Origin of the sequence: Streptomyces lasiicapitis, from assembly GCF_014646335.1 — a bacterium.
GTDB classification, from domain to species: Bacteria; Actinomycetota; Actinomycetes; order Streptomycetales; family Streptomycetaceae; genus Streptomyces; species Streptomyces lasiicapitis.
In genome coordinates this window covers 170,962-286,304 of record NZ_BMNG01000002.1, presented here as the reverse complement: position 1 = coordinate 286,304, position 115,343 = coordinate 170,962, and the positions used below count along the sequence as shown (strand labels likewise).

Genomic DNA, 115,343 nt, shown 5'->3' with positions numbered 1-115,343 from the left:
GTCTGCGACGGTGGAGCGGTCGAGGCGGACCCGCTCGCCCACGCCGCGCTGGTCGAGTCCCGGTTCGGCGATCAGGGCGTTCAGGACCGCGAACTGCGGTGAGGTGATCTCCTCGGAGACCATCGCGTTCCACAGCAGGTGGTGCGCCTGCTGCAGGCGCCGGGCCAGGTGCCCGGGGTGGGTGGTCAGGTCCACCGCGGTCATGGCTGCTCCTCACGCGCGTCGGAAGGTATTGGTCGGTGCACTGAACGATATCCCCAAGTCGGCCGGTCCGAGGGTGTCTTGACGGCTCCATGCGGCGGTGGCAGCGTGAGCCGAGGTTCACAGCGATAGTCAGTGTGCTGATGAAATCTCGGCGAGAGAGACGAGGCCTGCCCGGATGGACAAGGTGGTCGCTTCGGCCGCGGACGCGGTGGCCGACATCGCGGACGGCGCGTCCCTCGCCGTCGGCGGGTTCGGACTCAGCGGCGTGCCGACCGTGCTGATCGAGGCGCTGCACGCCCGTGGAGTCACGGGTCTGCACGTCGTCTCCAACAACTGCGGCGCCCTGGACACCGGGCTGGCCGTGCTGCTCACGGCGGGCCGCATCGCCCGTGTGACGGGCTCGTACATCGGCGCCAACAAGGAGTTCGCGCGCCAGTACCTGTCCGGTGAGCTGGAGGTCGAGCTGATCCCGCAGGGCACGCTCGCCGAGCGGCTGCGGGCCGGGGGCTCGGGCATCCCCGCCTTCTACACCCCGGCCGGTGTCGGCACGCAGGTCGCGGAGGGCGGTATCCCTGTGCGGTACGACGGCCGGGGCGGGGTCGCGGTGGCCTCGCCGCCCAAGGAGGTCCGGGAGTTCGACGGCGTCCCGCACGTTCTGGAGCACGCCATCCGCACGGACTTCGCGCTGGTGCGGGCGGCGCGCGGCGACCGGCACGGCAACCTGGTGTTCGCGAGGTCGAGCCGGAACTTCAACCCCCTTGCCGCGATGGCCGGAAGGGTCACGGTCGCGGAGGTGGAGGAGCTGGTGGAGCCCGGCGCGCTCGATCCGGACGCGGTGCATCTGCCCGGTGTCTTCGTGCGGCGCGTGGTGGCGCTGAGCCCGGCCGAGGCGGCCGACAAGCGCGTCGAGCACCGGACGGTGAGCGCCTGATGCCCTGGACCCGTGAGCAGATGGCGGCACGCGCGGCCCGCGAGCTGCGCGACGGCCAGTACGTGAACCTCGGCATCGGCCTGCCCACCCTCATTCCCGGCCATCTGCCGCCCGGCGTCGAGGTGGTCGTCCAGTCCGAGAACGGCGTCCTCGGGGTCGGCCCGTATCCGGCGGCCGACGCGGTGGATCCCGACCTGATCAACGCGAGCAAGGAGACGGTGACCGTGCGGCCCGGTGCCGCGTTCTTCGACTCCGCGCTGTCCTTCGGCATGATCCGCGGCGGTCACATCGATGTCGCCGTGCTCGGCGCGATGCAGGTCTCCGCGCGCGGGGACCTCGCCAACTGGGCGGTGCCCGGCAAGCTCGTCACCGGCATCGGCGGCGCGATGGATCTCGTGCACGGCGCCCGGAAGGTCGTCGTGACGATGACGCACACCGCCAAGGACGGTTCCCCGAAGCTCGTCGAGGAGTGCGACCTGCCGCTGACCGGCCGGGCCTGTGTGCACCGCGTCATCACGGACCTCGCGGTCCTGGACGTCACCGGGGACGGGTTCGAACTGACCGAGTGCGCGCCGGGGGTCGGCGTCGAGGAGCTCGTCGCAAGGACGGCGGCACAGGTGCGGGTACGCATCCCCGGGACACGCCCCGCGCGACCACGGCCTCCGGCTCCGCCCTCCCCTCGCCACTCCCCCTCACCCCCGTCAGAGAGGAGCACCCGCACATGACGAAGCCCCTGACGACGAACCTGACGAAGCCCCCCTCTCCCCCGCCCTACCGCAGCCTCAAGCTCCGCACCCCGCACGGCCCGCTGGTCCGAGTCCGGGACCCCGAGGCCGTGGAGCTGACGGGCCCCGTCTTCGGCGTCACCGACGTCACGCCGCTGGACGGCGATCTGACCCGGCAGCACACGGGCGATCCCATCGGTGAGCGGATCACGGTCACCGGGCGGGTGAGGGACCGTCAAGGGCGGCCGGTGCGTGGCCAGTTGGTCGAGCTGTGGCAGACGAACGCGGCGGGCAGATACGCCCACCGCCGCGACCAGCACCCGGCCCCCCTCGACCCGAACTTCACGGGCTGCGGCCGCTGCCTCACCGACGACGACGGAACGTACGCCTTCACCACCATCAGGCCGGGCGCCTACGCGTGGCGCAACCACGACAACGCCTGGCGCCCCGCGCACCTGCACTTCTCCTTCTTCGGCACGGCGTTCACGCAGCGCCTGGTGACGCAGATGTACTTCCCCGGCGACCCGCTCCTCGCCCTCGACCCGGTACTGCACTCGGTCACCGACGAGGTGGCGCGGGCCCGGCTCGTGGCCGCGTACGACCACGACCTGTCGGTGCCGGAGTGGTCGCTCGGCTACCGCTGGGACGTCGTCCTGGACGGCCCGTCCGCCACGCTCTTCGAGGACGGCGAGGCCCGGTGACGACTCCCCACGCCCCCACACCCTCCCAGACCATCGGCCCCTTCTACGGCCACGCGCTGCCCGCCGCCGGCGGCCCCGACATCGCGCCCCTCGCCCACCCCGACAGGATCACCCTCCACGGCTACGTGTACGACGGCGCCGGAGACCCCGTACACGACGCCCTCCTCGAAATCTGGCAGCCCGCGCCGGACGGCTCCCGCACGGGCGCGCCCGGCTCACTGCGCCGCGACCCCGTGACCGGCCGCCCGGCGGGCCGTGACGGCGTCACGTTCACGGGCTTCGGCCGCGTGCCCACGGACGCCGACGGCCACTGGGCGATCCACACCCTCCCGCCCGGCGGCGCCCCGTACCTGTCGATCGCCCTCTTCGCCCGCGGCCTCCTGAACCAGCTCTACACACGCGCGTACGTACGCGACGACCCCGACGACGCCCTGCTCACGACCCTGGACCCGGGCCGCCGCGCGACGCTCCTCGCCCAGGCGGGGCCGCACCGCGCGTACCGCTTCGACATACGCCTCCAGGGGGAGGGCGAGACGGTGTTCCTGGAGTTCGGGTGAGCGGTGAGGCGGGCAAGTCACGAGAGTGCCTCGCCCTCGACGTGGGCCTGCTGGCCCCCGGGCGCGCGGGTTCGGCGGCGGAGCGCACCACGAGCGACCGGGCCTTCCTCCAGGCCATGCTGGACGCGGAGGCGGCGCTGACGCGGGCGCAGGCGGCGATGGGCATGGCACCCGCCTCCGCGGCGGACGCGGTCACCGAGGCGGCCGCCGACGCCGCCCGCTTCGACGCGCGTGACATCGCGGTACGCGCCCGGGGCGGCGGCAACCCGGTGATACCGCTGGTGGCGGACCTGACGGCGGCGGTGCCCGAGGAGGCGGCCCCGTACGTCCACCGGGGCGCGACCAGCCAGGACATCCTGGACACCGCGACCATGCTCGTGGCGGCCCGCACGCTGGACGTCCTCCTGCCGGATCTGGCCCGCACGGAACGGGAGTTGGCCCGCCTGGCCCGCGCCCACCGCGACACCGCGATGCCCGGCCGCACCCTCACCCAGCACGCGGCACCGACGACGTTCGGCCTCAAGGCGGCGGGGTGGCGGTCCCTGGTCCTGGACGCGCGGGACCGGGTCGCGGGGGTGCGGGGTGCGCTGCCGGCGCAGTGGGGCGGGGCGGTGGGGACGTTGGCGGTGATGGCGGCGTACGGGGGTGTGGGTGCTGGTGGGGTGGGGGCGCCGGGAACGGGGCCTGGGCCTGCGCCCGGGCTGGACCTTGTCGCCGTCTACGCACGGGAGTTGGGGCTCGCCGAGCCCACCCTCCCCTGGCACACGCTCCGTACGCCCGTCGCCGACCTGGCCACCGCGCTGGCGTTCACCGCCGGGGCGCTCGGCAAACTCGCCGCCGACGTCCTCACGCTCTCCCGCACGGAGATCGGTGAACTCTCCGAGGGCACCGGGGGCACCTCGTCCGCGATGCCGCACAAGGCCAACCCGGTCCGCGCCACGCTGATCGCCGCCGCGGCGCACCGCGCCCCGGCTCTCGCGGCCACCCTGCTCGCTTCCCTGACCGCGGCCGACGAGCGCCCTGCGGGCGCGTGGCACGCCGAATGGGAGCCCCTGCGGGACCTGTTGCGACTGGCCGGGGGCGCGGCGCGCGACGCGGCCGAGCTGTGCGCGGGCCTCCAGGTCCACCCGGAGGCGATGCGCGCGAACCTCGACCTCACCGGGGGGTTGATCGTCTCCGAACGCCTCGTGGTGGAACTGACCCCCGCGCTCGGCCGGGCACGGGCGGCCGCTTTGGTGGCCTCGGCGGCGCGGCGGGCACGGGAGCGGGACGTATCCCTCGCGGACGCCCTCACCGCCGAACTGGCCGCGCAGCCCCCGAGCCCCGGTCCCCCGCCCCACCTCAACCTCACCAAGGCCGCCCTGACCGCCCTCACCGACCCCACCCACTGGACCGGCCACGCCGGGGCCCTCACAGACCGCGCCCTGAGGCGCCACTGACCACTCACACCTGCCCTGGGGCTCCGCCCCAGACCCCGCTCCCTGTCTGGGGCTTCGCCCCTCTCCCCCTTGTCGGCGCTCCGCGCCTCGTCCTCAATCGCCGGACGGGCTGAAACCCCCAGCCGCAGCGGCGCGGTTTCAGCCCGTCCGGCGTTTGAGGACGAGGCCGTTCAGGCCGATACGGGGGTCCAGGGGGCGGAGCCCCCTCGGGCGTCCCGCGAGAACGTGAGACGCCGCACATTGTCACCGTCAAGTCATCCCCGTGACACATCCGTAGCCTAGGTTTCCACTTGACCATGGAACTACGCGCACGGAGGTGAGCACATGGCCCGTCCGGCCGGACCCCGCGGGCCCCGCTGGGTGCCCACCGCCCTGGCCACCGTGCTCCTGGTCGTCCTCCAGTGCCTCGGCCTCGCCGGAGGCCTGTCCCCCAGCGCCCACGCGACCGCGGGGACCGCCGAACCGGTCGCCTACACGGCGTGCGGCGACGGCGCCCCGCCGGGCGCGGAGTCGGCGCCCGAACACATCCGCGTCCGCCCCCGCCCGCACACGTGCCCCGTCACGGACGGCCACGTGGCCCCGGCCGCGCCCACGCCGCAGGACGTGCCCGAGCCGTCGTGCCACCCGCGCGTCGTCGCGTACGACGAGAGCAGACCCGCGGGCAGCGAACTCCCGTCCCTCCTCCAGGTCTTCCGCTGCTGACAGGCGCCGGTCGCCACCGCACGCGCCCCCAGAGAGCCCGCACCCGCGGCCTCTCCGCGTCGCCGTGACGACTCGCGCCGAATCCATGTCACACCGAGCACCGACACGCCCCCGTGGCGCTCAGGAGTCATCCCCCATGCAGCAATTTCTCGACCGTTCCCGTCACCGTGCCCGTTCGGTATTAAAGGTCTCCGGAGACCGACGGCAAGACCGACGGCACGATCTCACCGCCTCCGTAGTGGTCTTCCTCGTCGCGCTCCCCCTGTGCGTGGGCGTCGCCGTCGCCTCCGGCGTACCCGCCGAACTGGGGCTGATCACCGGCATCGTCGGCGGTCTCGTCACCGGACTGCTGCCCGGCAGCAGTCTTCAAGTCAGCGGCCCGGCGGCCGGTATGACGGTCCTCGTGTACGAGGCCGTGCAGGAGTTCGGCCTCGCGGCGCTCGGCGCGCTGGTGCTCGCCGCGGGCCTGCTCCAGCTCGCGATGGGGCTGCTGCGGCTCGGCCGGTTCTTCCGCGCGATATCCGTCGCCGTCGTCGAGGGCATGCTCGCCGGGATCGGACTCGTACTGATCGCCGGGCAGTTGTACGCGATGGCGGACCGCGCGGCCCCGGCGAGCGGGCTCGCGAAGATCGGCGGGCTGCCGGAGCTGCTTGCCGAAACGTTCGGCTCCGGCCGCGCGCTGACCGCCTTCGGGCTCGGCGCGGGCACCATCGCGGTGCTGCTGTTGTGGCGCAGGATGCCCGGCGCGCTGGGCACGATCCCGGCGCCGCTGGCTGCCGTCGCCCTGGCCACAGGACTGTCCCTGCTGTTCTCGCTGCCCGTGGCGACCGTCGAGGTGCAGGGCCTGATCGAAGCCGTGCAGCCGCCCGGCGGCGGCGCCTTCGGCGAGCTCGCGACGCTGGGCGCGATCGGCACGGTCCTCGCGTTCGCGCTGATCGCCTCCGCGGAGAGCCTGTTCAGCGCGGCCGCGGTGGACCGCCTGCACGACGGTCCGCGCACCGACTACGACAAGGAGCTGGTCGCCCAGGGCGCGGGCAACACCGTGTGCGGGATCCTCGGCGCGCTCCCGATGACCGCGGTGATCGTACGCAGTGCCGCCAATGTGCAGGCGGGCGCCCGTACGAAGGCCTCGCGTGTCCTGCACGGCGTGTGGCTGCTGCTGTTCGCGGCGCTGCTGCCCGCCGCGCTCGGCCTCATCCCGGTGGCCGCTCTCGCGGGCGTCCTGGTGCACGCGGGCTGCAAGCTGGTGCCCGCGCGGCAGGTGGCCGGACTGTGGCGCGAGCACCGGGGCGAGGCGGTCGTGCTCGTGGTGACGGCCGTCGCGATCGTGTCGGTGAGCATGTTCGAGGGCGTTCTCATCGGGCTCGCGCTCGCCGTCGTCAAGACGGCGTGGGAGACCTCGCACGTGCACATCGACGTCGTCGACAAGGGCGCGGGCCCCATCCGCGCCCACCTGTCGGGCAACGCCACGTTCCTGCGCCTCCCGAAGATCCTCGACGCCCTGGAGGCGCTGCCCCAGGACCGCCCGATCGAACTGGACCTCTCGGGTCTGCGCCACCTCGACCACGCCTGCCGCACCTCCCTGGAGAACTGGGCGGCACGGCACAGCGCGGAGGGCACGGAGCCGGTGCGGGTGGCGGCCGGGATGTGACGCGACGCCGGGGTGCCTGCCCGCGGAGCCCTTTCGCGGGCAGGCACCCCGTGCACACCGGGTGGGCCTCAGCGCGCCCCGTACACCGGCTGTGGCGCCTCCGCCCGGGACAGCAGCTTCAGCGCCGTCTCGCCCGCCTCTGCCGCGCTCCAGCGGGCCCCCTTGTCGGCGGTCGGGCCGGGGCGCCAGCCCTCCATGACGGTGATGCGGCCCGCCTCGGTCTCGAAGACGCGGCCCGTGACCCCGGCGGAGGACTCCGAGCCGAGCCAGACGACCAACGGGGACACGTTCTCCGGGGCCATCGCGTCGAACCCGCCGTCTTCGGGGGCGGCCATCGTCCCTGCGAAGGTCTCCTCGGTCATGCGGGTCCGCGCGGCGGGCGCGATGGCGTTCACGCGCACTCCGTAGGAGGCCAGTTCGGCGGAGGCCACCAGGGTCAGGCCGAGGATCCCGGCCTTGGCGGCGCTGTAGTTGCCCTGCCCGACACTGCCCGACAGACCTGCTCCGGAGCTGGTGTTGACCACGCACGCGCGCGGCACCCGCCCCGCCTTGGCCTCGGCACGCCAGTGCGCGGCGGCGTGCTTCAGGGGCAGGAAGTGCCCCTTCAGGTGTACGCGTACGACGGCGTCCCACGCGTCCTCGTCGAGGTTCACCAGCATCCGGTCGCGCAGGAACCCCGCGTTGTTCACCAGGGTGTCCAGGCGTCCGTACGTCTCCAGAGCGGCCCGTACGAGGGACGCGGCGCCCTGGGGCGTGGCGACGTCCCCCACGTGCGCGACCGCCTCGCCGCCCGCCGCGCGGATCTCCTCGACGACGTCCTGCGCGGGACCGCCGGAGGCGCCCGAGCCGTCGAGGCCCACCCCCAGGTCGTTCACGACGACCCGCGCGCCCTCGGCGGCGTAGGCACGCGCGTGCGCGCGCCCGAGGCCCCGGCCCGCGCCCGTGACGATCACAACGCGGCCCGCGCAGATCCCGGGACCGTCGACAGCATTCATGCGGGAACTCCTTTGTGCGGTGGGTGGTCGGGGCAGCAGTGGGTGGGTCGGGGCAGTCTTGGGCGAGTCGGGTCAGTGGTTCACGGAGGCCGCGTCCAGGAACGCGGGCCGCTCGCCCCCGCCGTGCAGGTGCAGCGAAGAGCCGCTGACGTACCGCGCGGCGTCGGAGGCGAGGAACACACAGGCGTCCCCGACGTCGGCGGGCTCGGCGAGGCGGCCCAGCGGGACGGTGCGGCCGACGGCCGCGATGCCGTCCTCGTCGCCGTAGTGGAGATGGGAGCTCTCGGTGCGGGTGAGGCCGAGCACGACGGTGTTCACGCGTACCTCCGGCGCCCATTCGACGGCCATGGTGCGCGCCAGGTTCTCCAGGCCCGCCTTGGCCGCGCCGTAGGCACCGGAGCCGGGTGAGGGGCGGGTGCCGCTCACGCTGCCGATCATGACGATGACGCCGCCCGTCTCCTGACGGCGCATCACCTCGTAGGCGGCCAGGGAGGTGTAGAGCGGCGCAAGCAGATTGAGTTGCACGATCTTCGTCTGGCGGGCGGCGGGCGTCTCGGCGAGCAGCCCGAACGGCGTGCCGCCCGCGTTGTTGACCAGCACGTCGATCCCGCCGTGATCGGCCGCCACCGCGCCGAAGAATTCCGTCGCCGCTTCGGCGTCGCGCACGTCGAGGAGACGGAACTCGGCGGCGTTGCCCGGCACTTCGACGGGCGCGGCCGGGGGCCTGCGGGCACATACGACGACGCGCGCGCCTGCGGTCAGGAAGCGGCGCGCGATGCCGGCGCCGACGCCGCGCGTGCCGCCGGTGACCACGACCATCTGTCCCTTGTCAGTCATGGCTGCTACCTTCCCAAGCAACTAACAAATGTTTGGTTGAGGACGCTGGTTGAAAGGTAGCGGATCCGCTGATGCCTGTCTCCACCTCGGTTCCGGACGGCGGCGTGGCCGTCGTCACCGTCGACTACGCGCCGGTCAACGCCCTGCCTGTGCGGGGGTGGTACGACCTGGCGGACGCGGTGCGCGCGGCGGGCCGCGACCCCGAGGTCCGCTGCGTGGTCCTCGCCGCGGCCGGCCGCGGGTTCAACGCGGGCGTGGACATCAAGGAGATGCAGCGCGACGTGGGCCACCAGGCCCTGATAGGCGCCAACCGCGGGTGCTACGAGGCGTTCTCGGCGGTGTACGAGTGCGAGGTCCCGGTGGTTGCGGCCGTGCAGGGCTTCTGCCTGGGCGGCGGCATCGGCCTGGTCGGCAACGCGGACGCGATCGTGGCGAGCGACGACGCCACCTTCGGCCTGCCCGAGCTGGACCGCGGCGCGCTGGGCGCCGCGACGCACCTGGCCCGCCTGGTGCCCCAGCACCTGATGCGCGCGCTGTACTACACCTCACGCACGGCGACGGCCGCCGAGCTGCACGCGCACGGATCGGTGTGGCGGGTGGTCCCGCGCACGGAACTGCACGCGGCGGCCCTGGAGTTGGCGCACGAGATGGCCCGCAAGGACGGCACGCTGCTGCGCCTGGCCAAGGCCGCGATCAACGGCATCGACCCCGTCGACGTACACCGGAGCTACCGCTTCGAGCAGGGCTTCACCTTCGAGGCGAACCTGAGCGGCCTCGCGGACCGCATCCGCGACGGCTTCGGCGGGGCGGCGAACGACCGTACGACGACGGCGAAAGAGCAGGAACAGAAAGAGCAGGAACAGGAGGACCCGGCATGAGCGGCAACGGCAAGGTCATGACGCCCGACGCGATCGTGGGGCGCCTGGAGAGCGGCATGACGCTCGGCATCGGCGGCTGGGGCTCGCGCCGCAAGCCGATGGCCCTGGTCAGGGCGCTGCTGCGCTCGGACGTCACGGACCTGACGGTGGTGGCGTACGGCGGCCCGGACGTAGGGCTGCTCGCGGCGGCGGGCCGTATCCGCAAGCTGGTCACGGCGTTCGTGACGCTCGACTCGATCCCCCTGGAGCCGCACTTCCGCGCGGCACGCGAGCGCGGCGCCTTCGAGCTGGTGGAGCTGGACGAGGCGATGTTCATGCAGGGCCTGACGGCGGCGGCCCAGCGGCTGCCGTTCCTGCCGGTCCGCGCGGGCCTCGGCTCGGACGTGCTGCGCGTCAACCCGGGCCTGCGGACGGTGACTTCACCGTACGAGGACGGCGAGGAGCTGGTGGCGGTGCCGGCCTTGCGCCTGGACGCCGCGCTGGTCCACCTGAACCGCGCGGACCACCTGGGCAACGGCCAGTATCTGGGCCCGGATCCGTACTTCGACGACTTGTTCTGCGAGGCGGCCGAAACGGCGTACGTCACCTGTGAGCGGATCGTCGACACCGCGGAGCTGACGGCGCACGCGGCGCCGCAGACGCTGCTGGTCTCCCGGCACGCGGTGACGGGCGTGGCCGAGACCCCCAAGGGGGCGCACTTCACGTCGTGCGCGCCGGACTACGGCCGGGACGAGTCCTTCCAGAAGGAGTACGCGACGGCGGCGCGCACTCCCGAGACGTGGCAGGCCTTCCACTCCCGGTTCCTCATCGGCGCGTCCGAGGAGGACTACCAACTGGCCGTCCAGGCCTGGCACAAGGAGCAGCGATGACGACGTCCACCACCGTCACCCGCGCCGAGTACTGCGTGGTCGCCTGCGCCGAGGCCTGGCGGGGCGACGGCGAGGTGCTCGCGTCGCCGATGGGCACGATCCCCTCCGTCGCGGCGCGCCTGGCGAAGCTGACGTTCGCGCCCGACCTGCTCCTGACGGACGGCGAGGCGCTGCTGATCGGGGACGTGCCGGCGGTCGGGGCGCGGTCGGCGGTCACGGAGGGCTGGCTGCCGTACCGCCGCCATCTGACGATGGCGATGGGCGGCAGGCGGCACGTGATGATGGGTGCGAGCCAGATCGACCGCTTCGGCAACCAGAACATCAGCTGCGTCGGCGACTGGCGGCGCCCGACCCGCCAGCTCCTGGGCGCCCGCGGCGCGCCCGCCAACTCCCTCAACAATCCGGTGAGTTACTGGATCCCGAGGCACTCCCCGCGCGTGTTCGTGGAGCGTGTCGACATGATCTGCGGGGTCGGGTACGACAGCGCGGCCGCGGCGGGCCCGTCCGCGACCCGCTTCCACGACCTGCGGCGCGTGGTCTCGGACCTCGGCGTGTTCGACTTCGCCGCGCCGGACCATGCGATGCGCCTGGTGAGCGTCCACCCCGGGGTGACGCCGGACGAGGTCCGCGAGGCCACGGGCTTCCCCCTCTCCGCCCCGCCCGAAGTGCCGCTCACGCGCGACCCGACCCCCGACGAACTGCGCCTGATCCGGGACGTGGTGGACCCCTCGGGCCTGCGCGAGCGCGAGGTGCCGACGCCATGACCGCGCCGCCCGGCCCGCAGACGGCGCTGACCCGCCTGGTCGGGGTGCGCCACCCCGTCGTACAGACCGGCATGGGCTGGGTGGCGGGCCCGCGCCTGGTCTCGGCGGTGGCGAACGCGGGCGCCCTGGGCATCCTCGGCTCCGCGACGATGACGCCCGACCAGCTTCGTGCGGCGGTCCGGGAGGTCAAGTCCCGTACGGACGCGCCGTTCGGCGTGAACCTGCGGGCGGACGCGGGGGACGCCCGCGAGCGGGTGCGCATCATGGTCGACGAGGGCGTCCGGGTCGCGTCCTTCGCCCTCGCCCCCTCCAAGGACCTGATGGCGGAGCTCAAGGACGCCGGTGTCCTTGTGATCCCCTCCGTAGGGGCGCGGCGGCACGCGGAGAAGGTGGCCGCGTGGGGCGCCGACGCGGTGCTGGTGCAGGGCGGAGAGGGCGGCGGCCACACCGGCGAGGTCGCGACGACGGTGCTGCTTCCCCAGGTCGTGGACGCCGTCGACATCCCGGTGATCGCCGCGGGTGGCTTCTACGACGGCCGGGGCCTGGTCGCGGCGCTGGCCTACGGCGCGGCAGGCATCGCCATGGGCACCCGCTTCCTCCTCACCGCGGAGTCGACGGTGCCGGACGCGGTGAAGGCCCGCTATCTGGCGGCGACCGTCAGGGACATCACGGTCACCACACGCGTGGACGGCCTCCCCCACCGCATGCTGCGCACGGACCTGGTGACGGCCCTGGAGCGGTCGGGCCGAGTGCGTTCCCTGACGCGCGCCGTGCGCCACGCGGCGGCGTTCCGCCGAGTCTCCGGCACGACTTGGCCGCGCCTGATCCGCGACGGCCTGGCGATGCGCCACGGCAAGGAGCTCACGTGGAGTCAGGTCCTGCTGGCGGCGAACACGCCGATGATGCTCAAGGCAGCGATGGTGGACGGCCGCACGGATGCGGGGGTGATGGCGTCGGGTCAAGTGGCGGGACTGATCGGGGACTTGCCGTCGTGCGAGGAGCTGGTGGGGAGGGTGGTGCGGGAGGCGGAGGAGACGCTGGAGCGGCTGGGGACAGGCATGTCAGCCCGCGCGGGGGTAGTTTCAGCCCGTCCGGCGTTTGAGGACGAGGCCGAAGGCCGATGAAGGGGGTCCGGGGCGGAGCCCCGCGGCCGCGCCCCAGGACCACGTCCAGGGAACTACAGGCGGCCCAACTCCCGCTCGGCCCGGGCGGCCAACCCATCAGCCCCACAAGCCCGTGCGAGGGCAAGCCCACGCTCCAACTCCTCAACGGCGCCCGAGGCGACCCCGTACTCGACCCGAGCCACAGCGTGCTCGTAGGCACACGGCGAGGCCTCAAGATAGGTCACGGCCTTGGCGTACAGGGCAACGGCACGAGCCCCCGTCTCCAGCGCCGCCGCACACCGAACCGCTTCGCCGATGGCCGTGTCCGTCCCGAACCGCTCGGCCTGCACGCGGGCGTCGGCGACGAGGTCGGCGGCCCGCCGCGGGTCCTCGTCGGCGAGCGCGCGGGCGAGGTCGTACGCCCAGGGCGCGAGCACGGTGTTGTACTGGCCGCGGGCCGTCAACGCCTTGGCGGTGGCCTCCAGTTCGTTGAGGCCGTCTTCCCGGTGGCCGAGCGCGAGCAGCAGCCGTCCGCGTACGGACATCGCGTCGGGGACGTAGATCGTGGAGGCGGAGGGCGGCGCGAAGCCGTAGTGGTCGGCGACGGCGCTGGCCTGCTCGGCGTGGCCGCGGGCGAGCAGGGTGTCGATGAGCATGCTGGCCGCCTCCCAGTGCATCGGGAGTCCGCCCTGGCCCACGCGGTCGGCGAGCCGCAGGCTTTCGCGCAGCGACTTCTCGGCGTCCCTGAGCCGTCCGCGCCTGCGGTGTACATAGCCGAGGAAGGCGTGCGCGAGCGCGAGGTGGCCGCCGCTCCAGCCCGCCGCCTCGTACGCCCTGACGGCCTCCGTGAACAGGCTTTCCGCGCGGTCGAGCCGGTCCGCGAACGCGTACGACCCGCCGAGCATCAGACGCAGCTCGAAGCCCCACTCGGTGTCGGTCCAGCCGAGTCCGGGCGCGAGCCGGCCGTTGACGAGGGCGCGGTCGCACAGTTCGACGACTTCTTCGGCGTTCTCGCCCCGGGTCATCGCGTCGAAGGCGCGCAGGATGAGCAGCGCGCGCTCGGCGTTGTCGCGGCCGGTCAGCGGACCGGCGAGCGCGGCCAGGCGCCGGGAGCGTCCCGGTGAGTCCTCCTCGCCCGCGTGGATGCCCTCCCACATGTAGTGCACGGCCTTGAGCCGCAGTTGGGCAGGGCCGTCGGGGAGCTTGGCGGCCTCCTCGGTGATGGCCCGCAGGCCCTCGCCGAGCTGGTCGTTGTGCACCAGGGCCTGCGAGAGCCTGCACACGGCGTCGACGCGCAGGTCCTGGCCGAGGCCGGTCATCGACAGTGCCTCGCGCAGGTGCCCGATGGTGGTGACGGGTGAGGTGAGCAGGGTGGCGCAGCCGAGTTCGTACAGCACATGGGCGTGTACCTCGGGGCGGGGCGGCTCGCGCAGGGCCCGCTCCAGACAGCGCCGCGTCGGGCGCGCCGACGGCGAGATGTTCGGTGGCGGCTGCGCGGAGCTGTCCGACGAGTTCCGGATCGTCGTCGGGGTGGACTTCGAGGAGGTGCATGGAGGCTGCGGCGGCGCCGCGCCCGGAGTGGGTGACGGCCCAGGCGGCGCGGCCGTGGAAGGCGGTGCGCGTGGCCGTCGGCATGGACGCGTAGACGGCCGAGGCGATCAGCGGGTGGACGAACTCGAGACCCTGGTCGCCGCGGCTCACGATGCGCGCGGTGCACAGCCGGTCGGCGCAGCGCTCCGCGTCGTCCAGCGGCATGGGGATGAGCGAGGCGGCGAGCTCCACGGAGATCTCGGAGCCGAGGATGGCCGCGGACCAGGCGAACTGGGTGACGTCCGTGCCGAGTTCCTGGATGCGGGCGACGAGGCCGCGGCCGCGTGCGGAGCGGTTGAGGGCGCGCAGTTCGGCGGCGGAGCTCTCCACCGGCTCCATCTCGCTGTCCTGCACCTTGGCGAGCAGTTCGACGGACTCGTACGGATTGCCGCCGGTGACCGCCCAGACCTCGCGGCAGAACGGGGCGTCGGCGTGCTCGCCGAGGGTGGCGCGGGTCAGGCCCGCGGCGGCGTCCGGGGTGAGGGCGCGCAGGACGGTGGTGGGGCGGGCGGCCTCGCCGATGCGCGTGAGGTGGCGGGCGCTGTCGCCGCCGGCCTCGCCGGGCCGGTGGGCGACCACGATGAGCACGGGCAGGTCGGCGAGGCGCTCTGCGAACGCGGCGAGCCAGCGCAGTGTCTCCTGGTCGGCCCAGTGCGCGTCGTCGACGATCAGGACCAGCGGCCAGTGCACGCGGGCGAAGCGGGACACCACGTCGACGAGGCCGTCGCACACCGCCTGCGGCTCGGGCCGTCCGCTGCCGGGTTCGGTGATGCCGAGGGCGGGGCCCGCGATGTCGTGCCAGTCGCCGAGATATTCGCGGGACACCTCTGGCGAGAGCGAGACCAGGACCGGTTGCAGGAGTTGCCGCACGACGTTGAAGGGGACCGTGGAGACGGTCTCGCCGCCGCGGGCGACCAACACCTTGGCGCGGCGGGCCAGTGCCATGCGGCGTACTTCCGAGAGCAGCGCGGTCTTGCCGATGCCGGCCTCGCCGCTGAAGACGAGCAGACTGCCCTCGGTCGTCATCTCCGAGCACAGTGCGGACAGCGCGTGCTCGGCCGCGGCCAGTTCCGCGTCACGCTCCCACAACGGGGCCCAGGCGCCACCTCCGGGCCGTCCCTGCGTCATCGCGCTACCTCCCGGGGTCGCTCAATCGACGTACAGAACTTGAGACTAGCCGGGTCGGGGCCGTCGCGGAGAGCGGTCCGCGCAGGTACTCCCGCAAGGGGTGACGCCGAGTCATATGCCAGGTCGCCGCGGTGCCCCCGGGCAGCGGCGCGGCGGGGCGACGCACAGACGCCGGCGCGGGCGGCCGGTGGCCTCTACAGGCGTTCGATCACAGTCACGTTGGCCTGGCCTCCTCCTTCGCACATCGTCTGGAGGCCGAACCGGCCGCCGGTGCGCTCCAGTTCGTGAAGCAGCGTCGTCATCAGCCGGGCGCCGGTGGCACCCAAAGGGTGGCCCAAGGCGATGGCCCCGCCGTTGATGTTGACGCGCCCGGGGTCGGCGCCGGTCTCCTTGAGCCAGGCGAGGACGACCGGCGCGAAGGCTTCGTTGATCTCGACGAGGTCGATGTCGTCGAGGGTCAGGCCGGTCTTCTTCAGGGCGTGCGCGGTGGCGGGGATGGGCGCCGAGAGCATCCGGATGGGGTCCTCGCCGCGCACGGACAGGTGGTGGATCCGGGCGCGGGGCCTCAACCCGTGGTCGCGGACGGCCTGTTCGCCGGCCAGGAGCAGGGCGGCGGCGCCGTCGGAGACCTGGGAGGAGCAGGCGGCGGTGATGGTGCCGCCGTCCATGACGGGCTTGAGGCCCGCCATTTTCTCCGCCGTGGTGTCGCGGCGCGGTCCCTCGTCGGCGGAGACGCCCGCGAGCGGGGCGAGTTCGCGGTCGAAGCGGCCCTCGTCGGCCGCGCGCAGGGCCCGTTGGTGGGAGGTGAGCGCGAACTCCTCCATGTCCGTGCGGGAGATGCCCCACTTCTTGGCTATCAACTCGGCGCCGTGGAACTGGTTGACGGGCTGGTCGCCGTAGCGGGCGCGCCAGCCCTCGCTGCCCGCGAACGGGCCCTCGGTCAGGCCGAGCGGTACGGCGGCCTGCCGGGACGCGAAGGCGATGGGGATCATCGACATGTTCTGGGTGCCGCCCGCGACGACGAGGTCCTGGGTGCCGGAGAGGACGCCCTGGGCGGCGAAGTGCAGTGCCTGCTGCGAGGATCCGCACTGCCGGTCGACGGTCACGCCCGGCACCTCCTCGGGCAGTCCGGCCGCCAGCCAGCTCGTGCGCGCGATGTCCCCGGCCTGCGGTCCGACGGTGTCCAGGCAGCCGAAGACGACGTCCTCCACGGCGGCCGGGTCCACGCCCACGCGCTGGATGAGCGCCTTCAGGACGTGGGCGCCCAGGTCGGCGGGGTGCACGGCGGCGAGGCCGCCGCCCCGCTTGCCGACGGGCGTGCGGACCGCCTCGACGATGTAGGCCTCGGCCATGGCTGCGTACTCCTCGCGGTCTTGGCGCCGTACGGCGACGGCGCGCGCTTACGTGCGTACGGCGATGCCGTCCAGGACCATCGACAGGTACTGGCGGGCGATCTCCTCGGGGCTGTGGCCGCCGCCGGGGCGGTACCAGGACGCGGCGACCCACACGGTGTCGCGCACGAAGCGGTAGGCGAGGCGGATGTCCAGGTCGGCGCGGAAGACGCCGTCGGTGACGCCGCGCTCCAGCGTCGTCAGCCAGGCCTTCTCGAACCGCTGCTGGGACTCGACCAGGTACTCGAACCGGGTCTGGGAGACCAGGTGCTTGGACTCCTTCTGGTAGATCGCGACGGCGGAGCGGTGCCGGTCGATCTCCCGGAAGGACTCGGTGACGAGGGCTTCCAGGGTCTCGCGCGGGCCGAGCGGCGCGGACAGGACGCTGTCGTACCCGTCCCACAGCTCGGTCAGGAACGTGCGGAGGATCTCTTCGAGCATCGACTCCTTGGAATCGAAGTGGTAGTAGAGGCTGCCGGCGAGCATGCCCGCGGCGTCCGCGATCTTGCGGACCGTCGTGGCGTTGTAGCCCTGTTCGGCGAAGACGTCCGCGGCGATCCTCAACAGTTCTTCGCGCCGCTCGGGCGAGGGGGTCACCGGGGGCTTCTTCTGCTGCTTCTGTTTCGGCACACGGTCATTCTCCGCCTAGGGGTGCCGGCTGCTGACGGAGACCGTCTCGCCCGTCATGTACGAGGAGTAGCCGCTGGCGAGGAAGACGATGACGTTGGCTATCTCCCAGGGCTCGGCGGCGCGCCCGAACGCCTCGCGCGCGGTGAGCTCGTCGAGCAGCTCGCCGGAGGTGACCTTGGCCAGGTGCGGGTGCAGGGCGAGGCTGGGCGCGACGGCGTTGACGCGGATCCCGTGGGGCGCGGCTTCGAGGGCGGCGCAGCGGGTCAGGGCCATGACTCCGGCCTTGGCCGCCGCGTAGTGCGCCTGGCCGGGCTGGGCGCGCCAGCCGAGCACGGAGGCGTTGTTCACTATGACGCCGCCGCGGTCGGCGGCGCGCAGGCGGCGCAGGGCTGCTCTGGTGCAGCGGAACGTGCCGGTGAGCGTGACGTCGATGACCTTGTCCCACTGCTCGTCGGTCATCTCCGTGAGCTCCGCGGTGCCGCCGAGGCCCGCGTTGTTCACGACGACGTCCAGACCGCCGTGGCGCTGCTCGGCCAGCTCGAACAGGGCCCGGACCTGGGACTCGTCCGTCACGTCGCAGGGCGTGCCGTGCACGCGCTCGGCGCCGAACTCGTCCGCGAGCTGCTCGACCGCCTCCTTCGTGCGGCGCGGGTGCGCGTCGCCGATGACGACGCGCGCGCCCTCCTCCAGGAAGCGGCGCGCGGTGGCGCCGCCTATGCCGGCTCCCGCCGCCGCGGTCACGACGGCCGTGCGGCCGTCGAGCAGGCCGTGCCCGGCCACGTACGAAGCCTCTGTCGCGCCCATCCCTGACACCCCCTCAACTCCACCGGCCCTCGACGATTGTCTGCCCCACACGCTAATCTACCAAACACTTGTTAGGGAAGATGTCCGAGCGAGAGGTGGACCGGCGATGGACCTCGACTTCAGCGCGGAGGAAGAGGAGTTCAGGCGCGAGGCGCGGGCCTGGCTGGCCGCGCATGTGCCGGCGCGGCCGCTGCCCTCGCTGGAGACGGAGGAGGGCTTCGCCGCCCACCGCGCCTGGGAGGGGGAGCTGGCGGCGGACCGCTGGTCGGTGGTGTCCTGGCCCGAGGAGTACGGCGGGCGGGGCGCCGGAATCGTGAAGTGGCTGCTGTTCGAGGAGGAGTACTACGCGGCGGGCGCCCCGGGCCGGGTCTCGCAGAACGGCATCAGCCTGCTCGCGCCGACGCTCCTCGACCACGGCACGCCGGAGCAGCGTGCGCTGCTGCTGCCGCCGATGGCGAGCGGCGAGACGATCTGGGCGCAGGCCTGGTCGGAGCCGGAGTCGGGCTCGGACCTGGCGTCGCTGCGGTCCACCGCCCGGCGGGTGCGGGGCGGTTGGGTCCTGAACGGGCAGAAGACGTGGTCGTCGCGGGCCGCGTTCGCCGACCGCGCGTTCGGCCTGTTCCGCAGCGACCCGGACACGGACCGGCCGCACCGGGGCCTGACGTATCTGATGTTCCCCCTCGACGCGGAGGGCGTCACCGTGCGGCCCATCGGCCGCCTGGACGGCAAGCCCGCGTTCGCCGAGCTGTTCCTGGACGACGTGTTCGTGCCCGACGAGGACGTGATCGGCGAGCCCGGCCAGGGCTGGCGGATCGCGATGTCGACGACGGGCGACGAGCGGGGTCTGACGCTGCGTTCCCCGGGCCGCTTCCTCGCGACGGCCGACCGACTGCTGCGCGACTGGCGGGCGCACGGCGACCCGGCGGACACGGCGCTGCGCGACCGGGTGGCCGACGCGGTGCTCGGTGCGCGCGCGTACCAGCTCTTCACCTGGGCCAACGCCTCGCGGCTCGCGGCCGGTTCGTCCGGTGAGGCCAGTGAGTCCGGTCGGTCGATGGGCGCGGAGTCGAGCCTCAACAAGGTGTTCTGGTCCGAGTACGACATCGCGGTGCACGAGACGGCACTGGACCTGCTCGGCACGGAGTGCGGCGACTGGACCGAGGGGTACGTCTTCGCGCTCGCCGGGCCGATCTACGCGGGCACCAACGAGATCCAGCGCGACATCATCGCCGAGCGGCTGCTCGGCCTGCCGAAGGGACGCCGGTGATGCGGTTCTTCCTGGACGACGAGCAGCGGGCGTTCGCGCGCTCCCTGGACGGCATGCTGACGGCGGCGGACGTACCGGGCGCAGCGCGGGACTGGGCCGCCGGGGAGCACGCGTCCGGCCTCGCGGTGTGGCGGCGGCTCGGCGAGGCAGGGGTGTTCGGCCTCGCGGCACCCGAGGAGTACGAAGGTGTGGGACCGCTGCCCGTGGAGACTGCCGTCGCCTTCGTGGAGTTGGGCAGGCACGCGGTGCCAGGTCCCGCCGTCGAGACGGTGGCGGCGGTGGCGCTCCTGTCGCGACTGGCGGGGCTGGGGGTGCCGGAGCCCCCCAAGCGGTTCCTTCCGGCGCTGGTCGGCGGCCGGGTGAGCGCGACGCTGACGCTCACCGGCACCCGCACCAACACCGGGCCGCTCGCGCTGGACGCGGACACCGCGGGGGTGCTGCTCGCCGCCGGGGACGGGGAGGTCCGGCTCGCGCCCGGCCAGGCGGGCACGCGCGCGTCCCTCGACCCGACGCGGCGGCTCGGACGGCTCCTGCCGGGCGGGGAGTTGCTGGCGTCCGGGGAGCCTGCGGACGCCGCCGCCCGCCGGGCCCTCGACTGGGCGGCCCTCGCGACGGCCGCCCAGTGCCTCGGCGTCGGGTACGCGCTCCTGGACCGGACGGTGGCGTACGTGAAGGGGCGTACGCAGTTCGGCGTGCCGGTGGGCTCGTTCCAGGCGGTCAAGCACCGCCTCGCGGACGTGCTTGTGGCCCTCGAGTTCGCGCGACCGCTGGTGTTCGGGGCGGCGGTGTCCTTGCGGGACGGGAACCGGGCGGCCGCGCGCGTGGACCTCGCCGCGGCCAAGGTGACCGCCGGCGATGCGGCCCACCACGCGGCCCGCGCGGCACTCCAGCTGCACGGGGCACTGGGGTACACGGCCGAGTACGACCTCTCCCTGTGGCTGCTGAAGGCGCGGGCGCTGCGGGGGGCTTGGGGCGGGGCGGGGATGTGGCGGGGGCGGGTGGTGGAGGGGGCCGGTGGGAGTTGAGGGGGTGGGGCGGCGAGGTGTGGGTCGGCAGGGCGGGTGAGGAGGCGAGCAGGGGGGCGGCCGGGCCGAGGAGGAGGGGACCAGGAGCAGCCGGATGCCGGATCCAACCGCCGCCCGCGCGCCGCCCGCGACGAGCCTGGCGAGGAGGGGGCCGCGTAGCCGAGATGAGGGGCCGCGTGGTCGAGAGGTGAAGACATGAGCCGGGAGAGGTGCGGAGGCGAGCGGGGGCGCGCCCGAGGAGGGAGGACTTGAGGTGGGCGAGGTGCAGGGGCGAGCGGGGGCCCTGCCGAGGGGCACCCCCACAGCCGCACGCGCGGACGAGGGTGACGTCTTCGCCGTACGCAATCACCGCGCGCACCGAACCGGCGCGACCGGAAGTGTCTTCCCCAGGCGAGCCAGCGGAGACAGTGCCATCAGCACCGGGGACGCCATCATGCCGACGGCCGTCACCAGGAGTGCGGTGCGCAGCCCCCACTCCCCCGCGAGCCACCCGCCGAGCAGCGAGCCCAGCGGGGTGGTCCCCATGCCGGCGAACGTGATCGTCGCCGCCGCGCGGCCCTGCATCCCGTCCGGCGTGAGGGCCTGCCGGACGGCCATGACCGTGACGTTCACCAACTGGCCGAAGACCCCGAACACGAAGTTGACCGCGAGCAGCACCGGGACCGTCACGGCGGCGGGTCCGTGCAGCACCGGCAGGCACAGCAGTACGCCGTCGCCGAGCGCCGCGGCGCACACGAGCACCGTCCCGTACCCGAACCGCCCCGGCAGCCGGGCTGCGAGCAGCGAGCCCAGGAGCGCGCCCGGCCCCGTCGCCGCGAGCGCGAGGCCGACGGCGGTGCCCGACAGATGCAGTTCCCTGGGCAGGAAGAGCAGATACACGGTCATCAGGGCCGCGAAGGAGAACTGGAAGGCGGCCGACGCGAGGCCCACGGTGCGGAGCGCGGCGTCGTGGACCACGAAGCGGAGCCCTTCGTGGATCCGCCGCCACACGCTCGGGGCACGCCCAGCAGGCCCCGCACAGCCATCGCACCCGGCACGCCCCGCACGCCCGTCGGGGAACGACTCGCGCTCCGGCGACGCCTCGACCCGGCGGATCCGGCGTATCGACAGAAAGGACACCCCGAAGAACACCGCCCCGGCCGCGACACCCGCCGCCGCCGACAGCACGGACACCAGGGCCCCGCCGAGCGCGGGCCCGCCGATCTGCGCGGCGGACCGGCTGCCCTCCAACGCGCTGTTGCCGCGCACGAGTTGATCGCGAGCCACCAGACGTACGAGTGACGCCTGGTACGCCACGTCGAAGAACACGGACAGGACGCCGACGGCGAAGGCGACCGCGAGCAGCAGCGGCAGACCGGCCGCGCCGAGGAGTGCGGCCACGGCCGCGCCGCCCAGGGCCAGTGCCCGCCCGGCGTCCGTCAGGACCATCACCGTGCGGGTGCGCCACCGGTCCACCCACGCGCCCGCGAACAGCGCGAACAATAGGATCGGGGCCTGTCCCACCGCGCGCAGGGCGCCGAGTTGGCCCGCGTCGGCGTGCAGGGTCAGCACGGCGACGAGCGGCAGGACCACCAGGCTGGTGTGCTCCCCGACCTGCGAAGCGGTCTGGCCGAGCCAGAGCCTGCGGAAATCGGAGTCCCGCCACGGACTGGAAGAACGAGGAGAACGAGAAGAAACCGACGGCACAAGAACCCCAGAGAATCACCCACGACAAGACGGCCCCGCCCGGCGACAAACGCAGAACAGTAGCCTGAGGGCGGTCGGCGCGAAATCTGTTTTGCTCCCGACGACGGCTCCGGCAAGTTGTCAGCCCGTCGAGGGGGTCCCTCCCTGCTCCTTAAGAGCTTGGGGGAGTTTGAGGACGAGCGCGAAGCGCGATCAGCGGCCACCCCGGCCAACGGGACCTTGTGGTCAACGGCCCAGGGAAACCCGCACAGTGAGAGAAGGAGACCTTCGTGAGAGTGATCGGCCTCATGTCCGGCACCTCCCACGACGCCATCGACGCGGGCGCCGTAGACCTCACCCTCGACGGCGACAGCCTCCACCTCACCCCCCTGGGCGTGATCAGCCGCGCGTACGACGACGACCTGCGCGCCGCCCTGACCAAGGCACTGCCGCCGTCCCGCACCACCATGGCGGACGTCTGCCGCCTGGACACCCGCATCGGTCAGGCCTTCGCCGCGGCCGCCACGGAGGCCGACCGGGAACTGTGCGACGGACGCGCGGAGTTGGTCGCCTCGCACGGGCAGACCGTCTTCCACTGGGTGGCCGAGGGGCGGGTGCACGGCACGCTCCAGATCGGCCAGGCCGCGTGGATCGCGGAGGCCACGGGCCTGCCCGTGGTGGCGGACTTCCGGCCGCGGGACGTCGCGGCGGGCGGCCAGGGCGCGCCGCTCGTCAGCCTGGTCGACCAGCTGTGGCTGCGCGGCCGCCCCGGCACCCCCATCGCCCTGAACCTGGGCGGCATCGCCAACATCACCGCCCCGGACGGCACCGCGTTCGACACCGGCCCGGCCAACGCGCTGATCGACGCGGCGGTGCGCGAGCTGACGCCCCAGGGCCGCGAGCAGGACCTCACGTACGACAGGGACGGCGAGATCGCCGCACGCGGCACCGTGCACGGCGACCTCCTGGCCCGACTGCTCGCCGAGCCGTACTACGCGCTGCCCGCGCCGAAGACGACCGGCAAGGAACTGTTCCATCCGGCCTATCTGCGCCGGGCCCTCGAGGGGTACGAGGCCCTCGCACCCGAGGACGTCGTCGCGACGCTCACCCGGCTCACGGCCGTGACGGTGGCCGACGCGGTGCGTACGGCGAAGGCGAGCGAGGTCGTCGCGTCCGGCGGCGGCATCCGCAATCCGGTGCTGATGGCCGCGCTGCGGGCCGAGCTGGGGCCGGGCGTGCCGGTGCGGGCCTCCGACGAGTTGGGGCTGGCGTCGGCGGCGAAGGAGGCGTACGCCTTCGCGGTCCTCGGATTCCTCACAGTGCACGGCCTGCCCGGCACCGTCGCGGCGAGCACGGGCGCGCGGCACGCGAGCGTGCTGGGTTCGCTCACTCCGGGACGTACGGGGCTGCGCCTGCCCGGACTGACCGAGGACGCGCGGCCCCCGCGACGGCTCGTCGTCGACGGACACTGAAATCGGCACCACACTCGGCACCACAATCGGCACCACACCGAACCACATGCCACCGCACCGACGCCGCACCGCCCGGCACCGCACCCGGAGTTGACCGACTCCGCCCCATCGGCCGAAAAGCGCCGACCCCTCTCATCCCACTTTCACGCGGTGCTCATACGCTGACGCCCATGACGCACGCGACTCCCCCGGGCTGGTATCCCGACCCCGGGCAGATACCTGGCGGCCCACCGTCCGAGCGGTGGTGGGACGGGAACATGTGGACGGATCACGTCCGCGCGCCGGGCGGGGCCTCGCCCACCGCACCCGCTTCCCCCACCGCACCCACCTCCCCCGCCTTCCCCATGTACCCGCAGCAGCCGCCGCAGCCCTCGCGGCGCCGGATGCGTACGGCGATCGTCGTCGGGGTCGCCCTCGCGGTGCTCGCGGGCATAGGCGGCGGCGTGTACGCGCTGACCTCGGGCGACGACGATGACGGCGACGACAGCGCCAAGTCCCCGGCCCCGTCCGCCCCTTCGGAGCCCGGCAAGGGCGGCGGCAGCGAAGAGCCCGACAGGCCGGGCGAGTCCGATGCGCCCGGTCCTTCGGAGGGGCCGCCGACCGAGAAGGGGTTCGCCACCGACGCCGCGAGCGGCATCAGCATCCCGGTCCCGGACGGCTGGCAGGGCACGTCGAGCGGCCGCGGCGCGAGCGTCACCACCGGCAGGTACAAGTGCCCGGGCGACGGCGCGCAGACCTGTGTGCGCGGCGGCGCCTTCTCCACCCCCGCCATCGCGTTGAAGATCAAGGAGACCGACCCCGAGGCGGCCGCGAAGGCGGACATCGAGAAGAACGCCGAAGAGTCCTACGGCGGCAAGATCTATGGCGGCAAGCTGGTTTCCCACAAGCAGCTCGCGTCCAAGTCGGTGACCGTGGCCGGGAAGAAGGGCTACCTGGTCCGCTGGAAGGCGGTCAACCGCAAGGGCTCGGACGGCTATGTGCAGTCACTGGCCTTCAAGTCGCCCGCCGACGACACGACGATGGTGATCGTCCGCTTCGGCATCGACGACCACGACGAGGCGCCGTCGGTGTCGTACATGGACAAGATCACCAAGGGCATCAAGAAGGCCCGTGGCGGGGGCGGCGGCGCGGGGGGCGACGGCCAGCAGGTCTGACCCGCACACGCGGGGAGCCGGTGCCGGGCGGGCCGAGTGCGATCGGCCCGCCCGGCACCGGGAGGTGCGCCGCCCCCGTCCCCACGGTGCGGCGCCCGGCGGGCCCGGTCCGGTCATCCCGCGGACCGGGGCCCACGTTCAGGTGGCCGGGGCGTCCTGCCCGGTCGGGGCGCTCCCCGCGGCCGGACGGCCCGGCCCCTCCGTAAGCCCGAGAACCGGCAGCAGCACCGCCTCCACGAAGCGCCCCAGATAGTCCTCGTCCGCGTTCTTGCCCTCCAGGAGCGGGCGTGCGCGCAGCACGCCGAACAGCTGGACCGTGACGAACTCCGCCGCCGGATGGCCCGCGGCGATCTCCCCGCGCGCCACCGCCCGCCGCACGAACTCGTCGATCGCCTCCACCTCGGGCTCCACGAGCGCCTCGCGCAGCGCGTGCTGAAGGTCCTCGTCCTGGAGCACGGCGTGGCTCAGCGCCTGCACGATCATGGTGTCCCGCCAGGCCCAGGTGGCCGCCGCGCGCGCCGCCGCGCGCAGGTCACCGGCGAGCGAACCCGTGTCGATGCCCGCGAACCGCACGCAGCGGTTGGCGCGCAGCGCGGCCGCCACGAACTGGGGCTTCGTCTTCCACTGGCGGTAGAGCGTGGACTTGCTGCACTTGGTGCGGGCGGCCACACCCTCCATGGTCACGGCCTCGTAGCCGCACTCGCGGAGCTGGTCGAGGACCGCGTCGTAGAACTCCTGCTCACGCTCGGGCGTGATCTTCGAGCGGCGCGACATCGCCTGCTCGCAGAGCTGCTGCTCGTGAAGGCGTTCCGGCGGCGTCATCTCTCGTCTCCTCGGTGCGGCGGCCCGGTCGGATCAGTTTCCGCGGACCCCATCGATACGCCAGTGTACCGGTACGCTCCCGTATCGGTACACTGGCGTATCGATGTGTGGAACAGGGACTCACACATCACCGCACCACCCAGTCGTCACGTAAAGGGGCCGGCGGATGGATTCCCGCACCGAGTCTGCGGAACAGGAGCCGGAGATAGCCTCCGGGCGGCCGGACACCCCTGCCCGGCCGCCTCTCCTACGCGAGCTGCTCCTCGTCGTCGGGCTCTTCCTCGTCTACAAATTCGGCAGGCAGCTCGCCAACGGCCATACCGACGAGGCGTTCCGCAACGCGCACCGCGTGTGGGACGCCGAGCGGTTCCTGCGCCTGCCGGGCGAGGGCTCCGTCCAGGACGCGCTGCTGGGCGGCGGCGACACCCTCGTCCACGTCGCGAACACCTACTACGCGACCGTGCACTTCCCGGCGACGCTGGCGTTCCTTGTGTGGCTGTACGCGCGCCGGCCCCGGCACTACGTCTGGGCGCGGCGGATCCTCGCCGCGCTCACCGCCGCCGCGCTCGCGCTGCACCTCGGCTTTCCGCTGGCGCCGCCGCGGCTCCTCGACGCGGCGCACCTCGTGGACACGGCGCAGGTGTACGGGCCTTCGGTGTACGCCGCCAAGCCCGCGACCGACTCGATGGCCAACCAGTTCGCGGCGATGCCGTCGCTGCACTTCGGGTGGGCGCTCATGGTGGCCGTCGGCCTGATCGTCGCGACCAGCTCCCGCTGGCGCTGGCTGTGGCTGCTGCATCCGCTGTTCACACTCCTTGTGATCGTCGGCACCGCCAACCACTACTGGCTCGACGCCGTCGCGGCGACGGCGCTGCTCGGCATCGCCCTGGCCGTGCTCCGCCTGCCGCACCCGGCGCGGTCGCGGATCGTACGGCGCTCGGCCCCGGCGTCCGCGCCGGTCCCGGCCCCTGCGTCTGTCCCAGCCCTCGCGCCGACCCCGGCCCCCGCGTCGGCGCCACCCGGAAGCCGACCGACCGCCCGTCCGGCAGTCCCGGAAGCCCACCAGGCACCGCAGGCCCCTGCACCCCAGCTCGCCACCTCCGCCGCCGGAGCCCCCGCCCCCGGAGGCGACCGGTGAGCGCCACCCTGCTCGCCGTCGCGCTCTCCCTCGTCTCCGCCGCCGCGTACGCCACCGCCGCCGTCGCCCAGGAGCGCCTCGCCGCGCGCATGGCGGCGACCGGCGGCCAGGTGCTGCGGCTGCTCGGCAGCGGGGCGTGGTGGTCGTCGGTCGGCCTGAACGCGTCCGCGGCGCTGCTGCACGTGGCGGCGCTGAAGTTCGGTCCGCTCACCCTGGTGCAGCCGCTCGGCGCGCTCACGCTGGTGGCCGCCGTGCCGCTGGGCGCGCGGCTCGCCGGACGGCGGGTCGGCCGCCTCGAATGGCGCGGCACGGGGCTGACGCTCATGGGCCTCGGCGCCCTCCTGCTCACCGCGTCGGGACCCGAGCCCGACGACACGCTGTCGCTCGGGGAGGCCGTGACGGTCGCGGGCGTGACGATGGCGGTCATCGGCCTGCTCTCGCGGCCCGGCACGCGTCCAGGGCTGCGGCACGCGACCGCGTCCGGCTTCGCGTCGGGCGTCGCCTCCGCGCTCACGCAGACCGTGACGGTCGCGGCCACCGACCGCGAAGGGCCGCTGCTGAGCGCGCGGGTCGTGGTCGTGGCGCTGCTCGTCGCCACGTTCGCGGTGGGCGGGCTCCTGCTCTCCCAGACCGCGTACCGCGGCGGCCTCGGCGCGCCCCTCGCCGTCGTGACGCTCGCCAACCCCGTGGCCGCGTCGGCCATCGGCATCGCCCTGCTCGGCGAGCGGCTTCGGGGCGGCGTCGCCGGCGTGCTCCTCGCGGCGGCGGGGGCGGCGGTCGCCGCGTACGGAGTGGTGGTGCTGACGCGGTCGCCTCGGGTCGCACTGCTCGGGGCGGAGCAGGCGAACGGACCGGGTGCCGCCCCCGAGGCCGAGCCCGGAGCCACGTCATGGGAAGAGGCAGCGGGCTACCTGCCCTCGATCCCGGTCCAGCCCGAACCGGGCGCCGCGCTTCCGGTCACGCCCCGCCGCTGAGCGCTTCGCCCTGCGGGTGCGTTGTGGCTGGTCGCGCAGTTCCCCGCGCCCCTTCGGGGCGCTTCCCGAACCGCAGTGGAATCGTCAAGCCCGCACGTCGCGTACGTGCCCTACGACACGTACACAACCGTCACCCAAGCCCCCGGCTGTCCTGCTTCAGCGCCGTGTCGACCGTCAGGGCCGTCGCCACGACCAGGCTCAGGAGCGGGTCCGGGAGCTGGTAGTGGATCTGCAGGACGTAGTTGTCGGCCGTCGTGAACATCGTCTTCGCGAGGCCTTCCCAGGTCTTGGTGATCCGGGCGACCTCGTTGTCCGAGTGGTCGACGATCGAGAAGTTCCAGGCGCGCCAGTTCTCCGCCTTGATCGCGCCGACCTGCTGGCCGTTCACGATCATCGCGAAGTTGATCTTGCCGATCATGTTCTGCTGGACGATCTCGCCGACGGGCTGGCCGTCCGGGCGCTCGACGACGACCCGCGACTTCATGAACTTCCGCGGGCGGGTCATGAGCATCTGGGGCGTGCCGTGGGCGTCACGGATCTCCAGCTTGTGCGTCATGAACTGGTCGAGGCTGGAGACGAAGCGGGCGACCTTCTTGATCGCGCTCTGGTCGACCTGGACGACCGAGCCGATCTGGTTGCCGGACTGATCCATGACGGTGTACTCGTTCGTCAGCTCGATCAGCTTGGCCTTCTGGTTCACCACCAGGACCGGCTCGGTGAACAGTGTGCCGCCGCCCTGGGAGGTGGGGGCGACACCCGCCTGCTGCTGCACCTGGCGCTGGACCTTGGCCGGGTCGACGGCCGGGACCGCCGGCTGGCCGTGGGCCTCGAAGGCCTGGCCCTGGGCGGGCGCCGCCTGGGCCGGGGCCTGGGCGGGAACCTGGGACTGCGCGCCCTGCGGGGCCTGGTTCGTGTGGTCGGTCCACTGCGAGCCGTCCCACCAGCGGAGCAGCTGAGGGGCGCCGTGCGGGTCCGCGTACCAGCCTGCAGGTGTGTTCGAATGCGTTGTCACCCGGGCACACTACCCCGCACTCCTATGCGCCTGACCAGCCCCTTGCTGGAGGCGAAGCTAGAGCCGCACCTCCACCCGGAGGTCGCCGTCGGCCTCACGGAGGGACACGGCACCCACCCGCCCCGCCGCCCGCACGTCCGCCTCCGCAAGGGAGAACCGGTCGAGCGCCTCGCGCCGGGCGTGCACCACGACCTCGCCGACCTCCGCCCGCATGGACAGCTTGGCCAGCGACTTGGCCTTGCGGACGGCGGCGATGACCTCGGACGCCGTGGTGAGGACGGCGGCGTCGTCGCCGGGCGCCCGCAGCCGTTCGGCCGACGGCCACGAGGAGCGGTGGACGGACCGGACGGACCCCTTCGCGTACCAGGACCAGATCTCCTCGGTGACGAACGGCAGGACGGGCGCGAACAGCCGGACCACCGTGTCCAGCGCGGTGAAAAGGGTCGCGCGCGCCGAGTCGCGGGCGGCCGGATCGCCGTGGTCGCCGTACGCACGGGCCTTGACCAGCTCCACGTAGTCGTCGCAGAAGCGCCAGAAGAATGTCTCGGCGCGCGCGAGCGCCCGTGCGTAGTCGAAGTCGTCGAAGGCGGCGGTCGCCTCCTCGACGGCGTCGGCGAGGTCGGCGAGCAGCGCGCGATCAATCGGCTCAGTCACCGTGGCCAAGTCGCCGCCGCCGAGGCCGAGCACGAACCTGCCGACGTTCAGGAGCTTGGTGGCGAGGCGGCGGCCGATCTTCATCTGGCCGGTGTCGAAGGCCGTGTCGGTGCCGGGCCGCCCGCTCGCCGCCCAGTACCGGACCGCGTCCGAGCCATGTTGGAGGAGCAGGTCGGCCGGGGTGACGGCGTTGCCCTTCGACTTCGACATCTTCTTGCGGTCGGGGTCGAGGATCCAGCCGGAGATCGCCGTGTGCCGCCAGGGCAGCGTGCCGTGCCCGGTGTGGGCGCGCAGGACGGTGGCGAACAGCCAGGTGCGGATGATCTCGTGGGCCTGGGGGCGCAGGTCCATCGGGAAGACGCCGGCGAACAGCTCGGGGTCGGCGAGCTGCCGTCCGGCGATCTGCGGGGTGAGCGAGGAGGTCGCCCAGGTGTCCATGACGTCCGGGTCGCCGGTGAAGCCGTGCGGCTCGTCGCGCTGCGCCGCGTCGTAGCCGGGCGGTGTCTGCGCGCTGGGGTCGACGGGCAGGGCCGCCACGTCCGGCACGATCGGGTGGGCGTGGTCGGGCGCGCCGCTCGCGTCGAGGGGGTACCACAGCGGGATGGGGACGCCGAAGAAGCGCTGCCGGCTGATCAGCCAGTCGCCGTTGAGCCCGGCGACCCAGTTGTCGTAGCGGACCCGCATGTGCGGCGGATGCCACGTCAACTCCTGCCCCCGCACGAGGAGTTCGCCCCTTAGTTCCTCGTCGCGGCCGCCGTTGCGCACGTACCACTGGCGCGTGGTGACGATCTCCAGGGGCTTGTCGCCCTTCTCGAAGAACTTCACGGCGTGGGTGACGGGCCGTGGTGCGCCGTGCAGTTCGCCGCTGTCCCGCAGCAGGGCGACGATCCGCTCGCGCGCGGTGTGCGCGGTGGCTCCCGCCAGTCGCGCGTACGCGGCCACGGCGTCCGGCGCGTCGACGCCACTGGGCGGCTCGGCGAGGAAACGGCCGTCCCAGCCGATCACCGGCCGCGTATCGAGGCGCAGCTCGCGCCACCACGTGACGTCCGTGGTGTCGCCGAACGTGCAGACCATCGCGATGCCCGTGCCCTTGTCGGGGGCCGCCAAGTGGTGCGCGACGACGGGGACTTCGACGTCGAAGAGCGGGGTGCGGACGGTCGTGCCGACGAGGTCGCGGTAGCGCTCGTCGTCCGGGTGCGCGACCAGCGCCACGCACGCCGGGAGCAGTTCGGGGCGGGTCGTCTCGATCAGGACGGTGCGGCCGTCCGCGCTGTGGAAGCCGAGCCGGTGGTACGCGGCGGGCCGCTCCCGGTCCTCCAGCTCGGCCTGCGCGACCGCCGTCCGGAAGGTGACGTCCCACAGCGTGGGCGCCTCCGCGAGGTAGGCGTCGCCGCGCGCGAGGTCGGCGAGGAAGGCCCGCTGGGAGAGGGCGCGGGCCTCGGTGCCGATGGTCCGGTACGTACGCGACCAGTCGACGGAGAGTCCGAGGCGGCGCCACAGGTCCTCGAAGGCCTTCTCGTCCTCGGCGGTGAGGCGTTCGCACAGCTCGATGAAGTTCCGCCGGGAGACGGGTAGTTGCTGCTTTCCGGGCTGCTCGGGCGGGGTGAAGTCGGGGTCGTACGGAAGCGTGGGGTCGCAGCGGACGCCGTAGTGGTGCTGGACGCGGCGCTCGGTGGGCAGGCCGTTGTCGTCCCAGCCCATGGGGTAGAAGACGTTCTGGCCGCGCATGCGCCGGTAGCGGGCGATCGCGTCGGTGTGGGTGTACGAGAAGACGTGGCCGACGTGCAGCGAGCCGCTGACGGTGGGCGGCGGGGTGTCGATGGAGAAGGTCTCGTCACGGGGCCCGGTCCGCGCCCTCTCGGCGTCGAAGGCGTATACGCCGTCCTCTTCCCACCGCCGGGACCATTTCGCTTCGAGCCCGTCGAGGACGGGCTTGTCGGGGGCGCCGCTCGGGCGGTGGGGGTGGGTCATGCCCACGCATGCTAGGGCGCCGGGGGCGGGGCGTTCAGGGATTTTCGGCGGGCCTTGCGAGGCGCCCCGATCGGCGCTCCAAGCCTCGCCAGGGGGCGGGCTGTAGCCCGCCCGGCGTTTGAGGGCGAGGCGCGGAGCGCCGATCAGGGGGAAAGGGGCGAAGCCCCATGCGGCAAATCCTCAGGCAGTGGCGATGGCGGGGTCACTCACTCCGGCCTGCCCGTTCTCCACGTGTCCGGCAAGCCTCCGCAGGAACCCCGCGTCGGTGTCGGAAACGACGGTCAGGTCGTACCAGCGCTTGGAGGCGCGCAGGTCCACGGTGTGCTGGACGGACGCGCCGGGCTTGACCTTGAAGGTCTCCTTCGCGCCGCCATAGGCGTTGGTCACCGTCAGGTTGGCGTCGGCGGCGCCCCCGTTGGTGAACGTCAGCTTGATGTTGCCCGTCGCCTTGTCATGGCGGGCGGTGACCTCCGGCCCCGCCTTCTTGCCGGGGTTTTTGAAGGCACGCAGGAAGCCGTTCGGCCCGAACACGGTCAGGTCGTGGCTGCCGCCCGAGTACGCCGAGTTCCAGGCGTCGGACAGCGTCTTGCCCGCCTCGGTGGTGTACGTCCACGGACCATCGGTGCGGTTGCCTGAGCGCACGTGGAAGCACACGCCCGCAGCGTCACCGCCGCCGAAGGTCAGCTTGAACTTCCCGTCGGCGGGCGTCGCGAGACCGTCCACCACGGGGGCGTACGGCAGCGCCCGCGCGCGCCGCGAGCCGCGCTCCTGCTTGGGCAGGGCGGGGCTCGCGGGCGGCTTCGGGTAGTAGTCGGGGTGGCGGTCGTCGTCCGGCGGCTCGTAGGCGGCGGTGTCCGGCAGGTCGGCCGGGTCGGTGTCCTTGCCGGTGAAGTCGAACGCGGCCGTCAGGTCGCCGCAGACGGCGCGCCGCCACGGCGAGATGTTCGGCTCGTGCACGCCGAAGCGCTTCTCCATGAACCGGATGATCGACGTGTGGTCGAGCACCTGCGAGCACACGAACCCGCCGGTGCTCCACGGCGACACGACGACCATCGGGACGCGCTGGCCGAGGCCGTAGTGCCCGGCCGCGTACTGCGCGTTGCCGGGGAAGTAGTCCAGCTTGGTGTCGACCGTCGACAGGCCCTGGTTCGCCGAGGAGGGGACGTACGGCGGCACGATGTGGTCGAAGTAGCCGTCGTTCTCGTCGTAGGTGATGAAGACCGCGGTCTTGCTCCACACCTCCGGGTTGGAGGTCAGCGCGTCCAGGACCTTCGCGATGTACCAGGCGCCGTAGTTCACCGGCCAGTTGGGGTGCTCGGTGAAGGCCTCGGGCGCGGCGATCCAGGAGATCTGCGGCAGCTTGTCGGCCTTGACGTCGGCGGTCAGACGGTCGAAGAGGCCGTCGCCGGCCTTGGCGTTGGTGCCGGTGCGGGCCTTGTCGAAGAGCGGGTCGCCGGGCTTTGCGCCGCGGAAGGTGTTGAAGTACAGCAGGGAGTTGTCGCCGTAGTTGCCGCGGTAGGCGTCCTCGATCCAGCCCCATTTGCCCGCCGCGTCCAGGCCGTCGCCGATGTCCTGGTAGACCTTCCAGTCCACACCGGCCTGCTGCAGGCGCTCGGCGTACGTCGTCCAGCCGTAGCCCGCCTCCTGGTTGCCGAGGACCGGGCCGCCGCCCTTGCCGTCGTTGCCGGTGTGGCCCGTGAGCATGTAGTAGCGGTTGGGGTCGGTGGCCCCGATGAACGAACAGTGGTAGGCGTCACAGACGGTGAAGGCGTCCGCGAGGGCGTAGTGGAACGGAATGTCCCCACGCGTCAGATATGCCATGGTCCGCTCGGACTTGGCGGGGATCCACTGGTCGTACGCGCCGTTGTTGAACGCCTTGTGCCCGCCGGCCCAGTCGTGGTCGAGGCCCGCGATGAACTGCATGCCCAGGTCGTCCGCGTCCGGGTGGAACGGCAGGACTTCCTTGCCGCCGCCCGCCTGGTGCCACACCGGCTTGCCGCTGGGCAGCGTCACCGGGCGGGGGTCGCCGAAGCCGCGCACGCCCTTCATGGTGCCGAAGTAGTGGTCGAAGGAACGGTTCTCCTGCATCAGCACGACGATGTGCTCGACGTCCTGGATGGAGCGCGAGCGGCGCCGCGCGGGCAGGGTCGCGGCGCGGCCGATGCTCTCGGAGAGCACGGAGAACGCCGCGGTGCCGCCCGCCAGTTGCATGAAACGGCGCCGGTTGAGTTCAGGCATGGGGAAATGACCTCGCGTGATGTGTATGTGGGGGGACGTGAGCGGGTGAAGTGTGTCAAGGCGAGCATGGTTACGGAAGGGGCGGGCGGCACCGTGTCGCAGGGCAGGTGTCCGCGTTGCGGGAGCGTGAACTCTGCCCTGCCCAGGAATGCGGGAAGGATGCCTCTCCTTGTGATCGTTGAGAAGTTCCGCGCGCCGCGGGGCGCGCGGGGCACAGGTCGCAGGGAGCGGAGCGAGGACACATGGCCAAGGCGTACGTATTCACCCGGCACGGCGGCCCCGAGGTGGAGGCCCTCGTCGACCGGGAGCCGCCGGAGCCCGGGCCGGGCGAGCTGCTGATCGCGGTGCGGGCGGCGGGCGTGAACCCCGTCGACTTCAAGCTGCGCGGCGGCTATCGCAGGCCGGGCCAGGCGCCCGCGGAACTGCCCGAGGTGCTCGGCAGCGAGGCCGCGGGCGTGGTGGCGCGGACCGGGCCCGGCGTCGAGGGGTTCGCCGTGGGGGACGCGGTGTTCGGGTCCACGCTCACCGGCGGGTACGCCGAGTACACGCTGCTGCCCGTCGCGGTGGCCGCGCGCAAGCCGTCCGGCGTCTCCTTTGCCGAGGCCGCGACGCTGCCGGTGGCCGCGGCCACCGCCTACGACGGGGTGCGTCAGCTCGCGCTGCCCGCCGGGGCGACGCTGCTTGTCACCGGCGCGGGCGGGGGTGTGGGCGGCAACGCGGTGCGGCTCGCGCGGCACTTGGGGCTGCGGGTGATCGGTACGGCGAGCGAGGGCAAGAAGGACTTCGTCGAGTCCCTCGGCGCGGTCCATGTGGCGCCGGGGCCCGACCTCGTGGAGCGCGTCCGCGCCCTCGCCCCGGACGGCGTCGACGGCGTCTTCGACCTGGTCGGCGGGGAGCATCTGCGGACGGTCGCGGAACTGGTCGCGGACCGCACGAAGCTCATCACGGCGGGCGGCAAGCAGGTCGTGGCCGACCTTGGCGGCTCGCCCGTGGCGCGGGCCCGGGACGCGGCCACGCTGGAGGCGGTGGCCGAACTCGCCGCGGCGGACGTGCTCCGGCCGCACATCACGGCGACGTTCCCGCTCGCCCGCGCGGGCGAGGCGCTGCGGGCCGTCGAGACGGGGCACGCGCTGGGCAAGGTCGTGATCGAGGTGGGGACGTGAGGGCGCCGACGCGAGGTCCGGCGCGAGCCCAGTCGCAGCCTCAGGCGCCGAACCGGCCCTCGGCGCAGGCCTCCACGCAGCCGCCGGCCCAGGCACCACCTCAAGCACTGCCTCAGCCCCCGACTCCGGCCCCCACCGGCTTCAACGTCCCGCACCCCCTCGACAACCCCGGCCACGCCTCCCTCACCGGCCCGCACGCGCGCTTCGCCGAGCGGCGGGGGCGCGTCGTGCGCTACCCGCACGACGTGTCGCCGTGGCTGGGGATCCCGGCCGAGCCGGACGCGGCGGACTGGGCGGACCTGGCCGCCTTTGCCGGGCCGGGGGGCCAGGTGCCGCTGCCCGGGGTGACGGCGGACGTGCCCGACGGCTGGGAGCTGACCTTCGACATCACCGGGGTGCAGCTCGTGGACGACGGCGGCCTCGCGGCGGCGCCGGACGCCGAGGCGGTGCGGCTCGGCCCCGGCGACGTACCGGAGATGCTGGCCCTGGTGGCGCGCACGGAGCCCGGCCCGTTCCGGGAGCGCACCATCGAACTCGGAACATATTTGGGCATACGTCACGAGGGCGCCCTGATCGCGATGGCCGGGGAACGGCTGCACCCGCCGGGCTGGACGGAGATCAGCGCGGTCTGCACCGACCCGGCGTACCGCGGCCGGGGCCTCGCGTCCCGCCTCGTACTGGCCGTGGCGTACGGAATTCGGGAGCGCGGCGAGACTCCGTTCCTGCACACGGCGGCGCGCAACACGGGCGCGATCCGGCTGTACGAATCATTGGGCTTCCGGCTGCGGCGGCACATCCCGTTCCGGGCGGCGCGGGTGCCGGGGTAGCAATCCGTCCCGAAAAAGAAAAAGACGCCGTTCCAGTCCGATTGATACCTTCTCGATCATGCGTGCTCTCGGTGAAAAAGAAATACGTGCGTCGTTCGTGAACTGTTCCAAAGGCGAGACACGGCGCCTCAGCCTGCCCGCGGACTTCACCGGGACGCCCTGGTCCGACCTGGACTTCCTGGGCTGGCGTGACCCCAAGGCCCCGGACCGCGGCTATGCCGTGACGGAACGGGACGGCGAACTCGTCGGCATCGCGCTGCGCGCCTCCACGGGCGCCCGCCGCTCCGCCCTGAAGTCCAGCATCTGCTCGGTGTGCGTGACCCCGCAGGCAGGTTCGGGCATCACGCTCCTCGTCGCACCGCGCGCGGGCGAGGCCGGACGCCAGGGCAACACGGTCGGCCTGTACATCTGCGCCGATCTCGCCTGCTCCCTCTACGTACGCGGCAAGAAGCAGTCGGCCCTGGCCCGCCGCTTCGAGGAAAGCCTCACCCTGGAAGAGCAGAACGAGCGCACGACGCGCAACCTCAACGGCTTCCTGGACCAGGTGCTCGGGCAGGCCTGACGCGGAGCAAGTCTGACGCGGAACAGGCCTAGCCCTGCCGCGGGTCGACCACTTGCAGGGTCAAGGCCGGTGGTGGGTCCGCCAGGCCGGGGCCGCCCGCCTCTGCCCAGGTGAGGATGTCGTCCAGGGAGGCGTCGTCCAGGGCGAAACCCACCCAGGTCGGTCTGCCGCCCTGGGCGCGGCCCGCGCGGGAGGGGCGTACGACGACGATGTTGGCCTGGCCGCAGGGGCCGAGGCAGTCGCTGGTGCGTACCGTGAAACCGCCGTCCGATACGGCCGCCGCCGCGCGCAGGCGCGCCAGTTGGGCCGCGTGGTCCGTGCCGGGATGCTTGACCGGGTCGCCGCAGCAACAGCCCCTGCACACCACCAGGGTGCAGGGGCGGGCGGCGGCCTGCGACATGTCGTCGGTCATTCCGTGATCATGTCAGGGCGTGCTCAGGTCAGGTAGGCCAGGCCCGGGTGAGCTCCTGCGTAGCCGTCCATGAGGCGGCGGGCCACGGACACCGAGTCGACCAGTGGGTGCAGCGCGAACGCCTTGACGGCAGTGGCGCGCGAACCGCTCTCCGCCGCGGCGAGCACCTCGCGTTCGACCGCCTTGACCGCGCACACCAGACCCGTGGCGTGGCCGGGCAGCGGCGACACGGCTGTCGGGTGCGGGCCGGAGGCGTCCACCAGGCACGGCACCTCGATGACCGCGTCCGCGTCGAGCTCCGGGAGCGTCCCGCGGTTGCGGACGTTCAGGATCAACGTCGCGTGTTCGTCACGGGAGATGGCGCGCATCAGGGCGAGGGCCACCCGCTCGTAGCCGCCGGACTCCATGTCCTCGGGAGCCCGCTCCCCCGCTCCGGCGGCCTCCCGGCTGTGCGCCATGTACGTCGCCTCGCGCTCGGCGCGGGTGGCGTCCCACGTCTTGAACGCGCCCGCCTCCGGGTTCCGCATCTCCTCGTAGAAGCGGGCCTGCTGGTCGCGCAGGAACGCGCCGCGGGTCTGCTCGGCGGCCCGGTAGGCGCCGACCGCCTCGCGGTTGAAGTAGTAGTAGTGCAGGTATTCGTTGGGGATCGCGCCGAGGGACTGGAGCCAGTCGGCGCCGAAGAGCTTGCCCTCCTCGAAGGCTTCGAGGAGGTCGCGGTCGGCGAGCAGCCGCGGCAGCAGGTCCTCGCCGTCGACGTGGAGGCCGCGCAGCCAGCCCAGGTGGTTGAGGCCCACATAGTCGAGCCGCGCCCGGCCCGGCTCGGCGCCGAGCAGCCCCGCGACGCGCCGCCCGAGTCCGACGGGCGAGTCGCAGATGCCGATGACGCGGTCGCCGATGTGCCGGGACATGGCCTCGGCGACCAGGCCCGCCGGGTTGGTGAAGTTGATGACCCACGCGTCCGGCGCGAGCCGCGCGACGCGCCGGGCGATGTCGACGGCGACGGGCACCGTCCGCAGTCCGTACGCGATGCCGCCCGCGCCGACCGTCTCCTGCCCGAGCACGCCTTCCGCGAGCGCCACCCGCTCGTCGGCGGCCCGGCCCTCAAGGCCGCCGACCCGGATCGCGGAGAACACGAAGTCGGCGCCGCGCAGCGCGTCGTCGAGGTCGGTGGTGACCCGCACGGCGGGCGCGGCGGGCACCCCCGCGGCCTGCTCGGCGAGCACCCGCGCGATCGCCCCGACCCGGGCGGCGTCCACGTCGTGCAGGACGACCTCGGTGACCCTGCCCTCCGCACGGTCGGCGAGCAGGGCCCGGTACACCAGCGGCACACGGAACCCGCCGCCACCCAGAATTGCCAGCCTCACGTCTGAACCACCTTGCCCGCAGTCACAGTGAACAGTTGAAAATCGCGCTGAACACCTACCACTTTGGACCATGCCATGCGGAACACGGGGTCGCCCGAACCGGGACCCGGACCGGCGCTGGACCAGAACCACGACTAGAGCGAACGCTCTATTTAGTGGCGGTCACAGTCCCGATCGCCCGCCCCGCCCACTCCGGCGCCGGCTCCACGAACTCGGCGAAGCGCTCCCGCACCGCGTCCGGGAACACCACCGCGCGCCCCAGCTCCTGGTCGACGTGGAGCGCGAGCAGCTCCGTCGTCGCCACAGGACCGGCGTCCGGCGCCGGACCGGCCGCGGCGCCGTCGACGACGTACAGCTCATGCGCGAAGTGCGCCTTCTTGCCGTGCACACCGAGCACCCGGGTGCGTACGGCGAGGTGCGCGCCCTCGGCGACGTCGCGCAGATACCGCAGGTGGGCCTCGACCGTGTAGAGGGAGCAGCCGGTGGTCTCGCGGTACGCGGCGTGCAGGCCCGTGGCGTCCATCATGGCATCCGTGGCGAAGCCGAAGGCGAGCGAGTAATAGCCCTCGCTCATATGGCCGTTGTAGTCGATCCACTCGGACGGGACGACCTGCCGGTACAGCGGCAGACGCCGGGCGATCTCCCTGGTCATGCGGTTCCCTCGGTGTCGGCGGTGGTCTGTCGCGGCAGCCTGCCCGTGGCGCGCAGTACGTCGATGACGCCCTGGTCGCGTTCGGCGACGAGGTCGGCGATGGTGCGGCCGTTCGCCTCCTGGTCGCATCCGGCGACGACGGCGTCGTACAGCTTCTTGTCGAGCTCGGGTGCTTCGAGGCGCGTCCACGGCGACTTCAGGGACGGGCCGAAGTGGTCGAGCATATGGGCCATGCCGCCCTCGCCGCCCGCGAGCGCGAAGGTGAGCATGGGGCCCATGAACGCCCAGCGCAGGCCCGGGCCCTCGGTGATGGAGTCGTCGATCTCCTGGACGGTGGCCTCGCCGTTGGCGACCATGTGCAGGGCCTCGCGCCAGAGGGCTTCCTGGAGGCGGTTGGCGATGAAGCCGGGGACCTCGCTCTTCATCGTGATCACGGACTTGCCGGCGATCTCGTAGAAGCGGGACGCCCAGGCGACGGCGTCGGCATCGGTCCGCTCACCGCCGACGACCTCGACGAGCGGGATCAGATACGGGGGGTTGAAGGGGTGCCCGACGACCAGACGTCCGGGCGTCGCCGCCTCGGTCTGCATGTCGGTCATCGGATACCCGGAGGTCGAGGAGGCTATGACGACCCCGGCGGGCGCGGCGGCGTCCAGCTTCGCGAGAAGCTCACGCTTGAGCTCCAGCTTCTCGGGCGCGCTCTCCTGCACGAACTGCGCGTCGGCGACGGCCTCTTCGAGGGTCGCGGCGACGGTGAGCCGCTCCTGCGAGGCGCCTTCGGCGAGGCCGAGCTGGGTGAGCGCGGGCCAGGCCGCCTCGACGAGACGGCGCAGCCGCTGCTCCGCGTCGGGGGCGGGGTCCCAGGCGGTGACGTCATAGCCACGGGCCAGGAAGTGGGCGACCCAGCCGCCTCCGATGACACCGGCGCCGACGCAGGCGACGCGACGTACGGATTCAGGGTTGGTCACGGTCATGGTGTGGTCCTCCGTGGGGGGTCGAGCGCGGGGCGGGGTCAGGAACGGGGCTTGAGGCCGAGCTTGCGGCGGGCCTCATCCGGGGTGGCAACCCGAGAGCCGAGATTCTCGGTGATCTGCACGGCCCGCTCGACGAGCTGCGCGTTGGTGACCTTGTTCCCCTTGCCGAGATAGAGGTTGTCCTCCAACCCGACGCGGACCTGACCGCCGAGCAGGATCGACTGGGCCACCCACGGCATCTGCATCCGCCCGATCGCGAAACTGGCCCACTGCGCGCCTTCGGGCAGCATGTTGACCATCGACTGAAGCACGCCCGGGTCGGCGGGGGCGCCCCACGGGATGCCCATGCAGAGCTGGAAGACGGTGGGATCGTCGAGCAGACCTTCGGCCAGGAGCTGCTTGGCGAACCACAGCTGCCCCGTGTCGAAGATCTCCAACTCGGGCCGCACACCCAGCTCCTGGATCCGCCTGGCACCCTGGCGGAGCATGTCGGGCGTGGAGACGTAGAGGTTGGAACCGTCGCCGAAGTTGAGGGATCCGCAGTCGAGGGTGCAGATGTCGGGCAGCAGGTCCTCGACGTGCGGGAGCCGGTCGAGCCCGCCGACGAGGTCGGTGCCGGGCAGCTCGCCGAGCTCCTTCAGCGGCTCGACCGGGTCGACGACGAGGTCGCCGCCCATGCCCGCGGTCAGGTTGATGACGACGTCGGTCCCGGTCTCCTTGACGCGCTCGACGACCTCGCGGTAGAGGCGCGGGTCGCGGGACGGGGCGCCCGTCTCGGGGTCGCGGACGTGGATGTGCACGACGGCGGCCCCGGCCTCGGCGGCCTCGACGGCGTTCCGCGCTATCTGCTCGGGCGTGACGGGGACGTGCGGGCTCTTGCGGACGGTGTCGCCGGCGCCGGTGAGGGCGCAGGTGATGATGACGTTGTCGTTCACGGGCATGGCGGACTCCCTTTCGGGGGCGGGGGGTTGGGGGTTGCGGGGTTGAGGGTCGGGACGTGCAGCGGTGTACGTACGGCGTACGCGGCTCAGTGCGCGGTGAGGGTGGCGTCCACGTGGGCGAGCAGGGCCGCGTGCATGTCGTCGGGCCGGGTGCCGGGGCCTTCGGGGGCGGCGGCGAGGACCTGGGTGGCGAGGCCGTCGATGAGGGCGGTCAGGTGCAGGGCGGCGGCGTCGGGGTCGACGGGCCGGAACACGCGCTGCGCGACGCCGCGTCGGACGACGTCGGCGACGGTGTCGCGCCACTGCCGGTAGTACTCGGTGTGCAGCCGGCCGACGGCGGTGGAGCGGGCGGCCTCCGCCCACAGGTCGAGCCAGACGCTCCACTGGTCGCGCTGCCGGGTGGTGCGCGGGGTCTGGAGCTCGATGAGCTGGCGCAGTTCGTCGGCGGCGTCGGCCGCCTCGGCGATGCGCGCGGCCCTGCGGGCGGTGTCCTCGTCCATGCACCAGCGCGCGGCGGCCTCCAGGAGGTCGTCGCGGCCGGGGAAGTGGTAGTGGATGGCGGCCGTGCTCGTCTCGCAGGCCTTGGCGATGTCCTGGACGCGGACGGCGTGGAAGCCGTGGTCGGCGATGAGGCGGACGGTCTCGCGGATGATCTGCAGCGGCCGCCCCTCGGGCGGGGCCGCGGCACGCCGCCCGCGCGGGGCGGCTTCGGGCCGCGGCGCCGTCGGGTCGGCGCCGCCGCGGGTGCCGAGCAGCCAGGCGGCGTCGACGTCCGCGGTGTCGGCGATGCGGGCCAGCTCGGCGGCGGTGAAGCGCCGGGTGCCGCCGAGGGAGCGCGAGAGCTTCGACGGATCCATGACGATCCGCCGGGCGAACTCGCGCTGGGTCACGCCCGCTGCGGCGATGACCTCCCGGACTCGGGCGGGGACCTCGGGGTCTTGCTCCATGCCCGACACCGTACTCGCGCATTGAGGTCAGCACAACGTCGGGATCGAAGATCTCGCGTTCGTACTCTGCTCCATCAATGTCATTGCGCTGCTGACTGGCGCATCAGTCAGAAACGCAACGCCCGGATCGCACCCGCCGCACCCGTCGAAGCCGCCGCACCACCACCGGCACCGCCACCGCCCCCAGAACGGCCACAAGGCCGCACACCCCCGCCCAGCCCAGCGTCGAGTAGGCCAGCGCGCCGAGCGACGAGCCCGCCGCGCCGCCGATGAAGGCGCACGTCATATAGGCCGTGTTGAGGCGGCTGCGCGCCTCGCCGCTGAGGGCGAAGATCCGCACCTGGTTGGCGACCATCCCGGACTGCATGGCCACGTCCATGAGCAGCGTCCCCAGAGCCAGGGCCGTGAGTCCGACCGCGCCGCCGAGCCCGCCGAGGGCGAGGACCCCGGCCGAGGCGGCGACCGCGCCCACGCAGACGGCGTTGACCACGTCCGGGCCCCGGCGGTCGATCTGACGGCCCGCGAACGGCGTGGCCAGCATGGTGCCCGCGTTCACCAGGGCAAGGGCGCCGACGGCCGAGGCGCCCAGGTCGTAGATGTCGTCGTCGGTCAGGAACAGGGCGACCCCGGTCCACACGGCCTGGAACCCGGCGAAGACCGCGGCCTGGTAGAAGCACGACAGGCGCAGCAGCGGCTCCGTACGCAGCAGGCGCAGCGACTCGCCGAGGAGCGCGGGGTAGCGCTGGCGCGACGTGGGGACGGTCGGCGGCAGCGTGCGCGCGAGCACCCCCGCGATCAGGAGCGCCAGCACCGCCGTCACCACGTACGGGGCCCGCCAGCCGAGCCATTCGCCGAGCACGCCGCCGAACGCGCGCGACAGCAGCATGCCGCCGATGGATCCGCTCAGGAGCGTGCCGGTGACGGCGCCGCGCCGTTCCGCGGGGACGAGCCCCGCGGCCATGGGCGCGACGATCGGGGCGACGACCGTCGTGACGCCCACCAGCGCGCTCGCGCCGAGCAGCGGGGGCAGCGCGGGCGCCGTGCTCGCGGCGAGCAGTGCCGTGCCGGTGACGGCGAACAGGACGGCGATGAGCGTGCGGTGCGGGACGCGGTCGCCGAGGGGCACCAGGAAGAAGATGCCGATCGCGTAGCCGAACTGGGCCGCGGTCACCACGAGGGCCGCCGTGTCGCCGGAGACGCCGAGGCCGGAGGCGACGAGCGGGCTGACCGCCTGCGGGAAGTAGATGTTGCCCACGGCGACCCCGCAGGCGACGGCGAGCAGCAGCACCATGCCGCGGCTGAGGCCCGCCTGCGGAGCGGCCTGCGGGGCGGCGGGGTTCGGTGCGGGCGTCCGTGCGGCGGGTCCGCTGCCGTGTTCGCCTCCGCGATCGGAGGCGGTCATGTGTTCGGTCACGAGGGATCACCTTCGCCGGTGAGGGCACCGGACACAACAGCTTTACGCTCGCAAACTCACTACGCATCCGCGACTCCACCACCGGCAGCGACCCGCCAGACGTCAACTCCCCTCCGGCACCCGCCCGTTCACGCCCGCGACGAAGTCCCCGAGGAACGGGTCCGCGAGCTTGATCGTGCCGCGTTGGTGGTGCTCGGCCGGGTCCACGGTCAGCTCCCCTGCCTGCCGCGCCAGCGCGTTCATCCGCTCGCGCTCCCGCGCGGCGCCCGCCTCGTCGCCCTCGTCCAGTGCCGTCAGCGCCGCGATGCCGTGCGACAGCGCGCCGCCCCACAGCCCGGTGGCGTCCAGCCAGCGGTCCGCGTCGTGCAGGAACTGCCGGTCGGGCAGGCCCTCGCGCAGGACGCCGGGGACCTCCTCCAGGTCGCGCACGACCGGCCGCAGGGTGCGCAGCGCGGCCTCGGGGTCGGTGGCGTACGTCTTCCAGAACGTGTCGAGGCGGGCGCTCAGGACGGGCGACTGGGGCTGCCAGTTCGCCTCGTGGAAGGTCGGCGCCACGTGGTTGAGGTCGACGAAGGTCTCCACGGCGCGGGCCACGCGAGGGTCGCCGCCCGCGAGGTACGCGGCGGCCTGCCGCCCGGACCGGGCCCGGTCGTAGCCGCGGTCGTTCCAGGAGAAGTCGTTCATGGTGAACTGCGCCGGCTTGCTCGCGCCCTCCTGGTTCATCGGGTTGGACACGATGCCGCTCAGGTGGTCCGAGAGGCCGGGGTCACGCTTGTCGTACGGAGCGAGCAGCAGCCGCCCCGCACTGCGGCCGAAGTCGTTGCACGGGTAGTTGTCCCACACGAAGACCTTGCGCCCGAAGAGCCTGCCCGCCTGCTCCGCCTGGGAGTTGGTGATCTCGACGGGGACGACGTCGGTGCCGGTCCACATCACCTCGACGCTCTTGTCCAGCTCCTCGCGGAGGGTCTTCTTGTACGGGCTCTCCTTGAGGTCGCCGTACTCGGTGGGCACCATCTGGAGCGGTCGGGCGCCGTCGTGGGTGCCGATGAAGTCCTTCTGTACGGCGTTGAGGAGCCCGACCTGTGCCTTCGCGGCGGCCCGCTGTCCGGGGGCGCCGTACGCGGCCAGGTCGCCCGCGCAGTTCCACTTGGTGTGGCTGATGTCGTCCAGCGGCAGGGAGAAGGAGCGTACGCCCAGGTCGTACAGGGACTGCAGCTTGGCCGAGAGTGCCTTCACGTCGGCCGCGTCGGAGTAGCAGATGGAGCCGCCCGGCGACACGGCGAAGGTGAAGCGGACGTGGTTGGCGATGGCGCGGTCCACGAGAGTGCCGAGTTCGTCGAGCTTGGCGGCCGGGTAGGGCTCGCGCCACTTCTCGCGGTGGTACGGATCGTCCTTCGGCGCGTACACATAGGTGTTGGCCTTGGTGTCGCCCAGGAAGTCCATCTGGTCGAGGCGTTCGGACTCCGTCCACGGCGGGCCGTAGAAGCCCTCGATGCTGCCCCGCAGCGGCATCGACGGATGATCGGAGACCTCGGCGCCCGCGACGGCGCCGCGCGTGAGGAGCCCGCGGAGCGTCTTGGCGGCGTAGAACTGCCCGGCCGCGTCGGTGCCGCCGAGCGCGACGGTGCGGTGGGCGGCCCGCAGGGCGTACCCCTCGGCGCGTCGCGGTACGTCCGTGCCGCGCAGCGCCCGCGCTATGTCGGGCCGGGCGGCCGGGCCGACGAGCACGGTGAGGCGGGCGTCGCCGGACGCCCGGGAGCGGGTGTCGACCTGCCGCACCCCGTGGGCACGCAACGCGTCGACGACCTCGCGCGAGGCGGCCGCGTCGGTGCCGGCGCCGACGACGAGTTCCACGCGCGGGGCGAGCGGGACGTCGGGGCCGACGCGGGCCATGTGCTGGGGGGTGGGCGAGACGGCGGGGAGGGGGCGGGCCGTCCCGGCGGCGTCGCCCGGCGCGGCGGCGGAAGGCACGGGAGCGAGCGGGACGGCCAGAGCGGCAAGGGCCAGGAGGGCTGCACGGGTCGGGCGGGACATTCGGCCTCCGGAAACGAGAGGGTGAACGAGCCTGACGACGTCTGCCGCACCCGCTGAGGCGGGCGGGGCGGGTGCAGGGTAGGGGGCGGGAGTTACGGGGACAAGGGGCGGGAGTCACCGCGCCCCGAAAGGGGCGCGGGGAACTGCGCGCCCAGCCCCCATCAACCCGCAGGGACCCACCTCCAGCGGAGCGCCCAGGCCGCAGGCCGGGCGGCAACACGCCCCAACACCCGCTCCTCGCAGGGGCGTTCGACCCAAGGGCAGATTTCAGCCCACCCCATCACACGATGGTGTGACCGCCGACGCCCACGGCATCGCGAGCCCCGCGAAGGGTAGTGCTCCGCTGCCCGTACGCCGTACGCCTGCCAAGGAGAGACCCCCGTTATGCGCCAGTCGCCACGACCCTTCGAGCTGCCGAGCTTCTACATGGTGCATCCGGCGCGCCTCAACCCCCATGTGGAGGAGGCGCGTTCACACACCAGGGTGTGGGCGCGGGACCTGGGCATGCTGGAGGGCTCCGGGGTCTGGGACACGGCCGACCTGGAGGCGCACGACTACGCGCTGCTGTGCGCGTACACCCATCCCGACTGTGACGGCCCGGCGCTGTCCCTGGTCACCGACTGGTACGTGTGGGTGTTCTTCTTCGACGACCACTTCCTGGAGCTGTTCAAGCGCAGCCAGGACCGCAAGGGCGGCAAGGCCTACCTCGACCGGCTGCCCGCGTTCATGCCGATGGATCTCGCGACGCCGATGCCGGAGGCCACCAACCCGGTGGAGGCGGGCCTCGCCGACCTGTGGACGCGCACGGTGCCCAGCATGTCCCTTCAGTGGCGCGCCCGCTTCGCGGAGAGCACCCGCAACCTCCTCAACGAGTCGCTGTGGGAGCTGTCCAACATCAACGCGCGCCGCGTCGCGAACCCCGTCGAGTACATCGAGATGCGCCGCAAGGTGGGCGGCGCCCCCTGGTCGGCGGGGCTCGTCGAGTACGCGACGGGCGCGGAGGTCCCGGACGCGGTGGCCGCGTCCCGGCCGCTGCGCGTGCTGCGCGACACGTTCTCCGACGCCGTGCACCTGCGCAACGACCTGTTCTCCTACCAGCGCGAGGTAGAGGAGGAGGGTGAGCTGAGCAACGGCGTCCTGGTCCTGGAGACGTTCCTGGGCTGCTCGACCCAGGAGGCCGCCGACTCCGTGAACGACCTGCTGACATCGCGGATGCAGCAGTTCGAGGACACGTTCATCGGCGAACTCGCGCCGCTGTTCGCCGAGAAGGCGCTGCCGCCCGAGCGGTGCGCCGACATCCTCGCGTACGCCAAGGGCCTTCAGGACTGGCAGTCCGGCGGCCACGAGTGGCACATGCGGTCCAGCCGGTACATGAACGAGGGCGCCACCGACCGCGTGTCGCCGCTCGCGGGCCCCACCGGCATCGGCACGTCGGCCGCGGGCATCAAGGAACTGATGGCCGCGACCGGCGCCCAGCGCGTGCGCCGCTTCACGCACGTGCCGTACCAGCGCGTCGGCCCGTCCCGACTCCCCGATTTCCACCTGCCGTACAGCACCACGCTCTCCCCGCACCTCGACCACTCGCGGCGCGAGGCCGTCGACTGGGCCGCCCGCATGGGCATGCTGGAGCCGCAGCCGGGCGTGCCCGCCTCGCACATCTGGGACGCGCGCAAGCTCGCCGGATACGACTTCCCGCTGTGCGCGGCGGGCCTGCACCCCGACGCGACGCGGGAGCAGCTCGACATCGGCTCGTGCTGGCTGACCTGGGGGACGTACGGCGACGACTACTACCCGGTGGTGTTCGGCAGGCCCCGCGACCTGCTCGGCGCGAAGGTGTGCACCGACCGGCTGCTGCTCTTCATGCCGCTCGACTGCTCCCCCACTCCCCCGCCCGTCAACGCCATGGAGCGCGGCCTCGCCGACCTGTGGGCGCGCACCGCGGGCCCCATGAACGCGGAGGGGCGCGCCTCGCTGCACAAGACGCTGGTGGACATGACGGACAGCTGGCTGTGGGAGCTCGGCAACCAGGCGCAGAACCGCATCCCCGAGCCCGTCGACTACATCGAGATGCGCCGCCACACCTTCGGCTCCCACTTCACGATGAGCCTGAGCCGCTTCGGGCACGGCAACCGGGTGCCCCAGGAGGTCTACGCGAGCGGCCCGGTGCAGAACCTGGAGAACGCCGCCGCCGACTACGCGATGCTCATGAACGACGTCTTCTCGTACCAGAAGGAGATCGAGTACGAGGGCGAGGTGCACAACGCGATCCTCGTCGTGCAGAACTTCTTCGACTGCGACTACCCGACGGGCCTCGGCATCGTGGACGACCTGATGCGGTCCCGCATGAGCCAGTTCCAGCACGTCGTCGCGCACGAACTGCCCGTTCTGTACGACGAGTTCGACCTCGGGCAGGAAGCGCGTGACGTCCTCGACGGATACGTGGAGGAGCTGAAGCACTGGATGGCCGGCATCTACATCTGGCACCGCGACTGCCGCCGCTACCGCGAGGAGGACCTGTCCCACGGTCCCGTGCCGGAGCCCGCCGGGATCGGCATGGAGGTGGTGCGGCCCGCGTGGCTGCGGGAGCTCGCCGCTCCGTGAGGGGCCGCGAGGCCGCTCCGTGAGGGCTGCCGGTAGGGGCTGCGGGTAAGGTCGGCGGTCGGGCCGATCACCGGGGTCGGCCCGGGGCCGGCGCGGTCCGGCCCCGGGGACGTGGGGAGGACGCGCGCCGTGCGGGAGCCGAACCACGTCCACCCGGCCGCTCCCGGCGCCCCCGCCCGCTGGCTCACCGTCGCACCCGAGAAGACCGTGCTCGGCGTCATCCACAACGTGACGTCGGCGACCCGGCTGCTCGACCTCCTCACCGTCTTCGAAGGCGACCGGCGAGTGCAGACCGTGTTCACCTGCACGGAATCCTCGCCGTTCGCCGACGGCATCGCGGAATTCGTCGCCGACCGCGAATTGCCCTTCCTTTCCTGGGACGAGGCGTCGAAACTCGCATTCGACCTGGCGGTCAGCACCAGCCGCGGCGGGGAATTGCAGAGCATTTCCGCTCCACTTATAGGAGCCCCGCACGGCGCCGGATACAATAAGACACTCACCAGCCGGGAGCCGGGAGCCGGGAGCCGGGAGCCGGGAGCCGGGAGCCGGGAGCCGGGAGCCGGGAGCCGGGAGCCGGGAGCCGGGAGCTTTCGGGCTGACGGCTGAGTGGCTTGTGTACGACGGCGAGTTGATACCGTCCGCCGTCGTGCTGTCCCACGAGGAACAGCTCGCGCGCCTCCGCACCGGCTGCCCCGAAGCCGTCCCGGTGGCGCACGTCGTCGGTGACCCCTGCATGGACCGGCTGCGCGCCTCCCTCCCCTTCCGCGACGAATACCGCGCCGCCCTCGGCCTGCGCCCCGACCAGAGACTGCTCCTGCTCAGCACCACCTGGAGCCGCGCGTCCCTCCTCGGCGCCGCGGGCGACCTCGTACGCCGCGCGCTCGCCGAACTCCCCCACGACACGTACCGCGTCCTCGCCGCCGTCCACCCCAACGCCTGGTACGCGCACGGCGGTTGGCAGCTCCGGTCCTGGCTGCGGCCCCACCTGGACGCCGGGCTGCTGCTGCCCCCGCCCGCCGGCGACACCTGGCAGGCGGCCCTGTGCGCGGCCGACGCGTTCATCGGCGACCACGGCTCGGTGTCGCTGTACGCGGCGGGGCTCGGGCTGCCCGGTCTGCTCGGCGCCTTCGGCGAGGAGGCCGTGGCGGCGGACTCCCCGATGGCCCGCCTCGGTGCGGCGCTGCCCCGCGTCTCGGCGTCGGTCCCGCTCGCCGTACAACTGGAGCGCGCCGAACGCCACCTGGCCGCCGACCCCCGCCTCGCCGCGATCGCGGCCCAGATCACGTCCCGCCCCGGCCAGGCCCTGTCCCGGCTGCGCCGCCTCTGCTATCGCACCCTGGACCTGGCCGAGCCCGCCGCCCCACTCGCCCCGCGCCCCCTCGACGTACCGCTGGACCTGCCGCGCCCGCGCCACTCCCCGGTGGACGCACCGCTGTTCGTCGAGGCCGGAGCGACGGTGCCCGACCAGGTCTCCGGGCCGACCCACGTCCTCATCCGCCGCTACCCGGCCCTCCTCCAGGCCGACACCGCCCACCACCCCCACCTCACCGACGCCCACCTCGCCGTCACCGAGGGCGAGTCCGAGGCCCGTTGGGCGCGCGCGGCGGACGTGGTGACGGCCCGGCACCGCGCGGCAGGCCCTGCCCGGCCCGCGGCGCTCCTCGCCGAGCTGCTGTCCCGCCACCCGGGCTGCACCCTGGCCGCCGCCCCGGAGCCGTCCGGCGGCTGCCTCGTCCGCACCCGCAACGGCGCAACGTACCGGGCGAGTTGGGAGTCCGGGGCCGCCTGGGCCACTCCGTCCCTCACCGCTTCGGCGGTGTACGCCTGCCTGCTGCGGCACGGCGACGGCTGGGACGGCGATGCGGAGGTACGGCTGACGGCGGAGGGGGTGCCGGGGCTGCTGCGGGTGCGGTGTGTCGGGGCGGGCGAGGGCCCTGCGGGTGGCGCCGCCGAGTAGCCCAGGACACGGGCCCCCGTCACCGCGTCACCCCGCCTCGCCCGCGCTCACCCCTCCCCGCCCAACCGCTCCCGCGCCCCCGCCGCCCCCACGCTCCCCAGCCTCCGGTACGTGTCGAGCGCCGCCTGCCAGTCCTCCCGCGCGCGTCGTACGTCGCCGAGGGCGGCGAACGCGTCGCCGCGGGTGAGGCGGGCGTCGGCCTCCTCCTTGGGGGCGGCCGACGGGGTGGCGCCGGTGTCGGCCTCCGCCTTGGGGGCGCCGAGACCCTGGAAGAGGGTGACCGCCTCGTCCAGCGGGGCGACCGCCTCGTCGGCGCGGTCGGCGGCCAGGCGGGCCTGGGCGTAGCGGGTCAGCGCGCGGGCCTCGTTGTAGCGGTCGGGTTCGGGCAGGGCGGCGAAACGGTGGCGGGCGCCGAGGAGGCTCGCGGCGGCTTCCTCGTGCAGGTGGGCCGCGCTCGCCGCGCGACCCATGTGGTACTTGAGGAGCGCCCGGCCGCGCGGATGCGGGAGGTCGCCGAGCGCGTCCAGGGCCTGCCGGAAGTGGTCGAGGGCGACCTGTGGTTGCCCCTGTTCGAGGGCGACCTGGCCGAGGCCTTCGAGCGCGGTGGACTCGGTGCGGATGTGCCCGGCGGCGCGGGCCTGCCGCAGCGCGAGCCCGTACTGCCGACGGGCGCGCTCGACGCTCTCCGCGCCACCCTGGTCGAAGAGTGCGAAGGCCAACTCGTAGTGGCAGCGGGCGAGAACGAGCACGGCGTCCGGCGCGCCCCCGCCGCCGGGGACACCACCATCGACCCCGCCGGCACCGCCCCGGCCAGCATCACCACTGCCCGAATTCCCCCGCCCCGGCGCCGCCCCGCCCGCACGCCCCCAGCCGGGCCCCTCCCCCGTACGACCCCGCCCCACGGCGCCGTACGGTTCCCCTCCGCCCCAGGCGCCGTCACCCCCGGCCGCCTCCCCCGCCCTCGCGTCGGCCGCAACCATCCGCTCAGCCGCCCGCACCCCCAGCTCGCACACCTCCACCCACAACGTGTGGTGTTTCCGGCGGAAGAAGAAGCCGCGCAAGGCCTCCGTCAGGGTGCAGACGGTGCGGTCGTGGCCGTGGGCGAACTCGCGGGCCGTGAGGGCGGCCGCGTTCTCGCGGTCCGGTTCGAGGGCGTCCAGGGCCTCGGTCTCCGTACGGAACACACCCGCCACGTAGGCGGGTTCACGGAAGACGTGCGAGAGGCGCCAGCGGGACGACACCAGGACCTCGGCGGCGGCCGCCCGCCGCAGGTACCAGTCGGTGATGCGCGCCGCCACCGCCCCGGCCTCACCCGAGTCCGCGCGGGCCAGCGTCCCCGCGTACTCGTGGAGGAGGCCGTTCATGCGGCAGCGGCCGGGCGCCGGGCGTTCGAGGAGGTTGCCGCCGAGGAGCGTGCGCCGCACCCGGGCGCCCGTGTCGGGGTCGCCCGCGAGTTCGTCGACGAGGGCGTCGGCGAACTCGGGGGTCGGGTTGAGGCCGAGTTGGCGGAAGACGGAGGCCGCGGCGGGGTCCAGTGCCGCGTAGGAGTCCTCGAAGACCTGGTGGAGGGAGTACGTGTGCGGGTCGTCGGACACGGTCAGCGCCTCCTGGACGGTGGGCAGGGCGAGGAGGCGGCGGGCGAACTCCTCGACGCCGCCCTCCAGCGGATCGGCCGCACGCGCCCCGGCGATCCGCACCGCGGCGGGCAGCCCCGCGAAGGCGGGGACGACCGTGCGGACTAACTCCCGTCCGTGCTCGGTGAGTTGGGTGAGCGCGGTGACGCCCGCCGAGTGCAGGAACAGTTCGCGGCAGGACTCGTCGTCGAGGCCCGCGAGGCGTACGTACTCGGGTTCGGAGGAGGGCAGCGCGCCGCGCAGTCCGGCGAGGAGCAGGCGGCTGGTGACGACGACCATGCTGTGGGGGTGCCCTGGGAGCAGCGGGGCGACCTGAGCGGCCGTCACGACGTCGTCGAGCAGCACCAGGCAGGGTTCGTGCGCCGTGAGATGGCGGTAGTACGCGGCCAGCGGGGCCTCGTCGGCGGGCATCTCGGCGCGCGGGGTGCCGAGCGCGCCGACGAACGACTCCAGGACGGCGCGGGTGTCCGCGGGCTGCAGCGCGCCGCGCGGGCTCATGTCGGCGTACAGCACCCCGCCGGGGAAGTCCGCGCCTCGCAGCGACGACCAGTACAGGACGGCCCCGGTCTTGCCGACGCCGGGCGGGCCCGTCACGACCACCACCTTGGCCGGGGCGCGCTCGCCTCGCGCGTCGGCGGCCCGGTCGAGCGCGGCCCGCACCGGCAGCCGGTCCACGAGCCGGCCGGGCGCGGCCGGAGCCATCAACGGCACGCGAGGGGCCCGCACTTCACCGCTCACGCACTGCCGCACCGTGACGTGCGCCGTCTGGATGACGTCACGGAAGCTCCCGCCGGAAATGCTGTTGTCCACCGAATCCACCCGGGCAGTCTTCCAGGCCGGCCCGGGGCCCACACCTAGGATGACCCGGGCACCCGTACGAATAGGAGGCGGGCAGCCGTACGAAACAGAGGAGTTCCGTGACCGCCGTACCGCCCTCCTCCTCGCCCGCCCCGGTCCCGGCGGGTTCCACGGCCCCCGCGTCCGCGCTGCCGCCGCAGCGCGCCGCCGCGCTGAGCGGGCACATGGCCGTGTGCGGCGACGACACCCTCGCGCACCGGCTCGCCGCCGAACTGCGGGGCGTGCACGGGCAGCAGGTCGTCCTCGTCGTACCGCCCACGGGAGGCGGCGCTCCGCAGCCGGCCGGTGGCGGGCGCGGCCGGACGACGGCGCTGCTCGGGCGCATCACGGCAGCCGTCGCGCGGGCCTCGGGCAACGGCGGCACGGGCGCGGCGGACGACCGTGCCCTTGTGACGATGGAGGCCGGCGAGCTGTCGGAGGAGGCGCTCGCCGACGCCGGGATCGCGCGGGCCTCCGCGCTGGCGCTCGTGCATGACGACGACGAGGTCAACATCCGTGCCGCGCTGGCCGCCCGGCGCATCAACCCGCGACTTCGCCTGGTCATCCGCATGTACAACCGCAAGCTCGGCCAACATCTGGAGCAGCTGCTCGACCAGGCCGCCGTGGTCGCGGGCCTCGACTCGTCGGACGCCACCGTGACGGTCCTGTCCGACGCCGACAGCGTCGCCCCGGCCCTCGCCGCCACCGCCGTCGCCGGGACGAGCAAGGTCGTGCACGCCGACGGGCTGCTGCTGCGCGCCGTCGAGCAGGCCCCGCCAGGGCCGGGGCGGGCGCCGCAGCCGGGGCTCGCCACGCTCGCGCTGCTCTCGGCCACCGACAACGACCCGGCGGGCGCGGAGGGTTCGGACGGCAGCGGCGACGCCGGGCCCCGGCTGCTGCCCGACGCCGAGGCGGTCGCGGCGGCCACCGGGCGCGGCGCGCTGGTCCTCCAGGCCGTCTCGTACTCGGGGCCCGCCCTGCCGCCCGGCTGGGCGGGGCGCAGGATGCCGTTCCGTGAGCTGTTCTCGCGGCGGCTGCGCTGGTCGGTGGCCGGGCTCGTCGGCGCCGTGCTCGCCATGGCCGTCGCGTCGATCCTGGTGACGGGCGACCATCCGCTGCACGCGACGTATCTGACGCTGCTCGACCTGTTCTCCGTCAACGATCCGGCGCTCGGCGAGAGCACCGGCCGCAAGGTCCTCCAACTCCTGTCAGGCCTTGTCGGGTTGCTGCTCCTGCCGGTGCTCTTCGCCGCCGTCCTCGAAGCGCTCGGTACGTTCCGCAGCGCCTCGTCGCTGCGCCGGGCGCCCCGGGGCCTGTCCGGGCACGTCGTGCTGCTCGGGCTCGGCAAGATCGGTACGCGGGTGCTCGCGCGGCTGCGGGAGCTGGACATCCCCGTGGTGTGCGTGGAGGCCGACCCGGAGGCGCGCGGCGTGTCCCTCGCACGGCGGCTGCGGGTGCCCACGATCATCGGCGACGCGACGCAGGAGGGCGTGCTCGAAGCCGCGAAGATCCATCGCGCGCACTCCCTCCTCGCGCTCACCAGCGCCGACACCATCAACCTCGAAGCGGCTCTGTACGCACGGTCGGTGCAGCCGGGCCTCAGGGTGTCGCTGCGCCTGTTCGACGACGCGTTCGCCACCGCCGTGTACCGCACGCTGCGCACCGCCCACCCCGGCGCCCTCACCCGCAGCCGCAGCGTGTCGACGCTGGCCGCGCCCGCCTTCGCCGGGGCGATGCTCGGGCGGGAGATCCTGGGCGCCCTGCCGGTGGAGCGGACGGTGCTGCTTTTCGCCGCGCTCGACGTCGCAGGGCAGCCGCAGTGGGCTGGCCGCACGGTCGCGGAGGCGTTCCGGCCGGGGGCGTGGCGGGTGCTGGCCCTGGACACGTCCGGCTCATCCGCCACGTCCGGCACATCCGCCGTCTCCGGTGCGCGCGGGCGGGACCGGGCGCCGGGCCTGGTGTGGGATCTCGACCCGGGCCACAGGCTGCTGCCCGAGGACCGGGTCGTGGTGGCCGCGACGCGCCAGGGGATGGCGGAGCTGCTGGCGCGCGGGCAGCGGCAGGCGGGGCCGCCGCCGGTCCCGCAGCCCTAGCCGTGGCCCTGCCGCCCCAGCCGTCCCAGTCACGGCGCCGCCGTCAGTGGTCCCCCTCCCCACCGTGCCCGCCGTGCCCGCTGTGCACCTGCCGGTACTCCTCCACCGTCGGCTTCGGCACCTGTGTGCCGGGGCCGTACATGGCGCGGGAAAGGCGTGCCCGCAGCCGGTCGGAGCGGGGCACCTTGCGGGCCACGCCGTTCGCGTCGACAGCGGGCCCCACTTCGTACGGCCGCTGCTGCTCGTGCGCGGTGAGCCGGTACCGCTCCGCCTGGCTGAGGGGCTGGTGGACCTCGACGTACTCGCCGTGCGGGAGGCGTTTGATGGTGCCGGTCTCCCTGCCGTGCAGGACCTTCTCGCGGTCGCTTCGCTGCAGGCCCAGGCAGATCCGGCGGGTGACGACGAAGGCGAGCGGCGGGGCGAGGAAGAAGGCGACGCGCACGAACCAGGTGATGGCGTTGATGGAGAGGTGGAAGTGCGTGGCCCACAGGTCGTTGCCGCCGCCGACCATCAGCACGCCGTACAGCACCAGCCAGGCCACGCCCAGACCCGTGCGGGTGGGCGCGTTGCGCGGGCGTTCGGCGATGTGGTGCTCGCGTCTGTCCTTGGTGACCCAGGACTCGATGAACGGATAGACGGCGATCGCCGCCATGATGAGCGGGAACAGCGCGAAGGGGATGAACACGCCCAGTTGGAGGGTGTGGCCCCAGGCGTTGATCTCCCAGCTGGGCATCACCCGGATCAGGCCCTCGGAGAAGCCGAGGTACCAGTCGGGTTGGGCGCCGGTGCCGACGAGGTCGGGCCGGTAGGGGCCGAGGGCCCACACGGGGTTGATGGTGGCGATCGCGCCCATCATCGCGAGGACGCCGAAGACCAGGAAGAAGAAGCCGCCGGCCTTGGCGATGTAGATGGGCAGGAACGGCGCGCCCACGACGTTCCTCTCGGTCCTGCCGGGCCCCGCGAACTGGGTGTGCTTGTGGTAGAAGACCAGGATCAGATGGGCCACGACCAGGCCCAGCATGATGCCCGGCAGCAGCAGGACGTGCACGGCGAAGAGTCTCGGGATGATGTCGGTGCCGGGGAACTCCCCTCCGAAGAGGAAGAAGGAGAGGTACGTCCCCACGACCGGGATCGACAGGATGGCGCCCTGCGCGAAGCGGATGCCCGTGCCGGACAGCAGGTCGTCGGGGAGCGAGTAGCCGGTGAGGCCGGTGATCAGGCCGAGCATCAACAGGGTCCAGCCGAACAGCCAGTTGATCTCGCGCGGCTTGCGGAACGCGCCGGTGAAGAACACCCGCATCATGTGCACGAGCATCGCGGCGACGAACACGAGGGCCGCCCAGTGGTGGATCTGCCGGATGAGCAGTCCGCCGCGCACCTCCATGCTGATGTCGACGGTCGACTCGTAGGCACGCGTCATCATGACGCCCTTGAGCGGTTCGTACGTGCCGTTGTACTCGACCTCCATGCCGCTCGGCTCGAAGAACAGGGTGAGCCAGACGCCGGTGAGGATGAGGATGAGGAAGCTGTAGAGGCAGATCTCGCCGAACATGAACGACCAGTGGTCCGGGAAGATCTTGCGCATCTGGGACTTGGCGAGGGTGTGCACGCCGAGGCGGCCGTCCGCCCAGTCCGCGACGCGTTCCCCCTTGCCGGGGCCGGTGTTGCGGGCGCGTTCGCTCATGCGGCTCCCCCCTTGGGCGGCTACCAGGGTAGGTGCGCGCCCCGCCGCGTCAACAGACCTTGTTCCAGGCGGCTTTCACCGTTCCCGGGCGGTCTTCACCATTCCGCGAACGTGCCGTCCGGCTGCCGCCACACCGGGTTGCGCCAGGCGTGCCCGTCGCGGTCGGCCGCCCGCACCGCCGTCTCGTCGACCTCGACGCCGAGTCCAGGCAGGGCCGTGCGGTGCGCGTACCCGTCGGTGAAGCGGAACGGCTCGGTGTCCACGACGTACGACAGGAGGTCCGCGCGCTTGTTGTAGTGGATGCCGCGGCTCTGCTCCTGGATGAGGAAGTTCGGGGTGACCCAGGCGACTTGGAGGCTCGCGGCGAGCGCGATCGGGCCGAGCGGGCAGTGCGGGGCGAGCAGCGCGCCGTACGTCTCCGCGAGGGCGGCGATGCGCAGCACCTCGGTGATGCCGCCCGCGTGCGACAGGTCGGGCTGGGCGACGGCGACGCCCGCGGTGAGGGCGGGCAGGAACTCGGCGCGGCTGTAGAGGCGTTCACCGGTGGCGACGGGGACGGGGCTCGCCGCGACCAGGGCGGGCAGCAGGTGGGCCAGGTCGGGAAGGAGCGGCTCCTCGGCGAACAGCGGGTGCAGCGGGGCGAGTTCGGCGAGGACGCGGCGGGCGCTCGCGGGCGTGAAGCGGCCGTGGAAGTCGACGGCCACGTCCCGGTCGGGCCCGAGGGCCTCGCGGGCGACGGCGACGCGGTCGACGACGGCGGCGGTCTCGGCGGGCGTGGTGATCGGCGACGTGACCCCGGCCGCGTTCATTTTCACCGCCGTGAAGCCCGCCTCGACCTGCGCGGCGATGTGCTCGGCGAGGACCGCGGGTTCGTCGCCGCCGACCCAGGCGTACACCCGCGCCCGGTCCCGCACGGGCCCGCCGAGCAGCGCGTGCACGGGTACGCCGTACGTCTTTCCCGCGATGTCCCACAGGGCCTGGTCGAGGCCCGCGACGGCGCTGGAGAGGACGGGGCCGCCGCGGTAGAAGCCGCCCTTGGTGAGCACCTGCCAGTGGTCCTGGATGCGCAGCGGGTCCTGCCCGATGAGGTATTCGGCGAGTACGTCGACGGCGGCGCGCACCACTTCGGCGCGGCCCTCGACGACGGGCTCGCCCCAGCCGACGACGCCCTCGTCGGTCTGCACGCGGCAGAACAGCCAGCGCGGCGGGACGAGGAAGGTCTCCACGCGGTCGATCTTCACGGTCTGCCTCTCGTCGGCGGGCCTTCGGCGGTTCGGGGTGCCAGTTGTTCTGACGCCGGTTCACATACCTGTTCAGGACGACGACTTGACGACGCTCCAACCGCCGTCGACGACCAGGCTCGCGCCGGTGACGTACGACGCCTCGTCCGCGGCGAGGAACGCGATGGCCGCCGCGACCTCCTCCGGGGAGCCCAACCGCCGGGCGGCGGTCGCCTCGGCGCTGCGCGCGCGGTCCGCCTCGCCGATCTCACCCCAGGCGGGCGTGAGGATCGGCCCCGGCAGTACGGCGTTGACCCGCACCTCGGGTCCGTACTCGACGGCGAGCTGGCCGCACAGGGAGAGCAGCGCGCCCTTGCTCGCCGCGTAGGCGGGGCGGCCGGGGAGGCCCATGTGGGCGTGGACGGAGGAGGTGAGGACGACGGCGCCGCGGTGTGCGCGCAGGTCGGGCAGGACGGCCTTGAAGCCGAGGAACGTGCCGGTGAGGTTCACGGCGAGCTGGTGCTCCCAGGAGGCCTGGCTCGTCTCGTGGGCGGGCGCGATCTCGCAGGCGTAGGCGTTGCTGGAGAGGACGCCGACGGGGCCGAAACCGTGCGCGGCCGTCACCACGCGGTCCCAGTCGGCGGCCTCGGCGACGTCCGCGCGGACGAACACCGCACTGCCGCCCTTGGCCCGGATCGCCTCCGCGACCGCCTCGCCGTGCTCGCCGTCCACGTCGGCGACGACGACGGCGGCGCCCTCGGCGGCGAGCCGCACGGCGGTGGCGGCGCCGATGCCGGACGCGCCGCCGGTGACGACGGCGACGCGTCCGGTGAAGCGGGCGGCGAGGGTGTCGGAGGCGGGTGCGCCTGTGTTCACGTGCGTCGTCCCCTCGACGGGTGGGCAGTGGGCGGCGCCCATGAAAGGCCCGCCCCGCCCACTCTATGACCGCCGCCCGACGCTGTACCGGCACTCGGCTCCGTGCCGTACCAGCACTCAGCTCCGCGCCGTCTCCCGCTCCGCGTGCGCGTGCGCGGTGGATTTGGCCTCGGGAGCCGCCACCGCGGACGCGGCCGATGTCGCGGGCGGCGCGGACGCCACGTACGCCGTGTCCGCCGCTGCCGCGGGTATCCCGAGGCGCTTCCCGCGGCGGTCCAGGAGCGTGAGCACCGGACCGGTCATCGCCGTCGTGACGAGCGCCATGACGACCATCAGGGAGTAGAGCGACTGTTCAAGGAGCCCGAGTTGGAGGCCGACGCCGAGGATCACCAGTTCCGTCAGGCCCCGGGTGTTCATCAGCGCCGCGAGCCGGCCGGAGCTGTGCGGCGAAAGGCCCTGCGAGCGCGCGCCGGCGTAGGTGCCGAGGAACTTCCCCGCGACGGCGACCAGGATGATCACGGCGAGTTCCAGGAGCCCGTTCAGGCCCACGCCGCGCAGGTCGACCTTGAGGCCCGCCACCACGAAGTACACGGGCAGCAGCAGCGAGGTGACGTGCCCGGTGCGCTCGCACACCTCGTCCCGCAGCGCCCCCGCGGCGTCACGCGGCAGCACGGCGCCGAACAGGAAGGCCCCGAAGATGTAGTGCATGCCCATGGCCTCGGTGGCCGCCGCCGAAAGCAGCGCGCCGACGAGCACGACTCCGAACCGGTTCGCGCTGAGCCGCGTGGGCGAACCGGCCGCACCGGCCTTACCGGCCCCGCCGGAACCGCCGGAACCGCCGGAACCGAGCAGGCGCCGCAGCACCGGCCTCAGCGCGACAAGCAACGCCGTGAACGGCACGAGCAGCGTGACGCGCCAGTAGTCGTCCGCGCCACCGACCACGGCCTGCACCCCGGCGAGCGCCGACCAGGCGACGACGTCGACGAGGGCCGCCGTGGCGAGCGCGATGCCGCCGATCTCCGTGCGGGACAGGCCGCGGTCCGCGAGGATCCGGGCGAGCACGGGGAAGGCGGTCACGGAGACGGCCAGGCCCATGAACACGATGAACGCGGTCCGCTGCTCCGTGTCGTGGTCGCGCAGCAGCCACAGCGCGAGCCCCACGCCGAGCACGAACGGCACCAGGGTGGAGCCGAGCGCCGCGCCCGCGCTGACCCGGGTGCGGCCCCGCAGCACCCGGTGTTCGAGTTCCAGGCCGACGACGAACATGAACAGCGCGACGCCCACGTCGGCGAGCGCCGTCAGGAGCGGACGTACGTCCGACGGGAACAGATGGTCCGCGAAGAATCCGCCGAACAGCGTGGGCCCGAGCAGGATGCCGCCCAGGATCTCGCCGACGACGGGCGGCTGCCCGATCCGCGCCGCGAGGGCGCCGAGCCCGCGGGCGAGCGCCAGGATGAGCGCCACGTCCAGGAACAGCAGCTGCACTTGGTGACTGGTCATGACCGCACCAGTCCCTCGCCGTCTCCGCGGACCTCCGTGACCGCGCGGACTTCCGTAATCCAGTGAACTTCCGTATGAGCCAGCATCACGTGTCTCCCCTGTCGCATCCCTCGATCTGTGCACTCTGTTCTCAGCACGCACAGATTCGGCCAGCGACGCTGACAAGCCACTGACTACAGGGACAACGGGAGCCGCCTCGCCACGGCTACGGGGTGACGCGCGGCCGCACGGTGACGCGGCTACGCGGGCTTCGGCGCCGGCAGGATCTGCCGCAGCCGCGGCGACGGGTGCCGCTCGCGCCGCCACTCGCGCGGATAGCCGACGGACACCTCGATGTGCGGGACGCCCTCGTGCCAGATGGTGCGCGGGATGTGCAGATGGCCGTAGACGACGGCCGCGGCGCGGTAGCGCGCGGGCCAGTCGGCGGTCGCCTCCGTGCCGCACCACAGGGCGAATTCGGGGTAGTGCAGGATGCGCGTGGGTTCGCGCACGACCGGCCAGTGGTTGATGAGGACCGTGGGCAGCTCGGGGTCGAGCGCGTCGAGCCGCTCCTGCGTCAGCGCGACGCGGGCACGGCACCAGTCCTCGCGGGTCGCGTAGGGGTCGGGATGCAGCAGCACCTCGTCCGTGCAGACCACGCCGGTCTCGTACGCGTAGTCCAGGGCCGCCTTCTTGGAGTGCTTGCCTGCGGGCCGGAACGTGTAGTCGTACAGCAGGAACAGTGGCGCGACGACCGCGGGCCCGCCCTCGCCGCGCCACACCGGGAACGGGTCCTCGGGCGTGTGCACGCCGAGGCCGCGGCACAGCTCGACGAGATGGCGGTAACGGGCGTCGCCGCGCAGCTGGTTCGGGTCGTCGCGGGGCGTCCACAGTTCGTGGTTGCCGGGCGACCAGATCACCGTGTCGAAGCGCTCGGAGAGCAGCCGCAGCGCCCACTCGACGTCACTCATCACCTCGCCGATGTCACCGGCGACTATCAGCCAGTCGCCCTCGTGTTCCGGCCAGAGCCCGTCGACGAATTTCCGGTTCTCGGCATACGCGATGTGCAGGTCACTGATGCCGAACAGCCTCGGCGCCCGTCCTGATGCGGCAGATTTCGTCACGACGCGAGGCTAACCGACGGGCAGGGGGCTCGGCAGGCGCGGTCCGGGTGGCCGAGAGCACATCGGTACGGGCGACGGATGCGATGTCGGCGGGGTGCCGAGGGGGCATGGGTGCGGGTGGCTTAGGGGGTGTCGGTACGGGTGACCGACGGGGCGTCGACGCGGGTGGCCGGCAGGGCGGCGGCGCGGGTGACCGACGGGGCGTCAGCGCGGGGTCGCCGGGACGCCGTTCGTACGGGCGTCCGATACGGCGTCGGTGCGCCGTCCGCCGCCACCGTCTAAGGTTCCAGGGGGCGGTTCTGTTCACGGACGGGGGGCTCGGGTGGACGCCGGCACGGTGGGGCTCAGGATCGCGTCGTCGGTGATGGTGCCGCTGGTGAAACGGCTGCTGCTGCCGCCCAAGAGCCTGCCGGGCGCGGAGTTCGGCGAGCGGCCGGTGCGCATCGGGCGGCTCCTGTCGTTCACGGGTGACCGGCGCACGCTCAGCGAGGCCGATCTCTACCAGCTCGCACGGGAGTTGGTGCGTCGCGCGGTGCGCGCCGCGGGCCCGCACGACCCGCCCATCGCCCCCGACGAGCAGAACGCCGTCGGCTACGCCCTCGGCCACACCCTGCGCGCCCTCGGCGACCTCGACATGGACGACGTACAGGCCTACGACCTCGGCCCGGAGAAGCTCGCCGCCGCCCTGGTGCGCGCCAGCGCCCCGGAGACCCGCGCGCTGCTCAGCGACGACGCCGCCCGGCTGCACGACCGGCTGCTCGTCACCGCCTGTCTGCACCTGGTCCACCAGTTCAGCAAGCGCCCCGGCTTCGACGCCCGCACCCAGGTCGAGACGCGGCGCAGCCTGAGCGCGCAGAAGGAACAGCTCCGCCTGATCCTGGAGCGGCTGCCCGCGACCCTCTCCGAGGACACCGACTTCGAGCAGGCGTACGCCGACTACGTGGTCCGCGCGCACAGCACCCTCTCCATCCACGGCGTCGACCTGCACGACGCGCGGAGCCAGGCCTGGCCCCTCGACACCGCCTATCTGAGCCTGGAGGCGGCGCCCGCCCGCGACCCCGCCGAACCGGTGCCCGGCGCGGTCAACGGCGACGCCGACGGCCGCGGCGCCGACCCGGACCCGGAGTCGGAGCGCACGACGGGCCCGGTGGAGGCGGCGCTCGCCGCGCACGACCGCGTGCTGCTCCGCGGGGTCGCGGGCACCGGCAAGACCACGCTGGTGCAGTGGCTCGCCATCACCACCGCGCAGCAGGACCGGGTGCCCGGCCATCTGCCGCAGCTCCTCGGCCGGGTGCCGTTCGTGCTTCCGCTGCGCACGCTGGCCCGCGACGACGGCGAACTGCCGCTGCCTGAGGGCTTTCTGCGGTGGCTCGACTGCCCGCTGTCGGGCAGCGAGCCCAAGGGGTGGGCGGTGCGGGTCCTGCAGGCCGGGCGCGGCATGCTCCTGATCGACGGCGTCGACGAGATCCCGGAGGCCGAGCGGCCGCGCGCCCGCTCCTGGCTCAAGAAGCTCCGCACCACCTTCCCCGGCAATCTGTGGCTGGTCACCACGCGGCCCTCCGCGCTGCCCCGGGACTGGCTCGGCCGCGAGGGCTTCCGCGAGTTCACGCTGACGCCGATGCGGCCCGTCGACGTACGCCGGTTCGTGCAGCGCTGGCACGAGGCGGCGGGCGCGGGCGGCGAGCTGGCGCAGACGCTGCTGCGGTCGCTGCGGTCCTCGGCGGAGCTGAGCCACCTGGCCTCCAACCCGCTGCTGTGCGCGCTGATCTGCGCGCTGCACCGCGAGCGCGCGGGCTTCCTGCCGATCGGCCGGGTCTCGCTGTACGAGGCCGCGCTCTCCATGCTTCTGGAGCGCCGCGACCGTGAGCGCTACCTCTACGGCGAGGGCACGCCGAAGCTGGACCAGAAGTCCGCGACGGAGCCCCTGAAGCGGCTCGCGTACTGGCTGATCCGCAACGAACGCACCCGCCTGAAGCGCAAGGTCGCCGTCGACCTGGTGGAGAAGCTGCGCCCTTCCGTGCCCCAGCTCACCGCCGTCGGCACCGCCGACGACGTCCTGCAACTCCTCCTGGACCGCTCCGGCCTGCTCCAGGAGGTCGCGGGCCGCGAACCGGCCGAGGGCGCCGTGGACTTCATCCACCGCACCTTCCAGGACTTCCTGGGCGCGAAGGCGGCCCTGGAGGACCACGACCACGGGGCGCTGGTCAACAACGCCCACCTCGACCAGTGGGAGGACGTCCTCCAGATGGCCGTGGCGCAGGCGCGGCCCGACGAGCGCGCCGACATCCTCACCCGGCTCACCGGCCGCGCCGACCGCGAGGACGACGACACGGTGCGGGCCCGCCTCAGGCTGCTCGCGCTCGCCTCCCTCGACCAGGCGACGCGCCTGGACCCGGAGGTCCGCCGGACCGTCGAGGAGCGCGCCGCGCAGCTCCTGCCGCCGCGCAGCATGCGCGAGGCCAGGGCGCTCGCGGAGACGGGTGCGCTGCTGCTCGGCCTGCTGCCCGAGGCCGACAGCCTCGACGGCGACGCCGAGGTGACCACGGTGCACGCGATCTGCCGCATCGGCGGGGACGCGGCACTGGCCAGGCTGCGCGAGTTCCTGACCACGCGGCAGCCGGCGGTGCGCGGCCAACTCCTGGCCCACTGGGACCGGTTCGACACCGACGAGTACGCGGAGGAGATCATCAAGCCGCTGCTCGCGGCCGGCGCGGGCGAGGCCGTGACCGTGCGCTCGGCGGCCGAGCTGAAGGCGCTCAGCGCGATGTCGGGGTACGAACGCGTGGTGCTGCAGGGCGACTTCGCGGAGCTGGACATCGTCGGGGCGCTGAACGCGGGCGGCCTGCGCGAGCTGCGGCTTCGCGGCAACATGCGGCTGACGTCGCTCGGCTTCCTGTCGGACTTCCCCGCGCTTGAGGCCCTCACGCTGAACGGCTGCCGCGCCATCAGCGACACCGCGCCCCTGACCCGGCTGCCCCACCTGCGCCGGCTCAGCCTCGCCGACCTGCCCCAACTGGAGCCCCTGGCAAGGCTGTCGGCCTGCCCGCGCCTGGACTCGCTGATCCTGGGCGCGGCGGTGCCCTGGCGCGGGCTTCGCGATCTGCCGCGGCCGGGGGCGCTGCGGGTGCTCTCGCTGCCGCCGGACGCCGTCGAGCTGGCCGACATCACCGCCCTGACGGAGCTGTGCGAGCTGCGGCTGCACCACGCGAGCGACCGGCTGCGCCCCGACGACTGGGACGCGCTGCTCGCCGAGCTGCCCGCGCTGCGCAGCCTGCGCCTCTCGCACGAGCAGCTCAACATCATGCTGTTCCCGCCGGGCGCCCGCATCCCCCAGCTGACCTCCCTGGAGGTGCGGTCACGGCCGGGGGCCGCGGTGTCGCTGCGGCGGATCGCCCGACGCCTTCCGGGACTTGAGGAAGTCCACCTCACCCTCTTCGACAGCGTCGACCTGGTGCATCTGGCGGGCCTCAACGGCCTGCGCCGGGTGCGGCTCGACTATCCGGGCGAGGTGCACCACGCCGACGAGCTGCCGGCACGGGTGGAACTCGCGGTGCGTCCGCGGCACTGAGGCGCTCCGGCGAGCCCCCGATGCGCCGCCCCTGACCCCTGGTGCGCCGCCTCACGCCCCCGGCGGGCCCGCGCGCGGGATGGCGGACACGACGGCGCACGGCTAGCGTCCGCCCCCTCGCGTACCGGCTCGATTCCCGCGCCCCGCCGCATACCGCGGCGTGTCACGGTTCCGCCGTAATATGCCCGATCAGCTCCACCGAAATCCCTGGCCAGGGGATAGTGGGAGGTGTAACTTCTTTCACCCTCAAGGCAGTTGCCGGTGGCATAAAAGCAGCCGCCGGTGGCATGAAGCAGCCGTCGCCACGGAACGGCGGGAGGCCCTCGGCCCGGCTCGGAGGAAGCCGACGACGCGCACGAGCAGCAAGCGGGCCAGCGATGGACGGGAGCGGAATCCGGCGAGATGCACACATCCGAAGCGCCTCGGCTGTACGCACGCGATCCGCTCCTGCAATCCCTCCTCCCACGCCTCACCGGCCTCGCGTACACCGAACGGGCCCGCGTGCCGTGGGAGTACGACAAGGACCTGCCCCTGGTTCTCCTGACCGGCCGCCACGGCATGGGCCGCTCCGCCGTCCTCGGTGCCCTGGAGCGTCACTACACCGGGCGGCTGCCGCTCGCGTTCGTCGACACGGCCGCGTCCGAGCTGGTCGTGGAGCTCCTGGAGGAGCTGGTGCGGCTCCTCGCGCCCGGCCTCGGCCGCCGCTTCCCGCTGCTCCTGCCGGGCCTGATCTCCGTGTTCGGCGGGCACGGCGGCACCCCGGACGAGCGGACCCGCGCCACCGCCCGCATCGCCCGCCTCCTGATCGCCTGCGACCTGGAGTCCGGCACCGAGGTGGACGTCGCCCTGCGGTGGGCGAGCCGGGTGCGGACGCGCCTGGAGGCGGGGGCCGGACCGGACGCGCCGATCAGGACGGGCTCCGGCGGCGGTCCGGGCGCGCACGCCGTCACGCACGCCGTGCTCGCGGAGTACTTCGAGCGGTACACGCGCTCCCGCGGCGCGGCCCCGCTGCGCCAGTGGTACCAGGAGCGGTACGCCGAGTCCGAGGGCGGCGCCGGGGGCACGGCGGCGGGCGCGCACGACGGCCTGGGGCGCCTCGCCGACTGGTTCCACCGCGGCGGCGACTACCGGCACGCGGCCGAACAGACCCTCGTCCACGCCTTCCTGGAGGACATCGCGGCCGCCCGCAGCAAGTGGCAGCGGCTGAATCGCGACCCGCGCCCGCTGGCGCTGCTCGACAACACCCACTCCCCCGCGGGCGCGCGCCTGGTCGACCTGGTCCTGGAGTACCGCGCGCGACCGGGCGAGACGCCCCACGATCCGCTGGTCGTGGTCGCGACCCGGCTCGGCGACGCGCCGTCCGAGGCCGCCGACGCCGTGTACCGCGAGCTGCCGGACCTGGTGGCCTCCACCCGGTGGCGGCGCACGGGACACACCCCGTCGGCGGGCCTGCTCGTCGTCCCGCTCACGCCGCTCAGCCGCGACGACGTCCTGCTGATGCTGGACGCCGCCTCCGCCCCGCTGCACCCGTACCTGGCCTCCGCGCTGCACACCCTGACCGGCGGGCACCCGCTGGCGAGCAGCGTGCTGTGCGAGGCCGTCCTGGAGCACACCCGCGCCACGGCGTCCGGCAAGGAGGACGCGCGCTCCCCGGCCGGACCGCTCGGGCCGCGCAACCTCCTGGAGCTGACCACCCCGGACGGGCGGCCGGTGACCCAGGCGATCCTGGAGCGGCTGCTGCCGTCCCCGCACCAGCGCGCGAGGCTGGTGCCGCTGTCGCTGGCCCGCGACAACACGGCCGCGCAGGCGCTCGCCGCCCATCTGCGCCTGGAGGGCCCCGAGCAGTTGCCCGCGAACGCGGCCGCCGACTATCTGGAGGCCGAGCACTGGCAGCACGACACCCCACAGGACCGTCCGCTGGCCGCCGACCCGCTGCTCCACACGCTGTTGGTGCACGAGGCGCGCCGCACCTCGCAGGGCACCGACTCGCGCCGCGGCTGGCAGGAGATGCACGGCTTCCTGCGCCACCACCACACCACGAGCGGCGACGAGTCGGGCGTGCCCGACGCGCTGCGCCACGCCCTGGCGTCCGGCGACGCGAAGTCGGTGGTGAAGGGGCTGTCCGAGGAGTTCGAGTCGGAGCAGGACCTGCCCAGCGCGCTGCGCTGGCTGGAGTGCCTCAGCTACACGGCCACGGCGCCCGCGCCGCCGGCGGCGGACTGGGACGACGACCGTGCCGCGGTGGCCGCCGGCGCCCACGACGACCGCTACCAGGACATCGACGACATCGACCGCTGCATCAACAGGCTGCTGCACGGCCTGTGGTACTTGTCCGACGCGCTCGCCGAGCCGGAGGCCGACCTGTGCGAAGACATGGGAGCGGAGCTGGCCTACCTCTCGCTGCGGCACCGGGCGTGGCGTGGCGTGCTGAGCCAGGCCGCCCGCACCTGGCCGGCCGCCGCCCGTGACAAGCGCCCCCTCCCGCTGCCCGAACTGTGAGGAAGCATGTTTCTGAGCCGTCGCAACGGGTTCGGTCCCCTCGACAAGGCCATCGCCGCCCTGGTGCCGCTGGTCCTGATCGCCGTGGGCGTCGTCGTCTATCTCGCGACGCGTCCCGACGCGTGCGCGGGCGGCCTGGAGAAGCACGACGGCCAGTGCGTGGGCGTCACGGACGAGGCGTTCGACGCGGACGACGAGATCAAGGGCCTGATCGGGGCCGTCGCAAAGGAGAACGAGCGCGTCGCGGACGCCTGGAGTTCGCCGAAGAAGGGCCGGACGCCGATACCGTACGGCCGGATCGCGCTGATGATGCCGTTCACCTCGGACGAGTCGAGCGCCATGACCGCGGACATGATCCGTCGCGCCCTCGCCGGGGCGCACGCCGCCCAGTTGCGCGCCAACAGCAGTGGCGGGCCGCACTATCAGCTTCTGATGGCGCCCGACGGCAAGGATCTCGACAAGTGGCGGCCGGTGGTCGACGACCTCGAAGACCTCGTGAACGACCGGCAGTCGCCGCTCGTGGGCGTCATGGGCCTGCCGAGCAGCACGCCCGAGACCCGCGACGCCATGCGGGCGCTGAGCAAGCGCCGCATCGCCACCGTCGGCCCGGTCATCACCTCCGCCGACATGAACGCCCCGTATTTCTTCAAGACTTCACCGAACAACGATCTGCTCGCCGACGCGCTCGGTCAGTACCTGAAGCGGAATCCGGGTGAGGAAAAGGGCTTCCTCGTCTTCGACAGCCGGCCCGACGACGTGTACTCGCGCAATCTGCACCGGCTGCTCGAGAAGAAATTCGGCAAGAAGTACGGGCTGCGCCAGCGTTCGGCGTCGTTCCTGGGTTCGACGGGTCCGGCCGCCGGTATCCCGCAGCGATTCCAGTCAGCGGCGCAGAAGATCTGTGTGACCGACTCGGACACGGTGTTCTTCGCGGGCCGCGATCAGGATCTCCCGGCACTGGTGAAACGCCTGTCACAGGAGCCTTCCTGCGATCGCAGCAACCCCGTGCGCATCTTGAAGGTGGGAATCGGTCTGGAACCGACGCTCACCACGCCCGAACTCACCCGGATGCTGCGCGAGACGAAGACCACGCTGGTGGCCTCCGCGTCCGTGGCGCCGGAGTGGGAGAAGAAGAAGAGCGGCAGGCCCGCCGGGTTCGACGGCTTCCTCACCTACTTCGACCGGCTCAAGGACGCGTACGACTTCGGCGACAAGGACCTCGACGACGGCTACGCGATCATGTACCACGACGCGTTCACGCTCCTGGCCAACGCCTTCGACCGCTCGTACTCGGAGGCCAACGAGGGCACCCGGGAGGTCGACGGCACCACGAAGACACCGGAACCGGCGCTCACGCCGACCAAGGACGACGTCTACAACACGCTGATCGACGCGAGCATCGTCGACACCGGTGACGCGACCCGCTGCATCGGCTGTCTGCAGGGCGCGGCCGGCACGTACGGCTTCGAGAAGTCCTCCGACACCAACCAGTGGCCGGTGTGCAAGCCGATACCGGTCATCGAGCACCCCGCCCCGGCGAACCGCAAGGCACAGCCGACGTACCGGTCGTTCGAGAAGGCGTTCAAGCATCCGTGCCCCTGAGGTCCGGCTGCCGTCGTTGCCCATGAGATCCGGCCGCGCCGGGCGTGCGCCGTGGGCACGGGCACATGCCGATAACACGTGCCCGGCACATTTGGCCTGAACACATGGCGCGATAGATGTTTACTCAACTTCCTGGTTGTCTAGACCCGTTGACACCTCAGGAAGCGCTCTCCTACTGTCGCGAACGTCGCTCGGACAACGCAAAACGTCGCCAAAAAGCGCGTGGAGGGGTTCGTGAACAGCACTGAAGGTGCCCGCGATATCAAGATGGCCGCGCCCCGGAACAGTGAAGGCCTCCCGGACGTGAGTCTCGATCAAGCACACTCGCCGCAGAAAGTTCTGGCGCACGGTGATCTCCTGCGGCGATTCGTGGCCGACCAGGAGATCAAACCGGTCCACATGAGGATCGGCATCATGGGCGCCTGCAATATGCGTTGCAATTTCTGCAACTTCCATTCGCCGAACGAGGAGCAGTTCTACGACCTGTTCTCGTTCAAGGACTCCCTCACCACCGACAAGGCGATCACCCTGCTCAAGGAGTTCGCCGAGAACGACGGCCGCGCCGTGACCTTCTGCGGCAGCGGCGAGTGCACCATCCACCCGGGCTACGCCGACATCTGCTACGCCGGGCACGCCGACGGCCTGCACATCGGCCTCATCACCAACGGCTCCCGGCTCGGCCGCCCCAAGGTCGCCGACTGTGTCACCGCCACGCACACCTGGGTGCGCGTCGGCATGAACGCGGGCACCGAGGCCACGTTCAACGACATCACACGCGACCGCGAGCAGACGTTCTCCAAGTTCATCTCGACCATCGGCACACTGCGCGACAACGCTGTCGCACCGGACTTCCGCATCGGCTTCAACTATGTGATCACGATGCAGAACTACCGCGAGATCGTCGAGGCGGCCCGCATCGCCCACGAGTCCGGCGCGCATTATGTCCGCTTCGAGCCGGAGTTCTACAGCGCGATGGGCCACGAGACCATCGAGACCGTCATGGCGGAGATCTCCGGCTCGCTGGTCGAGGCCGCGGCGATGTCCACGGACGAGTTCGAGGTGTCGGTGCCCAAGCTGGACCGCGGCCCGATGGACCAGGTCGAGGAGGTCGAGGGCGACTTCGAGCACTGCCACTACAGCCGTTTCGTGACGGCGGTCGGCGCCGACGGGCACCTCTACCCGTGCCCCCAGGTCCACCTCAACAGCCGCTACCGCATCGGCGACGTGGTCGACCTCGGTTACCCCACGGTCCTGGAAGGCGGCCCCCGCGCCGAGTGGGAAGCCTCCAACCCGAGCCGCACCGACCTGTGCAAGTCGTGCTTCTACCGCCCCCAGAACGAGCTCCTGGAGCTCCTCAAACGCGGCCAGATCCAACTGGACGAGGCCTTGGACGCGTACGCGATAGAGGTCCCGAGCACACTGCACGCAGACTTCGTCTAGCCCGCATCACAGGCACACCCCGCCCGCCCCCGTCCCTATCCATCCCACCCCGGCCCATTCCAGCCCGTCCGGCGTTTGAGGACGAGCCGCGAAGCGGCCATCAGCGGGGTCCAGGGGCGGCAGCCCCTGGTTACGGGAAAGGGGCGGGCCTGGGGCGCGCCCCGCGAGGACACCGACCCGCACCCGCCCACCCACAGGAGCGATCGCACCCGCATGCAGACCACCCATGTGCGCCGCCTGCTCGGAGCCGACCCCAAACTGCGCCTCACCCCCACCCCCTCCGACACCTCCGCGCACACCGCCTGGTCCCGCAGGGTCCGCGCGGTGGTGGCCCGCCTGGCCCGCGCGGAGCGCACCCCGCTCGAGGTCACGGCCGTGGACACGACCGTCACCGCAGGCCTGCGCCGCGAACGCCTGACCCTCAACTCCCCGGTACGAGGCGCCTTCCAGGCCACCCTCCTGGCCCCGCCGGACACCACCACCCCGGCCCCCGCGGTCCTGGTCTTCGGCGGCAAGAACGCCCACCTGGACCAGCTCACCGGCGAGACCCCACCGGACTTCCCCGACCGCAACGTGGCCGAGCACCTCGCACGGGCGGGCTTCGTCACCCTGACCTTCGAGCACGGCATCACCGGCCTGGACGAGGAGCGCCGCGCGGGCCGCGAGCAAGGCGCCCTGCTTGCGCACGCGTTCGCGCTCACCGGCCACTCCCTGCTCGGCGCCCTCGTAGGCGACACCCTCGGCGCCCTGGACGTCCTCGCCACCCACCCTCTCGTCGACCCGGCCCGCGTCGGCCTGTTCGGGCACAGCCTGGGCGCCGCGGTCGCCCTGCACACGGCGCTGCTCGCGCCCCGCCCGCTGCCGGTGTGCGCGGCCAGCCACCTCGGCAGCTACCCGGCGCTGTACGAACGGCTGCTCACGGGGTACGAGGGCGCGGTCCTGCCGGGCATCCTGGAGTACGCCGACCTGGGCGACCTCTACGCCGCGCTCGCCCCGGCCCCGCTGCACCTCCAGTACGGCACCGCCGATTCCTACCTGGAACCGGCCGACGCCCGCGCCGCGGCGGCCACCGTGCGCCGCGGCTACGCGGCGGCGGGCGCCAAGGACCGGCTCGACGTGCACGAACTGCCCATGGGCCACGGCACCCACGTACAGCACACGATCGACTTCTTCACCCGCACGCTGACCGGTCCCGGCACCGCCGCCCCCGCCGACGTGCCCGCCCAGCGCGTCCACTTCGGTGTGGCCGAACGCCGCGCGGTGCTCGACCGGGTCGACACCGCGCTCGCCTCCGGCCACCTCACCCAGGGTCCCGAACTGACCCGCTTCGAGGAGCTTTCGCGCACGTGGACGGGCCGGGAGGGCGTGGCCGTGGCGTCCGGGGCGGCGGCCCTGGAGATCGCCCTGCGCATCGTCGGCGTGGCGGGGCGCACCGTGCTTGTGCCGGTCAACACGTTCTTCGCGACGGCGGCGGCCGCGGTCCGCGCGGGCGGGCGGGTCCGGTTCGTCGACATCGAGCTGGACGGCCTCGGCCTGGACCCGGACGCGCTGCGCACCGCCCTGGACCGCCATCCGGACACGGCGGCCGTGCTTCCCGTGCACATCGGCGGCATCGTCCCGCCCGCCCTTGAAGACGTCCTCGCGCTGTGCGAGCGGCGCGGGGTCGCGGTCGTGGAGGACGCCGCGCACGCGCTCGGGGCGACGCTCAGCGGCCGGTTCGCAGGCGCCTTCGGGCGGTTCGGCGCGTTCTCCTTCTTCCCCACGAAGGTCGCCGTGAGCGGCGAGGGCGGCCTGGTGACGTGCGTGGACGCCGAGGACGCGGAGCAGGTGCGGCGCTGGCGCGACCACGGCAAGAGCGCGCAGGGCTCCACGCTGCACGACCGGCCCGGCGGCAACTGGCGGATGAGCGAACTGCACGCCGCGGTCGGCACGGTCGACCTGGAGCGGTTCGACGACACGCTGGCCGCCCGCCGCGAACTCGCCTTCCACTACGACGAGTTGCTGACCGACGTCCCCGGTGTCCGCGCGCACGCGGTGCCCGCGGCGGCGCACAGCAACTACTACAAGTACCTCGCCTACCTGGACGCCCCGGTCGACCGCGCGCTCCTGAAGAAGCGACTGCGCGAACGGCACGGCGTGTCGCTGGCGGGCGAGGTGTACGACCATCTGCTGTGCGACCAGCCGTACTTCACGGCCGCGGGCGACTCGAGTGCGGATGCGAGCGACTCAGGCGGTGCCGGGAGCGGCTCGGGTGGCTCGGCTGCGGCCGACGGCCCCTTCGAGCAGGCTCGCTGGTTCGCGCGGCACCACATCGCCCTGCCCCTGTACCCGACGCTCACCCGGCCCGAGCAGATCCGGGTGGTCGAGGCGCTGCGCGGCGAGCTGTCGTGACGTCGCCGTACGAAGAGACGCCGCCGCACGAAGAGACGCCGCCGCACGGAGAGTCGGCCCCGCACGCAGAGTCGGCCGCGCACGAAGCGACGCCCCCGTGCGAGGACCGGGCTCCGGTCATCTCCGCGTTCCGCGCGGGCGGCTGGCAGCCCTCCCTCGACACGGCCCCGCTCCCCGGCCCGTCCGGCACCCGCCTCGCCCTCGTCCCGCACATCGTCGCCCACGCCGACCGCCGCCGGTGGGAGGCCGTGCGCACCGACCTGCCCCCGCTCCCCGGACGACGCCAACTCCTCCTGGACGCCGTGGAGTTGTTCCGGCACGGCACGGTCACCGTCGGCGGTCTCGGTCCGCAGAGTGCGAACGCCTTCCGGGCCGCCCTCTGGGAGAGCGCCGGGCTGCCGGGACCGCTGGTCGAACGCTGGGGCGCGATGCTGTACGAGGGGGCGTCACGCCGTGAAGTCCGCGCCCCCGACGACGCGTTGGCCCTGGTGGCGCTGCCCGGCAACACCTTCACCTGCCTGGACTCCGTCCTGGAGCAGGCCGAGCGGTCCGCGGGCGTCTGGGTGCGCCCGAGCCGCCGCGAGCCGCTGTCCGCCGCCCGCCTGGTCGCGGCGCTCCTCGCCGCGGGCTGGCCACCGGACCGCCTCGGCCTGTACCCCACCGAACAGCGCGCCCTGCACGGCCTGTTGACCCTCACCGACCGGCACGTCGTGTACGGCGGCGCGGGCCTCGCCGCGTCGGTGCGCGCCTCCGCGGCCCTCACCCTGCACGGCCCCGGCCGCGGCTGCGCCCTCGTGCCGCCCGCCCCGGGCACCGACCCCGTCGACGGCACCGTGGCCTGGCTCCTGCCCCTGGTCGCCGCCGACTCGGGCCGGTTCTGCAGCAACGTACGCACCGTCGTCTGCGTGGACCACGACCCGGAACCCCTGGCGAAGGCCCTCGCCGCGGCCCTCGACGCCCTGCACCCGGGCCCCGCCCCCGATCCGGCCGACCCCCGCTGGCCGCTGACCGCCTTCCGCGAGCCCGCGGAGGCCGACCGCGCCGCCGCCTCCGTACGCGACCGGCTGCGCCCCGGCGACCGCCTCCTCACCCGCGAACCGACGGTCGCCGAAGCCCCACCGGACACCGAAGGCACCGCCGGAGACATCTTCGTACGTCCTCAACTAGCCCTTCTGAAGGGCCACTTCACCCCCACAGCGACTCACCCCCTGATAGGCCACGAAGTCCCCTTCCCCTTCGCCGCCGTCCTCGGCGCCACCGCCGAGGGCGCGCGCGCCCTCGCCGACGAAGCCCTGTTCGTGTACCGACCGCCGGCGGCACCAGGAGAAGAACCATGACCACCTCGTCCCGTGCGGAGCACGCACCGAAGGTCACCTTCGACACCCTCCACGACGTGCTGCGCGAGCGCGTCCCCGAGCTCGCCGTGGACCTGGACGCGTGGACGCGCCGCATGATGCGCTGGCACTTCGAGCCGGAGACGGGCTCCCCGTTCTGGGTCGGGCGGCGGGAGTGGCTCGGCTTCGACCCGCTCACGGACGTCGACGGCTTCGCGGCCCTGGAGCTGTTCGGGCTCTTCGACAAGGGCGAGCTGCGCGCCGCGAGCGCCCTGGACCTGCGCCCGCGCGGCTACCGCGACCGCCCGTTCCGGGTGTTCGAGACGGGCGGCACCACGGGCGCGCCCTGTCGGATCGTGAACGTCACGCGCCTCGCGTACGACGTGGAGATCTACCGGACCGTCCTTGAGGCGCGCGGCGTCGCGGGCGGCGACGTCCTCGCGATGACGCCGAGCGGGCCGCACGCGTACGGGCACTTCGTGGAGGGTCTCGCCGACAGCTGGCACGGCGCGGTGTTCGCCATCGACTTCGACCCGCGCTGGGTGAAGGCGTCGCTGCGCGCGGGCGGCGAGGCCGACGCGTACACCTCGCACCTGGTGGAGCAGACCCTGACCCTGCTGGCCGCCGAGCGTCCCGCGCTGCTCTTCACCACCTCCCGGCTGCTCCTCGAACTCGCCATGCGGCTGCCGCGCCCCCTCCATACGTACGGCATCCGCGCGGTGTGCACCGGCGGCACCACCTGCTCCGCCGCCGAGGCCGCCTTCCTGCGCCAGGAGCACCTCGACGGGGTGCAGTGGATCGACACGTACGGCAACACGCTGGCCGGGCACGCGCTGCAGGCCGACGCGGTGCCGGGCGCGCCCGTGCCGCCCGGCGGCACCGGGCACTCGTACCACCTGCCGCCGCCCTTCGCGGTCCTCCAGGTCGTCGACGCCGACGACCCGTGGCGCGAGGTGGCCGTGGGCGAGCGCGGTCGCGTACGCGTCACCACGCTCCTGGAAGACCTGTTCCTGCCCAACCTCCTCGAACGGGACAGCGCGATCAGGACAGGACCGCACCCCTGGTTCCCCTGGGAGGGCGTGGCGGCGGTCCGGACCTTCCACGACGGTCTGGCCGGTCCCGGCGAGGCCGTCGAAGGCGTCTATTGACCACCCGCAGACATCACCTCAGACGTCACCGCTGACGTAAGGACGTAAGGAATCCTCGTGAAGCTCTCGTCGAACGGCATACCCATACCCTTTTCCCCCGAGCTCTTCGGCCCGCTGCGCGCCACCGGCACGGATCCGCTGCCGGACCCGGTCGCCCTGCGGGAGCGGCTGCGCGCGGACGGATATCTGTTCCTGCCGGGGTTCCTCGACCGCGAGGAGGTGCTTCGGCTGCGCGGCCGGTACTTCTCACGGCTGCCGCCCGGCTTTCTCGCGCCCGGCACGAGCGCGCGCGACGGCGTGTTCTCCGGCCGGGTGCCGGAGGGGCTTCCCGAGCACGGTGTCGCGGGGCATCCCGCCCACGACTTCGTCCGCTCGGAGAGCTTCGACCGCTTCCTCGACGACCCGCGCCTTCGCAAGCTGGCGACGGACCTGCTCGACGGCGACGCCCGGATGCTGCCGCGCCGCATACTGCGCCACTTCCACCGCGGCGTCCGGCGCGCCTCGCGCGCCCACGTCGACTTCGACTACATGGACGAGGGCTCGCCCGACGTCGTCACGACGTGGATCCCCGTCGGCGACTGCCCGCCGCAGTCGGGCGCCCTGGTCTACCTGGAGGGCTCGCACCGGCTGCCGTCCGAGGCGTACGAGTCGCTGCGGGACACCACGGACCGCCCCGGCGACCGCCGCCAGATCTGCCACGACCTGGAGTTCACCGCGCGCAGCCTGGGCCGCCGCTGGCTGTGGACGGACTTCGCCGCGGGCGACGTCATGGTCCATGTGCCGCGCATCATCCACGCCTCCCTGGACGCGACGACCGACGCGATGCGGCTCTCCGTCGACACGCGATTCATCCGTCAGTCGGATACGCCGGATCCGCGGTGGCTGCGGGCCTGGTCGGCGGACGACGGGGCTTGAGGGGTTGCTTCGGGGGTTGTACGGGGCGGGGGTTCCGCATCTGTACGGAGTGGGGGCGCCGCCTCGGCCGACAGGGGCAGGCGGACCGGAGCGCCGCCCGACGCGTCCGAGCGTTCCGCCGCCGCCAGGACCTCGTCGACCAGGTGCGCCTCGGGTGCGGGGCACACCGGGGGCCGGCCGGAGGCGACCGCTGCGACGAAGTCGGCGATGAGAGGCTGGTGGGGGTTCAGGGCGGGCGGCAGGCTCAACTCCCGGTCCCCCGCCGGGCCGTGAAGGCGCAGCAGGCCCGAGTCCAGCGGGTCGAGCGTGAGGGTCCGCCCGCCCCCGCTCACCGCGAAGCGGTCCACGGCGGGCGCCCCGCTCCACTCCGCGTGCACCCGCGCCCGCAGCCCCGAGGCCCACCGCAGCTCCACCTCGGCCAGCCGTTCGGCGCCCTCCGGGAAGCGCCGGCCGAGGCGGGCCCGTACCTCGTCGGCGCGCCCGAAAAGGAGGTGGAGCAGGTCGATCCTGTGGCTTCCGGCGTCGGCGAGCACCCCGCCGCCGGACAGGGCGGGGTCCGTGCGCCAGCGCATCGGATGCTCGGGGCCCGGGTCGAAGGCGCACCGGAACCGCACCTCGACGCGGTCCGGCACCCACCCGAGCAGCAGTTCCTCGCGGAGCCGGCGCACGGCGGGGGCGAGCCTGCGGTAGTACGCGACGCCCGCGCACAGGCCGCCGCTCCCCTGGCCCAACCGCGCTCCTGTGCCCAGCCCGCCCGCGAGCGGCTTCTCCACGAGCACGGGCAGACCCGCCCCCAACGCCCCCTCGGCCAGGGGGACATGACGTACGACGGGAGTGGCGACGTACACCGCGTCCACGCCCCGCACCAACGCGGCCTCGTCGCTGTCGCCGTGCGGAACGCCGTGGCGGGCGGCGATCTCCGCGGCCCGGAGCGGGTCGCGGCCCCAGAGGCGGACCGGCTCCTCGCCGAGCGCGCGCAGCGCGGGCAGGACCCGCCGCTGCACGACGTCGCCGTACCCTGCGATGGCCCACCTCACCGGGCGCGCCCGGCACTTACGTCACACCCGCCTCGCACCCCGCACCCGCCTCTCACGGCACGATCGCCACCTTCAGGGTCTCGGGCGGCGGGCCGTCGTAGGGGGCGCGCTCGGCGTCCGGGTAGAGGGACCTGCTGGCGGACAACTGCTCCATGGCCTTGGGGAGTTCGTCGAGGGCGTAGGTGTGGGTGTGCAGGTCGGACAGGCGGAGCGTGTCGGCGCCGTGGCGCAGGAGGCGTTCGGCGACGGCGAGGGCCTCGGCGCGGGCGGTGTCCACGGGTTCGGCGGAGCTGTGCACCCGCAGCCCCTTGCGCTCCCAGGTGACCAGGTCGACGGTCACGTGCGTGTCCACGTGGTGCGTGCCGAGCATGACGACCAGGCCGTTCTGGCGGACGAGGCCGACGCTGGCGTTGAGGGTGGTGGGGGTGCCGACGGCGTCGATGGCGACGTCGTACTCCTCACCCGCCCCTCTGAACTCCTCGCCGATAGTGGCCAGTTGGGAGGCGCTGCCGTCGGTCCTGCGGGTCGCGTCGGCGCCCGCGCGTCGCGACCGTTCGAGCCGCCACTCGTCCAGGTCGACCACGGTGACGTGTGCCGCCCCGCGCCGCACCGCCATGCGCAGCGCCATCTGTCCGACCGGCCCCTGCCCGACGATCACGACCCGGTCGCCGAGCCCGACCCCGCGCGTGGCGTGCACCGCGAGCGGCAGGAGCTGGAGGAGGGAACCCTGCTCGAAGGGGATGGCGTCGGGCAGCACGCCGACGGCTATCTCCCGCGCGAGGGCGTACTCGGCGTACCCCGTCGTCAGCGGCGTGCGCACGAACACGCGCTGCCCGGCGGCGACCCGGGTGACGCCGGGGCCCGTCGCCTCGACCACGCCGGCGATCTCATGGCCGTAACAGCCGGTCGCGCAGTGCTCTCTGAGGCCGTAGTAGTGGAAGTACGCGAGGTCGCTGCGGTTGCATACGCTGCACGACCGCACCCGCACCAGGACCTGGCCGGGCCCCGGCTCGGGCACCGGGGCGTCGGTGACCAGCCTGATGTCGCGCCTGCCGACGAGTTCGTACCGCCGCATGGTGTGCCTCCTTCGCCCGGGGCCCGGCAGGGCCGTGCCGCCTCGGGGCACGCCGGGTTCCGCGCGGCCCCGCTCCCCGGAATTCCACCTCGCGGCCCGGCGTCGTACAAGGTGGCCTTCGGGGTGGATGCGCCTCGGCCGGCCGGATCGCCGGGGTGCGCGGGGCCACGCCCGACAGCGGCCGCTTGGACTGTCGTACGCAGTTGTTGGACTGCCGTACGCCCGGAACCCGCCCGCCCGCGGGTGCGCACGGTGCGCCACTCCCGCCCCACCTGCCGCAACGCCGTCAACTCGCCGCTCCCATCTGCTGGTTCACCCTCCGTTTCCTGCCAGTTCGCCCTCCTTGACAGGCTCATTTGGTCTGAGCCAACATCCGATTGGCCTGTACCAAGCCGCCCGGCGTCCCGACCACCGCCGTTCGCCGCGGGTCTCGGCGGTTCCCGGCAGTCCTCGGCAGTGCTCGGCAGTTCTCGTCCCATGGCCGGGCCGCCGTCCGGTCACCCATCCGTCCCACCGGAGGTCCCGGCATGGTCTCGAGCAGTCACCCGAACCTGGAGCGGCTCGCCAACTCCGTTCTCCAGCCGGGATTCGTCGGCACCACCGAGGCGCCCGACTGGCTGCGCCGCAGGATCGCCGACGGGCTCGGCGCCGTCGTGCTCTTCGGCCGGAACATCGTCGACCGGGAGCAGGTCGCCGCCCTCACCGCCTCGCTGCGCGCCGAGAACCCCGACCTGATCGTCGCGATCGACGAGGAGGCGGGCGACGTCACGCGCATGGAGGCGTGGACCGGCGCCTCACGCCCTGGCAACCTCGCGCTGGGCGCCGTGGACGACGTCGACCTCACCGAGAGCGTCGCCCGCGACATCGGACGGGAACTCCACGCCGCCGGTGTCTCGTTGAACTACGCACCGAGCGCCGACGTGAACTCCAACCCGCTCAACCCCGTCATCGGCGTACGTTCCTTCGGCGCGCGCTCCGACGTCGTCTCCCGGCACACCGCCGCCTGGATCCGCGGCCTCCAGGCGGCCGGCGTCGCGGCCTGCGCCAAGCACTTCCCGGGCCACGGCGACACGTCCGTGGACCCGCACTTCGGGCTGCCCCAGGTCACGGGCAGCGCCGCGGAGATCGCGCGCACGGCCCTGCCGCCGTTCATCGCCGCCACGGAGGCGGGCGTGCGCGCCATCATGACGGCGCACTTGCTCGTGCCCGCGTACGACCCGGTCCTGCCCGCGACACTCAGCCCCCGCATCCTGAACGATCTGCTCCGCGGCGAACTGGGCTTCAAGGGCATGGTGGTCACGGACGGCATCGAGATGAGCGCCGTCACCGACCGGTACGGCATCGACGGGGCGACGGTGCGGGCCGTGGCGGGCGGCGTGGACGCGGTGTGCGTGGGCGGGGACAGCGCCGAGCAGTCCACCGTCGAACTGCTCGCGGGAGCGCTCGTCAAGGCGGTCCTCGACGGACGGCTGCCCGAGGAGCGGCTCACCGAGGCGAGCGGGCGGGTGCGGGAGTTCGCCGCGTGGTCGGGGCGGCGCTCACGGATGGCGGCGCGGGAGGAGGGCGGCGCGGGCTTCGGGGTCGGCGTCCGCGTCGGCGTGCTTGAGCGCTCCGACATCGGCCTGGTCGCGGCGCGGCGCGCGGTGCGGGTACATCGGCGAAGCGACCCGGCGTCGGAATCCGTACTTCCGCTTACCGTGGCACCGCATGTGGTCGAGCTCTCACCGGTGATGAACCCCGCCGTCGACGGCGGCACCCCCTGGGGCGTCGCCGAGCCGCTGCGCGATCTGCGCCCCGACACCACGTCCGTGCGCCTCACCAAGGCCGAACTCGACGGCCACGACGGCACGGACGAGGTCCTCGACCGCGCGGCCCTGGCCCCGGCGGACGGCAGGGCCCTGGTGGTGGTCGTCCGCGACGCCGCACGGCACCGCTGGATGTCCGACACCCTTGCCCGCCTGCTGCGCACCCGCCCCGACGCGCTCGTCGTGGAGATGGGCGTGCCGACGGGGGCCACCTTCGGCGCCGTACACATGATCACGCATGGCGCGACCAGGGTTTCCGGCATCGCGGTGGCCGAGATGCTCACCGGCGGCATCTGACGGCACGGCTGTCGCGACAAGATCTCAGCAATTTCTCCCACCTCGCAGATACACACACGGGACAGCTCGGAAACATTCCGACGGATCGCCGCGAACAAGGCATCTGCAAGGCCTGCACAAAAAGATGTCCCGCCAACCGGACATACCCACCGGCATGCTTTATTGGGGTCAAGCAATGCGGGCAACAATCAGGCGCGTCAGGAACTCATTAAGAATGCGTTAGGAATGATGTTGACGCAAGCCGCGCCGGGGCCCGCGACGATCAAGCGACGCCGGACCCGGCATTAGCGGGGACACCCGCCGCTCCCCCGATCTCACCGGCCATTCAGCCGCTTCCCCAACTCCTGCGCGCAAGCGGGCAACTCCCCCGCCCGCCCCTGCGTCTTCCTCGTGGACCTACGGCCAACTGGCCCTCCTGGACCCCTTCTTACAGCCGCACCGCAGGCGTTCCCGGCCCGTTCCGGCCCTCTGGAAAAAGATCCGTGCGCTGCTATGTTCTGGGCCCAAGTCGACGGCTCCCAGATACCTCCCAGGGGAGTTGTCGATGTTCCTCAAGGGGAGTTGACGACGGACCGGACGTCGTGCGTCGATACTCCCGGTCGTGAGCTGGCAGCCGCCGCGGTTGTTTTCAGTCGCAGGCTGGTCTGCACCCCCGTGCCAATACCCCGCCGATCGGCCCAGGACGGGTCGCAACCGCCGCCACGAGGCGGGGATTTCAGCAGACTTAAGGAGAAAGATTCATCGTGTCGGAGCAACTCGTCAGCCTGGCCCCCGAATCCATCAGCGACCCGACAAAATACGCGGAGCTGCGTGAGAAGGGCCCGCTCGTCCACGTTTCCCTGCACGGCCTCGACACCCCGGTCTGGCTCGTCACGGGTTACGAGGACGCCAAGGATGCCCTGACCGACCCGCGCTTCGTCCGCGACGCCACGAAGCTGGCCGGCCAGGAGGGCCCCAGCATCGCGGACCAGATGATCGCGGCCTACGGCCTGCCCGCCGAGTACGCCCAGTACCTCGGCATCCTCGTGCTCGCCGACGGCGAGGAGCACGCCCGCGTCCGCAACCTGCTGGTCCGCTCCTTCACCGCCCGCCGCGTGAACGCGCTGCGCCCGCAGCTGGAGAAGGTCACCGAGGACCTGTACACGGCGCTGAAGGCCAAGGGCGAGGCCGACCTCGTCGGCGAGTTCGGCTATGCGATCGCCGCCACGGCCATCTGTGAGCTCATGGGCGTGGACGCGGCCGACCAGCCGACCGTCCAGGGCTTCATCCAGGGCTACGCCTCGGGCGACCCGGAGCACTTCATCCCCGCCATCCAGGGCATCGTCGAGTTCTGCAAGGCGCTCATCGCCAAGCGGACCGCCGAGCCCGGCGAGGACCTGGTCTCCGGCCTGCTCCAGGACGAGGGCGACGAGAAGCTCACCGAGACCGAGATCATCGCGGTCTTCCTGCTCCTCATCAACACGGGCATCGCGCCGCCGGCGCACTTCCTGAGCGAGGCCGTCCTCGCGCTGTTCGACCACCCGGAGCAGCTGGCCAAGCTGCGCGCGGAGCCGGAGCTGCTCGCCACCACGGCCGTTCCGGAGCTGCTGCGCTTCGCCAGCGCCGTGCCGATGGGCGCGCCGCTGTACGCGACCGAGGACCTGGAGTTCAAGGGCTGCCCGATCAAGGCGGGCGAGGTCGTCAACGCCTCACTGAAGGGCGCCAACCACGACCCGGCCGAGTACGAGGAGCCCACCGCGCTCGACGTCACCCGCAAGCTCGGCAGCGGCGTGGGGCACGTGGCCCTCGGACACGGCCCGCACTACTGCATCGGCGCCGCGCTCGCCAAGCTGGAGACGGAGATCGTCCTCAACCAGCTCCTGATCAAGCACGAGGGCCTGTCCCTCGCGGTCGACCGCGAGGACCTGGTGTACGCGCCCGTACCCGGCGAGGGCATGCACCTCACCGGCCTGCCGGTGCGTTTCTGAGCCCCGTCCCAGCACCGCGACCTCCCCGGGGGAGGGCTCCTCACGAGCCCTCCCCCGGGGCTTTGGGCATCTGCTGTCGCGCACAAGTGCCGCCGGCTCGGCCCGCGCCTCACCCCCGACCACCAAACACAAATGGTGCTGGCCGAGAGTCGGCCAGCACCATCCATGGGTTTACTGTCTGTGTCCGAGGGGGGACTTGAACCCCCACGCCCGATAAAGGGCACTAGCACCTCAAGCTAGCGCGTCTGCCATTCCGCCACCCGGACTAGGTGTCTGCCGCCCTGCGGGGTGTTCCCCGTGGCGACGAAGACAACAATACCAAGGTTTCGGAGTGCCTTTCACCTGCGTATCCGCGGCCTGCGCCGGACCGCCGCGCGCCGCGCCGGATCATGGCCGACCGCACCTAAGGTTTCACCATGAGTGACGGTCTGCTTACGGGAGCGCTGGGTGAGGTGCGGGTCCGGCGGCCCCGGATGCTGTCCCCGCTGCGCGAGCATCTGCGGGACACGATGTGGTTCGCGCCCACGGTGGGGCTCGTCGGCTCCATGGTGCTGTGGTGGGCCGCCGCGGAGCTGGACACGGAGCTGGTGAGGCTCCTTCAGGACGACGAGGAGTACGACACCCTCAAGGACCTCAACCAGGTCGCCGAGGACACGAAGGTCGTGATCAGCACCATCGGCTCGGCGATGATGACCTTCATCGGTGTCGTCTTCAGCATCTCGCTGGTGGCCGTGCAGATGGCCAGCGGCCAGTTCAGCCCCCGGGTCGTCCGGCTCTACGTCCGCTCCCGGATCACGAAGATCACGCTGACGGTGTTCCTGGCCACGTTCCTCTTCTCCTTGATGACGCTGACGTCCTTCGAGAGCGAGCAGGACCCGCGCCTGGTGACGAACGTGCCCCTGGTCGAGGGCGTGCTCGCCCTCCTGATGGTGCTGCTGAGCCTGCTCCTCTTCGTGGCGTACGTGAACGGCACGCTGCGGATGATGCGCATCGGCTTCGTGATCGACCGCATCGCGCGCGAGTCGTTCCGGGTGGCCCTGAAGCACCCCACCGAGGAGGTGCCGGACGACGGCCGCCTCGGGCCCGAGACGGCACGGATCACCCATGAGGGCCGGGCCGGGGTGCTGCGGGACGTGAACATCGCGCGGGCGGTGCGGGCCGCCCGCCGGCAGGGCGCCGTCCTGCGGCTGCTGCCGCGGATCGGGGACTTCGTCGTGCCGGGGACACCCGTGTTCGCGGTGCACGGCGGGCCCGCGCCCGGCCGCCGCGCGCTGCGGTACACCGTCTCCGTCGGAGTGGAGCGCACGTTCCACCAGGATCTCGGCTTCGGCCTCCGGCAACTGTCCGACATCGCGCTGCGCGCGCTGTCCCCGGCCGTGAACGACCCGACGACCGCCGTGCAGGCCCTGGACCGCATCATCCAGTTCCTCGCGTCGGTCGCCCCCTACCCGCTGGGCGCGCTCCACCATCGCGACCGGCGCGGGACGGTACGCCTCGTGCAGCCCGTGCCCAGCTGGCCGGACCTCGTCGACCTCGGGCTCACCGAGATCCGGGCCTGCGCGGCGGGCCACCCCCAGGTCACCCGCCGCATGCTGGCCGGCATCGACGACCTGCTCCTGCTCGCCCCCGCGGACCGTCGGGCACCACTCGTCCGGCACCGTGCGCTCCTGGCGCAGGCGGTGGAGCGGATGGTCCCGGAGGCCGCGGACCGCGACTTCGCCCTGCTGCCGGACCGGCAGGGCATCGGCTGACCGGCACGGCGACAGGGCGACAGGGCGACAGGGCGACAGGGCGACAGCCAAGGGTGGCGCGCACCGGGCCGCCGACGGTGGGGTGAGCGGGGGCACGGCAACACAGCCCCGTGCCCCCACCCCGCCCTCACGCCATGAGGTGGTAGCTGGGGAAGTTCCCCGGCGCCCGCTCCCCCACCGCGCCCTGCGTGACGGCCCGCACCAGCAGCTCCCCGCCGACGAACGCGCCCCGCCACGAAGCGCCGAACCCGCCGAACAGCTCCTCGCGGTCGCCACGCGAACGCGGCTTGCCCCGGCCCGTCTTGAACGCACGGATCTGCGGAGCGAGGCGGTCGTACGTCGCCTGGTCGTCGGTGGACAGGGTGGCGACCAGGGCGCCGTTGGACGCGTTCATGGCGGCGAGCAGCTCCGCCTCGGTGTCGACGAGCACGATCGTGTCGACCGGCCCGAACGGCTCCGCGTGGTGCAGCGGGGACGAGGGCGGCGGTGCGAGGAGCGTGACCGGGTGGACGTACGCGGAGGTGTCCTGGCCGGGCAGGAAGAGGCCGGTGTCGGGTGCTCCGCGGTACAGCGGCACGGCGCCGCGATCGACGGCCTCCGCGACGTGGTCGGTGAGTTCCTTGGCCTTGGCCGCGTTGATCAGCGGGCCGAAGTCGAGCTGCGGGAAGGGGTCTTCGGGCCCGGCGACCGCGAGCGGGTGGCCGACGCGCACCGTCCGCACGGCGGGCAGATATGCCGCGAGGAAGGAGTCGAACAGCTCGCGTTGGACGACGAAGCGCGGATAGGCCGTGCAGCGCTGTTTGCCGTAGTCGAAGAGCTTGGGGATCACCGCCGCGAGGGTGTCCCAGTCGCTGTAGTTCCAGATGCCCCAGGTGTTGAGTCCCTCCTGTTCGAGGATGTGTCGTTTGCCGAGGTCGGCGACGGCTGTGGCGACCGCGGCTCCCGTGTCCCGGCCGCCGACGAAGGAGACGCAGCCGATCTCGGGGGCGCGCACGAGCGCTTCGGACAACTCGCCGCCGCTGCCGCTGACGAGGGTGACGGGAATCCCTTCGCGGGCGGCGAGCGCGCCGGCCAGAGTGAGACAGGAGACGCCGCCGTCGGTCGGGGTCTTGGCGATGACCGCGTTCCCTGCCAGTGCCTGTACCAGCATTGCGTGAACGAGCACGCTCATCGGATAGTTCCAACTCGCGATGTTGGAGACGGGGCCGTCCAGCGGGGACCTGCCGTCGACCATCGGCTCGATGCCGTCGACGTACCAGCGCACGCCGTCGATCGCCCGGTCCACGTCGGCCTGCGCGAGCCGCCACGGCTTGCCGATCTCCCAGACGAGCAACAGGGCCAGGAGTTCCCGGTGTTCGGTGAGGGCGTCGAGCGTGGCGGCGACGCGGGCGCGACGCTCCGGCAGCGGGACGTGGCGCCAGGCGCGGTGCTGGTCGAGCGAGGCGCGCACGGCCCGGCGCGCGGCGGCCGCGTCGAGCCGGGGCGGGCCCGCGATGGGGCTCCCGTCGACGGGGCTGGTGGCGGGCAGCGGGCGGCCGTCGGGGCGCCAGCCGCCGTGCCAGAGGTTCAGGACGCGGTCGTCCCGGAAGGCCTCGGGCGCGGCGGCGAGGCAGCGCTCCCAGGCGTCGGGCCAGGCCGTCTTGGCCTTGAGGACTTTGGGGACCTGGAGGTCGGGAGAGCTGGGGACGGGGTTGTTGTCGAGGGTGGATGCCATTCGGTTCTCTCCGCTCACGGTGCACAGTCGGGGCGGGGGGTGCATGGCTGTTCCTGCGCGGCGGCGCCGCCGGTGGTGCGTGGTGCCGTGCCGCGGGAGTGACGGTAGTGGAGCGGCGGTCCGTCACCTATGAGTGAGGTCACTCGCCCCGCACCCTGCGTGGGGTCACGCACTCCACAGCCTGGGTGAGGTCACTCGGTCCGCGGCCGAGCCGGACCGGCGAGCCGTTCAAGGACCAGCTCGGCGGTCTCCGTCGGCGTCCCGCCGACCCGCACGCCGACGGCCTCCAGCGCGGCCTTCTTCGCCTGCGCGGTGCCGGACGAGCCGGAGACGATGGCGCCCGCGTGCCCCATGGTTCGGCCCTCCGGTGCCGTGAACCCGGCGATGTACGCGACGACGGGCTTGCTCACGGACTCCTGCACGTACGCCGCCGCGCGCTCCTCCGCGTCACCGCCGATCTCCCCGATCAGGACGATCAGTTCGGTGTCGGGGTCGGCCTCGAAGGCGGCGAGGCAGTCGATGTGCGTCGTACCGACGACGGGGTCGCCGCCGATGCCCACGCAGGTGGAGAAGCCGATGTCGCGCAGCTCGTACATGAGCTGGTAGGTGAGGGTCCCGGACTTGGACACCAGGCCGATGCGTCCGGGCTTGGTGATGTCGGCGGGGATGATGCCCGCGTTGGCCTGGCCGGGGGTGATCAGGCCGGGGCAGTTGGGGCCGATGACGCGGGTTCCGTGCCGCTCGGCGTACGCGTGGAAGGCGACGGAGTCGTGCACGGGGATGCCTTCGGTGATGACGACGGCGAGACCGATCCCGGCGTCCGCCGCCTCCATGACGGCGGCCTTGCTGAAGGCGGGCGGCACGAAGACGACGGTGACGTCCGCGCCCGTCGCCTCCATGCCGTCGAGCACGGATCCGAAGACGGGTACGGCGCGGTCGTCGAAGTCGACGCTTCGGCCGGCCTTGCGGGGGTTGACGCCGCCGACGACGTCCGTGCCGGCGGCGAGCATGCGGCGGGTGTGCTTCATGCCCTCGGCGCCGGTCATGCCCTGGACGAGGACCTTGCTCTCCTTGGTCAGAAAGATGGCCATGGCCGGCTCCTCAGGCTGCGTGGGCGAGTTCGGCGGCGCGCCGCGCGGCGCCGTCCATGGTGGTGGCCTGTTCGACCAGAGGGTGGGCGCGTTCGTCGAGGATGGCGCGCCCCCGGGCGGCGTTGTTGCCGTCGAGGCGGACCACCAGGGGCTTGGTGAGGCGTACGGAATCGAGGGCGCGCACGATGCCGTCGGCGACCGCGTCGCAGGCGGTGATGCCGCCGAAGACGTTCACGAACACGGCGGTGACGGACGGGTCGGAGAGGATGACGGACAGGCCGTCGGCCATGATCTGCGCGGACGCGCCGCCTCCGATGTCGAGGAAGTCGGCGGGCCGCGCGCCGCAGCCCGCGACGACGTCGAGGGTGGACATGACGAGGCCCGCGCCGTTTCCGATGACGCCGACCTCGCCGTCGAGCTTGACGTAGTTGAGCCCCTTGGCGGCCGCGGCCGCCTCAAGGCCGCCCCTTTCCCGGTCCTGCGTCTCGTCTCTCGCGTCCCAACGTGCCTGCCGGAAGCGCGCGTTGTCGTCGAGGGTCACTTTTCCGTCAAGTGCGAGGATCTCCCCGCGCGCGGTGCGCACGAGCGGGTTGACCTCGACGAGCAGCGCGTCCTCGCGGATCAGTACGTTCCACAGCGCGGCCAGTGTGTCGGCCGCCGCGTCGGGCAGTCCCGCCGCGGCGGCGATCTCGGCGGCCTTCTGCCGGGGCACGCCTTCGAAGGGGTCGATCGGTACGCGGACCACCGCCTCGGGCCGGATGGCGGCCACCTCCTCGATGTCCATGCCGCCCTCGGCGGAGGCGATCGCGACGAATCGGCCCTGGGTGCGGTCGAGTACGTACGAGACGTAGAACTCGCTGTCGATCTCGACGGGTTGGGCCAGCATCACCGCGCCGACCGTGTGCCCCTTGATGTCCATGCCCAGGATCTGCCGGGCCGTCAGTTCCGCAGCGGCCGGGTCGGCGGCGAGTTTCACGCCACCCGCCTTGCCCCGGCCGCCGGTCTTGACCTGGGCTTTCACGACGACGCGACCGCCCAGACGCTCGGCGCACGCGCGTGCCTCCTTGGCCGAGTCGGTGACTTCGGCGCGCGGCACCAAGATGCCGTATTCCTCGAAGAGTTGCCTTGCCTGGTGCTCGTACAGGTCCATTTCCGGCTCCTGTCTGGAAAGTGCCGCACGCCCCCTGGACACCACCCACCGGATGCGGGATAACAAGCTTCATACAGTATTCGTCGACTGTATGCAATGTACTGCGAGGGCGCCCCGAGCGCGGAACAGCGCACTCCAACTCCCCTACGAAGGGACAGGACTTCGCCATGCCCGACGACAGCAGCGACAACAACACCCTCATCTCCGGTGGGCATCTGGTCGCCAAAGCTCTCAAGGCGGAGGGTGTGGAGGTCATCTACACCCTTTGCGGCGGCCACATCATCGACATCTACGACGGTTGCGTCGACGAGGGGATCGATGTCGTCGACGTACGCCACGAGCAGGTCGCCGCCCACGCGGCCGACGGATACGCGCGGATCACCGGCAAACCCGGCTGCGCCGTGGTGACGGCGGGCCCCGGCACCACCGACGCCGTCACCGGCGTCGCGAACGCCTTCCGCGCGGAGTCCCCGATGCTGTTGATCGGCGGCCAGGGAGCCCACACCCAGCACAAGATGGGCTCACTGCAGGACCTGCCGCACGTCGACATGATGACGCCCGTCACTAAGTTCGCCGCGACCGTGCCGGACACCGCGCGCGCGGCCGACATGGTGTCCATGGCGTTTCGCGAGTGCTACCACGGCGCTCCGGGACCCTCCTTCCTGGAGATCCCCCGCGACGTGCTCGACGCCAAGGTCCCCGCGGACAAGGCACGCGTCCCGCGCGCGGGGCACTACCGTGCCTCGACCCGCTCGGCGGGCGACCCCGAGGCGATCGAGAAGCTCGCCGACCTCCTCGTGCACGCCGAGAAGCCCGCCATCCTCCTGGGCAGCCAGGTGTGGACGACGCGCGGCACGGCGGAGGCCATCGAGCTCGTCCGCGCCCTCAACGTGCCCGCCTACATGAACGGCGCGGGACGCGGCACACTGCCTCCCGGAGACCCGCACCACTTCCAGCTCTCGCGGCGCTACGCCTTCTCCAACGCCGACCTCATCGTCATCGTGGGCACGCCCTTCGACTTCCGCATGGGATACGGAAAACGCCTCTCTCCGGAGGCGACGGTCGTCCAGATCGACCTCGACTACCGCACGGTCGGCAAGAACCGCGACATCGACCTCGGCATCGTGGGCGACGCGGGCCTTGTCCTGAAGTCCGTGACGGCGGCCGCCTCCGGTCGCGTCAACGGAGGCGCGTCCCGGCGCAAGGAGTGGCTCGACGAGCTGCGGGCCGCAGAGCAGACGGCCCTCGAGAAGCGGCTGCCGAGCCTCAGGTCCGACGCCTCCCCCATCCATCCGTACCGCCTGGTGAGCGAGATCAACGACTTCCTCACCGAAGACTCGATCTACATAGGCGACGGCGGCGACATCGTCACCTTCTCCGGGCAGGTCGTCCAGCCCAAGTCGCCGGGCCACTGGATGGACCCGGGACCGCTCGGCACGCTCGGCGTCGGCGTGCCCTTCGTGCTCGCCGCCAAGCAGGCACGGCCCGACAAGGAAGTGGTGGCCCTCTTCGGAGACGGCGCCTTCAGCCTCACCGGCTGGGACTTCGAGACGCTCGTGCGCTACAACCTGCCGTTCGTCGGCATCGTCGGCAACAACTCCTCGATGAACCAGATCCGTTACGGCCAGAAGGCCAAGTACGGCACGGAGCGCGAACGGGTCGGCAACACCCTCGGGGACGTCCACTACGACAAGTTCGCCCAGATGCTGGGCGGTTACGGCGAGCAGGTCCGCGACCCCGCCGACATCGGCCCGGCGCTGCGCCGCGCCCGCGAGTCCGGCAAGCCCTCGCTGATCAACGTGTGGGTCGACCCGGACGCGTACGCCCCCGGAACCATGAACCAGACCATGTACAAGTGAGGTGACACGGCCGTGACCAAGGCTCTCGAAGGCATCCGCGTCCTGGACATGACCCATGTCCAGTCCGGTCCCTCCGCCACCCAGCTCCTCGCCTGGCTCGGTGCGGACGTGGTGAAGCTGGAGGCACCGACCGGGGACATCACGCGCAAGCAGTTGCGCGACCTGCCGGACGTGGACTCGCTCTACTTCACGATGCTCAACTGCAACAAGCGGAGCATCACCCTCAACACCAAGACCGAGCGCGGCAAGGAGCTCCTCACCGAGCTGATCCGCCGCTCGGACGTGATGGTCGAGAACTTCGGCCCGGGCGCCGTGGACCGCATGGGCTTCACCTGGGAGCGCATCCAGGAGATCAACCCGCGCGTCGTCTACGCCTCGATCAAGGGCTTCGGAGACGGGCCCTACACCAACTTCAAGGCCTACGAGGTCGTCGCCCAGGCCATGGGCGGCTCCATGTCGACCACCGGCTTCGAGGACGGCCCGCCGCTCGCCACGGGCGCGCAGATCGGTGACTCCGGGACCGGCATCCATGTCGTCGCCGGCATTCTGGCCGCCCTCTTCCAGAGGGAGAACACCGGCCGCGGACAGCGCGTGAACGTCGCCATGCAGCACGCCGTGCTCAACCTGTGCCGCGTCAAGCTGCGCGACCAGCAGCGCCTCGCGCACGGGCCGCTCGCCGAATACCCCAACGACGACTTCGGGGACGAGGTGCCCCGCTCCGGCAACGCCTCCGGCGGCGGGCAGCCCGGGTGGGCCGTCAAGTGCGCTCCCGGAGGGCCCAACGACTACGTGTACGTCATCGTGCAGCCCGTCGGCTGGAAGCCCATCACGGAGCTCATCGGACGCCCCGAACTCGCCGAGGACCCCGAGTGGGCCACCCCCGAGGCGCGGCTTCCGCAGCTCACCAAGATGTTCCAGCTCATCGAGGAGTGGTCCTCGACGCTGCCCAAGTGGGAGGTCCTGGAGCGCCTCAACGCCCACAACATCCCGTGCGGCCCGATCCTGTCCACCAAGGAGATCATCGAGGACGCCTCGCTTGTGACCAACGAGATGGTCGTCGAGGTCCCGCACCCCGAGCGCGGCTCGTTCACCACCGTGGGCTCGCCGCTGAAGCTCTCCGACTCCCCCGTGAACGTGGTCAGTTCGCCGCTGCTCGGCGAGCACAACGAAGAGGTGTTCATCGGCGAGCTCGGCCTCGGCGACGAGGAACTGCGCCTGCTCAAGTCGAACGGAGTGATCTGATTGAGTGCCCAGGACCACCTGAGCGCGCAGGACCGCCCGAGCGGGGACAAGCGCCTGAGTGGGGATGACCGCCTGAGTGGGGATGACCGCCGCACCCGGGTGCGGACACTGCTCGACTCCGTACGCGCCGACGGGCGTACGTCGCTGACGGCACCCGAGGGCAAGGTGCTCGCGGACGCGTACGGAATCGCCGTCCCCGGGGAGGAGCTGGCGCGGGACGTCGACGAGGCCGTGGCGCACGCCGCGCACTTCGGCGGGCCCGTAGTCCTGAAGATCGTCTCGCCGGACATCCTGCACAAGACCGACGCGGGCGGTGTGGTCGTGGGCGTGCAGGGCTCCGCGGACATCCGGGAGGCCTTCCACCGGATCGTCGCCAACGCGCGTGCGTACGCGCCCGATGCACGCATCGACGGCATACAGGTGCAGGAGCTGCTGCCGTCGGGCCCGGACGCGCAGGAGGTGATCGTCGGGGCGGTCACCGACCCCACCTTCGGGAAGGTCGTCGCCTTCGGTCTCGGCGGAGTGCTCGTCGAGGTCCTCAAGGACGTCACGTTCCGCCTGGCGCCCGTCGACGCCGACGAGGCCCTCTCGATGCTCGACTCGATCGGCGCGGCCGAGATCCTGCGCGGGGTGCGGGGCGCCCAAGGAGTGGACCGGTGGGCGCTGGCCGAGCAGATACGCCGGGTGTCCCAACTGGTCACCGACTTCCCCGAGATCGCGGAGGTCGACCTCAATCCGGTCATCGCGACTCCGCAGGGCGCGCTCGCCGCCGACATCCGCGTCATCCTCGCCACCGAGCAGCCCAAGCAGCGGCGAAAGTACACGCGCGACGAGATGCTGGCCTCGATGCGGCGGCTCATGGAGCCACGCTCCGTCGCCGTCATCGGCGCGTCCAACGAGCCGGGGAAGATCGGCAACTCGGTGATGCGCAACCTCATCGACGGCGGCTTCTCCGGGGAGATCCATCCGGTGAACCCCCGGGCCGATGACATCTTGGGCCGCAAGGCGTACAAGAGTGTTACGGACGTCCCTGGTGAGGTGGATGTGGCGGTCTTCGCGATCCCCGCCAAGTTCGTCGCGGCCGCGCTCGAGGAGGTCGGGCGCAAGCGCATCCCGAACGCCGTCCTCATCCCCTCGGGGTTCGCCGAGACCGGTGAACACGCCCTCCAGGACGAGATCGTGGCGATCGGGGAACGTCACGGCGTGCGGCTCCTCGGGCCGAACATCTACGGCTACTACTCGACGTGGCAGAACCTCTGCGCCACGTTCTGCACGCCCTACGACGTCAAGGGCCCGGTGGCGCTCACCTCGCAGTCCGGCGGCATCGGGATGGCCATCCTCGGCTTCGCACGCACCACGAAGACGGGTGTCTCGGCGATCGTCGGACTCGGCAACAAATCGGACCTCGACGAGGACGACCTGCTGACGTGGTTCGGCGAGGACCCCAACACCCAATGCATCGCCATGCACTTGGAGGACCTCAAGGACGGCCGGGCCTTCGTGGAGGCCGCGCGCGCCACCGTGCCGAAGAAGCCCGTCGTGGTCCTCAAGGCGGGCCGCACCGCCGCGGGCGCGAAGGCCGCCGGCTCGCACACGGGCGCCCTCGCGGGCGACGACGCCGTCTACGACGACATCCTGCGGCAGGCCGGAGTCATCCGGGCCCCGGGGCTCAACGAGATGCTGGAGTACGCGCGGGCGCTGCCGGTCCTGCCGACGCCCAAGGGCGACAACATCGTCATCATCACCGGGGCGGGCGGCTCGGGCGTGCTGCTCTCCGACGCGGTGACTGACAACGGCCTGAGGCTCATGGAGATCCCGGCCGACCTGGACGCGGCCTTCCGGAAGTTCATCCCGCCGTTCGGCGCCGCGGGCAATCCCGTCGACATCACCGGCGGCGAGCCCCCCTCGACGTACGAGGCGACGATCCGGCTCGGCCTGGAGGATCCGCGCATCCACGCGCTCGTACTGGGCTACTGGCACACCATCGTCACCCCTCCCATGGTCTTCGCAGAACTAACGGCCCGCGTGATCGCCGAGTTCCGTGGACGCGGCATCGACAAGCCCGTCGTCGCGTCGCTCGCGGGCGACGTCGAGGTGGAGGAGGCCTGCCAGTACCTCTTCGAGCGAGGCGTCGTGGCGTACCCGTACACGACGGAGAAGCCGGTCGCCGTACTCGGCGCGAAGTACCGGTGGGCCCGGGCGGCCGGGCTTCTGGACGGCGGCCGGGCCGTTGGAGGGCAGTCGATGACGTGACCGGTGCGGGAGCCGGCCGGCGGTGCGCGTCGGCCGGCCCCGGGACCCGTGCGCACACGAAAGGAATTGGACAGGGGGCGCTGGCCAGGATCTTTTCGACGCAAGGGGTGCTCAAGCGACATGACGACAACCGACATACGCACCGCCGTCCCCTACCGGGAGGTGACGGACTCCAACGGCCGGATGTATCGGGTCGGCGAGACCGACATCGACATCATGGGCCGCAAGCGGAAATGGATGGTCATCCTGCCGTGGGTGGGCATGATGGGCATCAGCTCGGCCGAGTACGCGTTCGCCTCCGCCGAGGACACACTGCACACCGCGCATTCCTGGAGCAGTCTGCACATCTTCTGGATGCTCGGGGTCTGGGTCTTCTTCCAGGCCGCGGTGGCCTTCCCTGCGGGCAAACTGCGGGAGAGCGGGAAGCTACCGGCACGCTGGGCCATGATGTTCGGCGCACTCGGCACACTGTTGGGCTATCTGTCACTGGCGTTCGCGCCGCACGTGGTCGTCGCCTACATCGGCTTCGGCATGTTCAGCGGCATGGGCGCCGGCATGGTTTATGCCACCTGCGTGAATATGGTCGGCAAATGGTATCCGGAACGAAAGGGAGGAAAGACCGGATTCGTCAACGGCGGATTCGCCTACGGCTCGGTGCCGTTCGTTTTCATCTTCACCGGATTCATGGACCTGACGAACTTCCGCTGGGTGCTCGTGTCCGTCGGCCTCTTCCTGGCGGCGATGGTCGCCGTGGCGGGCTACTACTTCCAGGATCCGCCGAAGAACTGGTGGCCGGCCGACGTGGACCCGCTGCGGCCGCCGGACGACCCACGGGCCAGGCGCGCCCTGGAGATGAACCCGCCCGCCGTGAAGCAGTACACGCCGAGGGAGGCGTGGCAGACCGGTCGAGTCGGGCTGATGTGGTTCTGTCTGCTCTGCACCTCGGGTGTGAACATCTTCGGCATCGCGTTCCAGGTGGACATCGGAGAGGACGCCGGATTCGCCGGCGGAATCGTCGCCACGGCCATGTCCCTCAAGGCGATTGTCAACGGCACCGGTCGCGGCGTGATCGGCTGGCTCTCGGACCGCTACGGGCGCAAGCGCTGCCTCATCTTCGTCTGCATCGTCCTCGGACTCTCGCAGTACGGAATCCTGTGGTCGGCGGAGATCAAGAACCTGCCACTGTTCCTGATCTTCTCCAGCATCTCCGGCTTCGGCGGAGGCGCCATCTTCCCGATGTTCGCGGCCATGACGGCGGACTATTTCGGGGAGAACAACAACGCCTCCAACTACGGCCTGGTGTACAGCTCCAAGCTGGTCTCCGGACTTCTCGGATCCGGCATGGGTGCCGTCGTGGTGAGCAACTGGGGCCACACCGGCGCATTCACTCTGGCCGGGTCCATTTCCCTGTTCGCCGGATTCATCGCGCTCTTCCTTTCCCAGCCGGGAAGGCCGAAATCCAAGGACATCAAACCCAATCCACAACCCCTCGGTGAGGAGATGGCTTGATATGACGGCGGAGCCCATCGCCGGAAAGAACGCGCCGGGCAGCACTGACGCGTCGCACCATTCGCACGAGCCGCAGCAGTCCAGGAAGTCGCAGCAGTCGCACAGAGAGATCACGGACGAACGCGGGCGTGTGTACCGCGTCGGCGAGAGCGACCGGGACATCCTCGGCCGTCCCCGCTGGACGATGGTGGTCCTCCCCTGGGTGGCCATGATCGCCATCAGTGTCTTCGAGTACGCCTACGGGGCCGCCGAGGACACCCTGTCCGCGGCGCATCACTGGACGTCGTCGAACACCTTCTGGGTGCTGAGCGTCTGGATCTTCTTCCAGGCGGGTGTCTCCTTCCCGGCCGGGAAGCTGCGCGAGAAGGGCGTCCTGACGAGCCGCAAGGCCATGCTGGTGGGCTCGGTCCTGTCGCTGCTCGGGTTCGTCAGCCTCAGTCACGCACCCAACGTGGCGGCGGCGATGGTCGGCTTCGGCCTGCTCGGCGGGGTCGGCTCGGGGTTGATCTACTCGACGTGCGTGAACATGGTCGGCAAGTGGTACCCCGAGCGGCGCGGCGGCAAGACGGGCTTCGTCAACGGAGGGTTCGCCTACGGAGCGGTGCCCTTCATCTTCCTGTTCTCGTACGGCTTCGACACGTCCAACTACCGCACGGTGCTGGACCTGGTGGGCTTCTACGTCCTCGCCGTGACCCTGGTGGCGGGCATGTTCTTCAAGGATCCGCCGAAGAACTGGTGGCCGGCCGACGTGGACCCGCTGCGGCCCAGCAGCGACCCGCGCACGGCCGTGGCACTGGCCAAGAACCCGCCCTCGGTACGGCAGTTCACCCCTGGTGAGGCGTTACGCACCGGAGTGGTGCCGCTGATGTGGGTGTGCATACTGTGCTGCGCCGGAGTGTCGATCTTCGGGATCTCCTTCCAGGTGCCGTTCGCCAAGGAGATGGGTTTCGGCCCGCTGATCGCGGCGTCGTCGATGGGCGTCATGTCGGTGATCAACGGCACGGGGCGTGGCGTGGTGGGCTGGCTCTCCGACCGCCTCGGACGGCAGCGCACCCTGACGTACGTGTGCGTGGCCCTGGCCATGGCACAGTTCGGCGTCCTCTGGGCGGGCGAGATGCACAACCAGCCGCTGTTCCTGGCCTTCGCCTTCCTGTCGGGCTTCGCGGGCGGCGCGTTCTATCCGCTGTTCGCGTCGCTCGTACCCGACTACTTCGGAGAGAACAACAACGCGTCCAACTACGGCATGGTCTACAGCGCGAAGCTCGTGAGCGGCCTCTTCGGAGGCGGCATGGGTGCGATGGTCGTGGACTCCTGGGGCTATGTCGGCGCCTACACGATGGCCGGTGCGGTGTCGCTGCTCGCGGCGGGGCTGTCCCTGCTGCTGCGGCAACCGGGGGTCCCACGCGCGCGGGCGATCGCGGCATAGCGTCCCCGCCGTGTGTTCCAGGGGGAGGCGGTTCCACTCACCGTGACTGGCGGGTGGAACCCCCTCCCCCTGTGTGCGCGGCCCCACCGCGACTCAGTCGCCGCAGCGCTCCCGCAGGGAGTGCAGGTGCGCGCTGGACTTCCGGGCGAACGCGTAGGACTCCGCGGGATTGTCGTGCTCGGCCTGCCAGTGGTGGTAGCGGCGCCCGCCGTGCGTGCGGGCGGTCACCTTCGACAGGAACCTCTTGTAGTCGATGTTTCCGTCCCCGACGTCCACCATGCGGTAGCCGTCGCGGGCGGAGTCGTCACGGATGCCGTCCTTGACGTGGAACAGCGGGTAGCGGTGCGGCCGCTTCAGGACGTAGTCCAGCGGGTCGAAGGGCCGCGGTGTGCCGTCCACCTGCTTGCCGAAGCGGAACTGGGCCGAGTACGCCCAGTAGATGTCCATCTCCAGGTACACGTAGTCCGGATCGGTCTCGGACAGCAGCACGTCGTAGAGGCGCACGCCCGGCTTGTCCGTGGCGAAGGAGAACTCCTCGGCGTGATTGTGCTGGTAGAACTTCATGCCCCGCGCGCGTGCCGCCTCGCCGTACGTGTTGAAGTCCTCCGCGGCCCGCTTCCACGCGTCGACGGTAGCGCCGTACCGGAAGGGCCCCGAGGCGGTGCCGATGTGCTTCAGGCCGAGCGCCTCGGCGTCGTCGAGGACCTTGGTGAGGTTCTGCGCGAACGTGTACGCGTTCGGGTTGCCGTTGTCGTAATAGCCGACGTGGCTTCCGATCGGGTGCAACCCGTGATCACGGGCGAGCCGCTTGAGCTGCGCGAGGGTGATGGGGCCGGCGGAGCCCTGGGTGTACCCGGCGAACTCGACCTCGTCGTACCCGTATCTCTCCAACTCGGCGAAGACGGTCGCGAACCCGGCGGTGGAGACCTTGTCGCGGAGGCTGTAGAGCTGGACGCCCAGGCGGCCCGGCGGCAGGACGGGACGGCCGCGGCCCTTGCCCGACGCCTGCGCTTCGGCGGAGCCCGTGGCGGCGGTCGCCGGGCTCGCGGCGGCCGCGGTGCCGACGAGGGCGGCCGCGCTCGCGCCCGCCGCGACGCCGAGCATGCCGCGCCGGCTGAGTCTGTGGGCGAGTTCGGGGTCGTCCGGTGTGTGCTTGCGGGTCATGTGGTTCTCCCTGCAGTGGAGGTCGGGGGCGGATCAGGGATGGGTTCGAATCGCGGATCAGGGCGGGATCAGGGGCGGACCCTGATGGCGTGGGCCGTGCCCTCTGGTTCAGTGGAAATCGTTCGGAACGCGGCTCGAACGTGATGCGGGACGCGGCGGACACAGCGCTGGTCCCGTGCGGATCTCGCGGTGCGCCACCGCCACGGACATCACGGTGCGGACCGCGGGGTTCAGTGCAGGCCTGCGAGCCGGAGCAGCAGTGATTTCACATCGGTGGCGTCGACGTGGCCGGTGACGGCGTGGGGGGTGGAGCAGAGGATGAGTGGGCTTTCGTTGGAGTTTGTGGGGAGGCGGCCGTGGCTGCCGCGAATAGGTGAGGGGTCCAGGGGAACGACCGCCATGCGGTAGCGCATGCCGAGCTTCTTGCGGGCCAGGGCGCCCGCGGCCTTGAGCCGCACATAGGGGTCCTGGGGGTCCATGAAGAGCTCGACGGGGTCGTAGCCGGGCTTGCGGTGGATCTCGACGAGCTGCGCGAAGTCGGGCGCGCGGGCGTCGTCGAGCCAGTAGTAGTACGTGAACCAGGCGTCGGGCTCCGCGATGGCGACGAGTTCCCCGGAGCGGGGGTGGTCGAGGTGGTGGGCCTTCTTGCCCTCGTCGTCGAGGAGCTGCTCGATGCCGGGCAGCCCGTCGAGGGCGGCGCGGGTGGCCTCCAGGTCCTCGGGGCGGCGCACGTAGATGTGGGCGATCTGATGGTCGGCGACGGCGAAGGCGCGGGACGCCATCGGGTCGAGGTATTCCATGCCGTCCTGGGTGTGGACTTCGAGGAGTCCGGCGCGGCGCAGGGCGCGGTTGATGTCGATGGGCCGGCTCACACGGGTGATGCCGTACTCGGACAGGGCGACGACGGTGCGGCCTTCCGTCTTCGCCTGGTCCAGGAGGGGGGCGAGGGTGGTGTCCAGGTCGGCGGCGGCCTGGTGTGAGCGCGGGTCGTCGGGGCCGAAGCGCTGCAGGTCGTAGTCGAGGTGAGGGAGGTAGCACAGGGCCAGGTCGGGGTGCCGGGTGGTGAGGATGTGGCGGGTGGCGTCCACGATCCATTGGCTGGAGACGATGTCGGCGCCCGGGCCCCAGAAGTGGAAGAGGGGGAACGTGCCGAGTTTGTCGGTGAGTTCGTCGTGCAGGGCGGGTGGCCGGGTGTAGCAGTCGGGCTCTTTGCGGCCGTCGGCGTAGTAGACGGGACGGGGGGTGACGGTGAAGTCGGTGTCGGCGCCCATGGCGTACCACCAGCAGATGTTGGCGACGGTGTAGCCGGGGTGCGCGCGGCGGGCGGCGTCCCAGAGTTTGTCGCCGGCGACGAGGCCGTTGTGCTGGCGCCACAGCAGGACGTCGCCGAGTTCGCGGAAGTACCAGCCGTTGCCGACGATGCCGTGCTCGGCGGGGTGGGTGCCGGTGAGGAAGGTGGACTGGGCGGCGCAGGTGACGGCGGGCAGGACGGTGCCCAGCGGCGCCTGGGAACCGGACCTGGCCAGGGCGGTGAGGTGGGGCATGTGGTCGAGCAGCTGGGGGGTGAGGCCGACGACGTCGAGGACGAGCAGCGGGGTCGGCCCGCCCGGCGCGGGAGGTGTCATGGCAGTTCCTTCAGGCCGAGGTCCGTCAACAGGTCACGGGCGAGGGTGAGTTCGGCGGCGATCCCGTCGGCGAGCTGGGGGCGGGCGCGCGGGCGCAGTTCGGGCGGGAGCGCCTGCCAGGTGTAGGTCTCGACCTCGAGGTGGCGGGTGCGCGGGTGCGGTCCGCCGACGAGCCGGGTGAGTGTGTCCTTGAGGACGGGGAGCGTGGAGGTGAGCGGTGCGGCGGGGGTCGCGTGCAGCGGGACGTGGAAATGCGCGCGCCAGGGCGCCGAGTCCGGCAGAGCCTGCCGGGTGAGGGCTTCGCCCAGGTCGTCGGTGCCGCGCAGGGCGGTGGCGACGAGGGTCCCACCGGTCGTGGGGCCCTCGGGTTCACGGGGCAGGGTGCGGGTCTGGTGCAGGAAGCGGGGTTCGTCGAAGGCGGCGAGCGCCGCGCGTACTTCCGGCAGATGGGGGTGTTCGGCGTGCAGGGCGGCGGAGAGCTGGGACTTGACGACGGGGATGTCGGCGGCGGCGAGGGCGTCGAGCGCGGTCCCCGGGTCCTCGAAGGAGGTGGCGAGGTGGCAGGTGTCGACACAGATGCCGATGCGGTCGTGACCGACCGCGGCGAGGGGGGCGATGGCGTCGCCGGTGGTCTCGACGGTGCAGCCCGGTTCGGGTTCGAGGCCGATGCGGATGGACTTGCCGGTCAGTTCGGCCAGGGCGTCCAGGCGTTGGGCCAGCGTGACGAGGGCCGCTCGGGCTTCCTCGGCGCGGGCTGCGTCGAAGGTGGTGCGCCAGCCGAGCGGAAGGGTGGAGATGGTGCCCTCGGTGACGTCGTCCGGCAGCAACTGGGCGAGGACCCGGGCCAGGGCGGTGGTGTGGGCGAGGCGTTCGGGGTCGGCCCAGTCCGGCTTGTAGACGCGGTACTTGACCTCTTCGGCGCCGAAGCCCTCATAGGGGAAGCCGTTGAGGGTGACGACTTCCAGGCCGCGCCGGTCGAGTTCCGTGCGCAGTCCGCGCAGCGCGGCCGGGTCGGTGACCAGGGCGTGCGCGGCGTCCTTGGCCAGCCACAGGCCGATTCCGATGCGGTCGCGGCCGAGCCGCTTGCGGACGGGCTCGCAGTGGTCGCGCAGTTGCGCCAGGACGCCGTCGAGGGTCTCGGCGGGGTGCACGTTCGTGCAGTAGGCGAGGTGGACGGTGGACCCGTCAGGGTGGCGGAAGCGCATGGCTCACGCACCGCCGCGAAGGATGGAGTTGCCCTCGTGGGTGTCCGTGACGTCCGTGTCCGTGACGTCCAGGGCGAGGCGGCCGCTGAGTCCGTAGAAGGCCACGGGGTTACGCCACAGCACCTGGTCGACGTCGTCGTCGGAGAACCCGGCGTCCAGCATGGCGTCGCCGACCTTGCGGGTCTTCAGCGGATCGCTCTTGCCCCAGTCCGCGGCCGAGTTGACCAGGACCTTCTCCAGGCCGTGGGTGTGCAGGATCGCCACCATCCGGTCCTCGTCCATCTTGGTGTCCGGATAGACGGAGAAGCCGAGCCAGCAGCCCGCGTCCTTGGCCTCCTTCACCGTGGTCTCGTTGAGGTGGTCGATCAGGACCCGCTCCAGGGGCAGCTCGGACTCCCGTACGACGTCGAGGGTGCGGCGCAGGCCCGCCAGCTTGTCGCGGTGTGGGGTGTGCACCAGGGCGGGCAGCTCGTGGTCGGCGGCGAGCTGCAACTGGGTGGCGAGGGCGGTGTCCTCAGCGGGGGTCATGGAGTCGTAGCCGATCTCACCGACGGCGACGACGTTGTCCTTGACGAGATAGCGGGGCAACAGGTCGAGGACGGGCGTGCACCGCGGGTCGTTCGCCTCCTTGGGGTTGAGGGCGATGGTGCAGTGGTGCGCGATGCCGTACTGGGCGGCGCGGAAGGGTTCCCAACCCAGGAGGGAGTCGAAGTAGTCGACGAAGGACGCGGGCGAGGTGCGGGGCTGGCCGAGCCAGAACGCGGGCTCGACGACGGCGCGGACACCGGCCTCGTACATCGCCTCGTAGTCGTCGGTGGTGCGGGAGGTCATGTGGATGTGGGGGTCGAAGATACGCATCAGGACTCCTGCTCCTCGCCGGTGGACGTCGAAGGGGCCGCGATGGGCGCGGGGGCGGTCGGGCCGGCCTGGCTGGTCGGTGCCAGGCCGTCGGGGCCGCCGGTGTCGGCGGACGCCTGGCCATCGGGGCCGGAGGGTGCCTGGCCGTCCGTGCCAGTGGGTGCCGGGGCCCCGCGGCCGTTGGCTGCCGACGGGTCGGTCAGGGCCAGGACGCGGTACAGATCGCCGGGGACTTTGCGGCCGGCGGCGGTGCGTTCGTCGGCGTAGTCGCCGAGCATGCGGGCCAGTTCGGCGTCCGCCCGGGCGCGGCGCGCGAGCCCGGCGACGGCGTCCACGGGCACCCCGGTGAACAGGCACTTGAGGACGGCTTGGCGCCAGTCGTGCGGGGCCAGGTGCGTGGCGGCGTAGGGGCCGAGGGCGGCGGCGACGAGGCGGGTGTCGTTGGTGCGCAGCGCGTCCTCGATCAGGGGCAGCGCGTCGGGGCCCGGTACCAGACGCGGCAGGGAGCGCAGTACGGCGCGGCGTTCGGTGGCGGTGCCCTGTTCGTAGAGCCTGGTCAGGGTGCCGGTCCCGGCATGGGCGGCGTACAGGAGGAGCAGCCGGGCGGTGTCGGCGTGGTCGGGGCCGCAGCGGCGGCCGGCCTCGGCGAAGCGCAGCTCCCAGACGGGGGTGGTGGCGGGTGCAGAGGGCCGGGCGGAGCCGGGGGGCACTCCGGCAACGGCTCCGGCGGCCTCGGCGGGTCCGGTGGCCTCGGCTCCGGAGACTCCGGTCGTCTCGGCGGCTTCGGTGGCTTCGGCGGAGGCGTGCGTGGTGGCTTCGTCGGTGGCCTGGTCCAGCCAGGCGCGGGCGGCGCCGCCGAGGACGGTGTCGAGGTGGGAGCGGAGGTCGGCGACGGCGGGGAGCTCGGTCACGAGGTTCCTCCTGGGGCTGAGGCCTCGTGGGCCGTCGGCGGGGTGGCGGCGAGCTCGTCCGCTCGGCGCAGGAACTCAAGGGATTGGGAGGCGAGTTGGGGGCCCGCGTGGGAGTGGCGGGGCAGTTCGACGACGGTGAGGCCCTGGTAGCCGGTGGCGGCAAGGGCGCGCAGGACGGGCGGGAAGTCGATCTCGCCGTCGCCGAACGGCAGGTGTTCGTGGACGCCGCGGCGCATGTCCTCGATCTGGACGTGCCGCAGCCAGGGCGCGGCGGCACGGACGCAGTCGGCGGGCGACTGCGGCTCCAGGCACTGGCAGTGGCCGATGTCGAGGGTCAGGCCGAGGGGTTCGGGGTCGCCGAGCAGGAGACGGAGGTGGTGGAAGTCGGCGAGCGTGCCGAGCAGATGGCCGGGTTCGGGCTCGATGGCGAGCGGTACACCGGCGCCGGTCGCGGCGTCGAGGACGGGGGCGAGCGTGTCGGCGAGGCGCTGCCAGGCGGTGGCCTCGGGGGTGCCGTCGGGGGTGATGCCGCTGAAGCAGTGGACGGCGTGGGCGTCCAGGTCGGCGGCGACCTGGACGGCGCGGATGAGCAGGCGTACGCGGTCGGCGCGGCGCTGGGGATCGGGGTCGAGCAAGGAGGGGCCGTGTTTGCGGCGAGGATCGAGGACGTAGCGGGCGCCCGTCTCGACGGTGGCGGTCAGGCCGAGCCTGGTCAGCCGCCGGGCGACACGGCGGGTGCGGGCGGCCAGGTCGGGGGCGAGGGGGTCGAGGTGCATGTGGTCGAGGGTCAGGCCGACACCGGAGTAGCCGAGGTCGGCGAGCAGCCCGAGGGCGTCGTCGAGCCGGAGGTCGGTGAGCCCGTTGGTGCCGTAGCCGAACCGGAGCCGGTTGGGGGCGCCCTCCGCGGCCGGTTCGCCCGCGACTCCCGCACCGCTGCCCACGGTTCCGGCGCCGCCGCCCATGGCTTCGTCGCCGCTCACGTGACGCTCACCTTGCGGGCGAAGCGGCGGGCCGCGGGGGCGAGGGCAGCCGTGAACAGGGCACTGCCGAGTGATCCGGAACGGGCTGCGAGGGCGGCCTGGAGCGGGATCAGGGCGCGGATGCCGCCGCCGACGGCGCGTTGGGTCAGGGGAGGTGAGGGGTTCAGGGCCGCGTGCAGGTAGGGCCGAGCGGCCGTGGTCGCGTAGGCCGCGGTGAGGGCGACGGTGGTGCCCGGCAGGGCGGCGGTGGCTGCGGTCCGCCGGCCTGCCGGGGGTCGGGGGGAGTACGCGACGGCGTGGCCGAGGGCGAGGGTGGTGGCGAGGGCACCCAGCGGGGCTCCGGTCGAACCACCTTGGGTCTCGTGGCGGGAGACCGCGGTCACGGCGAGGGTGTGGGCGGCGAGGGTGCCTGCGGCGGGCAGGGCGGAGAGGACAACTGCTCCTGTCGTGCAGGCGGCTGCCCCTCCGGGACGGACGGCTGCCCCTCCGGGCCGTGCGGCGCGGGCGGCTGCCGCCGGGCCCGACCGGTGGTGCCCCTTGGCCGCGGCCGTGGCCAAGGCCCTGGTGACACCCGTGCCCGTGGCGGTGCCCCCGGCCCTGGTCGCACCCGCGCTCGCAGCCGTGATGGCGGCCGTGCTCGCACCCGTCGTCGCAGCCGTGCTCGCACCCGCGATGGTGGGCTTCCTCGCACCCGTCGTCGCGGCCGTCCTCGCAGCCACGGTGGCGGATGTCCTCGCGCCCGCGGTGGCGGGCCCGCTCGCAGCCGCGGTGGCCGCCGTGGCCGTGGCCCCCAGCAGCAGGTCGAGGCCTCGCGCCGCCGCCATCGCCACCGGTCCCGCGGGGGTGCGTTTGAGGCCCAGGTCGTAGGCCCAGACCGTGCCGGCCAGGGCGGTGGCGGTGGCCAGGGCGGGGCGGCCCGCGCGGGCGGCCAGGGCCAGGCCGCCGGCGGTGAGTGCGACCGCTGCGGTGAGCGCGGCGGTGGGGGTGACGCGGCCCGACGGGAGGGGGCGGTGCGGGCGGTCGACGGCGTCCTCGGCGCGGTCGGCCCAGTCGTTGAGGGCCATGCCGGCTTCGTACAGACAGAGGGAGGAACCGATGGCGAGGAAGGTGCCCCGGCTGGGGCGCAGGCCCGTCGCCGCGGCACCCGCCAGGGCGTCGCCGGGGACGGTGAACAGGGCGGGCAGGCGCAGGAGTTCGGCCCAGGCGCGGAGGTTCATGAGGCCTCCCCGAGCCGCACCGACACCTGCGATACCCGCACCGCTACCGGCGCCTGCGCAAGCACCGGGTCCGGCACCGGCAGCACCTGCGCCCTTGCCTGCGTCTGCGCCCGCGCCGACACAAGTACCGGCTCCGCGACCGACACTGGCAGCTCCAGCTCCAGCGCCGCCACCGGTACCAGCACCGCCACTGGCGCCTGCGCCGGCCCCGGCCCCGGCACCCGCACCGGCCCCCCGCCAAGGGCCCTCATGCCTCGTCCCGAAGGCGAGCCGCGAAAGCGAGGAGGGCCATGTGCTGGTCCGGGAGGGCGGAGGAGGCGCCGGGGTCGGGGTCCTTGAAGTAGAAGGCGAGTTCGGGACGGGGGCCGGAGAGTCCGGTTTCGTGGGCGCGGGCGAGGAGGCGGGCCAGGTCGAGGATCAAGGGCGCGGCGAGTGCCGAGTCGCAGCCCTGCCAGGTGGTCTGGAGGGTCATGCGGGTGCCGAGGAAGCCTTCGAAGGCGATGTGGTCCCAGGCGGTCTTCCAGTCGCCGAGGGAGGGGACGTCGTCGATGTGGACCTCGCCCTCGGGGGCGGCGCCGAGGGTGTCGGCGAGGACGCGTTCCTTGCCCGCGTTCTTGGCGGCGGCCGCGCCGGGGTCGGCGAGGGCGGCGCCGTCGCCGCCGCCGAGGAGGTTGGTGCCGGACCAGGCGCGGACGGCGAGGGCGCGCTGGGCGAACATCGGGCCGAGGACGGACCGGAGCAAGGTCTGGCCGGTCTTGCCGTCGCGGCCGGCGAAGGGCAGGCGGGAGTCGGCGGCGAGGGCGGTGAGGTCGGGGTGGTGCAGGCCGGTTGAGGGGGTGAAGTTGGCGTAGGGGGCGCCGGCGCGCAGGGCGGCGGCGGCGTAGAGGGAGCTGGGGGGCAGTCGTTCGCCGTCGCCGGGGAGGGGTTCGGTGGAGGCGACGTTGATGACGACGACGCGGGCGAGACCGCGGCGGCGTCTGAAGTCGCGGATCTCGGCGGCGAAGGCGGTGATGAGTTCGTCGTCGGGGCGGGAGTCGCCGGGGAGGGGGCCGCCGGTGCGGATCTCGGTGTCGGCGGCGGCCAGTTCGGCGCGTACGGCAGCGGGCAGGCCGTGCGGCAGGACGCCCCCGGCGGCGAGTTGTTCGGCGCGTTTGGGCAGCGGGCACTCCACGGTGTCGTGCCCGCCGAAGACAAGGGAAGACAACGCCGGCAGTCCGCTGCCGGAGAAGGGAGGTGTCTCGGTGACCAGGCCGGTGGGCGGGTGCAGTCCCGCCGACATCGCGGCGCAGCCTGCGATGGCTGTCGTCGCGACGGAGCCGCGCGCTCCGATCAGCCACACCCCGGTCGGGGCGGCGGCGGAAGCGGTCGGGCCCGCGGTAGCAGTAGTGGACTCGGTGGACACGGCTGCCTCCTGTCGTCAGACACGTACGGTCATCACCCGCGCCTCGCGGTGCGGTGCCCCGCGCCGCGGGTCGCGGTGCGGGGCGGGCAAGACGGTGGGCGGAGGTCCGGCGTCCTCCGCCCACCGCCGTCTATCGGCCGCCCGTCTCCTTCCCGGCCTTGGCCGCGGGCAGCTCCTTCACCCGGATGTCGCGGAAGGTGACCTGGTCGTCGGCACCGTGGTTCTGGATGCCGATGTGGCCGTCACGCAGACTCCGCGCGGGATCGGTGTTGGTGTAGTCGTTGATCTTCACGCCGTTGAGCCAGATCTGCAGGTGCTCGCCCTCGACGCGGAGTTCGTAGGTGTTCCACTCCCCCGGCGGGTTGAGGGCCTTGTCGCGGGCGGCGAGGTCCGCGGACTTGAAGCCGTAGACGGAGCCGGTGGTCTTCTCCGGGACGTCGGTGGCGTCGATCTGGATCTCGTAGCCGTTGTTGACGGCCGTCCAGGGGTCGTCGGAGGGCGGGAAGCCCAGGAAGATCCCGGAGTTGTCGTCCTTGTCGGTGCCGGAAATCTTCCAGTCGAGCTTGAGGGAGTACGAGGCGAACTGCTTGGGCTGGTACCAGAGCAGGCCCATGCCGCCCGCAGAGGTGATGGTGCCGTCGTCCTTCCGCTCGAAGGAGCCGGGTCCGGCCTGCTTCCACCTGGCGAGGGAGTCCGCGGTGCCGTCGAAGAGCGGGGTGTAGCCCTGCTCGGGGCGGCAGTCGGCCTGGGCGGCGCCGACGGCGTAGCGGATGCCTCCGAGGAGGTGCCGGCGGAAGGCGGGGTCGGCGTAGGACTCCTTGGTGTGGCCGCCGCCGGTGTAGAAGGAGCGGCCGGGGGTTCCGTCGACGGATGCCTGGCACCAGGCGATGGGATGGTCGCCGCCCATCGAGCCGCCGCTGTAGGAGGACTCGTCGAGCGAGGCGAGGACGCGGGCGCGATCGCGCGGGTTGGAGCGGTAGTTGTACCACTCGTCGGTGCGCTCCCACACCGGCCCGAGGTGGGCGGTGGCGGGGTGGGCGTGGTCCTCGACGTCGACCTTGGCGCCCTGGATGGCCGGGTGGGACTGGAAGTAGGCGCCCGCGAGGCGGCCGTAGAAGGGCCAGTCGTACTCGGTGTCGGCGGCGGCGTGGACGCCGACGTAGCCGCCGCCCGCGCGGATGTAGCTCTCGAAGGCGGACTGCTGCTTGCCGTTGAGCACGTCGCCGGTCGTCGACATCCAGACGACGGCGTCGTAGCGGGAGAGGTTCTTCACGGTGAAGGCGCCGGCGTCCTCCGTCGCGTCGACGGTGAAGTCGTTGGCGGCGCCGAGTTGCTTGACGGCCGCGATGCCGTCGGGGATGGAGTCGTGGCGGAATCCGGCGGTCTTGGAGAAGACCAGGACGCGTTCGCCCGCCTTCTTGTCCTTGCCACCGGGGCTCTCGGAGTCCGGCTTGGAGGCGGCCGGGCCCGACACGCAGCCGATGAGCAGGGCGGCGGCCGCCGTGGCGGTGATCAGGCGTGCTGTCGCGCGCATGGGGTGGCCCCTTTCTCAGCTCGTGGTGAGGGTGAAGTCGTCGACGTCGTAGAGGGCGCCCGCGCCTTCGCCCTTGAAGACGAGGAAGAGGGTGGTCGTCCCGGCGGGTGCTCCGGCGAGGTCGGTGCTGACGTCGGTGTAGGTCTCCCAGGAGCCGGTGGGGTCGACCTTCGCGCTGCCGAGGAGCGTGCCGTCGGCCGAGCCGCTGCGGACCTCGAGGGTGCCGCCGGAGCCGGCGGAGGCGACGCGCGCGGTGAACTTCGTGGCGTTGCCGAGGATGTACGGCTTGAAGGACACCCAGTCGCCGTTGTGGATGTCGCCGACGGTCTTGCCGCCGTGCGCCGGGGTGTGGTTCACGACCGACACGCCCTGGGAGTCGCCGTAGTGCTCGCCCTGGCGGTGCTTGGGCTGGACGACGCTCTGGTCGTGGGTGGTCAGCGCGGGCTGGCCGTTGGCGCCCTTGTCGGTGTATTCGGCGTCGAAGACCCCGAAGATGTTCGCGTTCGGGTCGTGCTCGCCGTCCGCGGTCGTCTGCAGGGTGCCCTCGCAGCCGTTGGCGGAGGTGACGGGGTGGCCGTGGCTGTCGTGGCCGAGGATGTGGGTGACCTTGACCTTGGCGCAGTCGACGGGCCCGTCCTCGGGGTCGGTCACGGTCACCTTGAAGGGCACCTTGTCGCCGAAGGTGAAGAGCTGCCCGTCGCCGGGGAGTTCGAGCTTCACGGTGGGCGCGGTGTTGCCGACGGTGACGTGCGCGCTCGCGGTGCCGCTGCGGCCGGAGGGGTCCTTGGCGGTGACGGTCGCGGTGTGGACGCCGTTCTTGTCGTACGTGTGCGAGGGGTTCTGCTCGGTGGAGGTGGTGCCGTCACCGAAGTCCCAGGTGTACGTCAGCGCGTCGCCGTCGGCGTCGGTCGCCTCGGCCGTGAACTGGGTCTTCAGCGGGGCCTGGCCGCTGGTCACGGACGCCTCGGCCTCGACGACCGGCGAGTGGCCGCCGGTGGCGTTCTCGATGCGGTACAGGGCGGAGTTCTCGTCGCCGTTGAAGTAGCCGGTGCCGTAGTCGAGGACGTACAGGGCGCCGTCCGGGCCGAACTCCATGTCCATCACCTGGGTGCCCTTCCAGGGGAAGGCGTTGATGGACTTCACGGTGCCGTCCGCGCCCTGGTCGAGGCGCTTGATCCAGCGGCGCCCGAACTCGCCCGCGAAGTAGTTCCCGTCGTACGCCTGCGGGAACTTGACCGGCGAGTCCAGCTTGGCGTCGTAGCGGTAGATCGGGCCGCCCATGGGCGACTCCGAGCCGGTGCCGAACTCGGGGACCGATCCGCCGTCGTAGGGGATCCAGGCGGGCTGCGCCGGGGGCAGGTCGGTGCGGCCGGTGTTGTGCGGCGAGCTGTTCTTCGGCGCGGCGCAGTCGAACTTGGCGCCGGAGGCGCCGGTGGCGAAGTCGTAGTCGACGTACGCCTCGTTCTTGCCGGTGCAGTACGGCCAGCCGTAGTTGCCGGGCTTGGTCACGCGGGCGAACTCGACCTGGCCGGCGGGGCCGCGCGTCGGACTGGCGGCGCCCGCGTCGGGGCCGTAGTCGCCGACGTACACGATGCCGGTGGGCTTGTCGACGCTCATCCGGAAGGGGTTGCGGAAGCCCATCGCGTAGATCTCGGGGCGGGTCTTCTTGGCGCCCTTGGCGAAGAGGTTGCCCTTGGGTATGGAGTACGAGCCGTCCTGCCGCACCTTGACGCGCAGGATCTTGCCGCGCAGGTCGTTGGTGTTGCCGGCGGTGCGCTGGGCGTCGTAGGCGGGGTTGCGGGTGGAGCGTTCGTCGATGGGGGTGAAGCCGTCGGAGGCGAAGGGGTTGGAGTCGTCGCCCGTCGACAGGTAGAGGTTGCCGGACTTGTCGAAGTCGATGTCGCCGCCGACGTGGCAGCAGAGGCCGCGGTTGGCGGGGACGTCCAGGACCTTCTTCTCGCTCTTGGTGTCCAGGGTGCCGTCGGCCTTCAGGACGAAGCGGGACAGCCGGTTCACGCCGTCGAACTTCTTGAAGTCGGCCGCGGTGCCGTCGTTCGGGGCGTCGCCCGAGGGCGTGCTCAGCGGCGGGGCGTAGTAGAAGTAGACCGCCCTGTTCTTGCTGAAGCCCGGGTCGACGCCGACGCCTTGGAGGCCTTCCTCGTCGTGGCTGTAGACGGGGAGCTTCCCGGCGACCTTCGTCTCACCGGCGGCGTTCGTCAGACGCACCGTGCCGTCGCGGGAGGTGTGCAGGACCGACTTGTCCGGGAGTACGGCGAGGGTCATGGGCTCGCCCATCTCCGGTTCACCCTTGGCGAGCGTGACCTGCTGGAAGTCTTCGGCCTTCGGCTGCGGCCGCGCCTGCGGCTCGGACTGGGCACCGGCGTGCGGCGCGGCGAAGGTCAGGGTGGCGGCGGTGAGCAGAGTGCCGGTGAGCAGGGCGAGGCCTCTGCGGTTGCGTGGGCGGAGTCTGTGCACGGAGTCCTCCGGTCGGGGGCCGTTCACGGTGCGGGTGCGTGCCTGGCGCCCGGGGTGCGCCGTCACCCCGGGAGGGGTCTATGTCCTGTACACATCAGGGACGGTAGCTACGTTTGTCCTTGGCCGAAAGCCCTTGCGCACTACGTAAGTTGGACTTTCGCCCGGGGCTGGACAAACTCACTTGTCGCCGCCGAACGCCGCGTCGAACGACGCCGTCGGAGGTTCGAAGTCGTACGCCTTCAAGTGGCGCAGTGCCTCCGGGGCGCCCTGGAGGCGGTCCATGCCCGCGTCCTCCCACTCCACCGAGACGGGACCTTCGTAGCCGATCGAGCGCAGCATCCGGAACACGTCCTCCCAGGGGACGTCCCCGTGGCCCGCGGAGACGAAGTCCCAGCCGCGGCGCGGGTCGCCCCACGGCAGGTGGGAGCCGAGCCGCCCGTTGCGCCCGTCGAGGCGGCGCCGGGCCTCCTTGCAGTCCACGTGGTAGATGCGGTCGCGGAAGTCGTAGAGGAAGCCGACCGGGTCGAGGTCCTGCCACACGAAGTGGGAGGGGTCGAAGTTCAGGCCGAAGGCGGGCCGGTGGCCGACCGCCTCCAGGGCCTTGTGCGTCGTCCAGTAGTCGTACGCGATCTCCGAGGGGTGGACCTCGTGCGCGAAGCGGACGCCCTGCGCGTCGAAGACGTCCAGGATGGGGTTCCAGCGCTCCGCGAAGTCCTCGTAGCCGCGCTCGATCATCGACTCGGGCGCGGGCGGGAACATCGCCACCAGGTGCCAGATGGCCGACCCGGTGAAGCCGACGACGGTGTCCACGCCGAACTTCGCCGCGGCGCGCGCGGTGTCCGCGATCTCGGCCGCGGCCCGCTGCCGTACGCCCTCCACGTCGCCGTCGCCCCAGATGCGCCCCGGCAGGATCGCCTGATGGCGCTCGTCGATGATCGCGTCGCAGACCGCCTGGCCGACCAGGTGGTTGGAGATGGCCCAGCATTTGAGGCCGTACTTGTCGAGCAGCGCGTGCCGCCCGTCGACGTACGAAGGGTCGGCGAGGGCCTTGTCGACCTCGAAGTGGTCGCCCCAGCAGGCGAGTTCGAGGCCGTCGTAGCCGAAGTCGCGGGCCAGGGTGCAGACCTCTTCGAGGGGCAGGTCCGCCCACTGGCCGGTGAAGAGTGTGTACGAGCGGGGCATCGGCGAGCCTCCTCAGGCGATGTGGGCGCCGGTTTCGGCGTGGGCGTTCACGCGGGCCCGGGCAGGGGCGCCGACGGGGGTGTACACCGCGTTCTTCGCCGCGCTCTCCTCCACGGCCGCGAGCACCCGCTGCACGGAGAGCCCGTCCGCGAAGGACGGCTGGGGCACGGTGCCCGTGGCGATGGCGTGGAGCAGGTCGCGGGCCTGGTGCACGAACGTGTGCTCGTAGCCGAGTCCGTGGCCGGGCGGCCACCAGGCCTCCAGGTAGGGGTGGCCGGGTTCGGTGACGAGGATGCGGCGGAAGCCGGACGAGACGGCGGGCTCGGTGTGGTCGTGGAAGGAGAGTTCGTTCAGGCGCTCCAGGTCGAAGGCCAACGAGCCGTCCGAGCCGTTGAGTTCGAGCCGCAGCGCGTTCTTGCGGCCGGCCGCGAACCGGGTCGCCTCGAAGACGGCGAGCGCTCCCGAGGGGAAGCGCGCGGTGAAGACGGCGGCGTCGTCGACCGTGACCTCGCCGGTCCCGGCCCGGACCGGCCCGCCGTCTCCATCCGCGGCGCCCGCCGCGGTGATCCCGGTGGACGTCCCCTCAAGGAGCGGCCGTTCGCGTACGAACGTCTCCGTCAGCGCCGAGACGCCCGCGACGGCCTCCCCCGTGAGGAACTGCGCGAGGTCCACGATGTGCGCGCCGAGGTCCCCGAGGGCGCCCGAGCCCGCGCGGTCCTTGCGCAGCCGCCAGGTCAGCGGGAAGGAGGGGTCGACCAGCCAGTCCTGGAGGTAGGTGAGGCGTACGTGCCGCAGCGTACCGAGCCGCCCCTCGGCGACCATCCGGCGGGCGAGGGCGAGCGCGGGCACCCGGCGGTAGTTGAAGCCGACCATCGCCACCTGGCCGCGCGCGGCGGCCCGTTCGGCGGCGGCCGCCATGGCCTCGGCCTCCTCGACGGTGTTGGCGAGGGGCTTCTCGCACAGGACGTGCTTGCCCGCGTCGAGTGCGGCGATCGCGATCTCCGCGTGGCTGTCGCCGGGCGTGCAGATGTCGACGAGATCGACGTCGTCGCGGGCGATGAGGGCGCGCCAGTCGGTCTCGGCGGCGGCCCAGCCGAGCCGGTCGGCGGCGGCGCGCACGGCCGTGCCGTCACGGCCGCAGACGGCGGCGAGCCGCGCGTCGACCGGCAGGTCGAAGACGCGTCCCACGGTCCGCCAGCCCTGCGAGTGGGCGGCGCCCATGAAGGCGTATCCGACCATCCCCACGCCGAGTCGACGCCGCCCGGCCCCGGGGCCGTCCGTCGGCCCGGCCCCGGGCGCGGCCTCGTGCTCCGTCTCACTCATGCGGTAACTCCTCCTGGTCGACGCCTGCTTCACCGGTCAGTGGGCACCTCACTTGAAGCCGGTGGACATGTACTGGTCGACGTTGTCCTTGTCGACGACGGCCGAGTAGAGCGTGAGGGAGGCCGGGATCTCGAACTCCGCCATGCCGCTGATGCCCTTGCCCTGACCGAGCGCCCGCGCCAGGTCGATCGCGGAGGCCGCCATCGTCGGCGGGTACAGGACGGTGGCCTTCAGCACGCCCCGGTCCTGCTTGATCTCCTCGAAGGCGGACAGCGCGCCCGCGCCGCCGACCATCAGGAAGCCGTCACGCCCGGCCTGCTTGATGGCGCGCAGGGCGCCCACGCCCTGGTCGTCGTCGTGGTTCCACAGCGCGTCGAAGTTCTTCTGCGCCTGCAGAAGCTGCGACATCTTCGACTGCCCGGACTCCACCGTGAACTCGGCGGCCTGCCGCGCGACCTTCTCGATGTTCGAGTAGTTCTTCAGCGCGTCGTCGAAGCCCTTGGTGCGCTCCTTGGTCAGCTCCAGGTTGTCGAGCCCGGCCAGCTCGATGACCTTCGCGTTCTTCTTGTCCTTGAGCTTCTCGCCGATGTAGTGCCCGGCGTTCAGGCCCATGCCGTAGTTGTCGCCGCCGATCCAGCAGCGGTAGGCCTGCGCGGAGGCGAAGATGCGGTCGAGGTTGACGACGGGGATGCCGGCCTTCATGGCCTTGAGGCCGACCTGGGTGAGAGCCTTGCCGTCTGCGGGCAGGATGACGAGGACGTCGACCTTCTTGTTGATGAGGGTCTCGACCTGGCCGATCTGCGCGGCGGTGTCGTTGGAGCCCTCGGTCGCCTCCAGGGTGACGTCCTTGTACCTCTTCGCCCGCTCCTTGGCGTTGTCGTTGATGGCGTTCAGCCACCCGTGGTCGGCCTGCGGACCCGCGAAGCCGATGGTGACGGCCTTGCCGGGCTTGTCGTCGGCGACGGCCTGCTTGTTGTCCTCGGCCGAGTCCCCTCCCTCAGAGTCCTTGGACTCATTGCTGGTGCAGCCGGTCAGCACAGCACCCGCGGACACGGCGGCCGCGCCGAAGAGCAGACCTCTGCGGCTCGTGAACTCTGGCATGACATGAACCCCTTAGGTGGTAGCCGTACGCCGCTGGACGAGGACCGCGGCCACGATGATCGCGCCCTTGGCGATCTGCTGGACGGCGGTCTCCAGGTTGTTGAGCGCGAAGATGTTCTGGATCGTGATGAAGATCAGCACGCCGAGCACGGAGCCGGTGATGGTGCCGCGCCCCCCGCTGAGCAGGGTGCCGCCGATGATCGCGGCCGCGATGGCATCGAGTTCGTACAGATTGCCGTTGGTGTTCTGACCCGACCCGGACAGGACGATCAGCAGGAAGGCGGCGATCCCGCAGCACAGCCCCGAGAGCAGGTACAGGTACAGCCGCTGCCTGCGTACGTCGATGCCCGCCAGGCGCGCCGCCTCTGGGTTGCCGCCCACCGCCACCGAACGCCGCCCGAACGTGGTCCGGTTCAGCAGCAGCCAGCCCACGACGGTCACGGCCGCGAAGACCATCACCAACGGCGGGATGCCGAGGATGTAGGAGTCACGCTCGCCGAGCTTCAACACCCCGTCGACGGTGACCATTTGGGTCTTGCCGTCGGTGATCTCCAGGGCGAGGCCGCGCCCGGAGGCGAGCATGGCGAGGGTGGCGATGAACGGCACCATGCCGCCGTACGCGATCAGCAGCCCGTTCACGAGCCCGCACCCCAGGCCCACGACCACGGCTGTGAAGAGGATGCCGGCGAAGCCGTAGTCCTGGGTGGCCACCGTCGTGGCCCACACCGACGCCAGCGCCACGATCGCGCCGACCGACAGGTCGATGCCGCCCGAGATGATCACGAAGGTCATGCCGACCGTGACCACACCGATCACGGACGCCTGAGTGAGGACCAGCTGCAGGTTGTCGGTGTCCAGGAACGCCTCGGGCTCGGTGACACCACCGATCACGACAAGAGCAGCCAGGACGCCGAGCAACGACAGGGTCCGCAGGTCGGCGCGGAAGACGACGGACCACCACGGGCTCTTGTCGCCGTCCGCCGGCGGGATCTTGTCGGTGACGGGCCGGGCGGGCGATGCGGGCTGCGTCATGACGCCGGGCTTCCTTCCGTGGTGGCGGGGCCGCTGGGGCTCTTGGTGAGGGTGGGGCCGTGCTGGCCGGAGGCGAGGACGAGATCGAGTACGCGGTGTTCGTCGAGGTCACGGGCCGGCGCGGTGTGTACGACGTGGCCTTCGCGCAGGACCAGGACGCGGTCGGCGAGGCCGAGCACCTCGGGCACTTCGCTGGACACGAGGAGCACGGCGAGGCCCTCGTCGGCGAGCCGCCGGATCACGGTGTACAGCTCGGCGCGGGCGCCGACGTCGACGCCACGGGTCGGCTCGTCGAGCAGCAGCACGCGGCAGCCGCGAAGCAGCCAGCGGGCGAGCACGGCCTTCTGCTGGTTGCCGCCGGAGAGGGTGCGCACGGGCACGGACGGGTTGTCCGGCCTGAGCGACAGCTCCCGGGTGGCGGCGCGGGCGGCCTGGAGCTCCTTGCCCCGGTCCACCCAACCGCCGTACGAGAAGCGGGACATGGAGGACACCGAGACGTTGCGGGTGACGGACTCCAGCATCAGCAGGGCCTGCGCCTTGCGCTCCTCGGGCGCGAGACCGAGTCCGGCGCGCACGGCCGCGCGGACGCTGCCGGGCCGCAACACCCGCCCGTCCACCCGCACTTGTCCGGCCGTCGGCTTGCGCGCGCCGAAGATGGTCTCCAGGATCTCCGACCGCCCGGAGCCCACGAGCCCGGCGAGACCGACGATCTCACCGGGCCGCAGTTCGAGGTCGAGCGGCGCGAACTCGCCGTCCCTGGCGAGTCCTTGTACGGAGAGGACGGGCTCGGGCGGAGCCGCGTCCGCCCCGGACTCCACCGCCATCGGCCGCTCGGGAAAGACGTACTCCACGTTCCGCCCGGTCATCAGCGCGATGACCTCGCGCGTCGGGGTCTCCTTGGCGGGCAGCCCGACGGCGACGGCACGGCCGTCCTTGAGGACGGTGACGCGGTCGCCGATGCGGCGGATCTCCTCCAGGCGGTGGGAGATGTAGACGACGGCGACACCGCCGGCCGTCAGGTCGCCGACGATGCGGAAGAGGTTGTCGACCTCGTCCGGGTCGAGCGCGGCGGACGGCTCGTCCATGACGATCAGGCGCACCTCATGGGAGAGCGCGCGGGCCATCGACACGATCTGCTGCTGGGCCGCGGAGAGGTTCCCCACGAGCCGCGCCGGATCGATCTCGCCGTGCCCGAGCCGCTTGAGCAGCGCGGCGGTCGACGCTCGCGCGTCGCGTCCGCGCACCACGAAACCGGCGGAGGTCGGCTCGTGCCCGAGGTAGACGTTCTCGGCCACGGACAGGCCCTCCACCAGGTCGAGTTCCTGGTAGATGGTGGCGATGCCGAGGCGCATGGCGGCGATCGGGGAGCGCAGCGTGACCTCGTCGCCGCGCCAGACGATCTTCCCGCCGTCGGGCTGGTGGGCACCCGCGAGGACCTTGATGAGAGTGGACTTGCCGGCGCCGTTCTGGCCGAGCAGGCAGTGCACCTCACCGGCCTGGACGTGCAGGTCGACGCCGTCGAGCGCGCGGACGCCCGGGAACGACTTGGTGATGCCGGACATGGTGAGCAGGGGTGGTTCTGGTGCCATGACGGTTCCCTCGGGGGGTGCGGCCGGTTTCAGGGCAGAGCAGGGTGATCTTGTAGAGGGCATGACAATGTTGATCAAGGTGCTGCGGGACGCCGATTGCGCGTCTGTGCGTCCGGGCCGGTCAGGCCGGTGAGAACAGGTGGTCGCTGATGAGGCGGGCGCCGCCGATGACTCCGGCGGTGGGGCCCAGCTCGCCGAGGACGATGGGGAGGTTGCCGGTCGCAAGCGGCAGCGACTGGCGGTAGACCTGGGTGCGGATCGCGGCGAGCAGCGTGTGGCCGAGGCCGGTGACGCCGCCGCCGATCACCACGAGGCCGGGGTTGAAGAAGCTGACGAGTCCCGCGATGACCTGGCCCGTGCGGTTGCCGCCGGCGCGGATCAGGTCGAGCGCGGTGGGGTCACCGGCGGCGGCCGCCGCGGCGACGTCCACGGCGGAGAGCCGGCCGGAGTCCTCGAAACGCGTGGAGAGTTCCGGCGAACGCCCCTGGTGGGCAGCCTCCTCGGCGTCGCGGGCGAGCGCGGCGCCGCTGAAGTAGGCCTCCAGGCAGCCCTTGTTGCCGCACGCGCACGGGCGGCCGTCCGGTTC

Annotated in this window: 87 protein-coding genes, 1 tRNA gene and 1 pseudogene (2 of these 89 only partly in view); 40 read left to right on the top strand and 49 right to left on the bottom strand. The window is 72.4% G+C overall.

Annotated elements, in window-relative coordinates; translation table 11 throughout:
* A protein-coding gene (locus IEY91_RS04690; RefSeq protein ID WP_164318424.1) for a MarR family winged helix-turn-helix transcriptional regulator crosses the window boundary here: on the bottom strand, positions 1–204 show its beginning. The gene continues 258 nt to the left of window position 1, outside the view; only the first 204 of its 462 coding nucleotides appear in the window; it begins with the start codon at positions 202–204; its stop codon lies off the left edge, out of view.
* Positions 205–379: 175 nt separating this feature from the next.
* On the opposite strand from IEY91_RS04690, the gene IEY91_RS04685 reads away from it, so the two are divergent.
* The 7 genes from IEY91_RS04685 (at position 380) to IEY91_RS04655 (ending at position 6,910) form a co-directional block, all read left to right on the top strand.
* On the top strand, positions 380–1,135 hold the full coding sequence (locus IEY91_RS04685) for a CoA transferase subunit A (protein WP_189172965.1): 756 nt from the start codon (positions 380–382) through the stop codon (positions 1,133–1,135).
* Positions 1,135–1,860: a CoA transferase subunit B gene (locus IEY91_RS04680; protein ID WP_189172964.1), complete on the top strand. Its 726-nt coding sequence runs from the start codon at positions 1,135–1,137 to the stop codon at positions 1,858–1,860. Before IEY91_RS04685 ends, IEY91_RS04680 begins: the two co-directional genes overlap by 1 nt.
* Entirely contained in the window at positions 1,857–2,561 is a 705-nt protein-coding gene (gene pcaH, locus IEY91_RS04675; protein WP_189172963.1) for a protocatechuate 3,4-dioxygenase subunit beta, read from the top strand. Before IEY91_RS04680 ends, pcaH begins: the two co-directional genes overlap by 4 nt.
* Positions 2,558–3,118, top strand: a complete 561-nt coding sequence (gene pcaG, locus IEY91_RS04670) for a protocatechuate 3,4-dioxygenase subunit alpha (RefSeq protein ID WP_189172962.1) — start codon at positions 2,558–2,560, stop codon at positions 3,116–3,118. Before pcaH ends, pcaG begins: the two co-directional genes overlap by 4 nt.
* The gene (gene pcaB, locus IEY91_RS04665; RefSeq protein ID WP_189172961.1) at positions 3,115–4,557 is read left to right on the top strand and encodes a 3-carboxy-cis,cis-muconate cycloisomerase; all 1,443 of its coding nucleotides are present in this window, start codon (positions 3,115–3,117) and stop codon (positions 4,555–4,557) included. The genes pcaG and pcaB overlap by 4 nt, the downstream gene beginning before the upstream one ends.
* 324 nt (positions 4,558–4,881) lie before the next feature.
* Positions 4,882–5,259, top strand: a complete 378-nt coding sequence (locus tag IEY91_RS04660) for a hypothetical protein (protein WP_189172960.1) — start codon at positions 4,882–4,884, stop codon at positions 5,257–5,259.
* Positions 5,260–5,395: 136 nt separating this feature from the next.
* Positions 5,396–6,910 (top strand): SulP family inorganic anion transporter, encoded by a 1,515-nt coding sequence (locus tag IEY91_RS04655; protein WP_189172959.1) that lies wholly within the window; start codon positions 5,396–5,398, stop codon positions 6,908–6,910.
* A gap of 68 nt (positions 6,911–6,978) precedes the next feature.
* Here the strand turns inward: IEY91_RS04655 and IEY91_RS04650 are convergent, their stop codons facing one another.
* Both IEY91_RS04650 and IEY91_RS04645 read right to left on the bottom strand, forming a co-directional pair.
* Positions 6,979–7,905 carry an SDR family oxidoreductase gene (locus tag IEY91_RS04650; protein WP_189172958.1) on the bottom strand — a complete coding sequence of 309 codons (927 nt, stop codon included), beginning with the start codon at positions 7,903–7,905 and terminating at the stop codon, positions 6,979–6,981.
* Between the two features lie 72 nt (positions 7,906–7,977).
* Entirely contained in the window at positions 7,978–8,742 is a 765-nt protein-coding gene (locus IEY91_RS04645; protein WP_189172957.1) for an SDR family oxidoreductase, read from the bottom strand.
* A gap of 71 nt (positions 8,743–8,813) precedes the next feature.
* Between IEY91_RS04645 and IEY91_RS04640 the strand changes: the two genes are divergently transcribed.
* The 4 genes from IEY91_RS04640 to IEY91_RS04625 are packed head-to-tail and all read left to right on the top strand — an operon-like array spanning position 8,814 to position 12,377.
* Positions 8,814–9,620 carry an enoyl-CoA hydratase family protein gene (locus tag IEY91_RS04640; RefSeq protein ID WP_229696703.1) on the top strand — a complete coding sequence of 269 codons (807 nt, stop codon included), beginning with the start codon at positions 8,814–8,816 and terminating at the stop codon, positions 9,618–9,620.
* Positions 9,617–10,489, top strand: coding sequence for a CoA transferase subunit A (locus IEY91_RS04635; protein ID WP_189172956.1), 873 nt, complete (start codon positions 9,617–9,619; stop codon positions 10,487–10,489). Before IEY91_RS04640 ends, IEY91_RS04635 begins: the two co-directional genes overlap by 4 nt.
* Positions 10,486–11,253, top strand: coding sequence for a CoA-transferase subunit beta (locus IEY91_RS04630; protein WP_164318446.1), 768 nt, complete (start codon positions 10,486–10,488; stop codon positions 11,251–11,253). The genes IEY91_RS04635 and IEY91_RS04630 overlap by 4 nt, the downstream gene beginning before the upstream one ends.
* Positions 11,250–12,377 carry an NAD(P)H-dependent flavin oxidoreductase gene (locus IEY91_RS04625; RefSeq protein WP_229696702.1) on the top strand — a complete coding sequence of 376 codons (1,128 nt, stop codon included), beginning with the start codon at positions 11,250–11,252 and terminating at the stop codon, positions 12,375–12,377. Before IEY91_RS04630 ends, IEY91_RS04625 begins: the two co-directional genes overlap by 4 nt.
* Before the next feature lie 53 nt (positions 12,378–12,430).
* Here IEY91_RS04625 and IEY91_RS04620 read toward each other — a convergent pair.
* From IEY91_RS04620 to IEY91_RS04605, 4 genes and pseudogenes are all read right to left on the bottom strand, one after another.
* Positions 12,431–15,074 (bottom strand): annotated as a pseudogene (locus IEY91_RS04620) (ATP-binding protein).
* A 194-nt stretch (positions 15,075–15,268) separates the two neighbouring features.
* Positions 15,269–16,426, bottom strand: a complete 1,158-nt coding sequence (locus IEY91_RS04615) for an acetyl-CoA C-acetyltransferase (RefSeq protein ID WP_164318447.1) — start codon at positions 16,424–16,426, stop codon at positions 15,269–15,271.
* A 48-nt stretch (positions 16,427–16,474) separates the two neighbouring features.
* Positions 16,475–17,095 (bottom strand): TetR/AcrR family transcriptional regulator, encoded by a 621-nt coding sequence (locus tag IEY91_RS04610; RefSeq protein ID WP_189172955.1) that lies wholly within the window; start codon positions 17,093–17,095, stop codon positions 16,475–16,477.
* A 15-nt stretch (positions 17,096–17,110) separates the two neighbouring features.
* On the bottom strand, positions 17,111–17,899 hold the full coding sequence (locus tag IEY91_RS04605; RefSeq protein WP_189172954.1) for an SDR family oxidoreductase: 789 nt from the start codon (positions 17,897–17,899) through the stop codon (positions 17,111–17,113).
* Positions 17,900–18,005: 106 nt separating this feature from the next.
* On the opposite strand from IEY91_RS04605, the gene IEY91_RS04600 reads away from it, so the two are divergent.
* Positions 18,006–19,166 carry an acyl-CoA dehydrogenase family protein gene (locus IEY91_RS04600; protein ID WP_189172953.1) on the top strand — a complete coding sequence of 387 codons (1,161 nt, stop codon included), beginning with the start codon at positions 18,006–18,008 and terminating at the stop codon, positions 19,164–19,166.
* A complete protein-coding gene (locus tag IEY91_RS04595; RefSeq protein ID WP_189172952.1) occupies positions 19,166–20,191 on the top strand; it encodes an acyl-CoA dehydrogenase family protein in 1,026 nt (341 codons plus the stop codon). Before IEY91_RS04600 ends, IEY91_RS04595 begins: the two co-directional genes overlap by 1 nt.
* Before the next feature lie 345 nt (positions 20,192–20,536).
* Here IEY91_RS04595 and IEY91_RS04590 read toward each other — a convergent pair whose 3' ends face one another.
* The gene (locus IEY91_RS04590) at positions 20,537–21,877 is read right to left on the bottom strand and encodes an MFS transporter (protein WP_189172951.1); all 1,341 of its coding nucleotides are present in this window, start codon (positions 21,875–21,877) and stop codon (positions 20,537–20,539) included.
* A 269-nt stretch (positions 21,878–22,146) separates the two neighbouring features.
* On the opposite strand from IEY91_RS04590, the gene IEY91_RS04585 reads away from it, so the two are divergent.
* A complete protein-coding gene (locus IEY91_RS04585) occupies positions 22,147–23,328 on the top strand; it encodes an anhydro-N-acetylmuramic acid kinase (protein WP_189172950.1) in 1,182 nt (393 codons plus the stop codon).
* A gap of 170 nt (positions 23,329–23,498) precedes the next feature.
* On the top strand, positions 23,499–24,482 hold the full coding sequence (locus IEY91_RS04580) for a DUF2510 domain-containing protein (RefSeq protein WP_189172949.1): 984 nt from the start codon (positions 23,499–23,501) through the stop codon (positions 24,480–24,482).
* A 138-nt stretch (positions 24,483–24,620) separates the two neighbouring features.
* On the opposite strand, the gene IEY91_RS04575 is transcribed toward IEY91_RS04580, so the two are convergent.
* Positions 24,621–25,304: a TetR/AcrR family transcriptional regulator gene (locus tag IEY91_RS04575; RefSeq protein ID WP_189172948.1), complete on the bottom strand. Its 684-nt coding sequence runs from the start codon at positions 25,302–25,304 to the stop codon at positions 24,621–24,623.
* A gap of 166 nt (positions 25,305–25,470) precedes the next feature.
* Between IEY91_RS04575 and IEY91_RS04570 the strand changes: the two genes are divergently transcribed.
* Together IEY91_RS04570 and IEY91_RS04565 are read left to right on the top strand one after the other, a co-directional pair.
* Positions 25,471–26,442 carry a phosphatase PAP2 family protein gene (locus IEY91_RS04570; protein ID WP_189172947.1) on the top strand — a complete coding sequence of 324 codons (972 nt, stop codon included), beginning with the start codon at positions 25,471–25,473 and terminating at the stop codon, positions 26,440–26,442.
* Positions 26,439–27,416: a DMT family transporter gene (locus IEY91_RS04565; RefSeq protein ID WP_189172946.1), complete on the top strand. Its 978-nt coding sequence runs from the start codon at positions 26,439–26,441 to the stop codon at positions 27,414–27,416. Before IEY91_RS04570 ends, IEY91_RS04565 begins: the two co-directional genes overlap by 4 nt.
* 130 nt (positions 27,417–27,546) lie before the next feature.
* Here IEY91_RS04565 and IEY91_RS04560 read toward each other — a convergent pair whose 3' ends face one another.
* From IEY91_RS04560 to IEY91_RS04550, 3 genes are all read right to left on the bottom strand, one after another.
* On the bottom strand, positions 27,547–28,428 hold the full coding sequence (locus IEY91_RS04560; RefSeq protein ID WP_189172945.1) for an LURP-one-related family protein: 882 nt from the start codon (positions 28,426–28,428) through the stop codon (positions 27,547–27,549).
* A 57-nt stretch (positions 28,429–28,485) separates the two neighbouring features.
* Entirely contained in the window at positions 28,486–31,053 is a 2,568-nt protein-coding gene (gene valS / locus IEY91_RS04555) for a valine--tRNA ligase (protein ID WP_189172944.1), read from the bottom strand.
* A gap of 180 nt (positions 31,054–31,233) precedes the next feature.
* Entirely contained in the window at positions 31,234–33,291 is a 2,058-nt protein-coding gene (locus IEY91_RS04550) for a phosphocholine-specific phospholipase C (RefSeq protein WP_189172943.1), read from the bottom strand.
* Positions 33,292–33,533: 242 nt separating this feature from the next.
* Here IEY91_RS04550 and IEY91_RS04545 point away from each other — a divergent pair, with 242 nt between their 5' ends.
* The 3 genes from IEY91_RS04545 (at position 33,534) to IEY91_RS04535 (ending at position 35,843) form a co-directional block, all read left to right on the top strand.
* Entirely contained in the window at positions 33,534–34,454 is a 921-nt protein-coding gene (locus tag IEY91_RS04545; RefSeq protein WP_189172942.1) for an NADP-dependent oxidoreductase, read from the top strand.
* 107 nt (positions 34,455–34,561) lie between these two features.
* Positions 34,562–35,281 (top strand): GNAT family N-acetyltransferase, encoded by a 720-nt coding sequence (locus IEY91_RS04540; RefSeq protein WP_189173134.1) that lies wholly within the window; start codon positions 34,562–34,564, stop codon positions 35,279–35,281.
* A 58-nt stretch (positions 35,282–35,339) separates the two neighbouring features.
* Positions 35,340–35,843 (top strand): FBP domain-containing protein, encoded by a 504-nt coding sequence (locus IEY91_RS04535; protein ID WP_189172941.1) that lies wholly within the window; start codon positions 35,340–35,342, stop codon positions 35,841–35,843.
* A gap of 28 nt (positions 35,844–35,871) precedes the next feature.
* Here the strand turns inward: IEY91_RS04535 and IEY91_RS04530 are convergent, their stop codons facing one another.
* From IEY91_RS04530 to IEY91_RS04495, 8 genes are all read right to left on the bottom strand, one after another.
* Positions 35,872–36,255, bottom strand: a complete 384-nt coding sequence (locus IEY91_RS04530; RefSeq protein WP_229696701.1) for a (2Fe-2S) ferredoxin domain-containing protein — start codon at positions 36,253–36,255, stop codon at positions 35,872–35,874.
* A gap of 23 nt (positions 36,256–36,278) precedes the next feature.
* Positions 36,279–37,619 (bottom strand): 6-phospho-beta-glucosidase, encoded by a 1,341-nt coding sequence (locus IEY91_RS04525; RefSeq protein WP_189172940.1) that lies wholly within the window; start codon positions 37,617–37,619, stop codon positions 36,279–36,281.
* Between the two features lie 148 nt (positions 37,620–37,767).
* Positions 37,768–38,271 (bottom strand): thioesterase family protein, encoded by a 504-nt coding sequence (locus tag IEY91_RS04520; RefSeq protein WP_189172939.1) that lies wholly within the window; start codon positions 38,269–38,271, stop codon positions 37,768–37,770.
* The gene (locus IEY91_RS04515; RefSeq protein WP_189172938.1) at positions 38,268–39,245 is read right to left on the bottom strand and encodes a 3-hydroxyacyl-CoA dehydrogenase NAD-binding domain-containing protein; all 978 of its coding nucleotides are present in this window, start codon (positions 39,243–39,245) and stop codon (positions 38,268–38,270) included. Before IEY91_RS04515 ends, IEY91_RS04520 begins: the two co-directional genes overlap by 4 nt.
* Before the next feature lie 38 nt (positions 39,246–39,283).
* Positions 39,284–40,186 carry a beta-keto acid cleavage family enzyme gene (locus tag IEY91_RS04510; RefSeq protein WP_189172937.1) on the bottom strand — a complete coding sequence of 301 codons (903 nt, stop codon included), beginning with the start codon at positions 40,184–40,186 and terminating at the stop codon, positions 39,284–39,286.
* A gap of 86 nt (positions 40,187–40,272) precedes the next feature.
* Positions 40,273–41,133, bottom strand: a complete 861-nt coding sequence (locus tag IEY91_RS04505) for a TetR/AcrR family transcriptional regulator (protein WP_164318485.1) — start codon at positions 41,131–41,133, stop codon at positions 40,273–40,275.
* Positions 41,134–41,236: 103 nt separating this feature from the next.
* Positions 41,237–42,547, bottom strand: coding sequence for an MFS transporter (locus tag IEY91_RS04500; protein ID WP_373287885.1), 1,311 nt, complete (start codon positions 42,545–42,547; stop codon positions 41,237–41,239).
* Positions 42,548–42,649: 102 nt separating this feature from the next.
* Complete coding sequence (locus tag IEY91_RS04495; protein ID WP_189172936.1) at positions 42,650–44,581, bottom strand: glycoside hydrolase family 84 protein; 1,932 nt, start codon at positions 44,579–44,581, stop codon at positions 42,650–42,652.
* A gap of 384 nt (positions 44,582–44,965) precedes the next feature.
* Between IEY91_RS04495 and IEY91_RS04490 the strand changes: the two genes are divergently transcribed.
* From IEY91_RS04490 to IEY91_RS04480, 3 genes are all read left to right on the top strand, one after another.
* Positions 44,966–47,182 (top strand): terpene synthase family protein, encoded by a 2,217-nt coding sequence (locus IEY91_RS04490; protein WP_189172935.1) that lies wholly within the window; start codon positions 44,966–44,968, stop codon positions 47,180–47,182.
* 129 nt (positions 47,183–47,311) lie between these two features.
* Positions 47,312–47,788, top strand: a complete 477-nt coding sequence (locus IEY91_RS04485; protein ID WP_189172934.1) for a hypothetical protein — start codon at positions 47,312–47,314, stop codon at positions 47,786–47,788.
* A 40-nt stretch (positions 47,789–47,828) separates the two neighbouring features.
* On the top strand, positions 47,829–49,139 hold the full coding sequence (locus tag IEY91_RS04480; RefSeq protein ID WP_189172933.1) for a hypothetical protein: 1,311 nt from the start codon (positions 47,829–47,831) through the stop codon (positions 49,137–49,139).
* A gap of 47 nt (positions 49,140–49,186) precedes the next feature.
* Here the strand turns inward: IEY91_RS04480 and IEY91_RS04475 are convergent, their stop codons facing one another.
* Positions 49,187–51,583 (bottom strand): tetratricopeptide repeat protein, encoded by a 2,397-nt coding sequence (locus IEY91_RS04475; RefSeq protein WP_189172932.1) that lies wholly within the window; start codon positions 51,581–51,583, stop codon positions 49,187–49,189.
* A gap of 212 nt (positions 51,584–51,795) precedes the next feature.
* Between IEY91_RS04475 and IEY91_RS04470 the strand changes: the two genes are divergently transcribed.
* Entirely contained in the window at positions 51,796–53,703 is a 1,908-nt protein-coding gene (locus IEY91_RS04470) for an NAD-binding protein (RefSeq protein WP_189173132.1), read from the top strand.
* Between the two features lie 43 nt (positions 53,704–53,746).
* Here IEY91_RS04470 and qcrB read toward each other — a convergent pair whose 3' ends face one another.
* The 5 genes from qcrB to IEY91_RS04445 form a co-directional block, all read right to left on the bottom strand.
* Positions 53,747–55,387 (bottom strand): cytochrome bc1 complex cytochrome b subunit, encoded by a 1,641-nt coding sequence (qcrB, locus tag IEY91_RS04465; protein ID WP_189172931.1) that lies wholly within the window; start codon positions 55,385–55,387, stop codon positions 53,747–53,749.
* A 95-nt stretch (positions 55,388–55,482) separates the two neighbouring features.
* The gene (gene dgoD / locus IEY91_RS04460) at positions 55,483–56,628 is read right to left on the bottom strand and encodes a galactonate dehydratase (RefSeq protein WP_189172930.1); all 1,146 of its coding nucleotides are present in this window, start codon (positions 56,626–56,628) and stop codon (positions 55,483–55,485) included.
* Positions 56,629–56,700: 72 nt separating this feature from the next.
* A complete protein-coding gene (locus IEY91_RS04455) occupies positions 56,701–57,483 on the bottom strand; it encodes an SDR family NAD(P)-dependent oxidoreductase (RefSeq protein WP_189172929.1) in 783 nt (260 codons plus the stop codon).
* 117 nt (positions 57,484–57,600) lie between these two features.
* Positions 57,601–58,983 (bottom strand): cation:proton antiporter, encoded by a 1,383-nt coding sequence (locus IEY91_RS04450; protein ID WP_189172928.1) that lies wholly within the window; start codon positions 58,981–58,983, stop codon positions 57,601–57,603.
* Positions 58,984–59,222: 239 nt separating this feature from the next.
* Positions 59,223–60,086: a metallophosphoesterase family protein gene (locus IEY91_RS04445; RefSeq protein WP_189172927.1), complete on the bottom strand. Its 864-nt coding sequence runs from the start codon at positions 60,084–60,086 to the stop codon at positions 59,223–59,225.
* A 322-nt stretch (positions 60,087–60,408) separates the two neighbouring features.
* Here IEY91_RS04445 and IEY91_RS04440 point away from each other — a divergent pair, with 322 nt between their 5' ends.
* The 8 genes from IEY91_RS04440 (at position 60,409) to IEY91_RS04405 (ending at position 74,983) form a co-directional block, all read left to right on the top strand.
* Complete coding sequence (locus IEY91_RS04440) at positions 60,409–63,654, top strand: NACHT domain-containing protein (RefSeq protein WP_189172926.1); 3,246 nt, start codon at positions 60,409–60,411, stop codon at positions 63,652–63,654.
* 402 nt (positions 63,655–64,056) lie between these two features.
* Positions 64,057–66,153: an ATP-binding protein gene (locus IEY91_RS04435; RefSeq protein ID WP_164318505.1), complete on the top strand. Its 2,097-nt coding sequence runs from the start codon at positions 64,057–64,059 to the stop codon at positions 66,151–66,153.
* Positions 66,154–66,159: 6 nt separating this feature from the next.
* Positions 66,160–67,755: an ABC transporter substrate-binding protein gene (locus IEY91_RS04430; protein WP_189172925.1), complete on the top strand. Its 1,596-nt coding sequence runs from the start codon at positions 66,160–66,162 to the stop codon at positions 67,753–67,755.
* Positions 67,756–68,169: 414 nt separating this feature from the next.
* Positions 68,170–69,195, top strand: coding sequence for a radical SAM protein (locus IEY91_RS04425; RefSeq protein WP_229696700.1), 1,026 nt, complete (start codon positions 68,170–68,172; stop codon positions 69,193–69,195).
* Between the two features lie 213 nt (positions 69,196–69,408).
* A complete protein-coding gene (locus IEY91_RS04420) occupies positions 69,409–71,586 on the top strand; it encodes an aminotransferase class I/II-fold pyridoxal phosphate-dependent enzyme (RefSeq protein WP_189172924.1) in 2,178 nt (725 codons plus the stop codon).
* Complete coding sequence (locus IEY91_RS04415; protein WP_189172923.1) at positions 71,583–72,923, top strand: hypothetical protein; 1,341 nt, start codon at positions 71,583–71,585, stop codon at positions 72,921–72,923. The genes IEY91_RS04420 and IEY91_RS04415 overlap by 4 nt, the downstream gene beginning before the upstream one ends.
* Positions 72,920–74,068, top strand: a complete 1,149-nt coding sequence (locus tag IEY91_RS04410; RefSeq protein WP_189172922.1) for an acyl-CoA synthetase family protein — start codon at positions 72,920–72,922, stop codon at positions 74,066–74,068. The genes IEY91_RS04415 and IEY91_RS04410 overlap by 4 nt, the downstream gene beginning before the upstream one ends.
* 57 nt (positions 74,069–74,125) lie before the next feature.
* Positions 74,126–74,983, top strand: a complete 858-nt coding sequence (locus tag IEY91_RS04405) for a phytanoyl-CoA dioxygenase family protein (protein WP_189172921.1) — start codon at positions 74,126–74,128, stop codon at positions 74,981–74,983.
* Here the strand turns inward: IEY91_RS04405 and IEY91_RS04400 are convergent.
* Complete coding sequence (locus IEY91_RS04400) at positions 74,923–76,020, bottom strand: Gfo/Idh/MocA family protein (protein ID WP_268240851.1); 1,098 nt, start codon at positions 76,018–76,020, stop codon at positions 74,923–74,925. The two genes, IEY91_RS04405 and IEY91_RS04400, sit on opposite strands and share 61 nt — an antisense overlap.
* 52 nt (positions 76,021–76,072) lie before the next feature.
* Positions 76,073–77,095, bottom strand: coding sequence for a zinc-dependent alcohol dehydrogenase (locus IEY91_RS04395; RefSeq protein WP_189172919.1), 1,023 nt, complete (start codon positions 77,093–77,095; stop codon positions 76,073–76,075).
* A gap of 527 nt (positions 77,096–77,622) precedes the next feature.
* Here IEY91_RS04395 and IEY91_RS04390 point away from each other — a divergent pair.
* Positions 77,623–79,197, top strand: coding sequence for a glycoside hydrolase family 3 protein (locus IEY91_RS04390; protein WP_189172918.1), 1,575 nt, complete (start codon positions 77,623–77,625; stop codon positions 79,195–79,197).
* A 743-nt stretch (positions 79,198–79,940) separates the two neighbouring features.
* A complete protein-coding gene (locus IEY91_RS04385; RefSeq protein ID WP_189172917.1) occupies positions 79,941–81,164 on the top strand; it encodes a cytochrome P450 in 1,224 nt (407 codons plus the stop codon).
* Positions 81,165–81,345: 181 nt separating this feature from the next.
* On the opposite strand, the gene IEY91_RS04380 is transcribed toward IEY91_RS04385, so the two are convergent.
* A tRNA-Leu gene (locus IEY91_RS04380) sits at positions 81,346–81,430 on the bottom strand.
* A gap of 150 nt (positions 81,431–81,580) precedes the next feature.
* On the opposite strand from IEY91_RS04380, the gene IEY91_RS04375 reads away from it, so the two are divergent.
* Positions 81,581–82,915 (top strand): DUF2254 domain-containing protein, encoded by a 1,335-nt coding sequence (locus IEY91_RS04375; protein ID WP_189172916.1) that lies wholly within the window; start codon positions 81,581–81,583, stop codon positions 82,913–82,915.
* Between the two features lie 127 nt (positions 82,916–83,042).
* On the opposite strand, the gene IEY91_RS04370 is transcribed toward IEY91_RS04375, so the two are convergent.
* The 3 genes from IEY91_RS04370 to sucC all read right to left on the bottom strand — a co-directional run bounded on the left by IEY91_RS04370 (position 83,043) and on the right by sucC (position 86,870).
* Entirely contained in the window at positions 83,043–84,629 is a 1,587-nt protein-coding gene (locus IEY91_RS04370) for an aldehyde dehydrogenase family protein (protein ID WP_164318527.1), read from the bottom strand.
* Positions 84,630–84,820: 191 nt separating this feature from the next.
* Positions 84,821–85,720 (bottom strand): succinate--CoA ligase subunit alpha, encoded by a 900-nt coding sequence (gene sucD, locus IEY91_RS04365; protein WP_189172915.1) that lies wholly within the window; start codon positions 85,718–85,720, stop codon positions 84,821–84,823.
* 10 nt (positions 85,721–85,730) lie between these two features.
* The gene (gene sucC / locus IEY91_RS04360; protein ID WP_189172914.1) at positions 85,731–86,870 is read right to left on the bottom strand and encodes an ADP-forming succinate--CoA ligase subunit beta; all 1,140 of its coding nucleotides are present in this window, start codon (positions 86,868–86,870) and stop codon (positions 85,731–85,733) included.
* A gap of 167 nt (positions 86,871–87,037) precedes the next feature.
* Here sucC and IEY91_RS04355 point away from each other — a divergent pair, with 167 nt between their 5' ends.
* From IEY91_RS04355 to IEY91_RS04335, 5 genes are all read left to right on the top strand, one after another.
* Positions 87,038–88,729 carry a thiamine pyrophosphate-binding protein gene (locus tag IEY91_RS04355; RefSeq protein ID WP_189172913.1) on the top strand — a complete coding sequence of 564 codons (1,692 nt, stop codon included), beginning with the start codon at positions 87,038–87,040 and terminating at the stop codon, positions 88,727–88,729.
* Positions 88,730–88,741: 12 nt separating this feature from the next.
* A complete protein-coding gene (frc, locus tag IEY91_RS04350) occupies positions 88,742–89,971 on the top strand; it encodes a formyl-CoA transferase (RefSeq protein WP_189172912.1) in 1,230 nt (409 codons plus the stop codon).
* Positions 89,972–90,043: 72 nt separating this feature from the next.
* Positions 90,044–92,224: an acetate--CoA ligase family protein gene (locus tag IEY91_RS04345; RefSeq protein WP_189173131.1), complete on the top strand. Its 2,181-nt coding sequence runs from the start codon at positions 90,044–90,046 to the stop codon at positions 92,222–92,224.
* Positions 92,225–92,344: 120 nt separating this feature from the next.
* Positions 92,345–93,733, top strand: coding sequence for an OFA family MFS transporter (locus IEY91_RS04340; protein ID WP_164328028.1), 1,389 nt, complete (start codon positions 92,345–92,347; stop codon positions 93,731–93,733).
* Position 93,734: 1 nt separating this feature from the next.
* A complete protein-coding gene (locus tag IEY91_RS04335) occupies positions 93,735–95,159 on the top strand; it encodes an OFA family MFS transporter (RefSeq protein WP_189172911.1) in 1,425 nt (474 codons plus the stop codon).
* A 93-nt stretch (positions 95,160–95,252) separates the two neighbouring features.
* Here IEY91_RS04335 and IEY91_RS04330 read toward each other — a convergent pair whose 3' ends face one another.
* From IEY91_RS04330 to IEY91_RS04250, 17 genes are all read right to left on the bottom strand, one after another.
* A complete protein-coding gene (locus IEY91_RS04330; protein ID WP_164318537.1) occupies positions 95,253–96,323 on the bottom strand; it encodes a sugar phosphate isomerase/epimerase family protein in 1,071 nt (356 codons plus the stop codon).
* Between the two features lie 230 nt (positions 96,324–96,553).
* Positions 96,554–97,948, bottom strand: coding sequence for an alkaline phosphatase family protein (locus IEY91_RS04325; RefSeq protein WP_189172910.1), 1,395 nt, complete (start codon positions 97,946–97,948; stop codon positions 96,554–96,556).
* Positions 97,945–99,153 (bottom strand): metabolite traffic protein EboE, encoded by a 1,209-nt coding sequence (eboE, locus tag IEY91_RS04320; RefSeq protein ID WP_189172909.1) that lies wholly within the window; start codon positions 99,151–99,153, stop codon positions 97,945–97,947. Before eboE ends, IEY91_RS04325 begins: the two co-directional genes overlap by 4 nt.
* A 3-nt stretch (positions 99,154–99,156) precedes the next feature.
* A complete protein-coding gene (locus tag IEY91_RS04315) occupies positions 99,157–100,011 on the bottom strand; it encodes a TatD family hydrolase (RefSeq protein WP_189172908.1) in 855 nt (284 codons plus the stop codon).
* Positions 100,011–100,922: an EboA domain-containing protein gene (locus IEY91_RS04310; RefSeq protein ID WP_189172907.1), complete on the bottom strand. Its 912-nt coding sequence runs from the start codon at positions 100,920–100,922 to the stop codon at positions 100,011–100,013. Before IEY91_RS04310 ends, IEY91_RS04315 begins: the two co-directional genes overlap by 1 nt.
* On the bottom strand, positions 100,919–101,884 hold the full coding sequence (locus IEY91_RS04305) for a sugar phosphate isomerase/epimerase family protein (RefSeq protein WP_189173130.1): 966 nt from the start codon (positions 101,882–101,884) through the stop codon (positions 100,919–100,921). The genes IEY91_RS04310 and IEY91_RS04305 overlap by 4 nt, the downstream gene beginning before the upstream one ends.
* A 14-nt stretch (positions 101,885–101,898) precedes the next feature.
* Positions 101,899–103,119 carry a UbiA family prenyltransferase gene (locus IEY91_RS04300; RefSeq protein ID WP_189172906.1) on the bottom strand — a complete coding sequence of 407 codons (1,221 nt, stop codon included), beginning with the start codon at positions 103,117–103,119 and terminating at the stop codon, positions 101,899–101,901.
* The gene (locus IEY91_RS04295; RefSeq protein ID WP_229696699.1) at positions 103,116–103,304 is read right to left on the bottom strand and encodes a hypothetical protein; all 189 of its coding nucleotides are present in this window, start codon (positions 103,302–103,304) and stop codon (positions 103,116–103,118) included. The genes IEY91_RS04300 and IEY91_RS04295 overlap by 4 nt, the downstream gene beginning before the upstream one ends.
* A 62-nt stretch (positions 103,305–103,366) precedes the next feature.
* Positions 103,367–104,521: an inositol-3-phosphate synthase gene (locus IEY91_RS04290; RefSeq protein ID WP_189172904.1), complete on the bottom strand. Its 1,155-nt coding sequence runs from the start codon at positions 104,519–104,521 to the stop codon at positions 103,367–103,369.
* A 130-nt stretch (positions 104,522–104,651) separates the two neighbouring features.
* Positions 104,652–106,055 carry a ThuA domain-containing protein gene (locus IEY91_RS04285; protein ID WP_189172903.1) on the bottom strand — a complete coding sequence of 468 codons (1,404 nt, stop codon included), beginning with the start codon at positions 106,053–106,055 and terminating at the stop codon, positions 104,652–104,654.
* 15 nt (positions 106,056–106,070) lie between these two features.
* Positions 106,071–108,530, bottom strand: coding sequence for a PQQ-dependent sugar dehydrogenase (locus IEY91_RS04280; protein WP_189172902.1), 2,460 nt, complete (start codon positions 108,528–108,530; stop codon positions 106,071–106,073).
* A 177-nt stretch (positions 108,531–108,707) separates the two neighbouring features.
* Positions 108,708–109,712, bottom strand: coding sequence for a sugar phosphate isomerase/epimerase family protein (locus IEY91_RS04275; protein WP_189172901.1), 1,005 nt, complete (start codon positions 109,710–109,712; stop codon positions 108,708–108,710).
* 12 nt (positions 109,713–109,724) lie between these two features.
* Positions 109,725–111,035: a Gfo/Idh/MocA family protein gene (locus IEY91_RS04270; protein ID WP_189172900.1), complete on the bottom strand. Its 1,311-nt coding sequence runs from the start codon at positions 111,033–111,035 to the stop codon at positions 109,725–109,727.
* A 48-nt stretch (positions 111,036–111,083) separates the two neighbouring features.
* Positions 111,084–112,136 (bottom strand): substrate-binding domain-containing protein, encoded by a 1,053-nt coding sequence (locus IEY91_RS04265; protein ID WP_164318559.1) that lies wholly within the window; start codon positions 112,134–112,136, stop codon positions 111,084–111,086.
* Positions 112,137–112,148: 12 nt separating this feature from the next.
* Entirely contained in the window at positions 112,149–113,168 is a 1,020-nt protein-coding gene (locus tag IEY91_RS04260; RefSeq protein WP_189172899.1) for an ABC transporter permease, read from the bottom strand.
* Positions 113,165–114,757 carry a sugar ABC transporter ATP-binding protein gene (locus IEY91_RS04255; protein WP_189172898.1) on the bottom strand — a complete coding sequence of 531 codons (1,593 nt, stop codon included), beginning with the start codon at positions 114,755–114,757 and terminating at the stop codon, positions 113,165–113,167. Before IEY91_RS04255 ends, IEY91_RS04260 begins: the two co-directional genes overlap by 4 nt.
* A gap of 121 nt (positions 114,758–114,878) precedes the next feature.
* Positions 114,879–115,343, bottom strand: partial view of an ROK family transcriptional regulator gene (locus IEY91_RS04250; RefSeq protein WP_164318565.1) — the 3' end only. It continues 717 nt past the right edge of the window; 465 of the gene's 1,182 nt are visible here — the last part of the coding sequence; its start codon lies beyond the right edge, outside the window; it ends in the stop codon at positions 114,879–114,881.

Coding starts and splice junctions, on each gene's coding strand:
- IEY91_RS04685 (WP_189172965.1), top strand. CDS start 380: ATGGACAAGGTGGTCGCTTCGGCCGCGGACGCGGTGGCCGACATCGCG.
- IEY91_RS04680 (WP_189172964.1), top strand. CDS start 1,135: ATGCCCTGGACCCGTGAGCAGATGGCGGCACGCGCGGCCCGCGAGCTG.
- pcaH (WP_189172963.1), top strand. CDS start 1,857: ATGACGAAGCCCCTGACGACGAACCTGACGAAGCCCCCCTCTCCCCCG.
- IEY91_RS04660 (WP_189172960.1), top strand. CDS start 4,882: ATGGCCCGTCCGGCCGGACCCCGCGGGCCCCGCTGGGTGCCCACCGCC.
- IEY91_RS04655 (WP_189172959.1), top strand. CDS start 5,396: ATGCAGCAATTTCTCGACCGTTCCCGTCACCGTGCCCGTTCGGTATTA.
- IEY91_RS04650 (WP_189172958.1), bottom strand. CDS start 7,905: ATGAATGCTGTCGACGGTCCCGGGATCTGCGCGGGCCGCGTTGTGATC.
- IEY91_RS04645 (WP_189172957.1), bottom strand. CDS start 8,742: ATGACTGACAAGGGACAGATGGTCGTGGTCACCGGCGGCACGCGCGGC.
- IEY91_RS04640 (WP_229696703.1), top strand. CDS start 8,814: ATGCCTGTCTCCACCTCGGTTCCGGACGGCGGCGTGGCCGTCGTCACC.
- IEY91_RS04635 (WP_189172956.1), top strand. CDS start 9,617: ATGAGCGGCAACGGCAAGGTCATGACGCCCGACGCGATCGTGGGGCGC.
- IEY91_RS04630 (WP_164318446.1), top strand. CDS start 10,486: ATGACGACGTCCACCACCGTCACCCGCGCCGAGTACTGCGTGGTCGCC.
- IEY91_RS04625 (WP_229696702.1), top strand. CDS start 11,250: ATGACCGCGCCGCCCGGCCCGCAGACGGCGCTGACCCGCCTGGTCGGG.
- IEY91_RS04615 (WP_164318447.1), bottom strand. CDS start 16,426: ATGGCCGAGGCCTACATCGTCGAGGCGGTCCGCACGCCCGTCGGCAAG.
- IEY91_RS04605 (WP_189172954.1), bottom strand. CDS start 17,899: ATGGGCGCGACAGAGGCTTCGTACGTGGCCGGGCACGGCCTGCTCGAC.
- IEY91_RS04600 (WP_189172953.1), top strand. CDS start 18,006: ATGGACCTCGACTTCAGCGCGGAGGAAGAGGAGTTCAGGCGCGAGGCG.
- IEY91_RS04595 (WP_189172952.1), top strand. CDS start 19,166: ATGCGGTTCTTCCTGGACGACGAGCAGCGGGCGTTCGCGCGCTCCCTG.
- IEY91_RS04580 (WP_189172949.1), top strand. CDS start 23,499: ATGACGCACGCGACTCCCCCGGGCTGGTATCCCGACCCCGGGCAGATA.
- IEY91_RS04575 (WP_189172948.1), bottom strand. CDS start 25,304: ATGACGCCGCCGGAACGCCTTCACGAGCAGCAGCTCTGCGAGCAGGCG.
- IEY91_RS04570 (WP_189172947.1), top strand. CDS start 25,471: ATGGATTCCCGCACCGAGTCTGCGGAACAGGAGCCGGAGATAGCCTCC.
- valS (WP_189172944.1), bottom strand. CDS start 31,053: ATGACCCACCCCCACCGCCCGAGCGGCGCCCCCGACAAGCCCGTCCTC.
- IEY91_RS04550 (WP_189172943.1), bottom strand. CDS start 33,291: ATGCCTGAACTCAACCGGCGCCGTTTCATGCAACTGGCGGGCGGCACC.
- IEY91_RS04545 (WP_189172942.1), top strand. CDS start 33,534: ATGGCCAAGGCGTACGTATTCACCCGGCACGGCGGCCCCGAGGTGGAG.
- IEY91_RS04535 (WP_189172941.1), top strand. CDS start 35,340: ATGCGTGCTCTCGGTGAAAAAGAAATACGTGCGTCGTTCGTGAACTGT.
- IEY91_RS04530 (WP_229696701.1), bottom strand. CDS start 36,255: ATGACCGACGACATGTCGCAGGCCGCCGCCCGCCCCTGCACCCTGGTG.
- IEY91_RS04520 (WP_189172939.1), bottom strand. CDS start 38,271: ATGACCAGGGAGATCGCCCGGCGTCTGCCGCTGTACCGGCAGGTCGTC.
- IEY91_RS04515 (WP_189172938.1), bottom strand. CDS start 39,245: ATGACCGTGACCAACCCTGAATCCGTACGTCGCGTCGCCTGCGTCGGC.
- IEY91_RS04510 (WP_189172937.1), bottom strand. CDS start 40,186: ATGCCCGTGAACGACAACGTCATCATCACCTGCGCCCTCACCGGCGCC.
- IEY91_RS04505 (WP_164318485.1), bottom strand. CDS start 41,133: ATGGAGCAAGACCCCGAGGTCCCCGCCCGAGTCCGGGAGGTCATCGCC.
- IEY91_RS04495 (WP_189172936.1), bottom strand. CDS start 44,581: ATGTCCCGCCCGACCCGTGCAGCCCTCCTGGCCCTTGCCGCTCTGGCC.
- IEY91_RS04490 (WP_189172935.1), top strand. CDS start 44,966: ATGCGCCAGTCGCCACGACCCTTCGAGCTGCCGAGCTTCTACATGGTG.
- IEY91_RS04470 (WP_189173132.1), top strand. CDS start 51,796: ATGGCCGTGTGCGGCGACGACACCCTCGCGCACCGGCTCGCCGCCGAA.
- qcrB (WP_189172931.1), bottom strand. CDS start 55,387: ATGAGCGAACGCGCCCGCAACACCGGCCCCGGCAAGGGGGAACGCGTC.
- IEY91_RS04450 (WP_189172928.1), bottom strand. CDS start 58,983: ATGACCAGTCACCAAGTGCAGCTGCTGTTCCTGGACGTGGCGCTCATC.
- IEY91_RS04435 (WP_164318505.1), top strand. CDS start 64,057: ATGCACACATCCGAAGCGCCTCGGCTGTACGCACGCGATCCGCTCCTG.
- IEY91_RS04430 (WP_189172925.1), top strand. CDS start 66,160: ATGTTTCTGAGCCGTCGCAACGGGTTCGGTCCCCTCGACAAGGCCATC.
- IEY91_RS04425 (WP_229696700.1), top strand. CDS start 68,170: ATGGGCGCCTGCAATATGCGTTGCAATTTCTGCAACTTCCATTCGCCG.
- IEY91_RS04420 (WP_189172924.1), top strand. CDS start 69,409: ATGCAGACCACCCATGTGCGCCGCCTGCTCGGAGCCGACCCCAAACTG.
- IEY91_RS04410 (WP_189172922.1), top strand. CDS start 72,920: ATGACCACCTCGTCCCGTGCGGAGCACGCACCGAAGGTCACCTTCGAC.
- IEY91_RS04395 (WP_189172919.1), bottom strand. CDS start 77,095: ATGCGGCGGTACGAACTCGTCGGCAGGCGCGACATCAGGCTGGTCACC.
- IEY91_RS04390 (WP_189172918.1), top strand. CDS start 77,623: ATGGTCTCGAGCAGTCACCCGAACCTGGAGCGGCTCGCCAACTCCGTT.
- IEY91_RS04375 (WP_189172916.1), top strand. CDS start 81,581: ATGAGTGACGGTCTGCTTACGGGAGCGCTGGGTGAGGTGCGGGTCCGG.
- IEY91_RS04370 (WP_164318527.1), bottom strand. CDS start 84,629: ATGGCATCCACCCTCGACAACAACCCCGTCCCCAGCTCTCCCGACCTC.
- sucD (WP_189172915.1), bottom strand. CDS start 85,720: ATGGCCATCTTTCTGACCAAGGAGAGCAAGGTCCTCGTCCAGGGCATG.
- sucC (WP_189172914.1), bottom strand. CDS start 86,870: ATGGACCTGTACGAGCACCAGGCAAGGCAACTCTTCGAGGAATACGGC.
- IEY91_RS04355 (WP_189172913.1), top strand. CDS start 87,038: ATGCCCGACGACAGCAGCGACAACAACACCCTCATCTCCGGTGGGCAT.
- IEY91_RS04340 (WP_164328028.1), top strand. CDS start 92,345: ATGACGACAACCGACATACGCACCGCCGTCCCCTACCGGGAGGTGACG.
- IEY91_RS04335 (WP_189172911.1), top strand. CDS start 93,735: ATGACGGCGGAGCCCATCGCCGGAAAGAACGCGCCGGGCAGCACTGAC.
- IEY91_RS04330 (WP_164318537.1), bottom strand. CDS start 96,323: ATGACCCGCAAGCACACACCGGACGACCCCGAACTCGCCCACAGACTC.
- IEY91_RS04325 (WP_189172910.1), bottom strand. CDS start 97,948: ATGACACCTCCCGCGCCGGGCGGGCCGACCCCGCTGCTCGTCCTCGAC.
- eboE (WP_189172909.1), bottom strand. CDS start 99,153: ATGCGCTTCCGCCACCCTGACGGGTCCACCGTCCACCTCGCCTACTGC.
- IEY91_RS04315 (WP_189172908.1), bottom strand. CDS start 100,011: ATGCGTATCTTCGACCCCCACATCCACATGACCTCCCGCACCACCGAC.
- IEY91_RS04305 (WP_189173130.1), bottom strand. CDS start 101,884: ATGGGCGGCGGCGCCGGAACCGTGGGCAGCGGTGCGGGAGTCGCGGGC.
- IEY91_RS04300 (WP_189172906.1), bottom strand. CDS start 103,119: ATGAACCTCCGCGCCTGGGCCGAACTCCTGCGCCTGCCCGCCCTGTTC.
- IEY91_RS04285 (WP_189172903.1), bottom strand. CDS start 106,055: ATGCGCGCGACAGCACGCCTGATCACCGCCACGGCGGCCGCCGCCCTG.
- IEY91_RS04275 (WP_189172901.1), bottom strand. CDS start 109,712: ATGCCCCGCTCGTACACACTCTTCACCGGCCAGTGGGCGGACCTGCCC.
- IEY91_RS04270 (WP_189172900.1), bottom strand. CDS start 111,035: ATGAGTGAGACGGAGCACGAGGCCGCGCCCGGGGCCGGGCCGACGGAC.
- IEY91_RS04265 (WP_164318559.1), bottom strand. CDS start 112,136: ATGCCAGAGTTCACGAGCCGCAGAGGTCTGCTCTTCGGCGCGGCCGCC.
- IEY91_RS04260 (WP_189172899.1), bottom strand. CDS start 113,168: ATGACGCAGCCCGCATCGCCCGCCCGGCCCGTCACCGACAAGATCCCG.
- IEY91_RS04255 (WP_189172898.1), bottom strand. CDS start 114,757: ATGGCACCAGAACCACCCCTGCTCACCATGTCCGGCATCACCAAGTCG.